Raw genomic sequence first — 113910 nt, forward strand, 5'->3', positions numbered from 1 at the left:
CCGTGATGCTGGCTCTTTCGCTGTTGCTGCTCGCTGTCGTCCTCGGGTTCGCAGTGCTGCGCCCGTCGGGTTGGCCGGAGGCCTTCGCGGCGGTCCCGGCGGCCGCCATCCTCGTCGGGGCCGGCGCGATCTCGGTGCACCAGGCGGTGCGACAGGTCGCCGACCTGTCCGGTGTGGTGGCGTTCCTGGGGGCGGTGCTGGTGCTCGCCAAACTCTGCGACGACGAGGGCCTGTTCGAGGCCGCGGGGGCCGCGATCGCGCGGGTGCGCGTCGGGTCGCACGGGCTGCTGCGCCAGGTGTTCGTCATCGCCTCGACCATCACCGCCGTGCTGAGCCTGGACGCCACCGTGGTGCTGCTGACGCCGGTGGTGCTGGCCAGCGTGCGCCTGCTGCGCACGCCGGTGCGCCCCTATGCCTACGCCACCGCTTCCCTGGCCAACGCCGCGTCGTTGCTGCTGCCGGTGTCGAACCTGACCAATCTGCTGGCCTTCCACGTGGCGAACATCTCGTTCACCAGGTTCGCCCTGGTGATGGCGTTGCCCTGGCTGGTCACCATCGCCGTGGTGTATGCGGCCTTCCGCTGGTTCTTCGCGGCGGACCTGCGCGTCACCCCCCATCCCGAGGAACGCGAACCGGCACCGCGCCCACCGGTGTTCGTGTTGGTGGTGGTGGGGCTGACGCTGGCCGGGTTCGCGGTCGGCCAGTCGGTCGGCGTGGCCCCGGCGTGGGTGGCGCTGGCCGGCGCCTCGGTGCTGGCGGTGCGCAGCCTCGGTCGCGGGCACACCTCGGTGGTCGAGATCGTGGGCTCGGCGAGCGTGTCGTTCCTGGTGTTCGTGCTGGGGCTCGGCGTGGTGGTGCACGCGGTCATGCTCAACGGGATGGATGCCGCCATGTCCCATGTGCTGCCGTCCGGTTCGGGTCTCGCTGCGCTGCTGGCGATCGCCGCGGTGGCCGCGGTGCTGGCCAACATCGTCAACAACCTGCCGGCGACGCTGGTGTTGTTGCCGCTGGTGGCGCCCGCCGGGCCGGTCGCCGTGCTCGCGGTGCTGCTCGGGGTCAACATCGGCCCCAATCTGACCTACGTCGGCTCGCTGTCGAACCTGTTGTGGCGCGGCGTGTTGCGCCGTCACGATGTCGAATTCGGGGTCGGGGAGTACAACCGCCTCGGGCTGTGCACCGTTCCGGTGAGCCTGGTGGCGGCCGTGGTCGCCCTGTGGGCGAGTGCGCGGCTGCTGGGCCTCTAGTTCCGGTGGTAGGCCGGCGGCAGCGGCATACCGAGCCCGGCCATTACGCTGCGCGCCAGCGTCGGGTAGTCGGTGATCAGCCCGTCGACCCCGTCGGCGATCTGATCGCGCATGTCGGCGGCGTCGTCGACGGTCCACGGAATGACCCTGAGCCCCAACGCGTGCGCGCGGTCCACGAAGGCTTTGTCCACCAGCGTGTAGTCCGGCGAGGCGGTGTCTGCACCGACCAGCCTCGCCCCGACGAGAGGATCCCCGACGAAGGCTGGGTCGACGCCGTTCAACCACGGCGAATCCGGTACCCACGTCGTGTGGTCCCACAACGCCGCCAGGGGAATCAACGGGTCGGCCCGGCGCACCAGCGGTAGCGTCCGCCAGTCGAAGCTCTGTATCTCCACGCGATCGGCCTTGCCCGCCGCCCGGACCGCGGCCAGTATCACGTCGACGAACTGCTGGGGGTCGGCCGAATCCGCGGGCCGGTCGGCCTCCACCTTGGTCTCGATGTTGTAGCGGATGTCGGCGCGGTAGGAATCGGCGAGCGCGAACACCTCCGGCAGGACCGCTATCCTGTTGCCCCGCAAAACTTCCGCGTCGGGAAAATCGGGGAGCCGCTTGCCGCAGTCCAGGGTGCGGATCTGCGCCAGCGTCAGGTCGTGCACCAGCTTGCCGACGTAGGGGTACCGGGGGTCGTGCGGGAACGCGGCCGCGGTGTCCGAGCACTTCTCGGGCTCGATCGTCGCGTCGTGCCACACCAGCGGCTGCCCGTCTTCGGTGAGGACGATGTCGAATTCGAGGGTGGTGACGCCTAATTCGATCGACTTGGCGAACGCCCGCAGCGATTCCTCGGTGGTCTCGCCGCGCCCGCCGCGGTGCGCCTGCAGATCGAAGCCGGGCGGTTGCGCGGAGGCCGTTGGGGCCAGGAGCGTCACTGCCGCCAGCAGCGCACCCCATGTGCGCGAGCAGACGCAGAATCGCCGGGAAACTGCCCGTTTTGGGCGATTCTGCGTCTGCTCGGCCAAAGAGGCTAGCCCCTGCGCCGGCGGGCTATCTCGGCGAGCACCACCCCGGCGGCCACAGAGGCGTTCAGCGACTCGGTGCGCCCGGCCATCGGGATCGACACCACCTCGTCGCAGGTCTGGCGCACCAGCCTCGACAGCCCCTTGCCTTCCGAGCCGACGACCACCACGAGCGGGTCGGTGCCGTCCAAGTCGTCGATCGGTGTGTCTCCGCCGGCGTCCAGGCCGACCACGCGCAGGCCCTTATCGGCCCAATCCTTCAGCGTCCTGGTGAGATTGGTGGCCCGCGCCACCGGCATGCGGGCCGCCGCCCCGGCACTGGTGCGCCAGGCCACCGCCGTCACCGACGCGGAACGCCGCTGCGGGATCAGCACGCCGTGGCCGCCGAACGCCGCCACCGAACGGACGATCGCGCCGAGGTTGCGGGGATCGGAGATGTTGTCCAGCGCGACCAGCAGCGCCGGCGGCGAGCCGAGAGCGTCGGCGAGCAGGTCGTCGGGATGGGCGTAGTCGTAGGGCGGCACCTGCAACGCGATGCCCTGGTGCAGATGGTTGGCGGTCATGCGGTCCAGGTCCGAGCGCGGCACCTCGAGGATCGCGATGCCCGAATCGGCGGCCCGGGAGACGGATTCGGTCAGCCGCTCGTCGGGTTCGACGCCCAGGGCGACGTAGAGCGCGGTCGCCGGCACGCCGGCGCGCAGGCACTCCAGCACCGGGTTGCGGCCGAGCACCGTTTCCGCTTCGTCGGTCCGCTTGACCGGACGCCGCTGCTGGGCCTGCTGCTGGGCGCGCTTGGCCGCGGGATGATTGGGCCGCAGGTGCGCCGGCGGGGTGGGCCCGCGCCCCTCCAGGGCGCGGCGGCGCTGACCGCCCGACCCGACGGTCGGGCCCTTCTTGGTTCCGAATTTGCGTACCGCGCCGCGGCGCCGCGAGTTGCCGGCCATTTACCTGCTCCCGTCGCCGCGTAGCGACCACTGCGGCCCGTCCGCGGTGTCGGTGACCTCGACGCCGGCCTCGTTGAGCCGGTCGCGGATCTCGTCGGCCAGCGCCCAGTTGCGCTCCTGACGGGCCTTGTCGCGGCTTGCGAGCTCGGCGCGCACCAGCACGTCGACGGCGGACAAGGCAGCCGACGTCTCGTCGCGGGTCTCCCAGCGTTCGTCGAGCGGGTCGCAGCCCAGGATGCCCATCATCGCGCGGATCGCGCCGGCCTGCTGCAATGCGCCCTCGTGATCGCCGGCGTCGAGCGCCCGGTTGCCCTCCGCGCGGGCGTGATGGATTTCGGCCAGGGCGGCGGGAACCGCCAGGTCGTCGTCGAGGGCCTCGGCGAACCGCGGGGTCCATGCACCCGGCGCGACGGCACCGACCCGGGTGCGGACGCGGTGCAGGAACTCCTCGACCCCGACATAGGCCTTGACCGCGTCCTGCAGGGCGGTCTCGGAGAACTCCAGCATCGACCGGTAGTGCGCGCTGCCCAGGTAGTAGCGCAGTTCTTCCGGGCGCACCCGCGCCAGCATCGCCGGTATCGACAACACGTTGCCCAGCGACTTGCTCATCTTCTCCCCGCCCATCGTCACCCAGCCGTTGTGCAGCCAGTACCGGGCGAACCCGTCGCCGGCCGCGCGGCTCTGCGCGATCTCGTTCTCGTGGTGGGGAAAGACCAGATCCATTCCACCGCAATGGATGTCGAATTCCGCACCGAGGTAGGTATGCGCCATCGCCGAGCATTCCAGGTGCCAGCCCGGGCGGCCGCGCCCCCAGGGCGTGGGCCACGACGGCTCGCCCGGCTTGGCACCCTTCCAGAGGGTGAAGTCGCGCGGGTCCCGCTTGCCGGTGGCCGCGCCCTCGCCCTGGTGGACGTCGTCGATCCGGTGCCCGGACAGCTGCCCGTACTCGGGGTAGCTGAGCACGTCGAAATAGACGTCCCCGCAGGCGGCGTAGGCGTGCCCCGTCTCGATCAGGCGCTGCATCAGCTCGACCATCTGGGTGATGTGCCCGGTCGCCCGGGGCTCCGCGGACGGCGGCAGGACGTCCAGCGCGTCGTAGGCCGCGGTGAACGCGCGCTCGTAGGTGGCCGCCCATTCCCACCACGGCCGGCCCGCCGCGGCCGCCTTGTTGAGGATCTTGTCGTCGATGTCGGTCACGTTGCGGATGAACGCCACATCGTAGCCGCGGGCGATCAGCCAGCGGCGCAGGATGTCGAAGGCCACCCCGCTGCGCACGTGCCCGATGTGCGGCTGGCCCTGGACGGTGGCGCCGCACAGGTAGATCGAGACGTGGCCCGCGCGCAACGGGACGAAGTCACGCACGGCGCCTGCCGCCGTGTCGTGGAGCCGCATGGGGGCGCGATCGGTCACGACGTGCCAGCTTACCTGCCGGTTATCAGGCGCCCCGCCCGCAACGGGTCGCTACGCGACGGGCACGACCAGCGCGGTCGCGATGGCGGCCAGGCCCTCACCGCGCCCGGTCAGGCCCAGCCCGTCGGTGGTCGTCGCCGACACCGACACCGGCGCCCACAGCAGCCCCGACAGCACCTGCTGCGCCTCGGCGCGGCGCGGGCCGATCTTCGGCCGGTTGCCGATCACCTGCACGGCCGCGTTCCCGACCCGGTACCCGTGCCGCGAGGTCAGCTCGGCGACGTGCGACAGCATGGCGGCGCCGCTGACGTCCGTCCAGCGCGGATCGTCGATCCCGAACACGGCGCCGATGTCGCCCAGCCCCGCGGCCGACAACACCGCGTCGCACAGCGCGTGCGCCCCCACGTCGCCGTCGGAATGGCCGGCGCAGCCGTCGGCGTCCGGGAACAACAGCCCGACCAGCCAGCAGGGCCGCCCGGGCTCGATCGGGTGGACGTCGGTTGCCAAACCGATGCGGGGCAGCTGGATCATCGGCGCACGATCGCCTCGGCCAGCAACAGATCGAGCTGGGTGGTGATCTTGAACGCCAACGGGTCGCCGTCGACGACCTGCACCTGGCCGCCGACGTGCTCGACGAGCGACGCATCGTCGGTGAACCCGGCAGCCCCGGTACCCCGAACGGCCCGGTAGGCGCGCAACAGCAGGTCGGTGGCGAATCCCTGCGGCGTCTGCACGGCTCGCAGCCCGGCCCGCTCCGGGGTGCCCAGCACGACCCCGTTGGCGTCCACGGCCTTGATGGTGTCGTGCAAGGGCAGCGCCGGTACGACCGCGGGATGGCCGGCGCGCAGGGCCTCGACCACGCGCACGATCAGCGTGGGCGGTGTGAGCGCGCGGGCGGCGTCGTGCACCAGCACGTAGTCCGGGCGATCCGACTCGTCGAGGGCCGACAGCGCCAGGCGCACCGACTCGTAGCGGTCGGCTCCGCCGGCCACGACGGTGGCTTGCCCGGCCAGCGACTGCCGGGCCTGGTCGACACGATCGGCGGGAACGGCCGCGATCACGCGGTCGACCCCGGACTCCAGCAGCCCGGCCACGGCGCGTTCGAGCAGGGTGCGCCCGTCGACCTCACAGAATGCCTTGGGAATACCGGCGGCCAACCGTTGGCCGGAGCCCGCCGCCGGGACGACCGCGACCACCACAGCCTCACGGCCTTCAGGAAGCGGCAGCAAGAACCTCGTCGAGGATGGTCTCCGCCTTGGCGTCGTCGGTGCTCTCCGCCAACGCCAGTTCGCCGACCAGAATCTGGCGGGCCTTGGCAAGCATGCGCTTCTCGCCGGCGGACAGACCGCGCTCCTGGTCGCGCCGCCACAGGTCGCGCACCACCTCGGCGACCTTGTTGACGTCGCCGGAGGCGAGCTTCTCGAGGTTGGCCTTGTACCGGCGGGACCAGTTGGTCGGCTCCTCGGTGTGGGGGGCCCGCAGCACCTGGAAGACCTTGTCGAGGCCTTCCTGTCCGACGACGTCGCGGACGCCGACGTACTCGGCGTTATCCGCGGGAACTCGAACTGTCAGGTCGCCCTGCGCCACTTTCAAGACGAGATATTCTTTTTGTTCCCCTTTGATGGTCCGGGTTTCGATCGCCTCGACTAACGCAGCACCGTGGTGGGGGTAGACAACGGTGTCGCCGACCTTGAAGATCATCTGATTCGAGCCCCTTTCGTTACTTCATCCTAACACGGCGGCCCAACACGCGCGAAGCAACAGTGCAGGTCAGAGGCACAACACGCGTAGGTTAGGGGTTGACAGGCGGAGCAAGACGTGCAATAGGACACACACCCATCTCCTCGTTTTGCCCTTTGGGTAGTTTACCGGAGGCCCGTTACCCAGGTCACGCCGCCTATCCTGCGCCCCGCGCTACCGCGGTCGGCGGGTCCCTACTACTCTGCATAGTTGCAAAGGCGAATGCGCATCGTTGCCAAGTCGAACCGGCCCGCCAGGAGGCACCGAGTGAACCGTTCCAAGATCCGCCTCCCCCTTGCCGTCATCGCCGTTCTGGGCCTGGCCGCCCTGCTCAGCGGCTGCGGAGCCGGCCAGGTTTCGCAGACGGCGCTGCAGGATCCGGCCATCAACGGGAACAAGGTGACGATCCAGAACGTGGCGCTGCGCAACATCCGCATCCAAGCCGTTCAACGCGGCGACTTCCTGCGGCCGGGCCGCACGGTGGAGCTGGCGCTGGTGGCCGTCAACGAGTCCCCGGACACCACCGACAACCTCGTGGGCATCACCAGCGAGATCGGCACGGTGACCGTGTCCGGTGACACCCGCATCCCCGCCGGCGGAATGTTGTTCATCGGCGAGCCGGAGGGTAAGTACGTCGCGCCGGGCCCGATCGACTCCGACACCGCGGCCAGGGCGACCATCACCTTGGCCAAGCCGATCACCAATGGCCTCAACTACCACTTCACCTTCAATTTCGAGAAGGCCGGGCAGGCCAGCGTGCTCGTGCCGATCTCGGCCCCGGTGACCTCTCCGGAGGTCTGACCCGGGCGTTCCCGGCCTGTCACGCCGGGCTTGTCGGACCGGCCCGATACCTTCGTGGCGTGGCAAACACGCGCTCCCAATACCGCTGCTCGGAATGCCGCCACGTCACCGCGAAGTGGGTGGGCCGCTGCCTGGAATGCGGCACCTGGGGCACGGTCGACGAGGTCGCAGTGCTCAGCGCGGTCGGCGGCGCCCGCCGACGGCCGCCCGCTTCCCGGGCCGTTCCGATCACCTCCGTGCAACCGGACACCAGCCGGCACCGCTCGACCGGTGTCGACGAACTGGACCGGGTGCTCGGGGGCGGCGTGGTGCCCGGGTCGGTCACGCTGCTGGCCGGCGATCCCGGCGCGGGCAAGTCGACGCTGCTGCTCGACGTCGCCCATCGGTGTGCGCAGTCGGGCCGGCGCGCGCTCTACGTCTCCGGTGAGGAGTCTGCAGGCCAGATCAGGCTGCGCGCCGACCGCACCGGTTGCGGCGGTGACGAGCTCTACCTGGCCGCCGAATCGGACGTGCACGCGGTGCTGGAGCACATCGCGACGGTGAAACCCGCGCTGGTCGTCGTGGACTCCGTGCAGACCATGTCCACGACCGAGGCCGACGGCGTCGCCGGCGGCGTCACGCAGGTGCGCGCGGTCACCGCCGCCCTGACCGCGGCCGCGAAGGCCGGCGGCGTCGCCCTGATCCTGGTCGGCCACGTCACCAAGGACGGGGCGATAGCCGGGCCGCGGTCACTGGAACATCTCGTCGACGTCGTGCTGCATTTCGAGGGCGACCGCAACGGTCCGCTGCGCATGGTCCGCGGCGTGAAGAACCGCTTCGGCGCGGCCGACGAGGTCGGGTGTTTCATGTTGCACGACAACGGCATCGAGGGCGTCGCCGACCCGTCGAACCTGTTTCTGGATCAGCGGCCGGCGCCGGTCCCGGGGACCGCGATCACCGTGACACTGGACGGGAAGCGCCCGCTGATCGGCGAGGTCCAGGCCTTGCTGGCGACGCCTTCCGGCGGGTCACCGCGGCGCGCCGTCAGCGGAATCGACCACTCCCGCGCCGCGATGATCGGCGCCGTGCTGGAGAAGCACGCCAGGTTGAACATCGCCGTCAACGACGTCTACCTGTCGACCGTGGGCGGCATGCGGTTGACCGACCCGTCCTCGGATCTGGCCGTCGCGCTGGCGCTCGCGTCGGCATACGCCGACCTGCCGCTGCCGACGACGGCGGTGATGATCGGCGAGGTCGGCCTGGCGGGCGACCTGCGCCGGGTCGGCGGAATGGAACGGCGGCTGGGCGAGGCCGCACGCCAGGGATTCACCATCGCCCTGATTCCCGACGGGGACGACCCCCGACGCGAGATCGTGCCGCGCGGCATGCGGGCGCTGCGGGCACCGACCATCGTCGCGGCGCTCGAGCACATGATCGACATCGCCGATCACCGCACCGCCACGCCCCCGGGGCCGCGGCGGCTGGACGCGTAACGCGATGTGGCCGCAGAATGACACGCTGTGACTGGTCCGAGTCTGCGTGAGACTGTCGCCCGCCTGGCCCCGGGGACCGGGCTGCGGGACGGCCTGGAGCGCATCCTGCGCGGCCGCACCGGCGCGCTGATCGTGCTCGGCAACGACGAGAACGTCGAGGCCATCTGCGACGGCGGCTTCGCGCTCGACGTCCGGTACGCGCCCACGCGCCTGCGCGAGCTGGCGAAGATGGACGGTGCCGTCGTGCTGTCCACCGACGGCAGCCGGATCGTGCGGGCCAACGTGCAGTTGGTCCCGGACCCGTCGATACCCACCGACGAGTCGGGAACCCGCCACCGCTCGGCGGAGCGGGCCGCGATCCAGACCGGCTACCCGGTGATCTCGGTCAGCCACTCGATGAACATCGTCACCGTCTACGTCGGCGGCGAGCGGCACGTGGTGGCCGATTCGGCGACCATCCTGTCGCGCGCCAATCAGGCGATCGCCACGCTGGAACGGTACAAGGCCCGGCTCGACGAGGTCAGCAGGCAGCTGTCGCGGGCGGAGATCGAGGACTTCGTGACGCTGCGCGACGTCATGACGGTCGTGCAGCGGCTCGAGTTGGTGCGCCGGATCAGCCTCGCCATCGACAACGACGTCGTCGAGCTGGGGACCGACGGGCGCCAGCTGCGGCTGCAGCTCGATGAGCTGCTCGGCGACAACGACATCGCCCGGGAACTGATCGTGCGTGACTATCACGCGAGCCCGGAGCCGCTGTCGGAAGCGCAGATGACCGCCACCCTGGACGAGCTGGACGCGCTGTCGGACGCCGAGCTGCTCGACTTCACTTGTCTGGCAAAAGTTTTCGGATATCCCACGACAGGCGAGGCGCAGGATTCGGCGCTGAGCCCGCGCGGCTACCGCGCGATGGCCGGAATTCCCCGGCTGCAGTTCGCCCACGTCGATCTGTTGGTCCGGTCGTTCGGAACGCTGCAGGGGCTGTTGGCGGCCAGCGCGAACGACCTGCAGTCGGTGGAGGGCATCGGCGCGATGTGGGCCCGCCACGTGCGGGAGGGGCTGTCGCAATTGGCGGAGTCGACGATCGCCGACTCCCTCCGCTGAGATCTCAGCCCGTGCGGGCCGGGGCGACCTGCGGGCCCTCCGGTGGGGCCGCGGCGGCCGGACCCGGCGCGGGCACCGGACCCGGCGGGGGCGGCGGGGGGTTCAGGATGAACGGAACCGCCTGCGAGCGCAGATTGCCCAACTGCACGACCAGGTTGTAGGTGCCGGGCCCGATGGCCGGCCGCGGCAGCGGGCAGTGCGGCGCCGACCCCATGCCGGTCCACGTCACCGCCGTCGTCACCTGCTCGCCCGGCGTGAAGGTCTTGATCAGGGTCTCGTTGGACGGCGCGCAGTCCAGGTTGGACCACAACCGCTTGTTGTCCAGCGAGTAGACGTATGCGGCCAGCACCGCGGCACCGACGTCCCGCTTGCACGCCACCAGGCCGATGTTGGTCACGACCATGGTGAACTTCGGCTGGTCGCCGATGAAGTACTGCGGCTGGTTGGTCAGCCCCTTGACGGCCAGCGTCGAATCGGGGCAGTCGTCGCCCTCCTTGAGCACCGGCGGCGGCTGCACCGCCGCGGTGGGGGTGGGCATTTCCAGGTTCTGCCCCGAACCCGGCGCCGCCGGGTTGTTGCCGTCCTGCCCCGGAGCCGCCGGCGGGGCCTGCGGCGCGGGCGCGCCGGGCTTGCCCTGAGCGGAGTTGGGCTTGTCGGCGGTGGCGGGTTTGGCGCCCTCGTTGCCGCCCATGAAGCCGATGACGATCGCGACCACGATTCCGACCACGATGATCGCTATGCCCAGCGCCAGGCCCCTGCGCCGCCAATAGATCTCCGTGGGTAACGGGCCACGCGGTTCCAGATCCAACACATTCACACCGTAGGCCCAGGTCATCCGGATTTGTCCGACCCGCCTCGGCGTGTCGCGGAGTTAGCCGGCCAACCGCCGTGTTAGTGGGGCGCTCGTCTCCCGACCGTCAGCCGGCCATGCCCCGCCTATTCGCCGATGTCGCCGACGTGGCCGCGCAACGCCGCACGCCCGTCGGCGAGGTGGTAGGTGGCCCCCGCTAGCGCCAGCGTGCCCGCGGCGACGCGCTCGGCGATGGCCGACGAGCGGGACATGAGCTGCGTTACCGTCTCGCGCACGTGCCGTTCCTCGAACTCGTCGACGCGGGTCAGGCCTTCGCGGCGGCCCATCAGGATCGAGGGCGTGACCCGCTCCACCACGTCGCGCACGAAGCCACCCGGTATCGCACCGTCGTCGATCGCGCCCAGCGCCGCCTTGACGGCGCCGCAGCTGTCGTGGCCGAGCACGACGATGAGCGGCACGTCGAGCACCGTGACCGCGAACTCGATGGAGCCCAGCACCGCCGCGTCGATGGCCTGCCCGGCGGTGCGCACCACGAACATGTCGCCCAGGCCCTGGTCGAAGATGAGCTCGGCCGCCACCCGGCTGTCCGCGCAGCCGAACACGACGGCGATCGGCTTCTGCCCCGCAGCCAGGCTGGCCCGGTGCTCGACACTCTGGCTGGGATGCTGCGGCTGGCCGGCGACGAACCTCTCGTTACCCTCTTTGAGTGCTTTCCACGCGGTTACCGGACTGGTGTTAGGCATGGCCCACATCATGCCCCACCCGCCGGTGAACGGAAGCCCAACTGTGCGTGCCGACGAGTTGCTGCCGTGGTACGACCGGTGCCGCCGCGATCTGCCGTGGCGGGAGCCGGGCGTCAGCGCGTGGCAGATATTGGTCAGCGAGTTCATGCTGCAGCAGACGCCGGTGTCCCGGGTGCTGCCGGTCTGGTCCGAATGGGTGCGTCGCTGGCCAACCCCGTCGGCCACCGCCGCCGCCAGCGCGGCGGACGTCCTGCGCGCCTGGGGCAAGCTGGGCTATCCCCGGCGGGCCAAGCGGCTGCACGAGTGTGCCACCGTCATCGCGCGTGACCACCACGACGTGGTCCCCGACGACGTCGAGACGTTGCTGACTTTGCCCGGCGTCGGGAGCTACACCGCGCGTGCCGTGGCCTGCTTCGCCTACCAACGGCCGGTGCCGGTGGTGGATACCAACGTGCGCCGCGTGGTGGCCCGGGCAGTGCACGGCCGGGCCGACGCCGCCGCACCGTCGGCGGCCCGCGACCACGCCGACGTCGCGGCGCTGCTGCCCGCCGACGACACCGCGCCCCGGTTCTCGGTTGCCCTGATGGAACTGGGTGCGACGGTCTGCACCGCGCGCACCCCGCGGTGCGGGCTGTGCCCGCTCGGCGAGTGCGGGTGGCGGCGCGCCGGTTACCCCGAGGCGCAGGGGCCGCCGCGCCGCGCGCAGACCTACGCCGGCACCGACCGCCAGGTCCGCGGGCGGTTGCTCGATGTCCTGCGCGGCAGCGATTCTCCGGTCACCCGCGCCGAACTCGACGTGGCGTGGCGGGCCGATCACCTCCAGCGCGAGCGGGCGCTGGACTCGCTGCTCGCCGACGGCCTGGTCACCCGGACCGCGGACGGCCGGTTCGCGCTGGCCGGCGAGGGGTAGCGCTCAAAGGTCATTGCCGGCGTAGGACTGGTTGAAACTTTTGTCGGCCAACCGGAAGTCGGGGACGATGGTGTCGGGCCATCGCGACGGGCAGCGCGGGCCAGTTGAACCAGGACGGGTCCACGGTCTTGGCGCGGGTGATGCGACCATCGGCGGCGATTTCGACGCGGTGCACCACGGTGCCGCGCCAGCCCTCGACGATGCCGACACCGCTGCCGTGGACTGGCGCCGCGTCGGCCGTGTGACGGGTTGGGCCGCAGTGGTTTTCGATCAGACGACAGGCCAGCTCCGTTGCGCCGCGGCGAACTCGTCGCGGCGCACCGTGTAGCGGGCCAGCACATCGCCCGCGGTGGCGGCGTTGATGCGCAGCAACTGTGCACGGTCGCGCAAAGCGTGCGCGTTGGCGAGCCCGAAGCCGACGTCGTTGGCCAGTGCACCCAGGTCGGCGACGTGGTTGTAGAGCAGTTCGAGTTCGACGAGCAGCGCGCGCAGCCGGTGCACCTCGTCGGGGAGTTCCACTCCGAGCGCGTCTTCGACGGCGAGGGCGTGGGCGAGCGCGTGCGCGACGGAGGTGTCGCCGCTGACGCGTTCGGCCAAGCCGACCGCGTCGTCGGCGGGGCGGCCCTCGAAGAGCTTCTCGACTCCCCGGTGCACGAACCACAGTCGCGCCTTGAGCCGCAGCACCGTCTCTCCGGCGACGAAGAACCGGAAATGGCCGGCTTCGATCGGCCCGGCGTGCACGGGGCCGACCGGGATCTCGTAGACGCCCGTCCCCTCGACGGGCACGAAGGGCAAGCGGCCGGCGCCGTCGAAATCCGTTGGGGGCCGGGAGCAGAGCCGCCGCCAGGGTGCGCGGCACGGCTATCCGCGCCGCGCCGTCGCCGCTGCCGAACAGGATGCGTCCGGTGTTGCGCGCCAGCGCCGCGAAGACGACCGCGACGAGCAGGGCGGCGGCGCCCAGAACCCACGTGAGCCGGGCCTGGGCGAGCGAGCGGGCTATGGCGAGCTCGCCGGCGAACATCGCAAAGGGCGGCAGCCCGAGCAGCACGATCACACCCACGGCGAGCGACACACCGATCAGACGGGAGCGCCGCAGCACGTCGGTGATGTCGGCGATCGCGGGGGAGCCGTGCACGGCCTGCAACTGACCGCTCGCCAGGAACGGGATCGTCTTGCCGATCCTGTGCGGGAGCACATGCAGCAGCTGCGCGGCGATCGCCAGCGTGGTTCCGGCGGCGGCCGCGGTCGCGATCAAACCCGTGTTCTCCATCGAGGAATAGGCGAGCATGCGCTTGACGTCGGGCGTCACGGTCAGCATCGGCGCCGCCGTCACCAACGTCGCCAGGCCCATCACCAGCAGCCCCGACCGAATGAAGGTGGGCCCGGTCGCGGCGCGCGCCTCCACAACCCGGCACGGCGGTCGCTTTATTTACGAATTCCTTTTCCTAATTATTGACACGTGTAATTCCTCTCGCGTACTGTCCATCGCATGTACAGCGCTCCTGCGACGCTCGTCTTGGTTTTGGCCCTGCCCCTCCTCGCTTCACTGACCGCGCTGCTGGCCGGCTCGCGATCCCCCCGCCTCGCGGGGAGAATCGGGGCCTCGGCCGCCGGTGCGGGATTCCTCGGCGCAGTCCTGCTCGGGCTCGCCTCGACGGTCGACGGCCCCGTGTCTGCCACGTTGCCCACACATCACGGCACCCAGCTCGTCGAGCTGGAAGCCGACAGGCTCAGCGCACTGCTGCTGGTACTGGTCTACGGGGTGAGCGCGGTGGTCCAGGTCTTCGCTCTGCGATACCTCGCGCGCGACACACGGGCGCGCTGGTTCACGGCCGGCTGCGGCCTGCTCACCACCGCCTCCGCCGGCGTGATGACCGCCGGAACGCTCGTCGGCCTGGCCGTCAGCTGGACGTCGGCCGGCGCCGCGCTGTGCCTGCTGCTGGCCACCTACTGGGAGCTGCCCGCCGCCCGGGAAGGGGTGCGACGCACCGCCACCGCGCTCGCGCTGGGCGACCTGGCCCTGTGGCTGGCGGTCGTCCTGGTCACCGCACAGCGGGGCAATGTCAGGCTCTCGACATTGAGCCACGACGGAATCGAGCAACCGCCACTCCTGCCGGCGGCCGCCGCCCTGATCGTCGTGGCGGCACTGTCGCGATCGGCCCAGATCCCGTTCCAGCGCTGGCTTCCCGCGACGCTGGCCGCACCGACGCCCGTCTCGGCGCTCCTGCACGCCGGTGTGGTCAATGCGGGCGGTGTCCTGCTGGTCCGGCTCAGCCCCATCGTCAGCGGCTCTGCCGTCGCCATGGCGCTGGCGTTCGGCGCCGGCATGCTGAGCATGGTCTACGGCGGCGTCGTGATGCTCACCAGAACCGACGTCAAGGGGGCGTTGGTGTACTCGACGACGGCCCAGATGGGTTTCATGATCCTGACGTGCGGCCTGGGGCTGTCCGCCGCCGCGGTCTTCCACCTGGTGGGCCACGGCTTCTACAAGGCCACGTTGTTCCTGTCGTCCGGCTCGGCGATAGCACGGCGTCGCCAAAAGGCCTCCAGGCCGGCCCATCCGGACCTGACCGCGGGCCGGCGGACGGCGATCCGACTCGCGGCGATGCTCCTGTCCGCCGCCGCGCTCTACACCGCCGCCGCCATCGTGGGCGTGCCCGAGGCCGAGCACGGCTCGGCAACAGCACTACTGATCTTCACCTGGGCGGCCGCCGCGGCGGCGTCGGCGGGCTGGCTGACACGGATCCCGGACGCACGGGCCGCCCTCGCCGGCGGCGCGGCGCTGCTGACGGCGGCAGTCGGGTACGTGGCGCTGCTGCGCGCCGTGACCGGATTCTTGGCTCCGGACCTGCCCGCGGTCACCGTGCCTGCCGCCGCGACGCCCGGCCTGGCCGCGGTGGCCGTCGTCCTGGGCGTGCTGACCCTGGTACGCCAGGCGCCGCCCAACGGCCGCACCGGCCGGCTGCAGCGCGCCATGTACACGAGAGCACTTGTGACAGGACAGATTCCGATGACAACGACAGGAGTGTTCCGGTGACCACGGTGGCTGACCACATCTCGATCGAAACCCGCCGCGCGCTGGTGCGCAGTGAGGTCAACCTGGCCGCCCGCGTGATACCGACCCACTACCCGCTGGAGACGTTCATCGCCGTCAACCCGCTGGCCGGGCTGGAGTCGATGCCCTTCGAGCAGGCCGTCCGGCGCGCCGGTGATCTCTACGGCATTCGGGGCATGCTCGGCGAGATCACCTACCGCGACCTCTACGGCCGCGGACGGATCACCGACGCGGACCTGGAATCGGTCCTGCGGCAGCGCTATCCGGCGCTGCTCGACGGCGCGCCCGTCCGGATGGGGGCCCGCTCGGTGACGCCCGCGGAATTGCTGCGCGCCGACCTCCTTTACAGCGACCCCGCGCCGGCGCCCAAGCGGCGCAACATGACCCGCAGCGAGAAGGCGGCACCGCGGGTGGCCCGACAGGTCGACGACCAGGCGGCCAGATGGTGTGCGGCGTACTTCGGCTCGCCTGCGGCGGCCTGGCAGATGCCCGGTCGGCACGACGGCTTCTATCACGCTTGGCGGACACTGGCCGCCGGGGACCACACGCTGAGCAGGAGTGTCCGGGCCGCACTGAAGAAGGTGCCCAACCGATCCGACGATGCCGCGTTGCAGGCCCTGGAACAGTTGGCTGTCGGCGACGACGAACGGATCACCTACCTGCAGGCGCACTTGACCCGCCTGCCGGGCTGGGCCGCTCACGTCCGGTGGTCCGCGGGGCGAGCCACCGGTGTGGACCTGCTGGACTACCTCGCCATGCGGCTGACTTATGAAGCGGTGTTGTTGTCTCACAGTGGTTCTGTGCCGCCGCGCGGGTCGGCCGGGGCCGGCGATCAGCCCGTTCCCTCGGCCCGTGAACGGGCGGCCGCGCTGGCCCGGGCCTGGGAGCTGGACGAGGTGCAGGACGGCGACCTGGGTGCGGCCGCGCGGGTGTTGTCGGCGCTGCCCGTCACCGCCCGGCCCATGGTATGGCAGCAGGCCTACGAGGCGAACTACCGCGACGCGCTGCTGCGGTCGTTGACGCGGAGCGGGCCGGCACCGAGCGGTGGGCGCCCGCACGCCCAACTCGTGTGCTGCATCGACACCCGGTCCGAGGGGCTGCGTCGCCACATCGAATCCCTGGGCGGATACGAGACATTCGGCTTCGCCGGCTTCTTCGCCGTCGCGATCCGGTTCACCAGCCTGCTCGGCGGAACCCCCGACGATCTGTGCCCGGTGCTGATCAGCCCCGAACACGAGGTCGGCGAGGCCCCGGCACCGTCGGCCGCCGCCGCCGCGCGGCGCCTGCGCGCCGGCGCCGAGACGATGGCCGGAGCCGAGTCGGCGTTCAGCGCAGCCAAACAGGCGCTGCTCGCCCCGTTCACGTTGGCCGAGGCCGCGGGCTGGGCCGCCGGTCCGTGGGCAGCGGCCAAAACGCTGAGCCCCAAAGCATCCGGCACACTGCGCCGGCGGCTGCGCGACCGGCTGGCACCCCCCGCGGCCACCGTGCTGTCGATCAACGACACGGCCGACCTGGCCCGTCGCGTCCTCTACGCGCAGGTGGCGCTGACCACCATGGGACTCACCGAGGTATTCGCCCGTCTCGTCGTACTGTGCGGGCACGGCAGCGTCACCGAAAACAACCCATATCAGGCGGCGCTGGACTGCGGGGCCTGCGGCGGGCAGGCGGGCGGCCCGAACGCCCGCACCGCTGCGGCCATACTCAACGACGCCGATGTGCGCGGCGAACTGCGCAACGCGGGCATCGCGATCCCGCCCGACACCTGGTTCGTGGCCGCTCAGCACGACACCGCGACCGACCGGGTCACCATCTTGGACGAGCATCTGGTTCCGGCCACCCATCGTCACGACGTGCGCAGGCTCAGCGCAAACCTGGGCATCGCCGGCGCCGCACTGGCCGCCGAGCGCTGCCCGGGCCTCCCCGGCGGCCCCGCTGCGCCCGGCCCGGCGCGCGCCGCACGCCACGTCGCCAAACGATCCGCCGACTGGGCCCAGGTGTTCCCCGAGTGGGGCCTGGCTGGCAACGCGGCGTTCATCGTGGCGCCCCGCGCGCTCACCCACGGAATCGACCTGCACCGGCGGGTTTTCCTGCACTCCTACGAAGCCGACGTCGACCCCGAGGGCAGCGCACTGGAGACCATTCTGACCGCGCCGATGGTGGTCGCCCAATGGATCAACTGCCAGTACTACTTCTCGACGGTGGCTCCGGAGGTCTTCGGAGCGGGAACCAAGACCATCCACAACGTCGTCGGCGGCGTGGGTGTGCTGGCGGGCTACGGCGGCGACCTCAAGCTGGGGTTGCCCCGGCAGTCGCTCACCGATGGCCGGTCCTTCGGGCACGAACCCATGCGGTTGTTGACCGTCGTCCAGGCGCCGCTGCAGCGCATCGACACGGTGATTGGGCGAAACCCGCTGCTGCAGAACCTGTTCGGCAACGACTGGGTCTGCCTGGCCGCCCGTGAGCACGCGCACCAAGCCTGGCAACGCTGGACCCGCGGCGGCTGGCGGCCATGGGACTCGACCGTCGCCGCCGACCCTCACCACCCAATCGAGCAGGAGGCAATCCCATGTCGGTAGACGGGCTGACCAAGATGACCAAGATCGAAGTCGTCGTTCCCGGTGAAAACGTACCCGCGGTTCGCGAACAGTTCCGCAGCGCCGGGGCAACGGGTTTCACCAGCGTGTCCGGCGTGTCGGGACTCGGTCACAACGGCTACCACCAGGGCCGGCTGCTTTTCAATCAACAGGCCGCCCTCGAGCTGCTCATCTCCGTTGTGCCGGAGGCAAAGTCCGCAGCGTTGATCGCGGGACTGCGCCGCCTGCTCGACGAATCGCCCGGGGTCATGTTCGTCACCGACACCTATGTGAGCCGACCCGAGTACTTCGGCTGAAAATCCCACCAGGAAAGGAAAAACCATGTCCAACCGCTCAACCGCGTCCAGCCCCTCGGCCGCTTGGCGGCGCCTCCAAGCCGGCAACAAGCGTTTCGACGCGGCGTCGCATTCCGCGCCGGAAGATGTCACCGAGCGGCAGGCGCCGCTGGCGGCCGTGTTCCGCTGTGCGGACTCCCACCTGCCGAACGAGGCGGTCTTCGGCCAAAGCCGCGGCGCACTCGTCGACATCAGCACCTGGGGCCACGTCATCGACACCGGCGTGTTGGCCGGCGTCGAATACGCCGTCGGGACACTCAGAACACCACTGATCGCGGTCCTCGGTCATCCGGACTGCGCCGCGATGCATACCGCACTCGACGCGTGGAAAAAGGTCACCTTCCCCGACGGAGCGGCCCGCGCGGTCGTCGAGCAGGCGATCTCGTCGCTCACCCGGCTCAACGCGACTGTCGGCGCCGCCGACGAACTATCCGCCGCGCACGTGGTGCAGACCGGCGCCACGTTGTTGCACAAGTCGCCGGTGCTCGCCAAGGCCGTCGACAGCGGGCAGGCCGCGATCGTGTGCCTCGTCAGCGATCGCAACGACGGCCGACTGCGCGCCTGCGCGACGTTCGGAGACGTTTCCGAACGTGAGTCGCCGCTGTTGGAGTGCGTGTGAGGGGCCCGCATGAAAGCAGATGCGCGCGGCACGTCGCACGGCTACGCCGGGACGGTGATCGCGATGGGGACCATGCACGGCAAGGAGCACCAGGTGGCACCGCCGTTCGCCGACGTGCTCGACGCGCGGGTCGTCGCGCCGGCCGGGATCGACACCGATCAGTTCGGCACCTTCACCGGAGAGGTCACCAGGACCTCGACGCCGTCGGACACCGCCACCGCCAAAGCCCGCCTGGCGATGCGGGCCGCGGGGGTGCCCTACGGCTTGGCCAGCGAAGCCACTTACGGCGCCTGGTTCGGCATGCTGGCCGTGCACGAAGAAACCTTGGTCTTCGTGGATGACGTCCGCGGCATCCGGGTCGTCGAGGGTGTCGACACCCCCGGCGCTCCCGGACCGCCGCGATCGGTCGGCGGCGCCGGCGAGGGCGTCGACGCGGCGCGCAGTTTCGGGTTTCCCCGCCAAGGTGCCGCGGTCAAGGCCGCCGTCGGTGATCGGGTGCGGGTGTTCGGCAAAGGCATCACCGACACCGGCACACTCATCGGGGTCGTCGGCGCGGCACTGGCGCTCGCCGATGACAACCGGGCCTGGGTCGAACCCGACCTGCGTGCGCACCACAATCCCAGCCGCCGCGATGTCCTGGCCGCCCTGGCGGGCCGGCTCGCCCGGCGGCTCGCGACGCCCTGCCCCGGGTGCGGATGTCCCGGCTACGGCAAGGTCGCGAGCCGCGACGGGCTGCCATGCCGGGCCTGCGGCTGTCCGACCACCCTCATCGCCGCCGACGTCCATGGGTGCCCGGCATGCACACACAGCAGCACGGTTACGCGCAGCCGGGCCGACGCAGCGCCGCGGTTCTGCCCGGCGTGCAATCCCTGAACGGGACCGTCATGACAGGGCCGCGACGAGTTCCCCCACCGAGTGACTGGCTTCCAGCGGGTGGCGCAGCTTCCCATCCGGATTGAGCTCGTATACGTTGCGGCGGCCGACCTTCGACTTGATCAGGTATCCCTCGTCGGTCAAATCGGTCAGAATCGCCTGCACGGAGCGCTCGGTGATGCCGATGCGCAAAGCCAACTCGCGCGCCGTCAACGGCTCGCCGGTGGATACGCACAACAACACATGACCGTGGTTGGTCAGGAATGTCCACGTGCGATCAGAACCCTCGGCAGCGGGTCGCGCTACCGCCCTCCCTTTCTGAGCAACGTTCACGCGGCCATCTTACTACCCGATGATTTCGCGTAAAAGAATTCGCCAATCGGTCAGCGCAGGTAGCTCGTGGGGCACTCAGCCGCCCGGGTTCAGCCCCGCGAAGAAGGACTCGACGGCGGCGCGGTAGGCGTGCGGCGCCTCGTCGTGCACCAGGTGACCGGCCTCGGCCACCGCCAGAAGTGTCGTCGGGCAGTCCGACTCGGCCATCGCACGCATCTGACCGGGCGGCGTCACCGAGTCGCCGGCCTCGATGAGCAGGGCCGGCGCCCGCACGGCCGCCCACTGCGCCCAGTAGTCGCGCGTGCCCCATTCGGCGGCGATCTCGATCCAACGCGCGGTGTGACCGTGCAACCGCCAGCCGGCGGGGGTGCGGTCGAAGGCGTCCATGAAGTACCGGCCGGCGACACGCCCGAACTGGTCCAATACCTGCTCGGCGGAGCCGAATTCGACCGGAAGCGCGTGCAGCCACGGCTCCCACGGCCCGGTGGTGCGCCCGCGGAAATCCGGCGCCATGTCCTCGATCACCAGCGCCGAAACCAGGTCGGGGCGTTCGGCGGCCAGGCACCACGAATGCAGGGCGCCCATCGAATGCCCGACCAGCCGGGCCGGCGCGCCCAGCTCACCCACCGCGTCGGCCAGGTCGGCCACGAACCGTTCGGTGCTGACCGGGCGCGGATCCTCGACGTCACGGCCGCGGTGCCACGGCGCGTCGTAGGTGTACACGGTCCCCAGCCGGGCCAGCCACGGCAACTGTCGCGACCAGGTTGAACCGCGCCCCATCAGGCCGTGCACCAGCACGACCGGGTCGCCCCGTCCGCCGTGACGGGTCAACAGGTTGCCGGGCATCCCACCATCTTGCGCGACCCGCACCGCAGACGGGCGGGGCGGGCCGCGGTAGCCTAGCGGAATGCCGCCAGTGGTGAAGATCAACGCAATCGAAGTGCCGGCCGACGCCGGTCCCGAGCTGGAGAAGCGGTTCGCCCACCGCGCCCACGCGGTCGACAACCAGCCCGGTTTCCTCGGATTTCAGCTGCTGCGCCCGGTCAAGGGGGAGAACCGCTACTTCGTGGTGACGCAGTGGGAGTCCGAGGAGGCGTTCCAGGCGTGGGCAAAGGGTCCCGCCATCGAAGCCCACGCCGGCGAGCGGGCCAACCCGGTGGCAACCGGGGCGTCGCTGCTCGAATTCGAGGTTGTGATGGACGTTGTCGGGAAAGACCACACCAAGTAGCAGGCGCCGGGCACTGCATCGTCTGCTGGCGCTGGGCGCCTCCGCCGCCGTGGTCGTGGCCGCGGCACCCGGCTGCTCCCCCGCCCCGCCGCCGCGGGCGAGCGCGTCGGACCCCGGGCGGACGATCGACACCCGGACCCCTCCGGGGCTGCGCGCCCAGCAGACCCTGGAAATGCTCAACTCGGACTGGCCGATCGGCCCGGTGGGCGTGCGCACCCTCGCCGCGCCCGACGACGTCAAGCCGGTCGAAACGATCATGGAACAGCTGTGGTGGGATCGGCCCTTCGCCCTCGACGGCGTCGACATCAGCGCCAGCGCCGCCACGCTGCACCTGACCTCGTCCTACGGCGCGCGCCAGGACATCCGCATCCACACCGACGACGAGGGCCGCGTCGATCACTTCGACCTGGACACGCGCGCGCCGACCGTCAGGTCGTTCCACGACGTCGACGCGGTGTTGAGCAAGACCGGGGCCCGCTACTCCTACCAGGTCGCCAAGGTCGACGACGGCCACTGCGACCCGGTGGCGGGCACCAACACCACCGAACCCCTGCCGCTGGCATCGATTTTCAAGCTCTACGTCCTGCACGCGCTGGCCGGTGCGGTGCAGAACGGGACGGTGGCCTGGGACGATCAGCTGACCGTCACCGACAAGAGCCGGGCGGTGGGTTCGTCCGGGCTGGAACTGGCTGCGGGAGATCATGTTTCGGTTCGCACCGCCGCCGAGAAGATGATCGCGGCCAGTGACAACATGGCCACCGACCTGCTGATCGGGCGGCTCGGCACGCACGCCATCGAGCAGGCGCTCGCCACGGCCGGCCATCACGATCCGGCCAGCATGACCCCCTTCCCCACGATGTACGAGCTGTTCTCCGTCGGCTGGGGCAAGCCGGACCTGCGCGCCCAGTGGGAGCACGGTTCCCCGCAAGTGCGCGCGCGGCTGCTGGCGCAGGCCAATTCGACGCCGTACCAGCCGGATCCGACTCGTGCGCACACCCCGGCCTCCAGTTACGGGGCGGAGTGGTACGGCGACGCCCAGGACATCTGCCGCGTCCACGCGGCGCTGCAGGCCGACGCGGTCGGCGCGGCGGTACCGGTCCGGCAGATCCTCTCCGCGGTGTCGGGCATCCAGCTGGACCGCAACGTCTGGCCATACATCGGCGCGAAAGCCGGCGGCCTGCCCGGCGACCTGACCTTCAGCTGGTACGCCGTCGACAAGACCACGCAGCCATGGGTGGTCAGCTTCCAGCTGAACTGGCCCCGCGACCACGGGCCGACCGCGACCAGTTGGATGCTGACAATCGCCAAACAGGTGTTCGCGCTGATCGCGCCGCGCTGACCGGATGGACCGCCCCGTTCGGTACTACGCGGGGCCGTTGTAGCGGAATTGGCTGGCCATGTGTTTGGCGGCCTCGGTGAGGGGGGTGGCCTGGACCGCCGTGCCGTAGGCGCAGATCTCGGTCCACACGTCACCGATCTCGGTGGTGTCGAACCGCATGGCGACGACCGCGTTGGCCCCGCGGTGATGCGCCTCGGCCATCAGCCGCTCCATCGCCTGGTTGCGGCTCTCGGCCAGGTTCTTGGTCATTCCCTGCAGTTCGCCGCCGAAGATGGATTTGATCCCCGCGCCGAATTGGGAGATCGCGTTCCGCGAGCGCACGGTCAGCCCGGACACCTCGCCGCACACCCGTTGGATCTCCCAGCCCGGAATGTCGTTGGTGGTGACGATCAGCACCGGCCGGCCCCCTGACCACAGCTAAACGGGCGGTTACTCCCGTCAGAGAGTAACCGCCCGTCTGCGGCGATCGCTAGGTGGCTGGTGTCGAACGGCCATTGTGGGGGCGCTGGTTGACCGGTCGGGCTATTGGGCGATGCTCGTGTGGTCGTGAGCGGTTCCTAGCTCAGGTGAATTCGGTTGTCGGGATTGGCGATTCCGTTGCTTGGCTGGTCTACAGGCGGTCCTGGTGGGCCGGTTGGCATCGCCGACCGGCCTCAGGTCGTGGCGGCGGCCCAGTTTGCGCCTTCCCGGTGTAATCCGAGCACACCCAGGCGTGCGAGGTTGATCGCGGCGGCCAGCAGGGAGAAATCGGCGGCGACCTTGGTGGTGCCGCGCACGCGCGCACGGCGGCCGCCGTGGCGGCGGCGCATCAGGTGGCCGATCTTGCGTTCCACTTTCGGCCGGGTGGCCTTGTAGTCGGCGACCCAGCCCGGATCTGCTTGGGTGGTGCGAGCACGGGTGAGTTCGGCCTCGTAGCGGCTGATCGCGATGGTGCGCCCGGCGGTTGAGCTGGTGCACTGCTCGGCCAGTGGGCAGCAGGCGCAAGCCGGGCCGAACACCGCGTTGCCGCCGCCGCCCTTGGCCGGGCGGATCGGCACGGTCACCGCGCCCGGGCAGGTGACCGTGCCGACGTCGAGGTCGATGACGAAGCGGTCCTTGGCGTAGCGGCCACCCGGCGCGGTCGGTGGCTGCACCTTGGTGAAGATTTCCGCGCCCGCGGTTTCCAACACGGCCAGCAGTTTGCCCGCACCGTAGGCGGCGTCGCCGTAAACCGCCGGGCATCGCTGGTCTTGGGCTCCGCACACGCTGGGGGCGCTCCCGTCGCCATCACCATCACCGACCGCGCTGGCCGCGGTCGTCGTGCCAGCACTTGCACCGAGGCTCGAGTCGTCCTGAGGATCAACGCAATCTCCGTCGGCGGTGTTGGTGTCGCTGGTCACCGGAGTGGGTAGGTCGCCGGCCAGCAGGTCGGTGGCGGGTTGGGCGTCGCCGGCGTTGCCGGCGGTGACTTCGGTGGCGGTGATGATCTCGGCGTCGGGGTCGATCGCGATGTGACCCTTGTATCCGTCGAAACCCCGCGCGGAGGTCTTGTGGCCGTGGCGTGCCTGCGGGTCCACCGTGGAGATCACCCGATCGGCGGCCACACGGCGCGCGATGCGGAATATCCCGTCGGCGGCGTCTTGGTCGAGGTCCTGGCCGACCACGGTGGCCAACAGTTTGGCCGCCTTGTCCACCTCGGGCTTCAGCGCCTGCTCATCCAGGCAGGCCAGCAGCGCAGACGCGTCGCGGGCCAGCGCGTCCACCAGCGCCTCGCGCGCCGCCACGTCGTCGTAGTCACACACCGGTTTGCCGGCGCTGACGTAGTCGTCGTCGCGGGACAGCCGCGCCCGCAGCGCGGGTTGCAGCTCCGCGCCGGCGACCGCCAGCAGTCCCCGGATCGCCGAGCGGATCAATGTGACCGTGTCCATGGTGGCCACCGCGTCATACAGCGGGGTCGAGTCCAGCACCCGCTTACGGCCCACCAGCCCGGCCGCCTTGGCCGCTTGCAGGGTGACCTCAAAGATCCGGTCCGGGCGATCCGAGCGGGCCAGCCTCGCGCGCATGTCCACCAACACGGTGTGCACAAACCCCGGATAATCGAAGTCCAGCCCGCCCGCGGCATACTTCCACCGCGCGTCGAACGCGAACCGATCCACCGCCTCCCGATCCGAAAGCCCCTCGATGCGCTGCAACACCATCACCACCGCCACAATCATCGGCGGCACGCTGCGCCGGCCGACATCGGTGAACAAGTCGGCGAACATTTCATCGCCGAACAAGTTGAAGCACTCCCGGTGCAGCACGCTGTAAATCGAGTCCGGCGCCACCCGGCCCTCGCAGAAATCCACCGTCGACCGCCACAAATCCGCCTGTTTCGGCGTCAAACCCAAACTCACCCAACCATTCTCGCCGACCGCACCCGATTACCCGGTCAACGCCACGCGAAAAACACCAGCCACCTAGTGCGCGTCCGGTCCGTTCCCACCCGCGCTGTGGGCTCCGGCCTTGGCCAGATCCGGCTCGGCGGGCGGCTTGCGGGTCCCGGTGAACGTGAACACCGCGTCCTCGCCGGCACCCTCGCCATCCCAGTTGTCGACGTCGACGGTGACGAGTTGGCCGGGTCCGACCTCCTCGAACAGGATCTTCTCCGACAGCTGGTCCTCGATCTCGCGCTGGATGGTGCGCCGCAACGGGCGGGCGCCCAGCACCGGGTCGAAGCCGCGCTTGGCCAGCAACGACTTCGCCTTGTCGGTCAGCTCCATGGCCATGTCCTTGGCCCTGAGCTGGTTGCCGACCCGGCTGATCATCAGGTCGACCATCCGGATGATCTCGTCCTTGGTCAGCTGGTGGAAGACGATGATGTCGTCGATGCGGTTGAGGAACTCCGGCCGGAAGTGCTTCTTGAGCTCGTCGTTGACCTTCTGCTTCATCCGCTCGTAGTCGTTCGCACCACCGCCCTGGGTGAACCCGAGGCCGACCGGCTTGGAGATGTCGGAGGTACCCAGGTTGGACGTGAAGATCAGCACGGTGTTCTTGAAGTCCACCGTGCGGCCCTGGCCGTCGGTGAGGCGGCCGTCCTCGAGGACCTGCAACAGGCTGTTGTAGATCTCCTGGTGCGCCTTCTCGATCTCGTCGAACAACACCACGCTGAAAGGCTTGCGGCGCACCTTCTCGGTGAGCTGGCCGCCCTCTTCGTAGCCGACGTACCCGGGTGGGGCGCCGAACAGCCGCGACGCGGTGAACCGGTCGTGGAACTCGCCCATGTCGATCTGGATGAGCGCGTCGTCGTCGCCGAACAGGAAGTTGGCCAGCGCCTTGGACAGCTCGGTCTTACCGACACCGGACGGACCGGCGAAGATGAACGAGCCCGACGGGCGCTTGGGGTCCTTCAACCCGGCGCGGGTGCGGCGGATCGCCTTCGAGACGGCCTTGACGGCGTCCTCCTGGCCGATGATCCGCTTGTGCAGCTCGTCTTCCATGCGCAGCAGCCGGGTCGTCTCGGCCTCGGTGAGCTTGAACACCGGGATGCCCGTCCAGTTGCCCAGCACCTCGGCGATCTGCTCGTCGTCGACCTCGGCGACCACGTCGAGATCGCCCGAGCGCCACTGCTTTTCGCGCTCGGCGCGCTGGGCCACCAGCTGCTTTTCCCGATCGCGCAGGCTGGCCGCCTTCTCGAAGTCCTGCGCGTCGATCGCCGACTCCTTCTCCCGGCGCGCGTCGGCGATCTTCTCGTCGAACTCGCGCAGGTCCGGCGGCGCGGTCATCCGGCGGATCCGCATCCGGGCGCCCGCCTCGTCGATCAGGTCGATCGCCTTATCGGGCAGGAAACGGTCGTTGATGTAGCGGTCGGCCAGGGTGGCGGCGGCCACCATCGCCGAGTCGGTGATCGACACCCGGTGGTGCGCCTCGTAGCGGTCGCGCAGACCCTTGAGGATCTCGATGGTGTGCTCCACCGTCGGCTCGCCGACCTGCACCGGCTGGAAGCGGCGCTCCAGGGCGGCGTCCTTCTCGATGTACTTGCGGTACTCGTCGAGGGTGGTGGCGCCGATGGTCTGCAGCTCGCCGCGGGCCAGCTTGGGCTTGAGGATGCTCGCGGCGTCGATCGCGCCCTCGGCGGCGCCCGCCCCGACCAGCGTGTGCAGCTCGTCGATGAACAGGATGATGTCGCCGCGGGTGTTGATCTCCTTGAGCACCTTCTTCAGGCGCTCCTCGAAGTCACCGCGGTAGCGCGAGCCGGCGACCAGCGACCCCAGGTCGAGGGTGTAGAGCTGCTTGTCCTTCAGCGTCTCGGGAACCTGGCCGTGCACGATGGCCTGCGCCAGGCCCTCGACGACGGCGGTCTTGCCGACGCCGGGCTCCCCGATCAGCACCGGGTTGTTCTTGGTGCGCCGGCTCAGCACCTGCATCACCCGCTCGATTTCCTTCTCGCGGCCGATGACGGGGTCCAGCTTGCCCTCCATCGCGGCGGCCGTCAGGTTGCGCCCGAACTGGTCGAGCACCAACGACGTCGACGGGGACCCGGACTCGCCACCCCGGCCGCCGGTGCCGGCCTCCGCGGCCTCCTTGCCCTGGTAGCCGCTCAGCAGCTGGATCACCTGCTGGCGCACCCGGGTCAGCTCGGCGCCGAGCTTGACCAGCACCTGGGCCGCCACGCCCTCGCCCTCGCGGATGAGGCCCAGCAGGATGTGCTCGGTGCCGATGTAGTTGTGGCCGAGTTGCAGCGCCTCGCGCAGGCTCAGCTCGAGAACCTTCTTGGCGCGCGGCGTGAACGGGATGTGTCCCGACGGGGCCTGCTGCCCCTGGCCGATGATCTCCTCGACCTGGCTGCGGACGCCCTCGAGGGAGATGCCCAGCGACTCCAGTGACTTCGCTGCGACGCCTTCGCCCTCGTGAATCAAACCCAGCAGGATGTGCTCGGTGCCGATGTAGTTGTGGTTGAGCATCCGGGCCTCTTCTTGCGCCAGGACGACGACCCTGCGGGCACGGTCGGTAAATCGTTCAAACATCGGTGGTTACCTGCTCTCCCTCACCATCGGTACAACCTCACTAGCGGTCCAGTGGGGCCGGAATCGCGTACCTGACATCCACTGTAATGGTCGGCCTGCCAGGGGGCCTAACCTTGCGGTTCCGTGCCCGACCGGGATCCGCCCGGGCACGACGGCCGCAACTGAGGAAACGAGGCGAACACCCGATTCGTTTCCTGCGGGCACCCCCGGCAGTTTCGCCGCCAGCGAAAGCGCCAAACGACCGACGCCCGGGCACTTGCGGCCCGGGCGTCGGTGCGCGGTTGGTCAGGTCGCCGCGTGGAACGCATCGATGACGTCGGCCGGGATACGCCCGCGCGTCGACACGTTGTGCCCGTTGCGGCGGGCCCATTCACGGATCGCGGCACTCTGTTCTCGGTCGATGGCGCCGCGTCCGCGCACGGTGCCGGTGCGCCCGCGACGCCGACCGCCGACGCGGCGGCCCGCCGCGACCCATTGCTTTAGATCGCCGCGCAGTTTCGCGGCATTCTTAGACGAAAGATCGATCTCATAGGTCACCCCGTCAAGCCCGAATTCCACCGTTTCGTCGGCTGAGCCCGCACCGTCGAAATCATCGACCAAGGTGACGGTCACTTTTTTCGCCATTGGCTTACCCTCGCGTTTCGTCCTGAGCAGTTGCTGTGCAGATTGGTTTAGGACCTCCCCGTCCACTAATCTGCCATATTAACGCAGCATACTCAATCGCGACGCGGGGCGTACAGCCGAACTTTCAGCTCGAGTGCGGCCGAACAATCGGGAACAAAACTGTCTCTCGAATTGACAGGCCGGTCAAAGACATCAACAAGCGGTCGATCCCCATTCCGGTTCCCGTGCACGGCGGCATCGCATACTCCAGGGCGGCGAGGAAATCCTCGTCGAGCTGCATGGCCTCGTCGTCGCCGGCGGCAGCGGCGCGCGCTTGCGCGGCAAATCTCTCGCGCTGCACCACCGGATCGTTCAATTCGGAGTAGCCGGTCGCCAATTCTATGCCCCGCACGTAGAGATCCCACTTCTCGGTGACGCCGGCGACACTGCGATGCTGGCGCGTCAAAGGTGTTGTCTCGACTGGAAAATCCTTGACGAAGGTGGGCGCGGTCAGCGTGTTGCCCACTTGGTGCTCCCACAGTTCCTCGACGAGCTTGCCGTGCCCGAAGCCGCGATTTTCAGGAATGTCGACGCCGAGCCGGCCGGCGATCGCGGTGAGCCGCTCGACCGTCGTTTCCGGGGTGATCTCTTCGCCGAGCACCGTTGACAGCGACGGATACATCTGTATCGACGCCCATTCTCCGTCTATGTCGTAGACACTGCCGTCGGGCAGCGGCAGTTGTCGGGAGCCGATCGCCTCATCGGCCACCTCTTGAATAAGCTCCCGCGTGACGACCGCCGAATCGTCATACGTTCCATACGCCTGGTAGGTCTCCAACATGGAGAATTCCGGAGAATGCGTCGAATCGGCGCCTTCGTTTCGGAACACCCGATTAAGTTCGAAGACCCTGTCGAAACCGCCGACTACGCAGCGCTTGAGGAAGAGTTCCGGGGCGATCCGCAAGTAGAGATCCATGTCGAGAGCATTGGAATGAGTGACGAACGGCCGGGCCGCCGCACCCCCGGCCAGCGTCTGCAACATCGGGGTTTCGACTTCGAGAAAGCCGCGCCGCTCCAGCGCGCCGCGTATCGCCCGGACCACGGCGATCCGCTGGCGGGCGACCGCTCGCGCCTCCGGCCGCACGAGCAGGTCGACGTAGCGCTGCCGCACCCGGGACTCTTCGTTCATCTCCTTGTGCGCGACGGGCAGCGGCCGCAGGGACTTGGCCGCCATCTGCCAGGAGTCGGCGAGGACCGACAACTCGCCGCGGCGGGAGCTGATCACGGTGCCGTGCACGTACACGATGTCGCCGAGGTCGACGTCGGCCTTCCACGCGTCGAGCGACTCCCGGCCGACCTTGTCGAGGCTGATCATCACCTGCAGGGTGGTGCCGTCGCCGTCCTGCAGGGTCGCAAAGCACAACTTTCCGGAGTTGCGGGCGAATATCACCCGGCCCGCGACGCCGACGACGTCCTCGGTTGCGGTGTCGACCGGAAGGTCGGGGTGGGCGTCGCGGACCTCGGCCAACGTGTGGGTGCGCACGATCTCGACCGGGTACGGCTCACGACCCTCCGCCAACAGGCGGGCACGCTTGTCCCGGCGGATCCGGAACTGCTCGGGGAGGTCTGGGTCGGCGGCACTCACGACGAGCCAGCTTAATTGACCTGCCTCGGAGCCCCGTCAGCGGCGGGCCACCGCAACGGCCGAGCCGTCAGCGCGCCGTTCTCAGGCGGCCGCGCTGGGTCTCCCGGTTGCGTTCGAAGACCAGCCGCAGGCCGTGCAGGGTCAGGTGCTGGTCGTAGGTGGCGGCGGTCTGCAGTTCCGGGAGCAGCAGCGGCGCGGTGTGCCCGGTGGCCACGATGGTCACCTGATCGCCCGAGAAGCCCTCCACGTCCTCGCGGATGCGGGTGATCAATCCGTCGACCAGTCCGGCGAACCCGAACACCGCGCCCGCCTGCATGCATTCGACGGTGTTCTTGCCGATCACCGAACGGGGCCGGGCCAGCTCGACGCGGCGCAGCGCAGCCGACCGGGCCGCGGCGGCATCCGAGGAAACCTGCACCCCGGGCGCGATGGCGCCGCCGAGGAACTCGCCTTTGGCCGACACCACGTCCACGCAGATCGAGGAGCCGAAGTCGACGACGATCGCCGCGCTCGCGTACTTCTGAAATGCCGCCAGGCAGTTGACGATCCGGTCCGCGCCCACTTCTTTGGGGTTGTCGACCAGCAGCGGGATGCCGGTGCGTACCCCGGGCTCGATGAGCACGTTCGGCACCGACGGCCAGTACTGGTCGAGCATGACCCGCACCTCGTGCAGCACCGACGGGACGGTCGAGAGGGCGACGGCGCCGGTCAGCCGTTCGGAGTCGTCGCCGATCAGGCCGTCGATGGTCAACGCCAGTTCGTCAGCGGTGATTTCCGATTCGGTGCGGATCCGCCAGTGCTGCACGACCTTGGCGTGCTCCTTAGAGCCGGACAACAACCCGACGACGGTGTGGGTGTTGCGAACGTCGATGGCCAGCAGCACGGCTACCCCACACCGATTCGCGGGTCCAATAGGTTGGCGGCGTCAGCCGGGACGAACGCCGGGTCGTGGCCCAGGTCGACCGGCTTGTTGTCGGCGCCGACGAACACGATCCGGGGCCGGTAGGTGCGGGCCTGCGCCTCTTCCATGGTCCCGTAGGCGATCAGGATGACCAGATCGCCGGGGTGGACCAGATGTGCTGCGGCACCGTTGATCCCGATCACCCCGGTGCCCCGCTCGCCGGTGATCGCGTAGGTGACCAGGCGGGCTCCGTTGTCGATGTCGACGATCGTCACCTGTTCGCCCTCGAGCAGGTCCGCGGCGTCCATCAGGTCGGCGTCGATGGTCACCGAGCCGACGTAGTGCAGGTCGGCCTGCGTGACGGTGGCGCGGTGGATCTTCGATTTCAGCATCGTCCGTAGCATCAATTCCTCCACAGTAATTGGACGTGTCGGTCCGGCCCGTCGGTGCCGGCGGAAGCTCCCACTTCGATAGAGACGTTGTCCAGCAGCCTGGTACCGCCCAGCCTCGCGGCGATCAGCAGCCGGCCCGGCCCGCCGTCTCCCAGCGGGCCGAGGTCCGCGTCGCGCAGTTCCACGTAGTCGACCTCGATCGCGGGCACGGCACCGAGCACGGCGCGGGCCGCGTCCAGCGCGGCCGCGGCGCCTGCCGTCGCGGCGTGCGCGCCCGCCGTCAGCGCCGCGGACAGCGTCACCGCCAGCTCGCGCTGGGCCGGGTCCAGGTAGCGGTTGCGCGACGACAGCGCCAGCCCGTCGGGCTCCCGGACGGTCGGCACGCCGACCACGGCGACGTCGACGTTCAGGTCGGCGACCATCTGGCGGATCAGGACCAGCTGCTGATAGTCCTTCTCCCCGAAGAAGATGCGGTCCGGACGCACGATCTGAAGCAGCTTGCACACCACCGTCAGGACGCCGGAGAAATGGGTCGGGCGCGCGGCGCCCTCGAGCTCGGCCGCCAGCGGGCCGGGCTGCACGGTGGTGCGCAGCCCGTGGGGATACATCGCGGCGGCGGCGGGCGCGAACACCATCTCGACGCCCTCGCCGGACAGCAGCGCCACGTCGTCGTCCAGGGTGCGGGGGTAGGCGTCGAGGTCCTCGCCGGCGCCGAACTGCAGCGGGTTGACGAAGATCGAGACCACGACCACCGAGCCGGGCACCCGCTTGGCGGCCCGCACCAGGGCCAGGTGACCGTCGTGCAGCGCCCCCATGGTGGGCACCAGCATCACGCGGCGCCCGGTCTGGCGCAGCGCCCGGCTGACGTCGGAGACATCGCGCGGCGCCGAGTACACGTTGAGCTCGCCCGGGATGAAGACCGGCCGTGGCGTCCGGTTCATCCCGCCAGCACCTCGACGACGTCGCCGGGGGCGTGCGCGCGCCGGGCGGTCCGCAGGGCGTTCACCCGGTAGGCGTCCGCCAGGTCGGGGTCGGCGCCCGCCAGCGCCGCCAGGTGCCCGGCGATCGCCGCCGCGTCCCCGCGTGCGACCGGGCCGGTGAGGGCGGCCTGGCCGCGTTGCAGGGTGTTGTCCAGCGCCGCCCGCGCCAACGGGCCCACGATGCGTTCGGCGATGCCACCGGGCTGATCGTCGACGGACTGCTGCCCGAGCAGTTCCTGGCCGCGCAGCGCGGCCCGCAACGCCTCGAGCGCATCGGCCAGCACGGTCACGATGTGGTTGCCCGCGTGTGCCAGGGCGGCGTGGTAGAGCACCCGGGCGTCCTCGCGGACGCAGAACGGCTCGCCGCCCATCTCCAGCACCAGGGATTGCGCCACCGCGTACCCGACGTCGTCGGCCGCGGTGATCCCGAAGCAGGTGTCCGGCAGCCTGGCGATGTCCTCGTCGGACCCGGTGAACGTCATCGCCGGGTGGATCGCCAGCGGTATGCAGTCGGGCGTCAGCGGCGCGAGCACACCGACCCCGTTGGCGCCGGAGGTGTGCGCCACGATCGTGCCCGGCCGCACCGCCGACGTCGCGGCCAGACCCGCCACCAGGCCGGGAAGTTCGCTGTCGGGCACCGCCAACAGCAACAATTCGGCGGCGGCCGCCACGTCCTGCGGCGGGACGATCGGGGTGTCGGGCAGCCACCGCTGCGCCCGCTGCCGGGACGCGTGGCTGACGGCGCTGCACGCCACCACGACGTGGTCGGCGCGCTCCAGCGCGACGCCCAGCGCGGTTCCCACCCGGCCGGCGGAGATGATGCCCACCTTGAGCCTGGCCGGGCGCAGACCGTCGAACTGCACCATCGCAGACGACCTCACATCGGTATTCGTTCGTTCCGGTCCCAGCCTCAGGGGTACCGGACGGTCACCAAGACTGTAGTCGATGCCCGGGTCGGGCCCAATGTGACGGAGCTCCCAGCTCAGACGTTACGGCGGCGGCGCCGGCCACCCCCGGACGGCTCGACCTGCAACCGCGCCAGCAGGTCGGCGACGGACTGTCCACCCGAGGGCGGTCCGTCCGCGCCGTCGGCGCCGTCCGCGCCGCCGTGCCGGGGCGCGGGCTCGGGGGCCGGGGGCGGAGCCAGTCGCGGCGGCTCGGCGGCCGAGGCCGCCGGGGCCGGCGGCGGCGGTGGGGGCGGCGCGGCGGCGGGTGCGGTGACCGGAGGCGGGGCAGAGTCTTCCGGGGTGGTGAACCTGCGGACGCCGAAGTCGCGGTACTCCGCCGAATGGCGCGACCGCGAGCGGCGGCCCGACTCTCCGTAGGGGCGTGGGGCCTCCTGGTCGCCGGGTGAGCCGGCGGGACCGGATGCGTCGGGCGCGCCGGGTGCGGCCCACGAGTCGCGGGGCTCTCGGGGTTCTCTCGGTTCCTCAGGGGGCTCGTCGGGGCTGATGTGCCGGGCCCGGCGCCGCCGGCCCGATGACTCACCCGCGGTGGGTGTGGCGGTGCCCGGCGGCAGCCACAGGCCGTTGGCGACCGGCTGCCAATCCTGCGCCTGCGGCTGCGGGGGCGGCGCCTGCCGGTGCCGGGAGTCGAATCGCGGCTCCGGCTGCGGCGGCGCGTAGGCGGGCTCGTGCGGCGCGTCGTAGGAGCGCGCGCGTTCGCGCGGGGGCGGCGGCTGCCGGGGCGGCAACAGGGGCTCCTCGGGCACGTCGATGATCGCCGTCTCGTCGGCGCGGGCCTCGGCCGCCGCTTCGGGCCCCTGGGCGCCGGAGGACTGGTCGCGCGGTACCGAGGTCACCCGGTCGCTGGCCACCCAGTCGACGGGTGCGCCCTCCCCGTTGCGGTCCCATTCGCTGTACGCGCGGGCGGGGGCCGCCTCGGCCCCGAGCGTCTCCAGCGCGGGCCGCTCCTTGAGGTCCGTGTCGAACAAGATCTCCAGGCTGGCCCGCAGGGCGTTCAGCTCCGCGCGCAGCGCCGCGACGTCGTCGGCGTTCTGGGCGCGCAACTCGGAGGCGAGTTCGCGGCGCAGCTGGGACTCCACCGTCAGCTCGTACTCGCGGCGGGCCGAGATCTCCCGGTCCAGTTGCAGGTCGTAGACCAGCTTCAGGTCACGCACCCGTGACTGGTCGGCGTCGCTCTGCCGACGGTAGAGCACGGAGACGAAGGCACCCGCGACGGCGGCCCACAGCGCCAGGATCACCGCGAGCTTGAGAAGTTCCACGCGGTTGGTGAAAACCAGCGCGGAACTGGCCCCCATCGCAAGGACCAGCAACGCGGTCAAGAGCACCCAACCCGGCCTGCGGCCGCCGCGCCGTACCCGGGCGCCGCGGGACAGAACGGTCATGGCCCGACTGTACCTGTGCGAGGTCATTCCGCGTGTCGCGCCGGTCCGGCGATTCTCGCTTTGAGCTCCGCGACGACCCAAGAAGGCTAGTTCTCGGCACCCTCACCGTGCTCTGGCGGCTCCGGGGGAGATTTGCAGCAATGCTGCAGCCACAACGCGGCCACGAGCAGCGCCAGCGCGCTGACGGCCGCGACCACCGTCCCGGTGGCGTCCTCGGCGGCGACGCGCAGCCAGGACCGGCGCGGCAGAAAGTACACCAGCACCCCGATCCAGAAGCCCAGCATCAGCGCGCCCACCCAGGCCGACGCCTTGGCCACCACCAGGCTGCGCGCGACCGCCAGCGGGTGCAGCCGGCCGGGCCCCGGGCCGATCTCGCAGTCGCTGATCTTGGTCCGCACGTAGCGCGCCCACAGCCCCTCGGCGACGGCCACCGCGAGCAACGAGATCCCGGTCCACACGGTGATGCGCGGGAACCACCGGTACAGCGCGGTGACCAGCAAATAGCCCAGCATCGCGGCGCCGACCACCGCGGCCGTGAGGTCGCGTCTGCGGGTCGGGCCCATCAGCTTTCCCGCGGCACGAGCGTCAGGCCGGTCAACCGGACGCTCTCCCGGTCGGCGGGTTCGAGTTCGGCCAGCAGTCCGGCGACCGGCCGCGGCCCCTCGGCGACCGTCAGCCGGGCGTCGGGATCGACGCCCAGCCACGGGATCAACACGAAGGCCCGCAGATGGGCCAGCGGATGCGGCAGCGTCAGGTTGTTCTCGCGGGAGATCACCTCCGTGTCGCCGTGGCAGGCGATGAGGTCGACGTCGAGGTTGCGCGGGCCCCAGCGCTCCCCGCGAACCCGGCCGGCCGCACGCTCGAACGCCTGCGCGCGCCCCAGCCAGCCCTGCGCGTCGCACGCCGGGTCGTCGGCGATGAGCACCGCGTTGAGAAACGGCGCCTGGTCCACGCGGCCCCAGGGATCGGTCTCGTAGACCGGGGACACCGCCAGCACCGCCGTGCCCAGCCCGTCGACGACGGATTGCAGCCGCGCCAGCCGGTCCCCCAGGTTGGAGCCGATGGACAGCACGACGCGCGTCATGACGTCCCGCCCGCCGGGACCACCGAGCCGCGGCCGCCGCGCCGCGAGCGCCGGACCACGACCGCCACGTCGGCGAACTGCTGCGGGATCGGAGCCGACGGCTTGTGCACCACCACCTCGACGGCGTGCACGCGCCGATCCCGCATCACCTGGTCGGCGATCTCGGCGCCGACCGTCTCGATCAGGTTGCGGGGCGGCCCGCCCACCACGTCGGCGGCCAGCCGGGCCAGCGCGCCGTAGTCGTACGTGTCGGCCAGGTCGTCGCTGGCGGCCGCGTCGACGAGGTCGATCCACACGGTCATGTCGACGACGAACTCCTGCCCGTCGGCGCGCTCGTGTTCGAAGACCCCGTGTCGGCCGTGAAGAGCCAAGCCGCGCAATTCGATTCGATCAGCCATCTCGATCAGCCATGGTGTCCAGGCCCGGTGTGCGTCCACGCCCCGACGACCTTGACGGCGTCGACCGAGGCACGCACGTCATGCACCCGTACCCCCCAGGCACCGTACAGGGCGGCCAGCGCGGAGATCACCGCAGTCGCCGTCTCGCGGCCGTCGGGCGGCCGCGGCGATCCGTCGGGCGCGGCCAAAAGGGTCCCCAGGAACCGTTTGCGGGAGGCGCCCAGCAACACCGGGATCCCGGTCGCGACCAGCCGCGGCAGGGCGTGCAGCAGCGCCCAATTGTGTTGCCCCGTCTTCGCGAAACCGAGACCCGGGTCGATCACCAGCTTGGCCGGGTCGACGCCCGCGGCCACCGCATCGTCGACGCTGGAGAGCAACTCGGCGAGCACCTCGGCCACCACGTCGCGATAGCGCGGGGCGCGGTGCGGGTGATCGGGCGACACGGGTCGCCAGTGCATCAGCACCCAGGGCACGCCGGCTTCGGCGAGCAGTGGCGCCATCGCCGGATCGGCCCGTCCGCCGGAGACGTCGTTGACGATGCTCGCGCCGCTGTGCAGTGCCGCCCTCGCCACGTCGGCGTGCATGGTGTCGATGCTCACCGTGACGCCTTGAGCGGCAAGCTCTTTGACCACCTGGACGACGCGGGACGCCTCGACCCGGGGGTCGATCCGCGTGGCACCGGGGCGGGTGGACTCGCCCCCGACGTCGACGATCTCCGCGCCTTCGGCGGCCAGCGCCAGACCGTGGGCAACGGCGGCGTCGGCATCGAGGTAACGCCCGCCATCCGAGAACGAATCGTCCGTGACGTTCACAACCCCCATGACCTGCACAGGCGCAGGCTCACTTCCGCAGGATGAGGTCGAGCGCCTCGGCTCGCGAGGCGGCGTTTCTCTTGAACTGGCCGCGCACCGCGGAGGTCGTGGTGACGGCGCCGGGCTTGCGGACGCCGCGCATCGCCATGCACAGGTGCTCGGCCTCCACGACGACGATCACTCCCCGCGGATTCAGCTTGTTCACCAGCGCGTCCGCGATCTGACTGGTGAGCCGCTCCTGGACCTGAGGCCGCTTGGCGTACAGGTCGACCAGCCGCGCGATCTTCGACAGGCCCGTCACCCTGCCGTCGTCGCCGGGGATGTAGCCGACGTGGGCCACCCCGTGGAACGACACCAGGTGGTGCTCGCAGGTCGAGTACATCGGGATTTCCTTGACGATCACCAGTTCGTCGTGGTCCTCGTCGAACATGGTGTTGAGCACGGTGTCGGGGTCGATGTACAGCCCGGAGAACATCTCGCGGTAGGCGCGGGCCACGCGCGCCGGGGTGTCCCGCAAACCGTCCCTGTCCGGGTCCTCGCCGATCGCGTGCAGCAACTCGCGGACCGCCGCCTCGGCACGCTGCTGGTCGAACGACCGTACGCGTCCGGAGGCGGCGGGGGTGTCCGAGTCCAGATCCGGCAAGGCCATCGGGTTCTCCGTTCCTCAGCCCCTGGCCGGCGGGTTGAACCGGCGGATGTCTTCTTCTGCCTGGTCGGGCGACCGTCCCGGATCGGGGGCGGCATCCGGGCCCGACTGGCCGGGCGGCGGATAGGGCGGGAACGGCGGGTAGGACGGCTGGGCCGGGCCCGGGTAGTGGCCGTGACCCGCCGGCTGCGGCCAGTACGGCTGCTGCGGCCGCGGCTGCGGCGGTTGCGGCGGCGGCGGATACCAGTGGCCCGGGTGCTGTTCCTGCGGCGGCCAGCCGGGCGCGTGCCAGCCGGCCGGGGCGCCGTAGTCGGGCTGGGTGGCCCCGTGCGGCGCGCCCTGCCGGTTGCCGGCTTGCCCGCCGTGCGAGCCGTTCCCGCCGTGGGCGTTTTTGTCCCCCTCGCCCCGAGCGGCCTCGGCGGCCTGGCTGGCCCGCGCGATCGCGGCCTTGAAGGCCGGCTCGGGGACCGGCGGGGGCCACGGCTCGCCACGCTCGATGGCCAGCTCGCCGGGCGTCTTGATCGGCGGTTTGTCCGACGGGATGCGGCCACCGAAGTCGTCGAACATGGTGAGCCGGGGCCGCTTCTCGACGCCGGCGAAAATGCCCTCCAGCTCGGGCCGGTGCAGGGTTTCCTTCTCCAGCAGCTCACCGGCCAGGGTGTCGAGGATGTCGCGGTATTCGGTGAGGATCTCCCAGGCCTCGGTGTGCGCCGCCTCGATCAGCTTGCGCACCTCGTCGTCGATGTCGCGGGCGACCTCGTGCGAGTAGTCCGCCTGGTTGCCCATGGTCCGGCCCAGGAACGGGTCGCCGTGCTCGGAACCGTATTTGACGGCCCCGAGCTTGGAGCTCATGCCGAACTCGGTGACCATCGACCGCGCGATCTTGGTCGCCTGCTCGATGTCGGAGACGGCGCCGGTCGTCGGCTCGCGGAACACCAGTTCCTCGGCGGCGCGCCCGCCCATCGCGAACACCAGCTGGGCGATCATCTCCGAGCGGGTGCGCAGGCCCTTGTCCTCCTCCGGCACCGCGACCGCGTGGCCGCCCGTGCGTCCCCGCGCCAGGATCGTCACCTTGTAGATCGGCTCGATGTCGGGCATCGCCCACGCGGCCAGGGTGTGTCCGCCCTCGTGGTAGGCGGTGATCTTCTTCTCCTGCTCGCTGATGATCCGGCTCTTGCGGCGGGGCCCGCCGACCACCCGGTCCACCGCCTCCTCCAGGGCGGCGCCGGTGATGACGGTGCCGTTCTCCCGGGCGGTCAGCAATGCCGCCTCGTTGATGACGTTGGCCAGGTCGGCACCGGTCATGCCGACGGTGCGCTTGGCCAGTCCGTCGAGGTCGGCGTCGGGGGCGATCGGTTTGCCCTTCGCGTGCACCTTCAGCACCGCGCGGCGACCCGCCAGGTCGGGGTTGGTCACCGGGATCTGGCGGTCGAAGCGGCCGGGGCGCAGCAGCGCCGGGTCCAGGATGTCGGGCCGGTTGGTGGCGGCGATCAGGATGACACCGGCCCGCGGGTCGAACCCGTCCATCTCGACCAGCAACTGGTTGAGCGTCTGCTCGCGCTCGTCGTGACCGCCGCCCAGTCCCGCACCCCGCTGCCGGCCCACCGCGTCGATCTCGTCGACGAAGATGATGCACGGGTTGTTCTGCTTGGCCTGTTCGAACAGGTCACGAACCCGCGACGCGCCGACGCCGACGAACATCTCGACGAAGTCGGAACCGGAGATGGTGAAGAACGGGACCCCCGCCTCGCCGGCCACCGCGCGGGCCAGCAGGGTTTTGCCCGTCCCGGGCGGGCCGTACAGGAGCACGCCCTTGGGGATCTTGGCGCCCAGCGCCTGGTAACGCCCCGGGTTCTGCAGGAAGTCCTTGATCTCGTAGAGCTCCTCGACCGCCTCGTCGACGCCCGCGACGTCGGCGAACGTGGTCTTGGGCATGTCCTTGGACAGCTGTTTGGCGCGCGACTTGCCGAAGCCGAAGCCCATCCGGGCGCCGCCCTGCATGCGCGAGAACATCACGAACAGCCCCACCAGCAACAGCAGCGGCAGCGCGTAGACCAGCAGCTCGCCCAGGATGCTGCCCTGGTTGACGACGGTGCTGATCTTGGCGTTCTTGGCGCTGAGCGCGTTGAACAAGTCGACGGCGTATCCGGTGGGATATTTGGTGATGACCTTGTCGGAATTGTCCGTCTCGCCGTTGCCCTTTTTCAGGGTCAGCCGCAATTGCTGCTCGCGATCATCGATCTGCGCGCTCTTGACGTTGTCGCTCTTGATCTGGGCCATCGCCACCGAGGTGTCGACGGACTTGTAGCCGCGGGTGTCGTCGCTGAAGTAAAAGAACGACCAACCGAGCAGCACCACGACCGCGATCGCGACGAGGGTGCGAGTCAGATTTTTTCGGTTCATCAATCATCGGCCCTACGGGCCAGGTCCTTCCGATGCACACGTAGCTGAAAAAGTCCAGGTTACCGCTAGCGGCAATCGCCGGCCCGGCGGAGCCGGGCGCAGCGGACTGCCGCAGGCCTGCCGTCCTGCTCAGACCTGTCCTGCTGAGATAACGACCGGCAGTTCCCAGTTGGTTCGGCAGTCGCGATCGCGGTCGGTGTCGCGTGCAGCTCAGCGCTCGTAGTACCGGGCCTCGACCACGTTGCCGTCCGGATCGGCGAAATAGTAACCCTGCGGCGCCCACCCGCGGGCCCCGTACGAGTTGTCCAGCCGCGCCCCGGTGTCGACGCCCTCGGCCTGCAGGCGCCGATCCAGCGCGTCGTATTCGGATTTCGACAGCGCAAGGCAGACGTGGTTGACCCGGTGTCCGGCGCTCCCGGATACCCGCGTCAACGATTCGGTGGAGGCGACGTTGTCCACCGGCAGGAGGTCGATGATGGAGTCCTCGCACACGCGCACGCTCGGGAACGGCGCGTCGCCGGCCTCGAACTCGTCGAACCGCACCGGCTCGAGCCCGACCACCCGCGAGTAGAACTCCATCGCGACGCGCGGATTGCTCGTCCAGAGCACGACGTGGTCCAGCCGCATGAGTCGACACGCTATCCCAATGCGGGTGCGATCGCGGCGCGCACTTCTCAGCCCCCGGCGGTTGTGATTTGGTGTGGTGGTGGCGACATCAACCGAACGGTTAGTAGACACCAACGGCGTGCGGCTACGGGTGGTGGAAGCCGGTGACCCCGGCGCGCCAGTGGTGGTCCTGGCCCACGGATTCCCCGAACTGGCCTACTCGTGGCGGCACCAGATACCGGCCCTCGCCGACGAGGGCTACCACGTGCTGGCGCCCGACCAGCGCGGCTATGGCGGATCCTCTCGCCCGGAGGCGATCGAGGCGTACGACATCCACGCGCTGACAGCCGACCTGGTCGGCCTGCTCGACGATGTCGGCGCCGAGCGCGCCGTCTGGATCGGGCACGACTGGGGTGCCTCCGTGGTGTGGAACGCGCCCCTGTTGCACCCCGACCGGGTCGCCGCCGTCGCCGCGCTCAGCGTGCCGCCGGTGCCCCGGCCACGGGTGGCGCCGACGGCGGCGTGGCGCAGGATCGCCGGGGACAACTTCTTCTACATCCTGTACTTCCAGGAGCCCGGCATCGCCGACGCCGAGTTGGACGCGGACCCCGCGCGCACGATGCGCCGGATGCTGGGCGGTCTGCGGGCCTCCGACGATCAAGCCGCGTCGATCCGCTTGGTGGCCCCGGGCCCGGAGGGCTTCATCGAGCGCCTCCCCGAACCCGCCGAGCTGCCGGACTGGCTCAGCCAGGACGAGCTCGCCCACTATGTCGCCGAGTTCTCCCGCACGGGCTTCACCGGCGGACTGAACTGGTATCGCAACTTCGACCGCAACTGGGAGACGACCCCCGAACTCGCCGACGCCAAGATCGCCGTGCCGTGCCTGTTCGTCGCCGGCACCGCCGACCCGGTGTTGACGTTCACCCGCACCGACCGCGCGTCGAAGGTGGTTTCGGGCCCGTACCGCCAGGAGATGATCGAGGGCGCGGGGCACTGGCTGCAACAGGAAAGACCCGACGAGGTGAACGCCCTACTGCTGGACTTTCTCGGCGGATTGGAGTTGCGATGAGCATGCCCCTGCGTTTCGGCGTCTTCATCACGCCGTTTCATCCCACCGGCCAATCCCCCACGGTGGCACTGGAATACGACATGGAGCGTGTCGTCGCACTGGACCGTCTCGGCTTCGACGAGGCCTGGTTCGGCGAACACCACTCCGGCGGCTACGAGTTGATCGCCTGCCCGGAGGTGTTCATCGCCGCCGCCGCGGAGCGCACCAAGCACATCCGGCTGGGTACCGGCGTGGTCTCGCTGCCCTATCACCACCCGCTCATGGTCGCCGACCGCTGGGTGCTGCTGGACCATTTGACGCGCGGCCGCGTGATGTTCGGCACCGGCCCCGGTGCGCTGCCGTCGGACGCCTACATGATGGGCATCGACCCGGTGGAACAGCGGCGGATGATGCACGAGTCCCTCGAGGCGATCCTGGCCCTGTTCCGCGCCGCGCCCGAGGAGCGCATCGACCGGCACTCCGACTGGTTCACCTTGCGCGACGCGCAGCTGCACATCCGCCCCTACACCTGGCCTTATCCCGAGATCTCGACGGCGGCAATGATTTCGCCGTCGGGGCCGCGGCTGGCCGGCACGCTGGGCACGTCCCTGCTGTCGCTGTCGATGTCGGTGCCCGGCGGCTACGCCGCACTGGAGAACACCTGGGACGTGGTGTGCGAGCAGGCCGCCAGAGCCGGCCGGGACGAACCGGACCGGTCCGGCTGGCGGGTCCTGAGCATCATGCACATCGCCGACAGCCGCGAGCAGGCGATCGACGACTGCACCTACGGGCTGCAGGATTTCGCGAACTATTTCGGCGCGGCCGGTTTCGTTCCGCTGGCCAACTCCGTGGAGGGTGCCCAGACACCCCACCAGTTCGTCGAAGACTATGCGGCCAAGGGGAATTGCTGCATCGGCACACCCGAGGACGCCATCGCCCACATCGAAGACCTGCTCGAGCGCTCCGGCGGGTTCGGCACGCTGCTGATGCTCGGCCACGACTGGGCATCGCCGCAGGCGACGTACCATTGCTATGATCTGTTCGCCCGCAAGGTGATTCCCCATTTCAAGGGGCAGCTGGCGGCGTCGCGGTCGTCGCACGACTGGGCGAAGACGAAGCGCGACCAACTGCTCGGGCGCGCCGGGGAGGCCGTGGTGAAAGCCATCGGCGAGCACACCTCCGAGCACGAAGGGGTGGTGAAGTGATGCGCGCATCGGTGCTGCGGGGCGGTCGCATGGTCTACCGGGACGACGTGCCCGACCCGGTGCCCGGACCCGGCCAGGTGCTCGTCGCCGTCCGATCGTGTGGGATCTGCGGTTCCGACCTGCATTTCGCCGCGCACGGCGACGAGGTGGTCGCGATGACCGAACGGGTGTCGGGCGGCGGCGGCATGAACATCGACCTGGGCCGCGACGTCTTCATGGGCCACGAATTCAGCGCCGAGGTGCTCGAAGCCGGGCCGGACACCGAGACACACGCCGCCGGAACTCTCGTCACGTCGATTCCGGTGGTGCTGTCCGCCAAGGGCGTCGAACCGATCGTGTACAGCAACAACACGATCGGTGGCTACGCGGAGCGGATGCTGCTCTCGGCGCCGCTTTTGCTGCCCATCCCCAACGGCCTGGACTTCCGGCACGCGTCGTTGACCGAACCGATGGCCGTGGGACTGCACGCCGTCAACAAGTCGAACATCGCGCCGGGCGAGACGGCGCTGGTGCTCGGCTGCGGCCCGATCGGCATTGCGATCATCGCCGCGCTCGCGGCGCGCGGCGTGGAAGACATTGTGGCCGCCGACTTTTCCCCCACGCGACGGGAGCTGGCCGCCGCGATGGGCGCGCACCGGGCGCTGGACCCGGCGCAGGGGTCGCCCTTCGACACCGTCAAACCGGCCGTGGTGTTCGAGGCGGTCGGGGTACCCGGGATCATCGACGACGTGCTGCTGCGGGCACGGCCGGGCACGCGGTTGGTCGTCGCGGGCGTGTGCATGCAGGCCGACACGGTGCATCCGTTCTTCGCGATCGCCAAGGAGATCAACGTCCAGTTCGTCCTCGCCTACAGCCCGGAGGAGTTCGCGGACTCGCTGCGCGCGCTCGCCGAGGGCGACATCGACGTCACCCCGTTGATCACCGGGGAGGTCGGCCTGGAGGGGGTCGGCGCGGCGTTCGACGACCTGGCCGACCCCGAGCGGCACTGCAAGATCCTCGTCACGCCGTAGGCCGGTCGACTCGCCGGACCTGTCGGTGGGTCTCCTTATAATCGAACATACTAAAACGGTCATTAGTTAGTCGACTTTGTGGTTGAATTATGTTGTGCGAGATGATGATGGCCGCAGGCTCGATCACGGAACGCTTGAAGCGATGAGAATGCGTGCGGTGCAGGCGGTTCTCGATGGCCAGCATCCAGAATCGGTGGCCTTGGCGTTGGGGATGCACCGCAAGACGGTGTACGGGTGGGTGTCCACGTACAACGAAGGGGGTTGGGCGGCACTGAAGGCCAGGCCGGTGCCTGGTCGTGCGCCGAAGCTGACCGATCAGCAGCTGGGCGAGCTCTACGCCTTGGTGGCGGGCAATGACCCGCGCCAGCTGCAGTTCGAGTTCGCGTTGTGGACCCGGGAGATGGTGCGGGAACTGATCAAGCGCCGGTTCGGGGTGTCGTTGGCCGTCACCAGCGTGGGGCGCATCCTGCGGGGTCTGGGTATGTCGGCGCAAAAGCCGCTGTGGCGTGCCTATCAGGCCAATCCGGAGGCGGTCGAACGCTGGAAGCGCGAGGAGTACCCCGACATCGCCAAACTCGCCAAGAAGCGCAAGGCGACGATCTACTTCGCCGACGAGGCCTCGGTGCGCAGCGATTACCACCGGGGCACCACCTGGGCGCCGGTCGGCCAGACCCCGGTCGTGGCGACCACCGGGGCACGGTTCTCGGTGAACATGATCTCGGCGGTCACCGCCAAGGGCACGTTGCGGTTCTCGATCATTGACGGCACCCTGACCGCGGACAAGTTCATCGACTTCTGCAAACGGCTGCTCCACGACGCCGCCGGCCCGGTGTTTTTGATCCTCGACGGCCATCCGGTGCACAAATCAAAAGCCCTGGCCCGCTTCGCAGCATCCACCGACGGCATGCTCACCCTATTTCGGATTCCGGCCTACTCGCCGCAGCTCAACCCCGACGAATGGGTGTGGAAGAACGTCAAGGCCGATCGGGTCGGTCGCTCCGGCATCACCGGGCCCGACCAGTTCAAAACGCTGTGTGTCAACGCCTTACGACGTCTACAGCGGATGCCCCACCTCATACGCGGCTTCTTCGCCGCCCCAGACCTCGCCTACATCCGGGCCGCAGCATAATGCGTCGACTAACCAATGGTCGGCTTAGTATGTTCGACGGACTTGACGAACTCGGCCCGCAGCGCTGCTGGCGGTGATCGAGTCGACGCATCGGCGGGAGTCGATGCTGGTGGCGCGGCGGATGGCGGCGGTGGCGGGGCTGCTTCGGCATCGCAGGTGCGCGGCCGAGCGGACCGAGAGCGAGCCCGACCACGCCATGATTTGAGGGTTCGACCAGGCCGCCGCCGGGCGGCCAGCTATGTGGTGTCGGATGCCCAGACACTCGATACCCGGCTGCCCGGGATTGCGGCGCTGCTGGCCGCGGGCAAGACGGATCGGCGCACGGCGCGGTTGATCATCCGGCGCACCGATCTGGCCAGCGGCGACGAGCGGATCGCCGCGCTCGACCGATCGCTGGCCGCGCGTATCGGCGCATGGCACGGTTGGTCGGGGCGGCGCATCGTCAACGCCGTCGACGCCACGGTGCACGCCAATGATCCCGGTGCCGTGCGCGAGCGCCGCCAAGCCGCCGAGAACGGCCGCCACGTCGGGACCAGTGCGCTCCGTAACGGGATGGCCGAGCTTTACGGCACGGTCGCGGCCGCGACCGCGGCGGCCTTTGACCAGCGGCTCTCGCAGTTGGCCAAGCAGGTGTGCGGGGCCGACCCGCGAACCCTGGACCAACGCCGCGCCGACGCGCTGGGTGCCCTGGCCCAGAGCCGCCCACTGGTCTGCGCGCGCGGACAAGACGACTGCCCGGCCAAGTCCGGCGACGGGGCCGGGCGGGATCGGGGCGGTGCGCGGGTGGTGATCAACGTGATTGCCGGCGACCGAACCGTTTTCGAGGACAGCGCCGCGCCCGGTTACCTCGAGGGGTACGGAGTTATGGACGCCGAGCAGGTCCGCCGGTTGGCGGACGCCGCGTCGGTGCTCATCGCCGACCCGGTCACCAGCCCGGTCGAGGCGCTGCGCTACCAGCCGTCGGCCGCGTTCGAACGCGCCGTCCGCTGCCGGGATCTCACCTGCCGCTTCCCCGGGTGCAGCCGGCCCGCCGTCGCCTGCGACATCGACCACACCATCCCGTTCAACCACCAGAACCCCACGGCGGGTGGCCTGACCGTCGCGACCAAGGTCAGGGCGCTCTGGTGGCTGGCTGTCCGCTTGCCGCCTTCTGTCTACCCCTGCTGGGCGTCGAGTGTGCACTGACGGCTTCGAGTGTGCGCAAGGGGCGGGATTTTCGCGCTTTCCCCGCCCACGATGCACACTCGACGCCCAGGATGCACACTCGATGCACGTGCCGCACACCTGACCCGACAACACCCGCATCATGGGGGTAGATTTCCGGATTGCCAGCAACCTGAAATGTCTTTGTCGCAAACACGTTGGGGTCAAGCCGCTTCAACGCTGTCCAACACTCCGCACGATTGCGACGATGATGCCAACGATCGTCGCGGGGATGCTGGCCAACCAGACCAAAAACAAGACGAAGCCTAGGATCTGAAACAATAGCGTCCCGGAGCCGCCGCTATCAGCGGCACCAAAGGCCAGCTGCATAAGGATAAAAGACACCAGGGCGATGACGGGGCCAGCGATCGCCATTATGACGAATGGCCGCACAGATTTTGCCTGGCGTGATCGTTCAGATTGTGGGTTCGGTGGCGGCAACGGACCAGGGCCGTACGGCGGGTTGGATGGCGCGAGGTGATCGGTCCACTTTGTCCCGTCGAAATATCGCTGAGTATTAGCGCCGTCGGGTCTGGATACCAGCCTGGCGGTGGTGGCGGTGCCGTCATGCTGTTCCCCACATGGCCCTTTAGCGTAGGGCACCCGGGTCAGGTGGCGGGGTTGCAACGCCACTGTGCGCGCGTGCGCGCCGAGCACCAAAAATTTCTGATGTGTCGTTTGGCCAGTCGCTACCTCCATCGGCTCAAAACTTTCCACAGCGGTTGGCGCGACGAGCAATCCGAAGACGGTACCGTGGTATGGACCTCGCCGACGGGGCGAGTGTATCGGACGTCACCGGCCGGTGCCGACCTGTCGCCGCCACCACGCGGACCGGCGTGCGCGGCGCCGCGGCTACGAAAGAAGAGCAGGGAACAGCAGCGAAGCGCGCGAATCACCCGGGCGCGCAAGCATAACCGCGAGCAGCGGCCCATCAACGAAGCGCGGCGCCATCTCGAACAGGCCCGCACGCGGGAGGTCGACGACCGCACGTTTCGAAACCACATGCGCGACATGCTGTTCCTGATGAAGGGGACGCCGAGCACCAGCCTCCAGTGCACCTGGGTGAACGAGCCCCGCGAGCCGGAAGGACTCCCCGCCGACTGGACGCCCCCCGAGCCGGCGCCCCTGCCGGACGATCCGCCCTTCTGACGACCGGGGCACGCCCGCGCCCATCACCCGCCGGCCGGGGGTGCAGGCATGACCGTCGGCTTGAATCCGTAGCGGGGCGCCAGGAAATGCGGGGACAGGCCGCGCCCGGCGCCGCCGCCCATCAGCGGCAGCCCGCCCACCGCCTGGGTGGCGGGGCCGGCGCCCGCGCCGGCCCCGAAGCCGTTGAGGGCCAAGGTGACCGGCGTGGCCGCCGGCGCCGCCCCGGCCCAAGAAGTCGGGACCGACAGACCACCGACCGAGGCCGCCTTACCGACGGCTCCCGCAATGCCGCCCAGACCCGCACTCGGAAGCGCGGCAGGCACTTGCGTGGCGGCCCCGGCCACGGCCTTGAGGCCGTCTTGAGCGAACTTGGGCAGGTCGTGTGCCAGGCCGATGTAGTCCTTGAACTGGGTGACCGCAAGCCGCGCCGGGCTCACCCACTTGTTGAACGTGTCCATCAAGATTCCGGCGTCCACCTCCGCCGATCCGGTCACGCCCTGCACCACGTCACCGACCATCCCGCCGAAGACGATCCCGTCACCATTCTCGTTCCACAGGTGCCCGGTCAGGCCGAGCGCGGCCGCCGGGTTGCTCAGCCACGGCGGTTCGTTGGTGATCCCAGCGAGCGCGGAGAGCGCCCGGGGGATCTGCGCCATCGCTTGGGTATCGACCACCCCGTTGAGCGCCTGCGCGACCGCGGCGGCCTGGCCGGCCAGACCCGCCGGATCCACGGCGCTCGCCGGGACGGTGAACGGCGTCAGCCGCGACGCCGCCGCCGACGCACCCGCGTAGCCGTACATCGCGGCCGCGTCCTGGGCCCACATCTCGGCGTACAACGCCTCGGTGGCCGCGATCGCCGCGGTGTTCTGGCCGAGGAAGTTGGTCGCCAGCAGCGCCGTCAGCAGAGCCCGGTTGGCGACGATCGCCGGCGGCGGCACCGTGGCGGCGAAGGCCGCCTCGTAGGCGGCCACCGCCGCCACGGCCTGTCCGGCGACCTGTTCGGCCTGCTCACCCGTGCCGGCCAGCCACGCCACCTGCGGCGCGGCCGCGGCCGCCATGGACGTGGCGGCCGGACCCTGCCACGGCCCGTCGACGAGGCCGGTGATCAGCGAGCCGTAGGAGAACGCGGTGGTGTGCAACTCGGTGGCCAGTCCCTGCCAGGCCGCCGCGGCGGCGAGCATCGGACCCGAGCCGGGACCGGAGTACATCAGCGCGGAGTTGATCTCCGGGGGCAACTGCGCGAAGTCCAGCATGTCTGCGCCCGCGCCTATCCGACCAAGGCGGTGTTGGCGTCTTCAGTGGCCACGTAGGAACCTGTGTTGATGGCCAGCATGGTCGCCAACTGCTCCCGGGCCACAGCGGCATGAGCATTGATTTCCTGGTAAAGCGTTGCGTGCGAGGCGAACTGCGCGGCCGTCAGGAAGGACACCACGTCGGCGGCGGCCGGAACGACGCCGGTGGTCGGTGCGGCCGCCGCCGCGGTCCCGGCCTGCAGCGACGCGTTGATGGAATGCAGTTTGCCGGCGGTTGCCGCCAGTATGTCCGTACGCGCAATCACATTTGACATGTCTTCTCCTCAAAGGTGCTGATTTTCAATGCCTTTCAGCGGCCGCTCGGTCGCTGTCGCAAAGCTTCGGACATGTTAAGCGCGCGATGTCGCCGCACTACAGCCTCCGCGGGCTATGTTCACCACGGGGCCGACAATTGTTCATTTAGCTGTGGCCATGTGCTGCAGTCTATGCGCGTGTCATGAAATAAGTTGCAAACAAATATGATTAGAGTTCGCTATGAACTTTGCTATGGTTGCTGCGATAGACACTATGCTTTGCTGGTAACTCCCGGGCGGATCGAGGCGCTAAGGTGCACCGCATGCCGCGACCCAGCATTCCGGGCTCAGTCCGCCGCTCGCTCGTGGCCACCGCCGCGGGCGTGGCCATCGCCGCGGTGTCGGCGTGTGACCACCACCCGTCCGGGCCGGGGGCGAACCCGCGCCAGGTGACAGTTGTCGGCTCGGGGCACGTCGAGGGCGTCCCGGACACGTTGACCGCCGAGGTCGGCATCGAGTTCACCGCACCCGACGTCACCGCGGCCATGGACCAGACCAACGACCGCCAGCAAGCGGTCCTCGGTGCGCTCGCCGGCGCCGGGATCGATCGCAAGGACATCAGCACCACCGACGTCACCCTGCAGCCGCAATACGGCACTCCCCCGCCCGGCGGCACCGCCACCATCACCGGCTACCGCGCCGCCAACGCCATCGCGGTCAAGATCCATCCACCCGACGCCGCGTCGCGGATACTGACGCTCGTCGCCGGCGCCGGCGGTGATGCGACCCGCATCGACTCGGTGAGCTATTCGATCTCGGACGACTCCCAGCTCGTCAAGGACGCGCGGGCGCGGGCGTTCGACGACGCCAAGAACAGGGCGGGCCAATACGCGCAGCTGTCCGGCCTCCGGCTGGGCAAAGTGCTGTCCATCTCCGAGGCCACCGGCAGTGCCCCGCCGAGGGGGGCGCCCGGCGCCCCGAAGGCCATGCCGGCCGCCGTCCCGCTGGAGCCCGGCCAGCAGACGGTGAGCTTCTCGGTGACCGCGGTGTGGGAGCTGGACTGAGTCGGCGCTACTGCTGGTAGACCCTGGGGTCCAGCATGCCGATGTACGACAGGTCGCGGTAGCGCTCGTCGTAATCCAGGCCATAGCCCACGACGAACTCGTTGGGGATGTCGAAACCGACATAGGCGATGTCGACGTTGGCGCCCCGCGCATCGGGCTTGCGGAGCAGCGTGCACACCCGCAGCGACCGCGGATGCCGGCTGCTCAGGTTGCGCAGCAGCCACGACAACGTGAGCCCGGAGTCGACGACGTCCTCGACGATCAGCACGTCGCGCCCCTGGATGTCGCGGTCCAGGTCCTTCAGGATCCGCACGACGCCCGACGACGACGTCGAGGACCCGTAGGAGCTGACCGCCATGAACTCGAACTGGGTCGGCACGGGGATGGCGCGCGCCAGGTCGGTGACGAACATCACAGCGCCCTTGAGCACGGTGATCAGCAACAGGTCCTGGCCGGACTCCGCCACCAGGTCGCGGTAGCGGGCGCCGATTTCGTCGCCGAGTTCGGCGACCCGCGCCTGAATCTGCTCAGCTGTGAGCAACACAGACTTGATATCCCCCGGGTAGAGCTCCGTTGGCTGCGCGGGGGTGATCGCCGAGGAGATCTGCGCCACGAGCACAGCGTGCCATGCCGGCGCGCGAATAACCAACGGCCGGCGGCTCAGATGTTGCGGTTACCGGACCGGCTCGTGCCACATCGTGAGGACACCGTCGCGCCGCCCCGCGATCAGCCGCTCACCGCGCAGCGACGATCCGACGGCCACGCCGCCCTGCCCGCGCCACGCGGTGACCAGCGTGTCGACGCCGCGAATCTGCTTGTCCGTCAAGCCGGTCGCACCGCCGGCCAGCAGCCAGGAGCGGATCACCCGGCGCCGGACGGGAGCGGGCAGCGCGGCCAGCGTCCCCGCCCGCAGCCCCGTGCCCGTCTTCGCCCCGGGCATCGCCTCCGCGGCGAGCGAGTCGATCAACTCGGTGTCCTCACGCAACGCCGTCGCGGTGCGGGCCAGCGCCTCGGCCACCCCGCCGCCCAGCACGTCCTCGAGCAGCGGCAACACTTCCAGACGCAGCCGGGTCCGGGTGAAGCGGCGGTCGGTGTTGTGCGGGTCTTGCCAGGCCGTCAGGCCCAGCTCGCGGCACGCGGCGTGGGTCAGGCCGCGGCGCGCCCCCAGCAGCGGTCGGCACCACGGCGGGTCGTGCGGGCTCATCCCGGCCAGCGACCTCCCCCCGGAGCCGCGCCCCAACCCCAGCAGCACCGTCTCGGCCTGGTCGTCGAGGGTGTGACCCAGCAGCACGGGTCCGTCGCGGTGGGCGTCCAACGCCGCGTAGCGCGCGGCACGCGCCGCCGCCTCGGGCCCGCCCTCAGTGCCGACGCACACCGAAAGAACTTGCGCATCAACGCATCCCAGCGCCAAAGCTTGTTTGCGGGCGGTTTCCGCGACGGCCGCCGAGCCAGGCTGCAGGCCGTGGTCCACGATCAGCGCGGCGGTGGGCCGCAGCTGCGCGGCGACCGCGGTGAGCGCCAGCGAGTCCGGGCCGCCGGACAGCGCCACACACCACCGCGAGCCGGTGGGCAGGTGGGTGGCCGCGAACGCCTCGACGGCCGCGCGCAGCTGCCCTACAGAACCCTGTCGATCCATCGCCGCGGCTCGTCGATCTCGGCCGGCAGCGGCAGCGTGTCGGGTCCCGACCACACGGTGTTGAACCGCTCCATTCCGACCTGCCCGACCACCTGGTCCACGAACGCCTTGCCGCGGGTGTACTGACTCAGCTTGGCGTCGAGCCCCAGCAGGGCGCGCAGCAGCCGCTGCAGCGGCGGCTGCCTGCGGTGGCGCCGCTCGTCGAACCGGCGGCGGATGGTGGCCACCGACGGGATCACCACCGGCCCGACGGCGTCCATCACATGGTCGGCATGCCCCTCCAGCAGCGTCCCCAGCACCAGCAACCGGTCCAGGGCCTCGCGCTGCGGCTCGGACTGCACGGCCCGCACCAGGCCCAGGATCCCCGGCGATCCGGCATCGGCCCCCGCACCGCGGCTGCGGACGTAGTCGGCCAGCCGGGCCGCGACCTGCCCGATGTCGTCGCCGGCGCCCTCGGTCAGCAGCCCCAGCGCCTCCGACATGTAGCCCGCCAGCCAGGGGTTGGCCGTGAACTGCACCCGGTGGGTCACCTCGTGCAGGCACACCCACAGCCGGAAGTCCGACGGATCGATCCGCAGCTGCCGCTCGACGGCGATGACGTTCGGATACACCAGCAGCAGGCAGCCCTGTTTGGCGGCCGCGAACGGGTCGTACTGCCCGAGGATCCCGGAGGAGACGAACGCCAGCACCGCGCCCGTCTGCGCGCCGGTGACGCGGCCGGTGAGGAAGCCCCGCGGCTTCTCCGTCCCGTTCGTCATCACCCGCATCGACTCGGCCGCGGCCCGCACCCACTCCGAGCGGTCGACCACGCGGGCCGCCGGCACCGACCCGTTGGTGGCCAGGCCCGTGACGTCGCGCACCGGAGGTTCGGCTTTGGCGGCAGCCGCGGTCAGCTCGTCGATCACCTGGCGGCGGGTGTAGTCACTGAACGGCGGGCCCGGCCGGGCGAGCCGCTGCCCGACGGTGGCCGCGAAAGCCCAGTCGACCGCGGTGCCGAGCGTCAGGTCGGGCGCCGCGGTCACGTGGCGCATCCGCAGAACCACAGCTTGGCCGCCAGCGCGTCCATCGCGTTGCGGCCGTTGGGGCCCGCGTCGTTGGACAGGAACGCGAACGTGAGCACCCGTCCGCTGCGGTCGGTCACCACCCCGGCCAGGGCGTTGACGGCGGTCAGCGAGCCGGTCTTGGCGCGCAGCCAGCCGGCGGGGCCCTGGTTGCTCGCCGAGTCCAGAAACCGGTCGCCCAGCGTCCCGCTGCCGGCCGCGACCGGCAGCAGATCCAGCAGCGCCCGCAGCCCGGGCTGGTCCGGCCCCGCGACCGCCTGCACCGTGCCGTCCAGCGTCTTGGCCGTCAGGCGGTCGTCGACCGAGAGCCCACTGGAATCCAGCAGCGTGGCACCCGCCGTGTCGACGTGGGCCGCGCCGAGCCGGTTGGTCACCGCGTCGACGGCGCCGGCGAAGCTGCGGGGCCGGTTGATGGCGGCGGCCACCTCGCGCGCGATGCATTCGGCCAGGACGTTGTCGGAGTGTTCCATCATCTGCGACAGGCGCTCGATCAGCGGAGCCGACTGCACGACGGCCAGTTGCCGCGCCCCCGAGGGGGCCGTGGCGATCTTCACGGCGGCGGGGTCCAGGCCCAGGGCCTTGGCCAGTTCCCGCCCGGCGTCCAGCGCCGGGGTGTGCGACCGCCTCGAGTTCACCGTGGTGGGCTGGATGCGCCCGGCGTCGATCATCACCGACTCGATCGGGGCGATGTCGCCGTTGTCGACGTCGGCCGGATCCCAGCCCTGCGCCAGCGTCGGGCCGCTGTAGGCCGAGGTGTCCACCTGCACCTCGGTCGGCGTCACGCCGCTGCGCCGGACCTGTTCGACGAGGTCGCTGATGCGGGCCGAATCCTTGTACCAGGTCTCCACGCCGGGCGGCGCCGCGGACAGCGCCGGGTCCCCGGCGCCGACCAGCACGATCGGCCCCTGGGCGTTCTGGCTGCCGGCCACCACCCGGGTGCTGATCCGGGCCTGCCGGTCCAGCGTCAGCAGCGCCGCGGCCGAGGTCAGGACCTTGTTCGTCGAGGCGGGCACCAGCGGCAGGTCGTCGGCCACCTGCCAGAGCTCCATGCCCGTCATGGCGTCGGTGACCCGGCCGCCGAGCCTGCCCAGGTTGGGGTCGGCCGCCGCGGCCGCCAACGCCGCCGCCAGCCCCGCGGCGCCGGGCACCTCGGCGGTGTCGGTGACCGGGACCAGCCCCGGCCTCACCGTCGGCGGGCGCGGCGGCGGCACGGTGGGCCGCGTGCCGCTGGCTCGGTGCCCGCCCGTGGTGAGGAACGTTGCTGTACCGATCACGGCGGCCACGAACACCAGCACGGCCAACCCGACCAGAACCCGGGTTGATTTTTGCCAGCGAGTAGGACCCATCACTCTCCTGACTGTCTGACCCCATTGTGCCGAACTCCTCACAGGATGCATCGAATAGGGTGGACGCCCGACAGGGCGGAACCAGATTAAGGAGCCAGCACGGTGGAATTCAACGTGACGATCGAGATCCCAAAGGGTCAGCGCAACAAGTACGAGGTCGACCACGCGACGGGGCGGTTGAAGCTGGACCGCTACCTCTACACCTCGATGGGCTACCCGACCGATTACGGGTTCATCGACGACACCCTGGGTGAGGACGGCGACCCCCTGGACGCGATGGTGCTGATGCCCGCGCCGCTTTTCCCGGGAGTGATGGTGGAGGTTCGCCCGGTGGGGATGTTCAAGATGGTCGACGAGCACGGCGGTGACGACAAAGTGGTCTGTGTTCCGGCCGGCGACCACCGCTGGGACCACATCCAGGACATCGGCGACGTCCCACAGTTCGAATTGGATGCGATCAAGCACTTCTTCATGCACTACAAGGACTTGGAGCCCGGGAAGTTCGCCGAGACGGCCGACTTCGTCGGCCGCGCCGAGGCCGAGGCCGAGATCCAGCGTTCGATCGAGCGGTTCAAGGCCGAGGGCCACTGACACCGCGGGGAAGTCAGGCGGCGGACCTGGAGTCGCGGCGGTTGCGCAGCACGCTCCAGGTCCACGCCGCCCCCACGAAGACCACCCCGACCGACGCGGTGATCGTCTCGGGGATGTGAAACCTCGGCTCGATCGACATCAGCATGATCACGGCCAGCACGCCGATCGCCCAGTGCGCGCCGTGCTCGAGGTAGACGTAGCGGTCCAGCGCCTCCTGGCGGACCAGGTAGATGGTGATGGACCGGACGAACATCGAGCCCACCACCCCCAGACCCAGCGCGATGACGATCGGATCCGAGGTGATCGCGAAGGCGCCCGTGACGCCGTCGAACGAGAAGGCGGCGTCGAGCACCTCGAGGTAGAGGAACAGCGTCAGGCCGGCCTTCCCGACGGCCGCGCCGGGGGGCGCGTGGGCCCCCACCTCCTCGACGTCGGCGGGGCGGAAGGCCCGGCTCAGGCCGTTGACCACCAGGTAGGCGACCAGGCCCAGCAATCCCGCCGTCAGCACCGTCGCCCGCTCGTCGGCGGAGTGCGTCAGCCCGTTGCCGACCAGCGCCAGCGCAACCAGCGCCACGCTCACCGCCACCTGACCCAGCCGGCCGATCCGGGCGAAGGGCACCTCGATCCACTTGAGCCACTTGATGTCCCGGTCGTAGAAGACGAAGTCCAGGAACAGCATCAGCAGGAACGTGCCGCCGAACGCCGCGATCTGGGGGTGTGCGGCGATGACCAGCTTCTCGTAGCTGGGTGAGCCGTCCGGGAACACCAGCGCGCCGTGCGGCGGCGGATGCAGTGCCAGCTCCATCGCGCGGACCGGGTCGATGCCCGCGCTCGCCCAGACGATGAGCAGCGGGAACAGCAGCCGCATCCCGAAGACCGCGATGAGGATCCCGACCGTCAGGAACATCCGCTGCCACAGCGGGCTCATCCGCTTGAGGACCGCGGCGTTGATGATCGCGTTGTCGAAGGACAGCGAGACCTCGAGCACCGCCAGCACCAGCAGCAGGAACAGGTCCTTGGTGCCGCCGTGGGCGTATCCGAGCGCGAGGGCCACCACGGTGAGCAACAGCGAGACCCCGAAAAAGCGGAACGCGGCCATGGATCCTTCCGACAGCCGCCCACACTAGCGAAACCCGGTCGCCGCCGCGCCCGTCGGTGGCGACGCACCGTCTTCGGGGCACTATCTTCAGGCTGTGTCGTTGCATCGGGTCGGCCGGTCGGGGATGCCGCCCCGGTGACCGGAGTCGGAGCCTCCAGTGGTCCGGTGGCGCGCGGCAGCATGGCGCGCGTGGGCACCGCCACCGCGCTCACAGCGCTGTGCGGCTACGCGGTGATCTATCTGGCCGCGCGTGACCTGGCTCCGGGCGGCTTTTCGGTGTTCGGGGTGTTCTGGGGGGCGTTCGGGCTGGTCACCGGCGCGGCCAACGGGTTGCTGCAGGAAACCACGCGGGAGGTCCGGGCGACGCGCTACTTCGACGTGCTGCCCGGCCCCGACGGCGCGCGCACGCACCCGTTGCGGGTCGCCGCGCTGGTCGGGGCCGCGGCGGCGGTCGTCATCGCCGGCAGCTCCCCGTTGTGGGCCGCACGGGTGTTCGTGGACGGGCGCTGGTTGTCAGTCGCGCTGCTCAGCGTCGGGCTGGCGGGATTCTGCCTGCACGCCACGCTGCTGGGCATGCTGGCCGGCACCGACCAGTGGACGCAGTACGGGGCGCTGATGGTGACCGACGCGGCGATCCGGGTCTCGGTCGCCGCGGCCACGTTCACGCTGGGCTGGGGACTCGTCGGGTTCCTGTGGGCCACCGTGGCCGGCGCGGTGGCCTGGCTGGTCATGTTGGTGGCCTCGCCCGCGGCCCGGCTCGCGGCCCGCCTGATGACGCCCGGCGGCACGGCGACCTTCCTGCGGGGCGCCGCCCATTCGATCACCGCGGCCGGCGCGAGCGCGATCCTGGTGATGGGCTTTCCGGTGCTGCTGAAGCTGACCAGCACCGAGTTGGGGGCGCCGGGCGGCGTGATCATCCTGGCGGTGACCCTGACGCGCGCTCCGCTGCTGGTGCCGCTGACCGCCATGCAGGGCAACCTGATCGCGCATTTCGTCGACGAACGCAACGACCGGCTGCGGGCGCTGATCGCGCCGGCGGGGGTGATCGGCAGCATCGGCGCCGTCGGGGTGCTGGCCGCAGGTGTGGTGGGGCCGTGGCTGCTGCGGATCGGGTTCGGGGCGCAGTACCAGGCCGGCGGCGCGCTGCTGGCCTGGCTGACCGCGGCCGCGGTGGCCATCGCGATGCTGACGCTGACGGGCGCCGCCACGGTCGCGGCCGCGCTGCATCGGGCGTATTCGCTCGGCTGGGTGGTCGCGACGGTGGCGTCGGGACTGCTGCTGTTGTTGCCGCTGCCGCTGCCGGCCCGCACCGTGGTCGGCCTGTTGTGCGGTCCGCTGGTGGGGATCGGTGTACACCTGGCGGCGCTGGGGCGCGCGGGGCGCATCACCGGCTGAACGGTGTCCCGGGTGTAGGTTGTGGTGATCGAAAAGCACTATCCCGACGTCTGGGTCGTCATCCCCGCCTTCAACGAAGCCGCCGTCATCGGCGAGGTGATCGGCGACGTCCGTGCGGTCTTCGACCACGTCGTCTGCGTCGACGACGGCAGCGCCGACGGCACCGGGGAGATCGCTTTGCGGGCCGGCGCCCACCTGGTGCGTCATCCGGTCAACCTGGGCCAGGGCGCCGCGATTCAGACCGGCGTCGAGTACGCCCGAAAGCAGCCCGGGGCAATGGTTTTCGCGACGTTCGACGCCGACGGCCAGCACCGCGTCAAGGACCTGGCCGCGATGGTGGACCGGCTGTGCGCGGGCGACGTCGACATCGTGATCGGAACCCGGTTCGGCGGCACCGAGAGCAGCCGGCCGCCGCTGCTGAAACGCGTTGTGCTGCAGACCGCCGCACGGCTGAGCCGGCGCGGCCGCCGCCTCGGGCTGACCGACACCAACAACGGGCTGCGGGTGTTCAACAAGAAGGTCGCCGACGGGCTCGACATCACGATGAGCGGCATGAGCCACGCCAACGAGTTCGTCATGCTGATCGACGAAAACCATTGGCGGGTGGCCGAACAACCGGTCGAGGTGCTCTACACCGACTACTCGAAGTCGAAGGGGCAGCCCCTGCTCAACGGCGTCAACATCATCTTCGACGGGTTCCTGCGGGGCAGGTCAGCGCGATGAAAGGGACTTGAGAGATGAACTGGATCCAGGTGCTACTGATCGGGTCGATCGCGGCGCTGCTGGTCTATCTGCTGCGCTCCCGCCGGAGCGCGCGGTCGCGGGCCTGGGTCAAGGTCGGCTACATCGCCTTCGTGCTGGCCGGCGTCTATGCCGTGCTGCGGCCCGACGACACCACGGTGGTCGCGCAGTGGTTCGGGGTGCGCCGCGGCACCGACCTGATGCTCTACGCGCTGATCATGGCGTTCAGCTTCACCACGCTGAGCACCTACCTGCGGTTCAAGGACCTCGAGCTGCGCTACGCGCGCCTGGCCCGGGCCGTCGCGCTGGAGGGCGCGCAGGCACCCGAGCAGGTCTAGCGCGTGCGCACCGTGCGGAAGTAGTCCACGGTGCGGCGCACCCCCTCGTCGAGGTCCACCTGCGGGCGCCAGCCCAGCACGCGTTCGGCCAGGCCGATGTCCAGGCAGGACCGCTTCAGGTCGCCGAGCCGCGGCGGGTGGAACTCCGGGTCGTCGGGCGCGCCGGCGGCCGCGGCCACCGACGAATGCAGTTGCCGGTCCGACGTTTCGGTGCCCGTGCCGATGTTGAAACGCTGCCCGCCGCCCGCGTCCCCGGCGGCCTTGACGAACGCCTCGACCACGTCGTCGACGAACACGTAGTCGCGGGTGTTGCTGCCGTCGCCGAACACCTTGGTGGGCTCGCCCGCCAGCAGCGCCTGGGCGAAGATCGCCACCACGCCGGCCTCGCCGTGCGGGTCCTGGCGAGGGCCGTAGACGTTGGCCGGGGCGATGTGCGAGCAGTCCAGGCCGTACAGGTGGCGGAAGGTGTTCAGGTAGATCTCCCCCGCCACCTTGCCCGCGGCGTACGGCGACACCGGGTCGGTGGGGACCGTCTCGGGGGTCGGGTAGCGCGGCGGGACGCCGTACACGGACCCGCCCGACGACGTGTGCACGACCTTGCGCACACCCGCGCGCCGCGCCGCCTCAGCCAGGCGCACGGTGCCGATGACGTTGACCGACGCGTCGAACTGCGGGTCGGCCACCGAGCGCCGCACGTCGATCTGCGCCGCCAGGTGGAACACCAACTCGGGACGGTGCCGGTCCAGGACGTCGCCCAGGTCCGCGGTCACGATGTCGGCTTCCACGAAGTCGTAGGCCGGGTTGCCGGCCAGGTGCTCGAGGTTGGCCGCTCGCCCGCTCGCGAAGTTGTCCAGCCCCACCACCGTGTGACCGTCGGCCAGCAGACGGTCGACTAGCGTCGAGCCGATGAAACCGGCTGCCCCGGTGACCAGTGCGCGCACCGGCCCACCATACATAGCGGTGGCCGCGGCGGGGCTGATCGCCGTGCAGCTGGGTATCCGCGCGGCGCTGGCGTTCGGCGGCTACTTCTATTGGGACGACCTGATTCTCGTCGGCAAGGCCGGCACCGAGGGCCTGTTGTCGCCGTCGTACCTGTTCGACGATCACGACGGTCACCTGATGCCGGCCGCCTTCCTGCTCGCCGGCGCCGTCATCCGGGCCGCACCCCTGGACTGGACGGGCCCGGCGATCAGCCTCGTGCTGCTGCAGCTGCTGGCCTCGCTGGCCCTGCTGCGCGCCCTCCACGTGATCCTGGGCTGGCGGCGGGTGCTGCTGATCCCGTTGACGTTCGCGCTGTTCACCCCGCTGGCGGTGCCCGGCTTCGCCTGGTGGGCGGCGGCGCTGAACTCGCTGCCGATGCTGGCCGCGCTGGCCTGGGTGTGCGCCGACGCGATCCTGCTGGTGCGCACCGGCAACCAGCGCTACGCGGTGACCGGCGCGCTGGCCTACTTCGCCGGCCTGCTGTTCTTCGAGAAGGCCGCGGTGATCCCGTTCGTCGCCTTCGCCGTCGCCGCGTTGCTGCGTCACGTCCGGGGCGACCGGTCGGCGGTGGTGACGGTGTGGCGGGCCGGTGTGCGGTTGTGGGTGGCGTCGCTGACGCTGACCGTCGCCTGGGTGGCGGTCTATCTGGCCGTGGTCAACCAGCGGCGGTGGAGTTTCGACCTATCGATGACCGGGGCGTTGTTGTGGCGATCGATCACCCACGGCATCGTGCCGGGGCTGGCCGGCGGGCCGTGGCGCTGGGACCGGTGGGCGCCGGCCTCCCCGTGGGCCGCGCCCCCGCCCACGGTGATGACGCTCGGCTGGCTGGTGCTGGCCGGGCTGCTCGCGCTGTCCCTGGTCCGCAAGCAGCGCATCGTCCCGGTCTGGCTCACCGCGGCCGGCTACGCCGTCGCCTGCCAGGTGCCGATCTACCTGATGCGCTCGTCGAAGCTGACCGCGCTCGAGCTCGCGCAGACCCTGCGGTACCTGCCCGATCTCGTCGTGGTGCTGGCGCTGCTGGCCGCCGTCGCGCTGTGCGCCCCGAACCGGCCCGGGGCGGCGCGCCGGCTCGACGCCTCGCCCGGGCGCGCCGTGGCGATGGGGATCCTGGCTGCGCTGTTCGTGGTCAGCAGCCTGTACTCGACGGCGACGTTTTTGACCAGCTGGCGCGACAACCCCGCCCAGCCCTACCTGCGCAACGCCCGCGCCGGCCTGGCCGCCGCCCGCGCCGCCTCGACGGCGCCGCTGCTGGACCAGGAGGTCGACCCGCTGGTGCTGCAACGGGTCGTCGGACCAGAGAACCTGGCCAGCCACCTGTTCGCCCTGGTCCGGGACCGACCCGAATTCTCCTCGTCCACAACCCAACTGCGTATGCTGGACAGCTCGGGCCGACTGGTCGACGCGCACGTGACGTGGGTACGCACCATCGTGCCGGGACCGCTGCCGCGGTGCGGGTACTTCGCGCAACCGGACAAACCGGCGCGGCTGGTGCTCGACGGCCCCCTGCTGCCGGCCGACTGGACCGTCGAACTGAACTACCTGGCCAACAGCGACGGGTCGATGACGTTGTCGCTGAACCAGGGACCCGGCGTCAAGGTCCCGGTGCATCCCGGGCTCAACCGGGTTTTCGTGCGCCTGCCCGGCGCCGGCGACGCGATCACCGTGCGCGCCGACACCGCCGCGCTGTCACTGTGCCTCGCGTCGGGACCGGTGGGATTCCTGACACCCGCCTGAGGCATCGGGTGAACCGTGGAGCCGCCTAGGAGAATCGAACTCCTGACCTATTCATTACGAGTGAATCGCTCTACCGACTGAGCTAAGGCGGCGCGCCCGCGTAGGGGCGGCACGAGTCTACGGCAGGCGGCCCGGCCCGCCCAAGTCACTCGCGCAGCTGCTGGCCGATGGCGGCGACCATCGCGTCGACGGCGAACTTGGGTTTGACGTTGGCCGTCAGCGCCTCGCGGCACTCCAGCACCGCCTCGATGCAGCGCAGCAGCCGGGCGGGGGTGGCGTGACCGGCCAGGGCCGCGACCCGCTCGGCCATGTCCGGATGGTTGGGCCGGATCTCCGGGGCGCCCGCGGACACCACCAGCGCGTCGCGGAAATACGTCGCAAGGTCGATCAGCGCGCGGTCCAGCGCGTCCCGCGACGCCCGGGTGTGCCGTGACTTCTGCCGCCGCTCCAGGTCCTTGATCGCGCCCGCGGCGCCGCGCAGCGCACCCGCGGTGCCCTTGCCGGTGCCGCCGGCGCCCAGCGCCGTCCGCAGTTCCTCGGTCTCGGCCTCGGCGCGGTCGGCGGTCAGCACCACCGCCTCGGCCTCGGCGGCGGCCACCAGCTCCTCGGCGGCCGCATACGCCCGCGCCGGGGTCGCGGCGTCGCGCACCAGCCCCAGCGCCTTCTCCCGTCGCTGCCGGGCCTCGGGGTCGGTGGCCAGCCGCCGCGCCCGGCCCACATGGCCCCCGCTGACCGAGGCGGCCCAGCCGGCCGTCTCGGCGTCCAGGCCGTCGGTGTCGACCAGCACCCCCGCGATCGCCTCGGTGGGCGGTGTCACGAGCGCGACGTGGCGGCACCGGGACCGCAGCGTCACAGCGATGTCCTCGGGGTCCACCGACGGCGCGCACAGCAGGAACACCGTCGACGGCGGCGGTTCCTCGACGACCTTCAACAGCGCGTTTGCCGCGCCCTCGGTCAACCGGTCGGCGTCCTCGATCACCACGATCTGCCGGTGCCCGCTGGACGGGCGGCGCGACGCGATCTGCACGATGGCGCGCATCTCGTCGACGCCGATGGACAGCCCCTCGGGGATCACCCGCCGCACGTCGGCGTGGGTGCCGGCCATCGTCGTCGTGCACGCCCGGCAGCTGCCGCAGCCCGGGCCGCCCTCGTCGGACGACGCGGTGCACTGCAGCGCGGCCGCGAAGCACAACGCCGCAACCGAGCGCCCCGAACCCGGCGGGCCGGTGACGAGCCACGCATGTGTCATAGTCCCGTCACCGGCCCCGGTGTGAGCCAGATCACCGCGGGCGGCCCTCGCCGCGGCCAGCAGCTCGGCCTCCACCGCCTGCTGGCCGACCAGCCGCGTAAACACCCCGGACATCACCGGCAACAGTAGTGACACCCGCCGACGGACACCGATCGGCCACCGTATCGCGACGGTTTCGTGACCTCCTCCGCCTTTGGGCGCCACCAGGCGACTTGCCGTGGTCCTTAGAGTTTTCCAACAAATAGCCACTGACCGATACGGTGGATTGATGACAACCGCGGCGACACTGCCCGGGCGGATCAACGCGTTCGTCCGGTGGGTGGTGCGCACCCCGTGGCCGCTGTTCCTGCTGAGCATGGTGCAGGCCGACATCATCGGCGCCCTGTTCGTGCTCGGCTTCCTGCGTTATGGCCTGCCACCCGAGGACCGCCTGCAGCTGCAGGACCTGCCGGGGGTGAACCTGGCGGTGTTCGCGGGCTCGCTGGTCGTGCTGTTCCTCGCCGTCTCGGTGGTCAACCTCAAGCTGCTGATGCCGGTCTTCCGCTGGCAGCGCCGCGACAACCTGCTCGCCGAGGCCGATCCGGCCGCCACCGAGCTGGCCCGCAGCCGGGCCTTGCGCATGCCGTTCTACCGCACGCTGACCAGCATGGTGGCCTGGTGCATCGGCGGCGTGGTGTTCATCGTCGCCAGCTGGTCGGTCGCCGGGTTCGTGGCGCCCGTCGTGGCCGTCGCCACCGGCCTCGGCGCCGCCGCCACCGCGATCATCGGCTACCTGCAGTCCGAGCGGGTGCTGCGTCCGGTCGCCGTCTCCGCCCTGCGCAGCGGCGTGCCGGAGAACGTCAAGGCCCCCGGCGTCATCCTGCGCCAGATCTTGACCTGGATGCTGTCCACCGCCGTGCCGGTGCTGGCGATCGTGCTGGCGGTGGTGGCCGACAAGGCCTCGTTGCTGCATGCCACGCCGGAGAAGTTGTTCACCCCGATCCTGTTGCTGGCCCTGGCGGCGCTGGGCATCGGGTTCGTCAGCACCCTGCTGGTGGCCATGTCGATCGCCGACCCGCTGCGCCAGCTGCGCTGGGCGCTGAGCGAGGTGCAGCGCGGAAACTACAACGCGCACATGCAGATCTACGACGCCAGCGAGCTGGGACTGCTGCAGGCCGGGTTCAACGACATGGTGCGCGACCTGTCCGAGCGGCAGCGGCTGCGGGACCTGTTCGGCCGCTACGTCGGCGAGGACGTGGCCCGCCGCGCCCTGGAGCGGGGCACCGAGCTGGGCGGGCAGGAACGCCACGTCGCCGTGTTGTTCGTCGACCTGGTCGGCTCGACCCAGCTGGCCGCGACCCGGCCGCCGGCCGAGGTGGTGCACCTGCTCAACGAGTTCTTCCGGGTCGTCGTCGAGACCGTCGGCAAACACGGCGGGTTCGTCAACAAGTTCCAGGGCGACGCCGCGCTGGCCATCTTCGGCGCCCCCATCGAGCACCCGGACGCCGCCGGCGGGGCGCTGGCCGCCGCCCGGGAACTGCACGACGAGCTGCTGCCCGTCATCGGTTCCGCGGAGTTCGGCATCGGGGTGTCGGCGGGCCGCGCCATCGCCGGCCACATCGGCGCGCAGGCCCGCTTCGAGTACACCGTGATCGGCGACCCCGTCAACGAGGCGGCGCGCCTGACCGAGCTGGCCAAGCTCGAGACCGGCCACGTGCTCGCGTCGGCGATCGCGGTCAGCGGCGCGCTGGACGCCGAGGCCCTGTGCTGGGACGTCGGCGAGGTCGTCGAACTGCGCGGGCGGATCGCGCCCACCCAGCTGGCCCGGCCGGTCAAGCTCGCCCCCCACGGCGAGGTCGCCCGGCAGCAGGTGTCGCGCTAGGCTAGCCGCGCTTGGCGGCCCTCTTCGCCGGCGATTTAGCGGCAGCCTTGCGGGCCGTCTTCTTGGCGGGCCGCTTCACCGGCCCCCGGGCGCGACGGTCGGCCAGCAGCTCGGCCGCCCGCGCGTCGGTGATCGACGCCACGTCGTCGCCCTTGCGCAGGCTCGCGTTGGTCTCGCCGTCGGTGACATAGGGCCCGAACCGGCCGTCCTTGATCACCATCGGCTTGCCCGACGCGGGATCGGTCCCCAGCTCGCGCAGCGGCGGCGCGGCGGCGGCCTGCCGGCCGCGGCGCTTGGGCTCGGCGTAGATCCGCAGCGCTTCCTCGAGGGTGATGTCGAAGATCTGCTCCTCGGTCGCCAGCGACCGGGAATCGGTGCCGCGCTTCAGATACGGGCCGTAACGGCCGTTCTGTGCGGTGATCTCCTCACCCGAGCCGGGATCGACGCCGACCACACGGGGCAGCGACAGCAGCTTGAGCGCGTCCTGCAGGGTGACGGTCTGCAGGTCCATGCTGCGCAGCAGCGAACCGGTACGCGGCTTGGGTCCGGTGGGCTTCTTGCCCTTCTTCGCCGGCGCAGCGGCGCCGCCGTCCTCGTCGGGCGCCGGCGGCAGGACCTCGGTGACGTACGGGCCGTACCTGCCGTCCTTGGCGATGATCTCGTGGCCCGTCTCCGGATCCACGCCGAGCACGCGTCCCTCCTGCGGCGTGGCGAACAGCTCCTCGGCCAGCTCCAGCGTCAGCTCGTCGGGCGTCAGGGAGTCGTTGAGGTTGGCCCGCTGCGGCTTGGGTTCACCGCTGGGATCGTCGGGGTCGCCGGCCACCATGCGCTCCAGGTAGGCGCCGTTCTTGCCCACCCGGACGTAGACGGGGCGGCCCTGGTCGTCGTCGAAGAGCCTGATGGAGTTGACCTCGCGGGCGTCGATGCCTTCGAGGTTGACCCCGACGAGCTTCTTCAGGCCGCCGGCGCGGGCCACCGAGTCGGACACGCCGTGGTCCCCGCCGAAGTAGAAGTTGTTCAGCCAGTCGGTGCGCCGCTCCTGGCCCGAGGCGATCGCGTCGAGCTCGTCTTCCATCGCGGCGGTGAAGTCGTAGTCGACGAGCCGGCCGAAGTGCTGCTCGAGCAGGCCGGTGACGGCGAACGCCACCCACGAGGGCACCAGCGCGCTGCCCTTCTTGTGGACGTAGCCGCGGTCCTGGATGGTCTTGATGATCGAGGAGTAGGTCGACGGCCGGCCGATGCCCAGCTCTTCGAGCGCCTTGACCAGCGACGCCTCGGTGAAACGCGCCGGCGGGTTGGTGGCGTGCCCGTCCGGGGTGAGCTCGCGCGCCGCCAGCCGCTGCCCCTCGGTCAGCTGCGGCAGCCGCCGCTCGGCGTCGTCGGCCTCGCCGCCGGCGAGTTCGTCGACGGTCTCGACGTAGGCCTTGAGGAAGCCCGGGAAGGTCAGGGTGCGGCCGCTGGCGGAGAACTGCACCTGCCGGCCGCCGGATTCGCCGTTGATCCGCAGGCTCAGCGTGGTCCCGCGCGCGTCGGCCATCTGCGACGCGACCGTGCGCTGCCAGACCAATTCGTAGAGCCGGAATTCGTCGCCGTCGAGCTCGCGGCGCACCGCGTCCGGGGTGGCGAACGTCTCGCCCGCCGGCCGGATCGCCTCGTGCGCCTCCTGGGCGTTCTTCACCTTGCGGGTGTACTGGCGCGGGGACGCCGCGACGTACTGCTCGCCGTAGAGCTGACGCGCCTGCGTGCGCGCGGCGTCGATGGCCGACTGCGACAGCGTGGTCGAGTCGGTACGCATATAGGTGATGTAGCCGTTCTCGTAGAGCCGCTGGGCGATGCTCATCGTGCGTTCGGCCGAGAACCGCAGCTTGCGGCCCGCCTCCTGCTGCAGCGTCGAGGTCATGAACGGCGGGTAGGGGCGGCGGGTGTAGGGCTTCTCCTCCACCGACGCCACGGAAAGCTCGCCGCCCCGCAGGCCGGTCGCCAGCGCGGTGGCGGCCGCCTCGTCCAGCACGGTCACCTCGTCCGCTTTGCGCAGCTGCCCCAGCGAGTCGAAGTCGCGCCCGGTGGCCACGCGCATGCCGTCCACGCCGGTCAGCCGGGCGTTGAAGGTGGCCGGGGACGCCTTGGGGTCGGACACGCTGGCGTCCAGTTCGGCGACGACGTCCCAGTACGACGCGCTGCGGAACGCCATCCGGTCGCGCTCCCGCTGCACGATGATCCGGGTGGCCACCGACTGCACCCGGCCCGCCGACAGCCTGGGCGCGACCTTCTTCCACAGCACCGGGCTGACCTCGTAGCCGTACAACCGGTCCAGGATGCGGCGCGTCTCCTGCGCGTCGACCAGGTCGATGTCCAGGTCGCGCGGGTGCGCGGCGGCCTCGAGGATCGCCGGCTCGGTGATCTCGTGGAACACCATCCGCTTGACCGGGATACGCGGCTTGAGGGTTTCCAGCAGGTGCCAGGCGATCGCCTCGCCCTCACGGTCGCCATCCGTGGCCAGGTAGAGCTCGTCAACGTCTTTGAGCAGGCCCTTCAGCTCGGTGACCGTGCTCTTCTTCTCCGGGCTGATGATGTAGAGCGGTTCGAAGTCGTGGTCGACGTTGACCCCGAGCCGGGCCCACGGCTCGGACTTGTACTTCGCGGGCACGTCGGCCGCCGCCCGGGGCAGGTCGCGGATGTGACCTCGCGACGATTCGACGATGTACGCGGAGCCCAGGTAGCCGGCCAGCTTTCGCGCCTTGGTCGGCGACTCCACGATGACGAGTCGCCGGGGGCTCCCATTCTTGGCGCCGCCAGGCCCTCCGGGGTCCTTCAGCTTCGGGTCAGCCAACTGCGCTTACGCTCCATCTCTCATCCCGGCCCCGTGCGAGACCGCCCTGCAGGAAGAATGACAGGCCGGCGTCGAAAATTCCGGTGAACTTTCGGGTACGCCGGCGTTCCTTCGCCTTCAGGGCACTGACAATTTCGCACCCTGGGGCGCGCCTGCGCAAACCGGCTCCCCGGAACGCGGGCCGCCACGCGGGGTTATACCCGCGGCCACAAGGCTGACGCGTCGGCGTCCGAAGGTGGTTCCCCCACGTTCTCTACCAGGCGCGACAGGCGGCGCCGACCGCTGATCCGCAGCGCCGGCCGGCCGCCGCGGGTGCCGATCAACGTGGGCGCGATCCCGACCCGCATCAGGGCCGACGCCAGGGGTGAATGGGTGTCGGGGGCGTGCGGATCAAGACCGAGAAGATAGTGGTCGCCCTCCGGGCCGCCCGCCGCGAGCGTCCAGGCCCGCAGCTCGCGCGGCCCGGGCAACCACCGCGGGGGCACCGTCTTGACCGCGCCGCGCGTCCATTCGGCGGCGATGGCGACCAACGACGGACTCACCGCCGTCCGCACCAGCGGCGTCTTTTCCTCGGTGCGGCCGATTTCGGGGACCAGTCCGGCTTCCCGGATCATCTCGGCGAGCGCCGACGCGCGCCAGAGTTGGTCCACGACCACCGAGAGCCGGGCATCCTGACCGCCCGGTGCGCCGACCATCACGATCTGGCCGGAAGCCGCCAGCACCCCGGCGAGATCGGCGACCGCGGGCGGCACCGACTCCGCTGTGAAGAAGGACAGCTGGCTCACGCCACCGACAGTAGGCCAGGCCGGGCATCCTCGCCTCGAGTTGACCGGCGCGGCGGCGGCCCGCCGCGCCCGGGCGAAACGAAAACCCCCCGGCGGCTCGCTAAGCGGGACTACCCGGGGGGTTTGTCGTAGGGAATCTGCTCGTCTCTACAGGGAGCGGACTCCGGTGGCCTGGGGCCCCTTCGGGCTGTTGCCGATCTCGAACTCGACCTTCTGGTTTTCCTCAAGGGTGCGGAAGCCCGAACCCTGGATCTCCGTGTAGTGGACAAAAACATCCGCGGAACCGTCTTCGGGAGCGATGAACCCGAACCCCTTCTCCGCGTTGAACCACTTCACAGTTCCCTGTGGCATTTCTCGATCTTTCCTTTTCTTCTGGGTGCGGGGCACCGCCTTTCGGTGCCCCGGGCCTGATACGACCGCCATACCTCGCCGAGTCGCCGGAACTTCACCCGACCGATTAACCTCGCAGGAACCGCGGCCGCAACGTCGATCCTGCGAAAGTTTGACACGAACACAGAAGCTGCGACCGCAATCAGTCAATCATGTTCATCGCGTCGGCGACAGACTTGTGCCGGCGACGGGTTCCCGGAGGGTGCCTGGTGGCGAGTTTCGGCGCCGACCTGCTTGCCGTCGCGCTCGCCGGCACCGCCCCCGACGAGCGTCCGCTGCGCCACGTCGCCGAGCTGCCGGCCCGCGGCGGCCGCCCCCACCGCTGGCCGGACTGGGTCGAGCCGGACGTGGTTCGGGCATTCGCCGGCCGCGGCATCACCCGCCCGTGGTCGCACCAGGCGCGGGCCGCGGAGCTGGCCCACGCCGGGCGGCACGTGGTGGTCAGCACCGGCACCGCGTCGGGCAAATCGCTGGCCTATCAACTTCCCGTCCTGCATGCCCTGGCCACCGACCCGCGGGCGCGGGTGCTGTACCTGTCCCCCACCAAGGCGCTCGGTCACGACCAGTTGCGCGCCGCGCACGCCCTGACCGCGGCCGTCCCGCGGCTGCACGATCCCGGTTTCGGGGTGGCGCCCACCGCCTACGACGGCGACAGCCCCGCCGAGGTGCGCCGCTTCGCGCGCGAACGCTCCCGGTGGCTGTTCTCCAACCCGGACATGATCCACGTGTCGATTCTGCGCAGCCACGCCCGCTGGGCCGCCCTGCTGCGCGGCCTTCGTTTCCTGATCGTCGACGAATGTCACTACTATCGCGGGGTTTTCGGTTCGAACGTGGCCATGGTGCTGCGCCGGCTGCTGCGGTTGTGCGCCCGCTATTCGTCGTACCCGACGGTGATCTTCGCCAGCGCGACGACGGACTCGCCCGGCGCGACGGCCGCCGAGCTGATCGGGCATCCCGTCGAGGAGGTGACCGACGACGGCTCACCCCAGGGCTCCCGGACGGTGGCCCTGTGGGAGCCGGCGCTACGCGCCGACCTGGCGGGCGAAAACGGCGCGCCGGTGCGCCGTTCGGCCGGGGCGGAGGCGGCGCGGGTGATGGCCGACCTGGTCGCCGAGGGCGCCCAGACCCTGACGTTCGTCCGGTCGCGCCGGGCCGCGGAGCTGACCGCCCTGGGCGCGCAGGCACGCCTGGACGACGTCGCCCCCGAGCTGTCGCGCACGGTGGCGTCGTATCGGGCCGGTTACCTCGCCGAGGACCGCAACGCGCTCGAACGCGCCCTGGCCGAGGGCCGGTTGCGCGGCCTGGCCACCACCAACGCGCTTGAGTTGGGCGTGGACATCGCCGGGCTGGACGCGGTGGTGCTGGCCGGGTTCCCGGGCACGGTCGCCTCGTTCTGGCAGCAGGCGGGGCGGTCCGGCCGCCGAGGCCAGGGGGCGCTGGTCGTGCTGATCGCCCGCGACGATCCGCTGGACACCTACCTGGTGCACAACCCCGCCGCGCTGCTGGGCAAGCCGGTCGAGCGGGTGGTGATCGATCCCGCCAACCCCTACCTGCTGGGCCCGCAACTTCTCTGCGCGGCAACCGAACTGCCGCTCGATGCGGCCGAGGTGCGCGCCCTGGGTGCGACGGAGGTCGCCGCGGGCCTGGTCGACGAGGGACTGCTGCGGCTGCGCAACGGCAGGTACTTTCCCGCGCCGGGCTTGGATCCCCATGGCGCCGTGGACATCCGGGGCGCGGCCGGCGGCCAGATCATGATCGTGGAGGCCGACACCGGGCGGTTGCTGGGCAGCGTCGACGTGGGCCGGGCCCCGGCCTGCGTCCACCCGGGGGCGGTGTATCTGCACCAGGGCGAGACCTACGTCGTCGACTCACTGGATTTCGACGGCGGGATCGCGTTCGTCCACGCCGAGGACCCCGGCTATGCGACGTTCGCGCGCGAGCTCACCGACATCGCCGTCACCGGTTGCGGTGAACGGTCCGAGTACGGGCCCGTCACTGTGGGATTGGTGCCGGTCCGGGTCACCCACCGGTTGGTGGGTTACCTGCGCCGCCGGCTCAACGGTGAGGTCATCGACTTCGTTGAACTGGACATGCCCGAGCAAAGCCTGGAGACGACCGCGGTCATGTACACCGTGACCCCGGAGGCATTGCTGGACGACGGTATCGACGCGCCCCGCATACCCGGGTCGCTGCACGCCGCCGAGCACGCGGCGATCGGGCTGCTGCCGCTGGTGGCCAGCTGCGACCGCGGCGACATCGGCGGCCTGTCCACCGCGGTCGGCCCCGATCCGCTCGGCCTGCCGAGCGTCTTCGTCTACGACGGCCACCCGGGCGGTGCGGGGTTCGCCGAACGGGGCTTCCGCCGGGCCCGCACCTGGCTGGGCGCCACGGCCGAGGCCATCGAGGCATGCGAATGCCCGCGCGGATGCCCGTCGTGCGTGCAGTCCCCCAAGTGCGGCAACGGCAACGACCCGCTCGACAAGGCCGGTGCGGTCACGGTGCTGCGACTCGTGCTGGCGCAGTTGTCCGGCGAATCGCGCTGAAAAACGATCGCATGTGCGACGGTCACCGCCAGCAAATTTCGAAAGTTTACGAATGAATACCGCGAGTTTACGAATGACCGACTGACACCTCATTCGCGTCGCTAAACATGTACGGTAACGCCCGAATTGCTGTTGGTGCCCCCTGAAAGGTCTGCGATGTCGTTCGTGATCGCGGTGCCGGAAGTGCTGGGAACGGCTGCCGGGAGTCTGGCCGGTATCGGCTCGAGCATCACCGCGGCCAACGCGGCCGCGGAGACCACGGGGTTGCTGCCGGCGGCCCAGGACGGCGGCACTCTATCTCCACCCACGGTCACGACTTTCAGTCGCTCAGCGCGCGGGCGGCCGCGTTCCACGGTCAGTTCGTGCAGCAGTTGACCGCGGCCACGCAGTCCTACGTCACCGCCGAGACCGCGAACGTCTCGGCGTTCACGGCCAATCCGGTTCAGTCGATACAGCAGGCCGTGCTCGGCGCGATCAACGCGGCCAGCCTCGCGCTCACCGACCGCCCGCTGATCGGCAACGGCGCCAACGGGGCCCCGGGCAGCGGGGCCAACGGCGCCCGGGCGGCTGGCTGCTCGGCAACGGCGGGGTCGGCGGAACGGGCGGAGCGACAACCAGTGGGACGGGCGGAACGGGCGGCAACGCGGGCCTGTTCGGCAACGCAGGTGCCGGCGGGGAGGGCGGAAGCGCCAATAGTCAGGGCGGCGATGGCGGCTCCGGCGGACGCGGTGTGCTGATCGGCAACGGCGGACGCGGTGTGCTGATCGGCAACGGTGGCAACGGTGGCAACGGCGGCAACGGCGCTACGGACGGCGCCGCCGGCACTGGCGGTGCGCCCGGGTTGCTGGTGGGCGCGCCCGGGATCGACGGGTAGGCGGCGTAGTCGGCTGCCCGGCATCGGTTCTTCACACGACGACACCGACACCGCGATCACCGGGCCGTCGCGTGCGGTCCTTGCGAAGTTGCCGTGAGGCGAAATGATCCGGCGGATGGCGACCGACCCCTCGAGCGGTCGACGTCCACGGATCAGCGTTGCAATGGCCGCCGCTGGTGCGCATTTCCCTTTTACTGAAGAAATGTCAGCGTTCCATCGCATGGTGCGGCGAACGGTCGGACTACGCGACCCGTCCGCAATTCCGTCGCTGCGGGCGCAGCAGCAAATTATCAAGGCGGCGACCATTTCCGCAAACCGACAGGCTGATCGGGCGCGTCGCCCTTCGGGTCGGGGGCCGCGGCACAGTCGGTAAACTGCTCGCATGGCCCACGACTGGTTGCTCGTGGAGACGTTGGGCGACGAACCCGCCGTGGTGGCGCAGGATCGGCAGCTGAAAAACCTCGTTCCCGTCGCAACATTCCTGCGCCGCAGCCCCCACCGCGCCGCGGTGCGGACGGCGATCACCGAGTCGATGCAGACCGGCCAGAGCCTGACCAGCATCACCCCCAAACGGGACCGCGTCATCCGCACCGAACCGGTGGTGATGTCCGACGGCCGGATACATGGCGTGCACGTCTGGACCGGGCCCGCCGACGCCGAACCCCCCGCTCGACCGATCCCGGGACCGCTGAAGTGGGATCTGACGCTGGGCGTGGCCACCGACACCCGGGAATCGCTCACCAACAGCGGCAAGAACGCCGAAGTCGAGGTCATCCTCGGCAGGGCCTTCGCGGAAGACCTCCCCTCCCGCGACCTCAACCCGAACGAAGCCAAGGTGCTCGCCATGGCCGTCAAGGCCGAGCCGGACCGGACGTTCTACAGCACCTGGGATCTCACCGACTGGCAGGGCAATCCCATCCGGATCGGCTTCGTCGCCCGCACCGCGCTCGAGCCGGGCCCCGACGGCCGCGACCACCTCGTCGCCCGGGCGATGAACTGGCGCGCCAACCTCAAGGGTCCCGTCGTGTCCACCGACGACCTCGCGCAGCGGATCCTGGAGGGACTCGCGCGGGCCGGAGTTCACCGGGCGCTCGTCGACCCCAAGAACTGGACCCTGCTGAAGTGGCTCGACGAACCGTGCCCGTTCTACGACTGGCGCGCCGGCAAGGTGGGCAAACCGAACGTTCACCCCGACGACGAGCACCTGTTGGCCTCGATGACAACGGAATTCGCCGACGGTGCGACCAGCCGGGTGTTGCGGATGCCGGGGCACGACGCCGGCTGGGTGCCCGTGCACATCACCGTCAGCCGGGTCGAACTCGAGCCGGAGACCTTCGCCGGGCTGATCTCGCTGCGATTGCCCAGCGACACCGAACTCGCCGAGGCCGGGCTGGCGCCGAGCGACGCGACCTGACCATGCGGGCCGGCGGGTCCCGCCCGGGCCGCGGCCCGGGCAGTGCCGGCAGGCCCCACCAGGCCGACGGCCACGTCGACCGTGACGACCGCGTCGAGGCCGTCCATCTCGCAGCGGACCGCAGCGGCCCCCATCCGGCGGGCCACCGTCGTCGCGCGGGCGCAGGCCGCCGTCGCGCCGGCCGGCAGCCGGGCCGCCGCGGCCAGCGCGGCCAGGTCGGCCGCCGCCTGCGCCCGGTGCCGGGCGACCACCACCGCTCCGAGATAGGCCCCCGCGACCGTGACGCACAACACCACCGCGACCATCGCCGCCGCGGCGACGGTGGCCGACCCGCGGTCATCCCGGCTCCTCGGCCGCCGAGACCGTCTTGGCGCCGATGTCCAGGGTGGGCAACAGCGGCGAACGCGCGACGACCGTGGCCACGACGAAATCCCCGTCCCGACGCACTTGGATGCGTGCCCCCGCGGGCGCGATGCGGCGCGCGGCGTCGAACGCCGAGCGCTGGTCGCCGCGCGCGGCGAGGCGGGCGGCCTCGCGCGCGGCGTCGACGCAGCGCACCTGCATGGACACCGCCGTGACACCGCCCAGGCACAGCGTGAGCACCACGACCAGCGCGGCGATCCCCAGTGCCGCCTCGACGGTGCTCGCCCCCGCACAGCCCGCTAGACCTTGGTGTTGAGCGCGCGACCGATGATGTTGGTCAGCGCCGACACGATGGAATCGCCGGTGACGACGGCGTAGAGGATCGCGCCGAAGGCGGCGGCGGCTATCGTGCCGATCGCGTACTCGACCGTCGACATGCCCGACTCGTCGACGGCCAGGGCGGTCATGCGCGCCAGGAATGCACGAAACATGTTGTTCAGCAATGTCTTTCCCTCCTTGTTTACTTCTCACAGCAGGCCCGACCGCAGGATGTCGCCGGCCAGCCCGGCGACCACCGGCACGATGCCCAGGCAGAAGAACGCCGGCAGGAAGCACAGCCCGAGCGGTCCGGCGACCAGAACGCCTGCGCGTTCGGCGGCCGCGGCGGCCGCGTGCACGGCATCGTGACGGGATTGGTCGGCCAGTTCGGCGACACCAGCGGCCAGCGCCGCGCCGGAGGACGCCGAACGCCGCGCCAGGCGTAGCAGCGCATCGGTGTGCGCGTCGGGCGCCCCGGTCGGCGGATCCGCCGACGCCGACCATGCCACGGCGGGATCGGCGCCCAGCGCCAGCAGGTCGGCGGCGCGGCGCAACACCCCGGCCAGCTTGGGCGGGGCGGACGCGGCGGTGGCGGCCGCGGCCGCCGGCACCGCCATGCCGGCCGCCAGGCACACCGCCAGCACGTCGAGGCACGAGGCGGCGGCCAGCGGGTCCGGGCCGTGCGTACGGCCGTGCGGTGGCCTGCGCCGCGGCCACCGTGCCCGCAAGGGCAAGCCGGCGCGCGCCCGCACCAGCGACGGGCCGGGGCCCACCCACAGCGCGACGGCCAGCAGCACGGCCGCGGTGTTCACGCGAGGAGCCGATCGGTGATGCGATCCGACCACAGCAGCCCCCCGCACGCCAGGGTCGAGCCGGCGACCAACAGCCATCCGCCCGCGTGCCCGCCCAGCAGGAAACTCAGCGGCCGCGCGCCGATCAGCTGACCGAGCAGCACGCCCGGGACCGGGAGCCCGGCCAGGATGGCGGCGGTGGCGCGCGCTCCGGCCAGGCCCGCGGCCACGCGCACCGAGAAGCGTTGCCGCTCGGCGATATCGCGCTGCGCGGCGCGCATCAGGGTCGCTATCGCCAGCCCGTGGTCACCGGCCAGCTGCCAGCACACCGCGAGTCGATCCCATTGCGCGGGCAGCGACGACGAACCCGCCGCGGCGCGCAGGCCCGCGGCGACGTCGGCGCCCAGCCGGGCCCGCGCCGCGACCGAGCGCAGCGACACCGCGACCGGGCCGCCGGTCTCGTCGGCGGCGACGCCGAACGCACGCACCGGGTGGGAGCCCACCTGCAGTTCGCCGACCACGACGTCGAGGGCGGTTTCCAACGTTCGGCCCTCGTCCATGGCTCGCCGGATGCGGCGACGGCGGCGGTGCCGCAGGGCCGCCGTCGCACCCACGACCGCGCCGGCCAGGACCGTCGTCGACGGCAGCACGGCGGCGGCCGCGACGGCGGTGCCCACGACGATGCCCCCGGCCGCGCTCGCCCCGGGCAGTCCGACCCACCAGCGGCCGGCAGCGCCAGGGGTGACGCGGCGACGCGACGACCCGGGCAGCGCGAGCAGCGCCAGCGCCAGCAGCAGGGCACCGGCGGCGGGGCCGCTCATGGCGGCATCCGGTCGCGCAGCAGACGGCGCAGCTCGCCGGCACCGTCGGCCATTCCCCGTCCGGCACGCCACGCCGTCACCGCCCGGACCCGCCCGTCCACCGGGCGCAGCACGGCGATCTCGGTCAGCCTGCGAGCGCCGGCGCCGTCGCGGGCCACGTGCAGCAGCACCTGGACCGCCGCGGCGAGCTGGCTGTGCAGGGCAGCCCTGTCGAGGCCGCCAAGGGCCGCCAGCGCCTCCAGCCGGGCGGGAACTTCGGCCGGGTTGTTGGCGTGCACGGTGCCCGCCCCGCCGTCGTGGCCGGTGTTCAGCGCGGCGAGCAGATCGACGACCTCGGCGCCCCGCACCTCCCCGACGACGATCCGGTCGGGCCGCATCCGCAGCGCCTGGCGGACGAGTTGGCGCACCGCCACCTCGCCGACACCCTCGACGTTGGCGCAACGCGCGACCAGCTTGACCAGATGGGGGTGGCGGGGCGCCAGCTCGGCGGCGTCCTCGACGCAGACGATCCGTTCGGTGGGCGCGACCGCGCCCAGCATCGCCGCCAGCAACGTCGTCTTGCCCGCCCCGGTCCCGCCGCACACCAGGAAGGCCAACCGGGCCGCGATGACGTCGGCGACCAGCGCCGCGGCCTCGGGATCGATCGTGCCCGCCGCGGCCAGGGCCGCCAGGTCCTGGGTGGCGGGCCGCAACACCCGCAGCGACAGGCAGGTCCCCGCGGGCGCCACCGGTGGCAGCACCGCGTGCAGCCGCACCGCGCGGGGATCCCGGGGATCCGATGCGCCACCGACGCCGGTGAGCTGGCCGTCGACCCACGGCTGGGCGTCGTCGAGACGCCGACCCGCGGCCAGCGCCAGGCGTTGCGCCAGACGCCGCACCGCGGCCTCATCGGCGAATCGGATCGCGGTGCGGCGCAATCCGTTTCCGTCATCGACCCAAACGGCATCCGGCGCGGTCACCAGGACGTCGGTCGTGCCCTCCGCGCGCAGCAGTGGTTCGAGGATGCCGGCACCGGTCAGTTCGGTCTCGAGCACCCGCAGATGGGCGAGCACCTCGGTGTCCCCCAGCATGCCGCCGGATTCGGCGCGGATGGCTGCGGCGACCACGTCGGGCCGCAGAGCCGATCCCGGCGGCGCGGACTCCGCGGCCAGGCGTTCACGCACGCGTTCGATGAGGGATCCGCTCATGCCGCCCTGCCGAGCTGGGGAGCCCCGGCCCGGGGCAGCACGGCGAGGACCCGGCGAGCCGCCGCCGTCAGCGGCGATCGCCGCCGGGGTGCCAGGCCGCCGCGCTCGAGCTGATCGGCGAGTTGGGGCTGCGCCTTCATCGCCGCCAGCAGCGGCAGGCCGGTGACCTCGGCGATTTCCGCGGCCCGCAGGCCGCCCGGCGCCGGGCCCCGCACGACCAGCCCGACGTTGGGGTTGATCGCCGTCAACGGCGCGGCCGTCGCGGCGGTGGATGCGCACGCCCGCACGTGGCAGGGGCTGAGGACCACGACGAGATCGGCCGCCTCGAGCGCGGCCTGGGACGCATCGGCCGGACGGCGGGGCAGATCGCACACCACGGTGACTCCCCCGCGCCGGCCGGCATCGATCACGGCCTCGACGGGCCCCGGCTCGAGCTCGTAGGCGCGCCGGGCGCCGGACAGCACGCTGATGCCGCGATGCCGGGGCAGGGCGTCGCGCACGGCCGGCCAGGTCAGCCGGCCGCCCTGCAAAGCCAGGTCGGGCCAGCGCAGGCCCGGTGTGGTCTCGCAACCCACCAGCAGATCGAGGCCACCGCCCCACGGATCGAGGTCGACCAGCAGAGCGCAGGTCGCCATGTGCGCGAGGGCGGTCGCGAACACCGAGGCGCCCGCGCCACCGCAGCCCCCGACGACGGCGACCACGTCACCGCGCAACCCGTCGTCACGCACCGCCTCCGCGGCGTCGGCGAGTTCGCCGATCAGCTCGTGCTCCTGCCCGGGCAGGATCAACACCCGTTCGGCACCGGCCGCGATGGCCGCCGCCCAGGTCGCCGCGGCGGGTTCGGCGGCGGTCAGCACCATCACGCGGGGGCGCCGGGGCAGCGCCGCCTGCCCGCACACCCGCGCCGCCGCCTCGTCGAGCAGCACCGCCGCGGCCGCCGCCCAGTTCTTGCGGCTCACGGCCGGCCCGCCACCCGCGTGGACGATCCGGACGCCGACGGCCGCGGCCATCCGGTCCACCTCGGCGCGCAACGGCGGATCGCCCAACACCGCCAGCACGATCGACGACCCCGTCGCCGGGGTGTGTGCGATACCGGTCATCCGTCCACCCTGCGGCGCGGCGATCATGGGACGCCAGTCCCAAAGCCGAATCTGTGGATAGAGACGCAACTGTGCACAAATGCGCACCTGGTGCGTGCACACCGCGGCGGATCACGTGCTTCCCGCAACGCGCGGAAGAATCGGGCAGGCCGCCCGCCAAGGAGATTTTTTACCCTAGAAAGGGGACGACCCCCGCCAGGGGGGGAGGAGGCGAGGGTCGTCGTGCATCAGCCCCGGGGGGTCGGGCTGATACACCCTCGGCTCAGGCCGAGTAATGCTTACTATACACATGACAGTGCGGACTAACGCAAGTGGTAGTTCCAGCCGAATCAGACGTTGAGGCGAAAAAACACTGCTCACCCGTGCACGGCGGTCTTTCCGACTCACGTTTTGGGTGCAACACCCCGGCACCGCCCGATGACCGACCTATGCTGGGTCGGTGACCGTCTCCGACCCGGCCGCACAACAGCAGGCACCACCGGAAGCGCGCGCGGGCGGCTCTCCACAGGCCCGCACCGCCGCTTTCTTCGACCTGGACAAGACGATCATCGCCAAGTCCAGCACGCTGGCATTCAGCAAACCCTTCTTCGACCAGGGCCTGCTCAACCGCCGCGCGGTGCTCAAATCCAGCTACGCCCAGTTCATCTTCCTGCTCTCCGGTGCCGATCATGATCAGATGGACCGGATGCGCGCCCACATGACGAACATGTGCAGCGGCTGGGACGTCGAACAGGTCAAGGCGATCGTCAACGAAACGTTGCACGACATCGTGACGCCACTGGTGTTCGCCGAAGCCGCGGACCTGATCGCGGCGCACAAATTGTGCGGCCGTGACGTCGTGCTGGTTTCGGCGTCCGGCGAGGAGATCGTCGCGCCGATCGCGCGGGCGCTGGGCGCCACCCACGCGATGGCGACCCGCATGGTCGTCGAGGACGGCAAGTACACCGGCGAGATCGCGTTCTACTGCTACGGCGAGGGCAAGGTGCAGGCGATCAAGGAGTTGGCCGCCCGCGAGGGTTACCGGCTGGAACACTGCTACGCCTACTCGGACTCCATCACCGACCTGCCCATGCTGGAGGCCGTCGGCAACCCCAGCGTGGTCAATCCCGACCGCAGCCTGCGCAAGGAAGCCATCGAGCGAGGCTGGCCGGTGCTCGTGTTCTCCCGGCCGGTGTCGCTGCGCGACCGGATTCCCGCCCCGTCGGGCGCCGCGATCGCCACCACCGCCGCGGTGGGCATCAGCGCGCTGGCGGCCGGAGCCGTCACCTACTCGCTGCTGCGCCGCCTGGGAGTCTGAACCCAGCAAACAGGCCAACCCGAACTCGCGGGGCGCATTCGCCTTCTCTGCGGATTCGGGCCTTGCCGCGCTCAGGGTCTAGTAGTACAAAGGAAACCACGGAAGCCCGGCAAGGCCTAGCTCGAACCGGAAGAGAAGGTTCGATCTCCCGACCCGGGCACCCAGCACGGTTCTCGGCACCCACGCGGAGTCATAGCCGCGATAATGGCAAAAGTGTTGCGGGCCTGCGTAATTGCGAATCTTCAAGGTGTCGGCGGTCCTTTGGGTGGGACTGCGGCCGGGGAGCGTCGCAAGATCGCCGAGGCCAACCCACGCAGCCCAGGGATGCACGCTTGGTAACCGGGTTCCGTGCTGGCGGGCGGCGGGCCGACAAGTGTCGGAACGTCGCCCGCTTCGTGTTTTCCGGACGATTCACCGGCCACGTTCCCGGGAGCCGCTGGCTACCGATCTGCTAGCGGCCCGACAGCGCGTCGGCGATCGCCACCGCGTCCTGCGCACCGGCTTGCAGCGCCCGGCAACACATCAGCAGCCAGGCCCGCACCCCTTCGGGGGAGCCCTCGGCGAACCCCTCGGCCGCGTCCCGGTAATCCGCCGGCCGGCGCATCCACGCGACCTCCGGCACCCCCAGCCCGTGCGGGTCCAGCCCGCCGGCGATCGTCACCAGCCGCGACACCGCGCGGGCCACCACGCCGTCCGCGCTGCCGAAAGGCCGGAGCGCCAACAACTCTCCGTGCGCCACCGCGGCGACCACCGGGGCCGGTGCCCGGGTGCGACCGGCGACCAGGCCCGCCAGCAGCTCGAGCCGCGGGCCGACCTCAGCGCCGGCCCGCGGCCGGCCCAGCCGCTCCTCGTCGACCTGGTCGGTGGCCGCCAGCACGTGCAGCCGGGCGAGCGCCTGCAGCGGCGCCCGCCGCCACACCCCGACCACCGGGCCCTCGCCGCCCTCCAGCGCCTGCGCCACCCGCAGCGCCCCGGCCAGCACGGGATCGCTGACCTGGGCGGCCTCAGCCGGATCGTCGACCCGCCCGGGCCCGCCGTCGAGCACCGACGAGGCGCGCGCCGCCCGCAGCGCCGCCTCGGCCGCGGTGACCGGCCAGCCCCGCAGGTTGGCCCGGTGCCGGTGCGCCCGGCTCAGCGCGTCACGGGCATGGTCGGCGGCCTCGGCCACGCCGGGCAGCCCCATCAACGGGGCCAGCGGGTCATCGGTCACGGGTTCTCAACCTAGTCGGGGGCCGGGAATGGCCTCCAGCAACTGCCGGGTGTACTCGTGGCCGGGCCGGTCGAACAACTCGTCGGTGGGCGCGCACTCCACCGCCCGGCCGGCCCGCATCACCAGGACCTCGTCGGCGATCTGCCGGATCACCGCCAGGTCATGGCTGATGAACAGGTAGGCCAGCCCGAGCTCGGCCTGCAGGCCGGCGAGCAGGTCCAGGATCTGCGCCTGCACCAGGACGTCGAGCGCCGAGACCGCCTCGTCGCAGACCAGCACGTCGGGCCGAAGGGCCAGGGCCCGGGCGATCGCAACCCGCTGGCGTTGACCACCCGACAGCTCGCGGGGCAGCCGGCCCAGCACCGACGCCGGCAGTGCCACCTGGTCGAGGAGTTCGCGCACGGCCCGCGCCCGCTCCTCACGGTCTCCGACGCGGTGGATCCGCAGGGGTTCCTCGATGGCGCGGAACACCGTGTACCTGGGATCCAGGCTGCCGTATGGGTTTTGGAAGACCGGCTGCACCCGCCGGCGAAACGCGAGCTCGGCGTCCCGGTCCAGGCCGCCGTCGATGCGGGTGCCGTCGAACACCACCGTGCCCGCGGTCGGTTCCAGCAGCCCGAGCACCATGCGCGCCAGGGTCGACTTGCCGGATCCGGATTCTCCGGCGATCGCGAGCGTGCCCGCCCGGCGCAGCCGGAACGACACGGCGTCGACGGCCCGGAACTCGGTGCGCCGCCACGGCGCCCCCCGCGACTCGCGGTAGACCTTGCTCAGCCCCGACGCGACGAGGATGTCGCCGGTGGCCATGGCGGCCGCCTTCCGGCGCGGGCTGCGAACCGTCAGCGACGGCGCCGCGGCCACCAGCCGCCGGGTGTACTCGTGTTGCGGATTTTGCAGGATCGCCGCTGCGGCACCGGATTCCACGACCGCGCCACGGTGCACGACGACCACCGACTCGGCGCGTTCGGCGGCCAGCGCCAGGTCGTGGGTGATCAGCAGCAGGGCCGTGCCCAGTTGCTCGGTGAGCCGCTGCAGGTGGTCGAGCACCTGCCGCTGGACGGTGACGTCCAGCGCGGACGTCGGCTCGTCGGCGATCAGCAGGCGGGGCCGCCCGGCCAGCCCGATCGCGATCAGCGCCCGCTGGCGCATGCCGCCGGAGAGCTGGTGTGGATACTTGCCGGCCTGCCGCTCGGGATCCGGCATCCCCGCCTCGCCGAGCAACTCCACTGCACGCCGTCGCGCCGAGCGACCACCGGCGTTGGCCCGCAACGCTTCCCGGATCTGGAAACCGACGCTCCAGACGGGGTTGAGGTTGGTGGCGGGATCCTGGGGCACATACCCGATCGAGCGGCCCCGGATCGACCGCAGCAGCCGGGGGCCGGCCGACACGATGTCACGCCCGTCGAAAACGATGCGCCCGGACGTGATTCGCCCGCCCGGGGGCAGCAGCCCGAGGATGGCCGCGGCCGTCGTGGACTTCCCCGAGCCGGATTCGCCGACGACGGCGACGGCCTGCCCGGGCAGCACGCTCAGGTCCAGCCCGCGCACCACCGGCTGCTCACCGAACCTGACCTCGAGGCCGTGCACCGACAGCAGCGGCGCCGGTTGGGCGCTCACGGCCGCACCGCCCGTGACGCCGGATCCAGCGCGTCGCGCAGCGCGTCGCCCATCATCATGAAGGCCAGCACCGTGACCGCCAGGGCGCCGGCCGGGTAGAACAAGATGGGCGAGCCCGACCGCAGCCGGGTCTGCGCGACGTTGATGTCGCCGCCCCAGGAGATCACCGACGCCGGCAGCCCGACCCCGAGGTAGGACAGCGTGGCCTCGGTGACGACGAACAGACCCAGGGCGATGGTGGCCACCGCGACCACCGGCCCCAGGGCGTTGGGCAGCGCATGCCGCAGCAGTATCTGAAAGTTGCTCATCCCCAACGCCTTGGCGGCGAGGACATAGTCGGCGGCCCGGACCTCCAGCACCGCACCGCGGGCGATCCGGGCGACCTGCGGCCAGCCGAACAGCGCCAGGATCGCGATCACGGTCCACACCGTGCGCTGGCGGAGGACCTGCATCAGGACGATGGCGGCCAACAGCAGCGGCAGCCCGAAGAACACGTCGGCGACGCGGGAGACCACCGCATCCAGCCAGCCGCCGTAGAACCCGGCCAGCGCGCCCAGTGCGCCGCCGACGACGAACACCGCCAGGGTGGCACCGAGTCCCACGGTCACCGAGGCCCGCGCCCCGTAGACGGTGCGCGCGTAGATGTCGTGGCCCTGCAGGTCGGTGCCGAACCAGTGGGCCGACGACGGGGGCAGCAGGCTCTCGGCGGGGTCGGCGTACCCCGGGTCGGCTCCGGTGAACAGACCCGGGAACGCGGCGACGGCCAGGATCAACAGGATCAGCGCGGCGGCGACGACGAACTTGGGACGCCGGCGCAGCCCGGCCCATGTGTCGCGCCAGAAGCCCCCCTCACCCATAGCGGATCCGGGGGTCCAGGGCGGCATACAGCAGATCCACCGCCAGGTTAGTGGCCAGGTAGATCAGTACGAGCACCGTCACGATCGACACCACCGTCGGCGCCTCCTGCCTGGTGACCGCCTGGTACAGCACGCCACCGACGCCGTGGATGTTGAAGATGCCCTCGGTCACCATCGCCCCGCCCATCAGGGCCCCCAGGTCCGCGCCGAGGAACGTCACCACCGGGACCAGCGAGTTGCGCAGGATGTGCACCGTCACGACGCGGGGCCGGGACAGCCCCTTGGCGGTGGCGGTGCGGACGTAGTCGGTGTGGGCGTTGGCCGCGACCGCGGACCGGGTCAGGCGCAGCACGTAGGCGAACGACACCGAGCCCAGGACGATCCCGGGCAGCAACAGGCGCGCGAACGTCGACCGCTCGCCCACCGTGACCGGTGCGACGCCCAGCCAGATGCCGAACACGAACTGGGCCAGGAAGCCCAGCACGAAGATCGGTATCGCGATCAGGATCAGGCCGGTGACCAGCACGGTGGCATCGAAGACCCCGCCCTGGCGCAGTCCGGCGGCCACCCCCAGGCCGACGCCCAGCACCGCCTCGACGGTGACCGCGATCAGCGCCAGCCGCAACGTGACCGGAAAAGCATGCGCCAGAACGTCGCTCACCGGCAGTCCGGAGTAGGAGCGGCCCAGGTCGCCGTGTAGCACGCCGCCCAGGTAGCGCAGGTACTGCAGCAGGAACGGGTCGTCGAGGTGGTAGCGGGCCCGCAGTTGCGCGGCCACTTCCGGTGTCAGCGGCCGGTCCCCGGCGATCGCGGCCACCGGGTCACCGGGCAGCAGGAACACCATGCCGTAGATCAGCAGCGTGGCCCCGAGGAAGACGGGCACCATGGCGGCGATCCGGCGCGCGACGTACCAGCCCATCGCGTCACGCCTTGGCGATGCGCTCGTAGTCGGGCAGGCCGTTCCAGGTGACCGCGACTCCGCTGACCTGCGACGACCATCCCACCACCCCGATGTAGTCCCACAGCGGGACGACGGGCATGTCGCGCAACAGGATTCGCTGCGCGTCGTTGGCCAGCGCATCGGCCTGCCGCAGGTCGGGCGCCGCTTCGGCGGCCGTCAGCGCCGCGTCGAACTTCGCGTCGGAGTAGCCGACGTCGTTGGAGCCGGCGCCGGTGGCGAACAGCGGGGCGAGGAACTCGATCATCGACGGGTAGTCGCCCTGCCAGCCGGCGCGGAAGGCGCTGCCGATGGTGCGGTTGGTGATCTGGGTGCGGAACCCGGCGAACGTCGGCTGCGGGGCTCCGACGGCGTCGATGCCCAGCACGTTCTTGATGCTGTTCGCCACGGCGTCCACCCACTCCCGGTGGCCGGCGTCGGCGTTGTAGGCGATCGCGTAGCGGCCGCTCCACGCCGAGATCCGGTCAGCTTGCGACCACAGCGTGCGCGCCCGGTCGGGGTCGAAGTCCAGCGCGTCGTTGCCGGGCAGGTTCGGGTCGAAGCCGGGCAACGACCGGGCAGTGAAATCCCTAGCCGGGCTGCGTGTTTCGGCGAATATCTGTCGGCAGATCTGCGGTCGGTTGATGGCGGCCGACAACGCCAGACGCCGCAGCCGGCCCTCCTCGCCGCCGAAATGCGGCAGCCGCAGCGGGGTGTCGAGGGTCTGGTTGATCGCCGCCGGGCCGGCGGCGACGCGCTCGCCCAGGTCGCGCTTGTAGATCGGCAGCGCGCTGGGCGGCATCGTGTCCAGGACGTCGAGGTTGCCGGACAGCAGATCGGCGTAGGCGGTGTCGAGGTTGGAGTAGAACTCGAACCGCAGGCCCTTGTTGTGCGGCTTGCGGTTGCCGTGGTAGCCGGGGTTGGGCCGCAGGTCGATTCGGACGTTGTGCTCCCAGGCCGGGCCGTCGGCGAGCTGGTAGGGCCCGTCGCCGACGGGGTGGCGGCCGAAGGCGGCCATGTCCCGGAACGCCGCGGCCGGCAGCGGATAGAACGAGCTGTGGCCCAGCCGCAGTTCGAAGTCGATGGTCGGCGCCTTCAACCGGACGGTGAATTCCAGGTCGTCGACCACGCGCAGCCCCGACATGGTGGTCGGACCCGCCTTCTCGCCGGCCACCCGGCCGGCGACCTCGTCGAACCCGTCGATCGGGCTGAAAAAGCTTTGCTGCAGTTGGGCGTTGGCGCCCAGCGCCCCGTAGTTCCACGCGTCGACGAAGGAGTGGGCCGTCACCGGGGAGCCGTCGGTGAACGTCCAGCCCGGCTGCAGGGTGATCCGGTAGTTGATGTTGTCGGTGGTGTCGATCGATCGGGCCACCTCGTTGGCCGGTGTCCCGTGGGCGTCGTAGGACACCAGCCCGGCGAAGATCCGGTCGATGATCCTGCCGCCGTTGCTGTCGTTGGTGCCGGTCGGGACGAGCGGGTTGGGCGGCTCACCGCCGTTGACCACCACCAGGTCGGGGCTCAGGATCCCGCCGCCACAACCGGCCAGCGAGCCCAGCGGCGCCAGCGCCAGCATTCCGGCGGCGACCAGCACCAGCCGTGTCCGCATCCGACGCATGACACCCGACCCTAAGCGAAGGGCGGCGGCGCACCGGTCACTCGGGGGTCAGGGGGTGCACCTGCAGCAGGCAGGCGTCGATGCTGACCGGCACCGTCAGCACCTCGGTGGTGTCGGGCGGGTTGACGAGCAACTCGGTGTAGGTGGGGCACGGGCCGCCGTGCTCGTCGACGGCCAGGCTCTCCACGACGGCCCGGCCCCCACTCGACAGCGACAGGGTGACCGCGGGCGGCACGTCGACGCCGGGCGGCAGGCCGCCCATGTACCCGCGCAGGGTGGGTTCGGCGTGGACGAGCGGGCCGCCGGCGCCGGTGTCCGCCCCGGGATAGCCGGTCAGGGTGCACGGGTCCGCCCCGCCGGCCAGGGTGAAGACCAGGGTCAGCGCCCGGTGGCCCACGGCGCCCTCGGCCGGGGTGCCGTTCACCGCGATCTGGTCCGACCAGCACGGCGGCGGCTCGTCGGTGCGGTCGGCCGGCGCGGCCCAGGCCGGGGCTCCCAGCAGGGTGGTGGCTGCGCAACCGGCGGCAGCCGCGGCAAAGCCGCGAATCGGGCGGCGGATGGGCCGCGCGGGGCGTGCCGGCACACCGGTGATTATCCGCTATCGGGGCCCCCTTTGACCTCGGAATGGGGCGCGCGGCCGTATCATCGCGGGGCTAGGCTCACTAGACGGTTGGCGGGTCCGCGCCGACCGAGTCGATTTCGCGGGCCCAGCAAACGGCCGTACCTCGACTTAGGAGCAGCCAGTGACCGCCACCGGTACCGAAGGCCCGGCGTCGTATCCGCCGCCACCGCAGTTCGCCGAGCAGGCCAACGCCCGCGCGGAAATGTACCGCCAGGCCGAGGATGACCGGCTCGGCTTCTGGGCCGCGCAGGCCAATCGCCTGACCTGGACGGCGCCGTTCACCGAGGTGCTGGACTGGTCGGCGGCGCCGTTCGCCAAGTGGTTCGCCGACGGCAAGCTCAATGTGGCCTACAACTGCGTGGACCGTCACGTCGAGGCGGGCCACGGCGATCGGGTCGCCATCCACTGGGAGGGCGAACCCGGCGACAGCCGCAGCCTGACCTATGCCGATCTGCACGCCGAGGTGTGTAAGGCGGCCAATGCGCTGACCGGCCTGGGACTGGTCGCCGGCGATCGCGTCGCGATCTACCTGCCATTGATCCCCGAGGCGGTGATCGCGATGCTGGCCTGCGCCCGGCTGGGCATCATGCACAGCGTCGTCTTCGCCGGTTTCACCGCAAACGCGTTGCGGGCCAGGATCGCCGACGCCCAGGCCAAGCTGCTGATCACCAGCGACGGGCAGTTCCGCCGCGGCAAACCGGCGCCACTCAAGGACGCGGCCGACGAGGCCACCGCGCCCGGCCCGGACGGAGCAAGTCCCGTGCAGCACGTTCTCGTGGTGCGCCGCACCGGAATTGAGGTGTCCTGGACCGAGGGGCGCGACCTGTGGTGGCACGATGTCGTCGATTCCGCTGCCGCCGAACACCTCCCGGAGCCCTTCGACGCCGAGCAGCCGTTGTTCCTGCTCTACACCTCGGGCACCACGGGCAAACCCAAGGGGATCGTGCACACGACCGGCGGCTATCTCACGCAGGCGTCCTACACCCACCACTACGTCTTCGACATCAAGCCCGAAACCGACGTCTTCTGGTGCACGGCCGACATCGGCTGGGTCACCGGGCACACCTACAGCGTCTACGGCCCGCTGTCCAACGGGGCGACCGAGGTGCTCTACGAGGGAACCCCTGACACACCCACCCAGCACCGTCATTTCGAGATCATCGAAAAGTACGGGGTGACAATCTATTACACCGCACCGACCCTGATCCGGACGTTCATGAAATGGGGACGCGAGATCCCCGACGCGCACGACCTGTCCAGCCTGCGGTTGCTGGGGTCGGTCGGCGAGCCGATCAATCCCGAGGCGTGGCGCTGGTACCGCAAGGTGATCGGCGCGGACAGCATCCCGATCGTGGACACGTGGTGGCAGACCGAGACGGGCGCCGCGATGATCTCCCCACTGCCGGGAGTCGCTGCGGCCAAGCCGGGTTCGGCGATGACGCCGTTGCCGGGCATCTCGGCCAAGATCGTCGACGATCACGGCAACCCGCTACCGCCCGGCGGCAGGCAGGGCGAACACGCCACCGGCTACCTGGTCCTGGATCAGCCGTGGCCGTCGATGCTGCGCGGCATCTGGGGCGATCCCGAACGGTACGCCGAGACCTACTGGTCGCGGTTCGCCGAGCACGGCTGGTACTTCGCCGGCGACAGCGCCTGGTACGACGCCGACGGCGCCATCTGGGTGGTGGGCCGCATCGACGACGTGATGAACGTGTCGGGGCACCGCCTTTCGACCGCCGAGATCGAGTCGGCGCTCGTCGGCCACTCGGCGGTCGCGGAGGCGGCCGTGGTCGGGATGACCGACGAGACCACCGGACAGGCGATCTGCGCGTTCGTCGTCCTGTGCGCCGACGTCGCGGTCCACGACGGGATCGTCGACGAGCTGCGCGTCGAGGTGGCCCGCGAGATCTCGCCGATCGCCAAGCCCCGGGAGGTGCACGTGATCCCGGAGTTGCCCAAGACCCGCAGCGGCAAGATCATGCGCAGGCTGCTGCGCGACGTCGCCGAGAACCGCGAGCTGGGCGACACCTCGACGCTGCTGGATCCCGGCGTGTTCGAGGCGATCCAGGCCGACAAGTAGCTCAGGCCGCCGAGATCGGCGCGAACCCCGCGCCGACACGGTGTTTGGCGTCGATGTCGGCCATGATGGCGCTGAACGACTGCACCACCGCCGGGGTGTGCAGCGGAATGTATTTGATGATGCAGGTCGGCAGGCTGTCGGTGAAGGCCCCGTGGATCATCCCGACCAGCATGTTGTTGACGGTCACCGGCGCGCCGGAGTCGCCGGGCCGGCCACAGACCTGCATCACGATGGTGCCGGGATCCTGGCCGGGGCCCCAGGTGACGCCGCAGGAGTTCCCCGTCGTGCGGCCCTGCTTGCACGCGATCTGACCGAAGGCCGGGTCCTCGCCGATGCCGTCGATCGGGAAGCCGTTGTAGTCGGCCACCGGTGTCACCTTGGCGGGATCGAACTTGATCACCGCGTAGTCGAGGTTGTCGTTGCCGGCGACCATGGTGCCCAGGGGGCCTCTGTTTTCGTTGGCCTCGCTGGCGACCTTGGCGCCCGGGCCGCCGCAGTGCGCCGAGGTGAACCCGATCAGCTCGCCGGCGGCATCGTTGCCGATCGTGGTCAAGGTGCACATCGTGTCGCCGTTGATGACGATGCCCGCGCCGCCGCCCATGGGGACCTTGTCGCCGGCGGCCGCCGGCCCGGTCGGCAAACCGAGGGCCAGGACCACGGCCACCATCGCCGCCAGGAAGCAACGGTGCACCGTCTGCAAAGCAACACTCCCATCTAACCGCCCCACATTTCGAGGGGCTCGGTAAGTCTAGTCCGCCGGGCCGCCGGAACTCCGCCGTCGGCACGCCCAGCAAACGGGCCCCCAAGCTTCTTTCGCCGCAAAGGGTTCGGCGCCAACTGTATGTCCTCAGCGAGGTCGTCGCTGTCCACGCGGTTGTGCGGTAACCTTCGGCATCGAGGAAAGCCGAAACCGAAACCAGAAGCGAACGAAAATCGAAGTAGGCGGTCGAAAGAGAATGGACAAAGGCGGAAGGCTTGGCAACCCGATGCACCTGACGTCAGAAAATTTTAGGCAGCGTCGTCCCACAGAGTTTTCTCAGATTGAGCGCGGCTCGAGCGGGCATTTATTCAACATGAGTTCATGGCGCATCATGAAATTACTGTCCGTTGCCGCCCTGGCGGCGTGCGGGCTCCTCGGCACCCCCGTCCCGTCCGCATCCGCCGCCTCCTGCCCCGCCACCCAGGTGCTGTTCGCCCGGGGCACCGGCGAGCCGCCCGGCGTCGGCCCCGTCGGCGAGGCGTTCGTCAACCAGCTGCGCTCCCGCGTCGGCGCGAACGCGCTCGGCGTGTACGCGGTCAAATACCCCGCCAGCGACCAGTGGGACACCGGCATCGACGGTGTCAGGGACGCGGGCGCCCACGTCGTCTCGATGGCCAAGGAATGCCCCAACACCAAGATGGTGCTGAGCGGGTACTCGCAGGGCGCGGCCGTGATGGGCTTCGTCACCTCGCCGACAGTGCCCGACGGCGTCGATCCCGCCACCGTGCCCAAGCCGCTCGCGCCCGACATCGCCCAACACGTGTCCTCGGTCGTGCTGTTCGGGTTGCCCAACGAGCGGGCCATGAGCTTCCTGGGCGAGCCGCCGGTGACCATCGGACCGCTGTATCAGCCGAAGACCCTCGAGTTGTGCGCCGACAACGACCCGGTGTGCTCCGAGGGGCTCGACTTCGCCATGCACAACGTGTCCGCGTACCAGGACGGCATGGTCACCAGGGGAGCCGACTACGCCGCGAGCCACCTCTGACCGCCGGCCCGGGCCGCGGTCGTCGCGGCTCATCCACGGTTCCCGCTGATCTCGGCTGACCTCGTCCGGCCGCGCGCCGCATGGCAACATAATCCGCGACGACGCACGCCGGGCGACCGAAGCAATGTGAGGAAAGAGGACCGTCTGTGAGCAGAGCCGATCGCAAGAACGGTGTGCCCAGCACGCTGACCACCATCCCGTTGACCGATCCGCACGCCCGGCCCGCCGAACCGTCGATCGGTGACCTGATCAAAGACGCGACCGCCCAGGTGTCCACGCTGCTGCGCGCCGAGATCGAACTCGCCCGCGCCGAGATCACCCGCGACGTCAAGAAGGGCCTCACCGGCAGCGTGTTCTTCATCGCCGCGCTGGTGGTGCTGTTCTATTCCACGTTCTTTTTCTTCTTCTTCCTCGCCGAGTTGCTCGACACCTGGCTGTGGCACTGGGTGGCATACCTGATCGTGTTCGGGATCATGGTGGTGTTCGGGGCGCTGCTCGCCCTGCTGGGCTTTTTGAAGGTGCGCCGGATCCGCGGACCGCGCGAGACGATCGAATCGGTCCGCGAGACCCGCACCGCCCTCACCTCCGGCCACGACAGGACGGGAGCCGAGCGGAGCGGCAGGCACGAGAAGCCGGACAGCAGCGCGCCCTCCGATACCTCGGGCTGGTAGGTGGCAGCGCCGGATCCGTCGATGACCCGCATCGACGGGCCATGGCGGCATCTGGACGTGCACGCCAACGGCATCCGATTCCACGTGGTCGAGGCATTGCCGACCACCCCGCCGACCGGCCAGGACGCGAGCACCCCGGCCACGGCGCGGCCGCTGGTGATGCTGCTGCACGGATTCGGGTCGTTCTGGTGGTCCTGGCGCCATCAGCTGCGGGGACTGAGCGGCGCGCGGGTGGTGGCGGTCGACCTGCGCGGCTACGGCGGCAGCGACAAGCCGCCGCGCGGCTACGACGGCTGGACGCTCGCCGGTGACACCGCCGGACTGATCCGCGCGCTCGGGCACTCCTCGGCGACCCTGGTCGGCCACGCCGAGGGCGGGCTGGCGTGCTGGGCCACCGCGCTGCTGCATTCACGCCTGGTGCGCGCGATCGCGCTGATCAGCTCGCCGCACCCCGCCGCCTTGCGCCGGTCCGCCCTGCACCGGCGGGACCAGGGATATGCGCTGCTGCCCATGCTGCTGCGCTCCCAGCTGCCGCTGTGGCCGGAGCGCCTGCTGACCCGGGACGACGCGGCCGAGATCGAGCGCCTCGTAGCCAGCCGCAGCAGCGCGAAATGGGTTGCCTCCGAAGACTTCTCCCAAACCATCCGCTACCTGCGGACGGCGATCCAGATTCCGGCGGCCGCCCATTGCGCCCTGGAGTACCAGCGTTGGGCGGTGCGCAGCCAGCTGCGCAGCGAAGGCTGGCGGTTCATGACGTCGATGTCCCAACAGCTCGGCGTGCCGCTGCTACACCTGCGCGGTGACGCGGACCCCTACGTGCTGGCCGACCCGGTGGACCGCACGCAGCGGTACGCCCCGCACGGGCGCTACCTGTCCGTCGCGGGCGCGGGACATTTCAGCCACGAAGAGCTGCCCGACGAGATCAACAGACAGCTGACGAAGTTCCTCGGCCAGGTGCACGGGGTCAGCTGACGCAGGCCCCGGTGCGCACCGCCTGGGTGTCACCGATCCGGGACAGCTGCCCGGCCACCTCGTCGGCCGTCAGCACGAACCCGGTATCGGGGTCGTCGACGGCGGCGCCGAACACCACGCCGAGCACATGGCCGTTCAGGTCGATCAGCGGCCCACCCGAATTGCCTTGCTCCACATTGGCTCTGATGGTGTAGACGTCGCGGGTGACCGGTGTGGGATCCCGGTAGATGTCGGGGCCGGTGAGCTTGATGATCTCGCGGATCCTGGCCGGGGTCGCCGTGAAGTTGCCGCCGCCGGGATAGCCGAGCACCACGACGTTGGCGCCGGTTTTGGCCTGGTTCTGCGCGAAGGCCAGGGGCGGGGGCGGCAGGTGCGGGACGGCGAGGATGGCGATGTCGACCGCGGGGTTGTACGACACCACGGTGGCGTCGAGCGGGTTGCCGCTGGCGTACACCTGGACGCTGTTGGACCCGGCCACCACGTGCGCGTTGGTCATCACCCGGTCGGGGGCGATGACGAAGCCGCTGCCCTCGAGCACCTTCTGGCAGCTGGGGGCCAGGCTGCGCACCTTGACGACGCTCGGCGCGTCGGCCGTGACCGCCGGGTTGGTGGCCAGGGCCGGATCCGGGGACGCGACCGGGATGACCGGCGTGCGGCTGAACGGCTCGAGCACCGCGGGCAGCCCCGAGGTGTTCAGCAGCGCCGACAGCCGTTTGGGCACCGTCTTCAGCCAGGGCGGGGCGACGTCGTTGACCTGCGCGAGCACCCGCGAGCCCCGGACCGCGGCGGCCAGCTCCGGCTGGTCCTTGGACTGGGTCAGCGGCGTGGCCAGCAGCCAGGCCGCGGTCAGCACGACCACGAGCTGGACCCCCACCCCGATGACGGAGTCGACGGTCCGGATGACGCGGCTGTGGATGGCGCCGCGCACGGCCCGGCCCAGCACGACACCGGCCACCTCGCCGACGACCACGAGCGCCAGGATCAGGAACAGTGCGGTGAACAGCTTGGCGCGGGGCGCGGCGATGTGACTGACGATGTGGGGCGCCAGCAGCACCCCGGCGATCGCCCCGAGCAGCACGCCGGCGAACGACAGCAGGGAACCCAGTGCGCCGGAACGCCATCCCGAGACGGCCGCGATGAAGGCGACCGCCAGGACGGCGATGTCCAGCCACTGCGACGGGGTCATCGAGTCCAGGTTCATCGGGGCGGCCCATCCTGGTCGCCGACCAGCGACATCGCCTCGTCCAACTCGCGCATGTCGGTGGTGTCCCAGGGCCGGGCCCACCCGGCGACGTCGAGCAGGGCGGAGATCACCTGGCCGGTGAAGCCCCAGACCAGCATCTCGTTCAGCAGAAACGCCGGTCCGGCCCAGCGGTGGCCGAGATCGCCGCGGTACACCATCAGCCGGTTGGCCGGGTTGACGAACGCCCGCACCGGGACCCTGGCCACGACCGCGGTCTCGGCCCGGTCGACGACGGAGACCGGCCCGGGATCCGGCGAGTAGGCCAGCACCGGGACCACGTGAAACTGCGACGGCGCGATGAACATCCGCTCCAGGGTGGCCAGCGGATGCAGCCGGGCCAGGTCGATGCCCGTCTCCTCGCGCGCTTCGCGCAGGGCGGTGGCCACGGGACCGTCGTCGGTGGGATCGGAGGCGCCGCCGGGGAACGCCGCCTGCCCGGCGTGGTGACGCAGCGTCGCGGCCCGCACGGTGACCAGCAGGTCGGCCTTGTCGGGGATGCCCCCGTCGGCGGGCCCGGATTCCGGGCCGGAGAACAAGACCAGCACGGCGGCGTCGCGCCGTTCGCCGCCCGCGGACGCCGCGCCGGAAGTCAGCATCGCCAACACGTCGTCCGGCAACCGGCGCCGGTACGCGTCGGGAATCCGGCCGAGGTTGTCGACGAGGGGGCGCAGCCACGGCGGGCAGAGTTCGGGCGTGACGGGATCCGTCCCCTGCGCGCGGGCGGTACCCCAAGCGCTCACCGCCACCTCCACTGGGTTCCTGACCGCCCGTCCGTCTCCGGCTGCCGTCTCATCGCTCCTGGCCTCCGACCGCGGCCGCGATCTCGTCGGCGCTGGCGAAAGCGCGCGGCAGCGTCTGGGCAACGCTACCGTCCGGCCGCAGTACGACCGTCGCTGGCATCACGTTAACCACCCGCAGGGCCGCCGCCACGCGGCGCCGACCGTCCTGCAGGGTCGGCAGCCGAACCCCCAGCTCCGCCAGCCGCAGCAGGGCGGCCGTCTCGTTCTCGTCCTGGTGCACGGTCACCACCGTCACGGCCGGCCCGGCCCGGCGCGCATACTCGGCCATCGCGGGCAGCTCGGCGGTGCACGAGGCGCACCAGTACGCCCAGAAGTTCAGCACCACCCGCCGCCCGGCCAGCGCCCGGCCGACGTCGACGACGGACCCGTCGGCGGCGCATTGCACCGTGACCCCCCGCAGCGCCGCGGGGCCGGGACCACCGGCAGGCGCGGGACAGGGCCGCAGGTCCGCCCGCCGCCGCGGGCCCGCCAGCGCGGCCGGGGTGTCGGCGTCGCGGTGCTCGCGTCCGGCGCCGGCGTCGGTCGCCGCGGGCCCCGGGGCGTCGTCGCGCAGCTGGGCCACCAACGCGGCCGCCAGCGCCACCACCACCGCCACGATCGCGATGGTCCAGCGCGTACTGCGGGTCAAGGCCGTACTTACAGCCCGGCCAGGGCCAGCAGGTGCTCGGCTTCGGGGCCCTGCACCAGCGGCGCGGCGAGCAGCGGTTCGGTGGGACCGAGCCCGAAGGACGGGCAGTCCTTGGCGAGCACGCAGACGCCGCAGGCCGGCTTGCGGGCGTGGCACACACGGCGGCCGTGGAAGATGACGCGGTGGCTCAGCATCGTCCACTCGGCGCGCTCGATCAGCGCACCGACCGCGTGCTCGATCTTGACCGGGTCTTGCTCGGCGGTCCAGCGCCACCTGCCCACCAGCCGTTTGAAATGGGTGTCGACGGTGATGCCCGGGACGCCGAACGCGTTGCCGAGGATGACGTTCGCGGTCTTGCGCCCCACCCCGGGCAGCGTCACCAGGTCGGCCAGCGTGGACGGCACCTCGCCGTCGAACCGTTCGACCAGCGCCTGCCCGAGGCCGATCAGGGAGGCGGCCTTGTTACGGAAGAAGCCGGTCGGGCGGATGAGCGCCTCCAGTTCGGCGCGGTCCGCCTGTGCGTAGTCCAGCGCCGAGGAGTAGCGCGCGAACAGCGCCGGCGTGGTCAGGTTGACCCGCTTGTCGGTGCTCTGCGCCGACAGGATCGTGGCCACCGTCAGCTCCAGCGGCGTGGTGAAGTCCAGCTCGCAATGGGCGTCCGGGAAGGCCTGGGCCAGGGTGCGATTCATCCGGCGTGCCCGTCGCACCAGCCCGGTCCGGGTTTCTTCGGCCCACCGCCGCTCGGCCTTCGCCGCTGTCACCTACGACAGAGTACTGATTTCGTGATCTGACCGAGACCTCGTGTTGATGCACGACCATGTTTACTTTCCCTGTGTCATGGTTGCTGGTGGCCTGCGTGCCGGGGCTGCTGATGCTGGCGACGTTCGGCCTCGGGCGGCTCGAACGCGACCTGTCCCGTCGGCCGCTCGCGATCACCGCGGTGGACGAGTCACCCGGGCCCGCCGAGGCCATGGATATGCGCACGCTGGCCCGCGACGGCATGCCCGAGGCGCTGGAGTATCTGCACCTGCAACGGGAGCGGCTGGAACTGGAAGCCCCGCCGGCCGGGGGGCGGCACGCCGCGTCGGGGTTCGCCCCCGACTTCTACCGGCTGGGCGAGTTCGTGTCGCCCGCGCCGCGACACACCCATCCACGCGGCAATCCGCAGTTTAAGACCCCTGGATATGTCAATCGTGTGTAGCGTTGGCACGTTGGGCACTCCGGCGTACCTCTAGACTCAACACGCGAGCAAGAGGTTAGCCTGTCTACATCACATCGTTGGAAAGCTGAAGAGGGCAACGTGGACGAGATCCTGGCAAGGGCAGGAATCTTCCAAGGGGTCGAGCCCGGCGCGGTCGCCGCGTTGACGAAGCAACTGCAACCCGTCGACTTCCCCCGCGGACACACGGTCTTCGCCGAGGGAGAACCCGGCGACCGGCTGTACATCATCATCTCCGGCAAGGTCAAGATCGGCCGGCGCTCACCGGACGGCCGGGAGAACCTGCTGACCATCATGGGCCCGTCGGACATGTTCGGGGAGTTGTCGATCTTCGACCCGGGACCGAGGACGTCGAGCGCGACCACGATCACCGAGGTGCGCGCGGTCTCGATGGACCGCGACGCGCTGCGGGCGTGGATCGCCGACCGGCCCGAGATCGCCGAGCAGCTGCTGCGCGTGCTGGCCCGGCGCCTGCGCCGGACCAACAACAACCTGGCCGACCTCATCTTCACCGACGTGCCCGGGCGGGTGGCCAAGCAGCTGCTGCAGCTGGCCCAGCGTTTCGGCACGCAGGAGGGCGGCGCGATGCGCGTCACCCACGACCTGACCCAGGAGGAGATCGCCCAGCTGGTGGGGGCGTCCCGGGAGACGGTGAACAAGGCGCTGGCCGACTTCGCCCATCGCGGCTGGATCCGCCTGGAGGGCAAGAGCGTGCTCATCTCGGACTCCGAGCGGTTGGCCCGCCGAGCCCGTTAGTCAGGCGCTTGGCGCCGAGATCGACGTTCTGCAGACGCCCACTCGCACTTTCGCTGCAAAACGTCAAGCTCGGCGCAGGTAGTCCAGCTGAGCCTGGACCGACCATTCCGCCGCCTCCCAGAGCTTCTCGTCGACGTCGACATAGACGTGTTCGACGACCCGCCGCGCGCTGGCGTCCTCCCCCAACTCGCGCAACGCGGCCCGTACCTGCTCGAGCCGCTCGTGGCGATGCATCAGGTAACCCGACGCGGCGGCCTCCAGGTCGGGCAGCTCGGGGCCGTGCCCGGGCAGCACCGCGCGCCGGCCCAGACCGCGCAGCCGACGCAGCGACTCCAGGTAGTCGAGCAGGCTGCCGTCCTCCTTGTCGATGACGGTGGTGCCGCGCCCCAGCACGCTGTCCGCCGTCAGCACCGCGTCGTCGAGCACGAACGTCAGCGAGTCGGCGGTGTGGCCGGGAGTGGCCAGCACCGTGATCCGCAGGCCCGCCGCGTCGATCACCTCGCCGTCGGTGAGCTCGCCGCCGAGGCCGCGCAGGAATCCGCTGCCGGCCGAACGGACCGTGGCGCCGGTCAGCTCGACCAGCTTGTCGATGCCGTCGGTGTGGTCGCCGTGGCGGTGGCTGATCAGCACCAGCGCGACGCGGCCCAGCGCGGCGATGCGGGCGATGTGCTCGTCGTCGTCGGGGCCCGGGTCCACGATCACCAGCTCGTCGCTGCCGGGGCCGCGCAGGACCCACGTGTTGGTGCCCTCGAGCGTCAGCAGCCCGGGATTGTCGGCCAACAGCACCGAGGCCGTGTCGGTGACCGCCCGCAACCGCCGGTATGCGGGATGGGTCAGCGGCTCGCCCGCCCCGGTCGCGACCGTCAGGCCACCTCCACGATCAGTTCGACCTCCACCGGCGCGTCCAGCGGCAGCTCCGCCACGCCGACCGCCGAGCGCGCGTGCGCGCCGCTGTCGCCGAAAACCTCGGCGAGCAGTTCGGAGGCCCCGTTGACCACGCCCGGCTGGCCGTTGAATCCCCCGGCGGACGCGACGAACCCGACGACCTTGACGACCCGGGTCACCGCGTCGATGCCGACCAGCGCGTGCACGGCCGCCAGCGCGTTGAGGGCGCAGACCCGCGCCATCGCCTTGGCCTCCTCGGGGGTGACCTCGGCCCCGACCTTGCCGGTCCCGGCCAGCTCGCCCGCCTGCACGGGCAACTGACCCGACGTGTAGACGAGGTTTCCGGTGCGCACCGCCGGTACGTATGCGGCCAGCGGCGCCACCGCCTCGGGCAGCGTGATGCCGAGCTGGTCGAGCCGGGCCGATGCACTCATCCCTTGGGGCGTTTCAGGTACGCGACATGCTGTTCGCCGGTGGGCCCGGGCAACACCGCCACCAGCTCCCAGCCGTCGGCGCCCCATTGATCGAGGATCTGTTTGGTGGCGTGCGTCAGCAGCGGAACCGTTACGTACTCCCATGCGGTCGGTTGACTCATGGCGCGAGCCTATCGGTCCACCCCGATCTGCGGGGGGCCGGAGTCGCTCGGGCTAGCATGCGAAGGTGGCAACCACTTCCGGCACTCCCGGCAGCAACAGCGGCGGTAGTTCCGTGGGCTGGCCGGCGCGCCTGTCCAAGGCCCGCTTGCATTTCGTCACCGGCAAAGGCGGCACGGGCAAGTCGACGGTGGCGGCCGCCCTGGCGCTGACGCTGGCCGTCGGCGGTCGCAAGGTCCTGCTCGTCGAAGTCGAGGGCCGGCAAGGGATTGCGCAGATGTTCGATGTGCCGCCGCTGCCGTACCAGGAGCTCAAGATCGCGACGGCGGAGCGCGGCGGCCAGGTCAACGCGCTGGCGATCGACATCGAGGCGGCGTTCCTGGAATACCTGGACATGTTCTACAACCTCGGCATCGCGGGCCGGGCGATGCGCCGCATCGGCGCCATCGAGTTCGCGACGACGATCGCGCCCGGCCTGCGCGACGTGCTGCTCACCGGCAAGATCAAGGAGTCGGTGGTGCGCGTCGACCGCAACCGGCTGCCGGTGTACGACGCGGTGGTGGTGGACTCGCCGCCGACCGGCCGCATCGCGCGCTTCCTGGATGTCACCAAGGCCGTGTCCGATCTGGCCAAGGGCGGGCCGGTGCACTCGCAGAGCGAGGGCGTGGTCAAGCTGCTGCACTCCGACCAGACCGCGATCCACCTGGTCACCCTGCTGGAGGCGCTGCCCGTGCAGGAGACGCTGGAAGCCATCGAGGAGCTCGCCGAGATGGAGCTGCCGATCGGCAGCGTGATCGTCAACCGCAACATCCCGTCGTACCTGGAGCCGCGCGACCTCGCCAAGGCCGCCGAGGGGGCGGTCGACGCGGACTCGGTCCGGGCCGGCCTCGAGATGGCCGGAATCACCCTCGGCGAGGCCGACTTCGCCGGCCTGCTCACCGAGACCATCGAGCACGCGACCCGCATCACCGCGCGCGCCGAGACCGCCCAACAGCTCGACGCCCTGCAGGTGCCCCGGCTCGAACTGCCGGCGATCTCCGACGGCGTGGACCTCGGCAGCCTCTACGAGCTTTCGGAATCGCTTGCCCAACAGGGGGTTCGATGAGCGTCACACCGACAGTCCTTGACATGAAGGCGATTCTGTCCGACATGTCGAACCGGGTCGTGGTGTGCTGCGGCGCCGGTGGGGTCGGCAAGACCACCACGGCCGCCGCGCTGGCGTTGCGGGCGGCCGAATACGGCCGCAACGTCTGCGTTTTGACGATCGACCCGGCCAAGCGGCTGGCACAAGCGTTGGGCGTCAACGAACTCGGCAACGTCCCGCAGCGGGTGCCGCTGGCCCCCGAGGTCACCGGGGAGCTGCACGCGATGATGCTCGACATGCGCCGCACGTTCGACGAGATGGTGGTCCAGTACTCGGGAACCGAACGGGCGCAATCGATCCTGAACAACCAGTTCTACCAGACCGTCGCCACGTCGCTGGCCGGCACGCAAGAGTACATGGCGATGGAAAAGCTGGGGCAGCTGCTGGGCCAGGACCGCTGGGACCTGGTCGTGGTGGACACCCCCCCGTCGCGCAACGCGCTGGACTTCCTGGACGCGCCGAAGCGGCTGGGCAGCTTCATGGACAGCCGGCTGTGGCGGCTGTTGCTGGCACCCGGCCGTGGCATCGGTCGACTGGTGACCGGCGCAATGGGCTTGGCGATGAAGGCGCTCTCCACCGTGCTCGGCTCCCAGATGCTCGGCGACGCAGCCTCATTCGTGCAGTCGCTGGATGCCACCTTCGGTGGTTTCCGGGAGAAGGCCGAGCGCACCTACGCACTGCTCAAACGGCGGGGGACGCAGTTCGTGGTGGTGTCGGCGGCCGAGCCGGACGCGCTGCGCGAGGCAGCGTTCTTCGTGGACAGGCTCTCGCAGGAAAGCATGCCGCTGGCCGGGCTGGTGCTGAACCGCACTCACCCGACGCTGTGTTCGCTACCGGTCGAGCGGGCAGTCGACGGCTGCGAGACGCTGGAGGCCGCGCTCGGTTCGGGACAGGATTCGGAGGCCGCGGCGCTGGCGGCGGCAGTGCTGCGGATTCACGCCGACCGCGCGCAGACCGCCAAGCGCGAGGTGCGGCTGCTGTCACGGTTCACCGGCGCCAACCCGCACGTGCCGATCGTGGGGGTGCCGTCGTTGCCGTTCGACGTGTCGGACCTGGAGGCGCTGCGCGCGCTGGCCGACCAGCTCACCGCCGCGGCGGGCTGAAGCCGTCTTATTGCACGCGCGCCAGTTCTACTCGCGAATTCGTCTCGCACACAAGCCGGTTCGACGGCGCGCAGTTGTAAGAGGTTCGTAATCAGAGGCCAAGCGGCGGTTACCGCGCGGACTGAAGGGTCAGCCGACGCTGCGGTTGCGGCGCTTGTCGAAGAAGTCCGCCCAGGACACCACGTCGGGGTGCTGCTTCAGCAGTGCCCTGCGCTGACGCTCCGTCATGCCGCCCCACACGCCGAACTCCACCTTGTTGTCCAGCGCGTCCGCCCCGCACTCCTGCATGACCGGGCAGTGACGGCAGATCACCGCGGCCTTGCGCTGGGCGGCGCCCCGCACGAACAGTTCGTCGGGATCGGTGGTCCGGCACAGCGCCTTCGAGACCCAGGTGATCCGTTCTTCGGCGTCGACGATGCGGAGTACGCCTTGCGCACCCGCGATGTTCGTTCGACGCGCGGCGGGCCGTGTTCCTGACACGAGCTGTTCCCTTCCTGCCCGGCCGCCTTCCGCGGCCGCCCTCCTCGGGTGCAGACCCGACTGCGATCTACGCCACACTGTGCGCAACGGTGTCAGCTGAATCTCACCGTGTTTATAAGTTAGGTGGTCAGGTGGCAATTGCGCAACAGTCTCATAACGGTTTTTTTGGGACGCGCGTGCCGTCCTGCTCGGTACCTTACGACCAGACGTATCATCACGCACCCCGGCGGGAGTGTCCGACCGGTTAAGTCGACGCGAATATCGCCTGAGCCGGGAGCAACATCCCTGGTCAGCCGATTGCTTAGTCGTTCTGCCGGTTCGGCGGGGCGGCTGAGACGGCATCGGGGAAACCGTGGCCCGCTACTCTAGTACCCATGCCAGACCGCCCCCCAGCAGGCCTCACGGTTCTCAAGCTCGCCGGATTCTGCCTGTTGGCCGGTGTGGTCGCGACCGCCCTGATGTTCCCGGTGGCCGGCGGTGTGGGGCTGATGTCCAACCGCGCCTCCGAGGTGGTCGCCAACGGCTCGGCGCAGCTCCTCGAGGGTGAGGTGCCGGCGGTCTCGACGATGGTCGACACGAAGGGCAACACCATCGCCTGGCTGTACTCGCAACGCCGGTTCGAGGTGCCCAGCGACAAGATCGCCAACACCATGAAGCTCGCGATCGTCTCGATCGAGGACAAGCGTTTCGCCGAGCACAACGGGGTGGACTGGAAAGGCACCCTGACCGGGCTGGCCGGGTATGCGCGCGGGGACGTCGACACCCGCGGCGGTTCGACCATCGAGCAGCAGTACGTGAAGAACTACCAGCTGCTGGTGACGGCCCAGACCGACGCCGAGAAGCGGGCGGCCGTCGAGACCACCCCGGCGCGCAAGCTGCGCGAGATCCGGATGGCTCTCACGCTCGACAAGACGTTCACCAAGCCGGAGATCCTGACCCGGTACCTGAACCTGGTGTCGTTCGGCAACGGCTCCTTCGGCGTGCAGGACGCCGCGCAGACCTACTTCGGCATCAACGCCTCCGAGCTGAACTGGCAGCAGGCGGCCCTGCTTGCGGGCATGGTGCAGTCCACCAGCACGCTCAACCCCTACACCAATCCCGAGGGCGCCCTGGCCCGGCGCAATCTGGTCCTGGACACCATGATCGAGAACATCCCGCAGGAGGCCGACGCCCTGCGCGCCGCCAAGGCCGCGCCGCTGGGGGTGTTGCCGCAGCCCAACGAGCTGCCCCGCGGCTGTATCGCGGCCGGCGACCGGGCGTTTTTCTGCGACTACGTCCAGGAGTACCTGTCGCGCGCGGGGATCAGCAAGGAGCAGGTGGCCCGCGGCGGCTACACGATCCGCACCACGCTGGACCCCGACGTGCAGACCCCGGTGAAGTCGGCGATCGACAAGTTCGCCAGCCCCACCCTGCCGGGAATCTCCAGCGTGATGAGCGTGATCAAGCCCGGCAAGGATTCCCACAGGGTGATGGCGATGGCCAGCAACCGCAAGTACGGGCTGGACATCGACGCGGGCGAGACCATGCGGCCGCAGCCGTTCTCGCTGGTCGGCGACGGTGCCGGGTCGGTGTTCAAGATCTTCACCACGGCCGCCGCGCTGGACATGGGCATGGGCATCAACGCGACCCTCGAGGTGCCGGGCCGGTTCCAGGCCAAGGGCATGGGCAGCGGCGGGGCCAAGGGCTGCCCCAAGGACACCTGGTGCGTGATCAACGCCGGCCGCTACCGGGGGTCGATGAACGTGACGGACGCGCTGGCCACCTCGCCCAACACCGCGTTCGCCAAGCTGATCCAGCAGGTCGGCGTGACGCCCACGGTGGACATGGCCATCAAGCTCGGGCTGCGGTCCTACGCCGACCCGGGCACCGCGCGCGACTACAACCCGGACAGCAACGAAAGCCTGGCCGACTTCATCAAGCGCCAGAACGTCGGCTCGTTCACCCTGGGCCCGGTCGAGGTCAACGCGCTGGAGCTGTCGAACGTCGCGGCCACCCTGGCCTCCGGCGGCGTGTGGTGCCCGCCGAGTCCGATCGACAAGCTGATCGACCGCCACGGCAACGAGGTGGCCGTCACCACCGAGACGTGCGACCAGGTGGTACCCGAGGGGCTGGCGAACACACTGGCCAACGCGATGAGCAAGGACGCCCAGGCCGGCGGCACGGCGTCCGGTTCGGCCGGCGCGGCGGGCTGGGACCTGCCCATGTCCGGCAAGACCGGCACCACCGAGGCGCACCGCTCGTCGGGCTTCGTGGGTTTCACCAACCACTACGCCGCGGCGAACTACATCTACGACGACTCGACCAACCCGACCGACCTGTGCTCGTCGCCGCTGCGCCACTGCAGCGACGGCGACCTCTACGGCGGCAACGAGCCCGCCCGCACCTGGTTCACGGCGATGAAGCCGATCGCCACCATGTTCGGCGACGTGCACCTGCCGCCCACCGATCCCCGGTACGTCGACGGCTCACCCGCATCGCGGGTGCCGAGCGTGGCCGGGCTGAAGGTGGACGCGGCGCGCCAGCGCCTCAAGGACGCGGGCTTCCGGGTGGCCGACCAGACCACCTCGGTGAACAGTTCCGCCGAGTACGGCGAGGTCGTCGGGACCACGCCCAGCGGGCAGACGATCCCGGGTTCGATCATCACGATCCAGATCAGCAACGGCATTCCCCCGGCTCCGCCTCCGCCGCCGGAAGGTGAGCCGGTGCCGATCGGCTCGCAGGTCGTGGAGATTCCGGGCCTGCCGCCGATCACCATTCCGCTGCTGGCCCCACCGCCGCCGCCGGGCGCCCCGCCCCCGTAGGCGCCGCGGGGCCTAACGGGGCGGGGAATGCGCGCTGCCATCCCGAGAGCGGCAGTAGGCTGCCTTCATGGCTGACGTTCTGCCCGTCCTGATACGCACCGGCGCCGCAGCGGTCGGCGCCGCGGTCGCCGGCATCGGCTACGCCGCGGTCGTCGAGCGCAACGCCTTCGTCCTGCGCGAGATCACCATGCCCGTGTTGAGCCCGGGGTCCACGCCGCTGCGGGTGCTGCACATCAGCGACCTCCACATGCTGCCCGGCCAGCGCCGCAAGCAGGCCTGGTTGCGCGAGCTGTCCGGCTGGGAGCCCGACCTGGTGGTCAACACCGGCGACAACCTGGCGCACCCCAAGGCGGTGCCCGCGGTCGTCCAGGCGCTGGGGGACCTGCTGTCGCGGCCGGGCGTGTTCGTCTTCGGCAGCAACGACTACTTCGGGCCGCTCCTGAAGAACCCGCTGAACTACCTGACCAACCCGTCGCACCGGGTCCGCGGCGAGCCGCTGCCCTGGCAGGACCTGCGGGCGGCGTTCACCGAACGCGGCTGGCTCGACCTCACCCACACGCGGCGCGAGTTCGAGGTGGCCGGCCTGCACATCGCCGCCGCGGGCGTCGACGACCCGCACATCGACCGGGACCGCTACGACACGATCGCCGGCCCGGCCAGCCCCGCCGCCAACCTGCGACTGGGTCTGACGCACTCCCCCGAGCCGCGGGTGCTGGACCGCTTCGCCGCAGACGGCTACCAGTTGGTGATGGCCGGGCACACGCACGGCGGGCAGCTGTGCCTGCCGTTCTACGGCGCCCTGGTGACCAATTGCGGACTGGACCGCTCCCGCGCGAAGGGCCCGTCCCGGTGGGGCGCCACCATGCAGCTGCACGTCTCGGCCGGCCTCGGGACCTCCCCGTTCGCGCCGGTGCGCTTCTGCTGCCGGCCCGAAGCCACCCTGCTGACGCTGATCGCCGCCCCGATGGGTGACCGCGACCTGACCAGCGATCTCGGGCGCTCCCTGCCCGCGGCCTCGATGCGTTGACCGAACGGACCCAGATCGCGGTCCGAACCCGCTCCCGGCACTGGACCGACAACGCCATCCGGCTGATCCAGGCCGACGCCCGGCGCAGCGCCGACACGCACCTGCTGCGCTACCCGCTGCCGTCCGCGTGGTCGACGGACGCGGACGTCGCGCTGTACCTCAAGGACGAGACGACCCACCTCACCGGCAGCCTCAAGCACCGGCTGGCGCGCTCGCTGTTCCTCTACGCGCTGTGCAACGGCTGGATCGGCGAGGGCACCACGGTGGTCGAGGCGTCGTCGGGCTCGACGGCCGTCTCGGAGGCATACTTCGCGGCCCTGCTGGGCCTGCCCTTCGTCGCGGTGATGCCGGCCGCCACCAGCTCACCCAAGCTGGCGTTGCTTCGAGGCGCAGGGCGGCCGATGCCATTTCGTGCAGAACTCGAGCGAGGTCTACGCCGAAGCCGAGCGCGTCGCCGCCGAGACCGGCGGGCACTACCTGGACCAGTTCACCAACGCCGAACGCGCCACCGACTGGCGCGGCAACAACAACATTGCCGAGTCGATCTACGAGCAGATGCGCGAGGAACGCCACCCCCGTCCCGGACTGGATCGTGGTCGGCGCGGGCACCGGCGGCACCAGCGCGACGATCGGCCGCTACATCCGCTACCGCCGCCACGCGACGCGGCTGTGCGTCGTGGACCCGGAGAACTCCGCGTTCTTCCCCGCCTACACCGAGAACCGATACGACATCATGCTGCCCACGTCGTCGCGGATCGAGGGGATCGGCCGGCCGCGGGTGGAGCCGTCGACGGGCACCAACCTGTGGGGCGCCTTCGGCCTGCTCGCCGAGATGGTCGCCGAGGACCGCGACGGCTCGGTGGTCACCCTGCTCGCGGACAGCGGCGACCGCTACCGCGACACCTACTTCTGCGACGAGTGGGTCGCCGCGCAGGGCCTCGAGCCCGCCGGCCCCGCGGCGGCGCTGGCCGAGTTCGAACGCTCGTGCTCCTGGCCCTGAGCCGGACAGGCGATTTGGCCAGTCGATAGGCCGGTGCGATACGCTGTCGTGGCTTCACACGGGGTGTGGCGCAGCTTGGTAGCGCGCTTCGTTCGGGACGAAGAGGCCGTGGGTTCGAATCCCGCCACCCCGACACTGAAAAACCCGCTCTGAACTGCGAACACAGGACAGGGCGGGTTTCGTCGTTTCGGTAGGCAGCTCGCCCGGTAGGCAGTGGGTAAGCGGGAGTTCAGACCGAGGGCGGGAATCGACCGCTTCCCGTCGCCCCTCGACGTCCTGTCACGTCCCCCCACGCCCTGGCGCGGTGTCGTTCCTTGGCTAGATGATGGTCGCGCGAATGACCTAGACTCCCTGCTGACCGAGATCGACACCATGCTGGACGAGTCCTGGTCCGACGCGGCAAGACGGACGCCTGATGACGGCTGGGGCGTGGAGTATGAGGATGAACCGCTCACGTATCCCGCATATACAGATGAGTATCTTGAGGAGCCCCCGATCCCGCTTCCACGGCGGCGGCGGGGGCGGACGGGAGCCCCACGAAACGCGCCTTGCCCTCCGCATTTCGTAACTGGTCATACGGGGCCCAGGCGTCGTGCACCGCAACGCCGTTGAACCGGGCGAGGACGCCGTTATCGTCGATGCCGTGCCTGCCGCGCTTGGGATGGCAGGTGATCGGCGTGTACTTGTCGGTGCGTGCGCAGTGCACCCAGTGCAGGGCGCCGGCGACCCGCAATCCGGTCTCGTCGAACCCGGCCACCGGCGCGTCGGCGATCCGCTCGCGCACCGCCTCGGTGAACTGGTCGAGCCCGCCGGCGGCCCGCGTCGTCATGGCCGCAACGGTGCCCTCCGACAGCGGGGTACCGAACAGTTCCGAAAGGGAAAAGGGCTTGTGCGGCGAGCTGCCTGGACAGAAACTGCCCGAACGTACAGGTACAGGACGATCGCAGTGACCCGCGGCCCGTACTGCACCGGTGCGGTGACACCGTCCGGGGCGGACGCGCAGATGGTCGCGCCGCACCCGACACATGCGGCGGGCTCGTTGCGCAGTGTCTCGTCCGGGTCGTCAACCAGCGCCAGCGTCGATCCCGGATGTCCGGGCTGACCGCCGGGCTTGCGGCCACTGTTGCGGCGCAACGACTTCGGTGCGGGTTTGGCGAACGTCGAATCCGCCGACGGCGGCTTCGACGAATTCTGGCTGTTCTGCCCCAGCTGCCGCTTGAGCTCGGCGATCTCGGCCCGCAGCGCAGCAATGTCAGCGATGGATTCCTCATCTGCCCGACGCCGATCATCAGGCACCCCACCATGATTAGCGGTCAGCCGCGAACGTCAACGCGACACGCCCCATCAGATCAGATCGCAAAGAATCACAAACCCACCGGTCACACAGACACCGCGCAGGCCTGACCAGTTACCGCATTTCTACGTCCCTCGCACGGTCCGCGACATTACCCGACATGGACGAGAAAATCTATTTCGTTCGTGTATATTCTCCAAGAGAATTTTCCTATCTCCTACGGAACAGGAGTCAGAGATGTCGTTTGTGGCCGCCTTACCTGACGCTTTAGCCGTAACGGCGTCGGACTTAACCGGTCTGGAATCGGTGATTCAGGAAGCACAGACAGCAGCGGCAGGTTCGACCACTCAGATTCTTTCCGCAGCTCAAGATGAAATATCCGTATCGATCACGGAGGCGTTCAATACCTACGGTCAACAGTTTCACGGGTTGGTTCTACGGGCGGCAGCTTTTCAGGCACAGTTCTCTCAAGCGTTGAGCGCAGGTGGACTCTGGTATGCCGCTGGGGAGGCGGCCAATATTTCTCGGCTGCAGACATTACAAACAGCTATAGAAACCATCCACATCAACGTGGGTCTGGGTGACCTCGGCAGTCTTAACATCGGGAGTGGGAACACCGGCAGCCTCAACCTGGGCTCGGGTAACCATGGCAGCTTCAACATCGGTGGAGGAAACACCGGTAGTCTCAACCTTGGATCGGGTAATCGCGGTGGCGGAAACCTGGGTCTGGGTAATTTCGGAAACGGAAATATTGGTTTCGGTAACGGAAGTTCAGAGAACAATTCGACCGGTACCCCCACCCCCTCGTCGGGGAATATCGGTAGCGGAAACCTCGGTAACTCCAACCTGGGCAGTGGCAACCTCGGTAACTTCAACATCGGATCCGGAAACAACGGGAACAACAACGTCGGGCTCAGTAACCTGGGCAACTTCGATATCGGGCTGGGCAACTCCGGCAGCCACGACTTCGGGTTCGGCAACCTCGGCAGCCACGACATTGGTGTCGGGCTGACCGGTAGCAATCAGATCGGCATCGGCGGACTGAACTTCGGTAGCGGAAACATGGGTCTTGGAAACTCCGGTAGCTTCAACTGGGGGCTGTCCAACACCGGTGACTACAATATCGGAGTCGCCAACACCGGTAACCACGACATCGGTATCGGTCTCACCGGGAACAACCAGATGGGTTTCGGCGGGCTAAACTCTGGAACTCATAACACCGGGCTGTTCAACTCTGGCACCGGCAACACTGGATTCTTTAACTCGGGAAACGCTGAGTTTGAAGGCGGCGAAAATACCGGTTTGTTTAATTCTGGTGCTAACAACTATGGCTTGTTCAATTCTGGAAGTTTCAATTCAGGGTTTTTCAACTCTGGTGAAGAAGATTTCGGTTTGTTCAACGCCGGTTATCTAAACTACGGCTTGTTCAATACCGGATTTATTAACTCTGGAGTATTTAATGCCGGATCATTCGACTCGGGGGTTTTCGACTCCGGGTCGCATAACATGGGGATGCTGAATTCCGGGGCGGGTAACATGGGTTTGTTCAACTCGGGTAACCATAACATGGGTCTATACAGCGCTGGTGACACCAATTTGGGTATAGGTAATTCCGGTAATACTAATATGGGATTATTCAACTCAGGCTGGGAAAATGTGGGTGCTTTCAACTCCGGCGGTACAGACGCGTTTACCACCTCTGGTCCGGTTACGGAGGTGTACACAGGAAATATCGGATTGTTCAACTCAGGTACCCTCAACATTGGAATAGGGAACTCGGGGAACATCAACACCGGAATATGGAACTCGGGAAGTGTAAACACCGGTATCGGCAGTGTGGTCAGTCAGCACGGCACGGTTTCTGGCTTCGGGAACACGGGAACCTACGAGTCGGGGTTTGGTAACACCGGAAGCTATAACGTGGGCTTTGGCAACACGGGAAACTTCAGTTCTGGCTTTATGAACAAGAATCTGACCGGATATTTTGACACAGGATTCTTCAATGGGAACAACGACGTGGGCTTCTACAACACAAGTACTGGAGGACAGGATGTAGGTTTCTTAAATTCTGGTGCTGGTAGCGGCGACACCGGCATAGGGAACTTAGGTTCTGGTAGCGGTAACACTGGAATACTGAACTTCGGTTCCGGTGGCAGTAACACTGGAATATTGAACTTCGGTTCCGGTGGCAATAACGCTGGAATATTGAACTTCGGTTCCGGTGGTAATAACGCTGGAATACTAAACTCAGGTTCGGGTGGCGCTAACGTTGGAATACTGAACTTCGGTTCCGGTGGCATTAACACTGGAATACTGAACTTCGGTTCCGGAGGCGGTAACACTGGAATACTGAACTTCGGTTCCGGTGGCAATAACGCTGGAATATTGAACTTCGGTTCCGGTGGTAATAACGCTGGAATACTAAACTCAGGTTCGGGTGGCGCTAACGTTGGAATACTGAACTTCGGTTCCGGTGGCATTAACACTGGAATACTGAACTTCGGTTCCGGAGGCGGTAACACTGGAATATTGAACTTCGGTTCCGGTGGCAATAACGCTGGAATATTGAACTTCGGTTCCGGTGGTAATAACGCTGGAATACTAAACTCAGGTTCGGGTGGCGCTAACGTTGGAATACTGAACTTCGGTTCCGGTGGCATTAACACTGGAATACTGAACTTCGGTTCCGGAGGCGGTAACACTGGAATATTGAACTTCGGTTCCGGTGGCAATAACGCTGGAATATTGAACTTCGGTTCCGGTGGTAATAACGCTGGAATACTAAACTCAGGTTCGGGTGGCGCTAACGTTGGAATACTGAACTTCGGTTCCGGTGGCATTAACACTGGAATACTGAACTTCGGTTCCGGAGGCGGTAACACTGGAATATTGAACTTCGGTTCCGGTGGCAATAACGCTGGAATATTGAACTTCGGTTCCGGTGGTAATAACGCTGGAATACTAAACTCAGGTTCGGGTGGCGCTAACGTTGGAATACTGAACTTCGGTTCCGGTGGCATTAACACTGGAATACTGAACTTCGGTTCCGGAGGCGGTAACACTGGAATATTGAACTTCGGTTCCGGTGGCAATAACGCTGGAATATTGAACTTCGGTTCCGGTGGTAATAACGCTGGAATACTAAACTCAGGTTCGGGTGGCGCTAACGTTGGAATACTGAACTTCGGTTCCGGTGGCATTAACACTGGAATACTGAACTTCGGTTCCGGAGGCGGTAACACTGGAATATTGAACTTCGGTTCCGGTGGCAATAACGCTGGAATATTGAACTTCGGTTCCGGTGGTAATAACGCTGGAATACTAAACTCAGGTTCGGGTGGCGCTAACGTTGGAATACTGAACTTCGGTTCCGGTGGCATTAACACTGGAATACTGAACTTCGGTTCCGGAGGCGGTAACACTGGAATATTGAACTTCGGTTCCGGTGGCAATAACGCTGGAATATTGAACTTCGGTTCCGGTGGTAATAACGCTGGAATACTAAACTCAGGTTCGGGTGGCGCTAACGTTGGAATACTGAACTTCGGTTCCGGTGGCATTAACACTGGAATACTGAACTTCGGTTCCGGAGGCGGTAACACTGGAATATTGAACTTCGGTTCCGGTGGCAATAACGCTGGAATATTGAACTTCGGTTCCGGTGGTAATAACGCTGGAATACTAAACTCAGGTTCGGGTGGCGCTAACGTTGGAATACTGAACTTCGGTTCCGGTGGCATTAACACTGGAATACTGAACTTCGGTTCCGGAGGCGGTAACACTGGAATATTGAACTTCGGTTCCGGTGGCAATAACGCTGGAATATTGAACTTCGGTTCCGGTGGTAATAACGCTGGAATACTAAACTCAGGTTCGGGTGGCGCTAACGTTGGAATACTGAACTTCGGTTCCGGTGGCATTAACACTGGAATACTGAACTTCGGTTCCGGAGGCGGTAACACTGGAATATTGAACTTCGGTTCCGGTGGCAATAACGCTGGAATATTGAACTTCGGTTCCGGTGGTAATAACGCTGGAATACTAAACTCAGGTTCGGGTGGCGCTAACGTTGGAATACTGAACTTCGGTTCCGGTGGCATTAACACTGGAATACTGAACTTCGGTTCCGGAGGCGGTAACACTGGAATATTGAACTTCGGTTCCGGTGGCAATAACGCTGGAATATTGAACTTCGGTTCCGGTGGTAATAACGCTGGAATACTAAACTCAGGTTCGGGTGGCGCTAACGTTGGAATACTGAACTTCGGTTCCGGTGGCAATAACGCTGGAATATTGAACTTCGGTTCCGGTGGTAATAACGCTGGAATACTAAACTCAGGTTCGGGTGGCGCTAACGTTGGAATACTGAACTTCGGTTCCGGTGGCATTAACACTGGAATACTGAACTTCGGTTCCGGAGGCGGTAACACTGGAATATTGAACTTCGGTTCCGGTGGCAATAACGCTGGAATATTGAACTTCGGTTCCGGTGGTAATAACGCTGGAATACTAAACTCAGGTTCGGGTGGCGCTAACGTTGGAATACTGAACTTCGGTTCCGGTGGCATTAACACTGGAATACTGAACTTCGGTTCCGGAGGCGGTAACACTGGAATATTGAACTTCGGTTCCGGTGGCAATAACGCTGGAATATTGAACTTCGGTTCCGGTGGTAATAACGCTGGAATACTAAACTCAGGTTCGGGTGGCGCTAACGTTGGAATACTGAACTTCGGTTCCGGTGGCATTAACACTGGAATACTGAACTTCGGTTCCGGAGGCGGTAACACTGGAATACTGAACTTCGGTTCCGGTGGCAGTAACACTGGAATACTGAACTCTGGTCTTGAAGACTCTGGATTAGGGAACTCTGGAAACTTTGATTCGGGCTTTTTTAACCGCAGTGACAACCAGTCCGGTTTCTTCAAATAAACTGTAGGCGAAGAAATTTCGGCTCTTCGGCCATAGTCGTGGGCCCGTGACCTGGGGTTTTGGGGCGCAACGCCGTGTCCTGCTTACGTTTTGGACTGTTAGAGGGTTCAAGCCGAAGGAGGGTGTACGGCGTTGGGCAATTCCAGGGTATTCGCGACGGTCCTCGGTGGCCAGGACATGGTCGTCGATGACGTGATGATCGAGACGGCGACTTCGCTCTGCAAGGCGGCGGTGACCAGCGAGGTGCTGGTGTTTGCGGTGCGGCCCAAGGCAATCCAGGCCAGCCGGTGCTCGCGGTGCCAGAAACGCTGTCCGGGCTATGACGGCGGGGACGCGATCAGGCGCCGGCGCAGCCTGGATCTGGGGACGACGAAAACCTGTCTGCAGGCCGCAGCGCCGCGGGTGGCCTGCCCCGAGCATGGGGTGGTGGTGGCCCACCTGCCGTGGGCGCGGCCCGGGGCCCGTCACACCTGGGCGTTTGAGGACACAGCCGCGTGGTTGACCGCGCACGCCGCCCTCAGTGTGGTGGCGGTGTTTTTGCGGGTGGCCTGGCGCACCATCGCTGCGATCGTCGCTCGGGTGGTCGCCGATGGCCGCGACACCAACGACCTGCTGGCAGGGTTGACCCGCATCGGCATCGACGAGATCGCCTACCGCAAAGGCCACCGCTACTTGACGTGCGTGATCGACCACACCACAGGCAGGTTGGTGTGGGCAGCCGAAGGCCGCAACCAGGACACCTTGGGCCGGTTTTTCGACCAGTTCGGCGCCCAACGTGCCGCCGCGTTGACTCACGTCAGCTGTAATGGGGCGGAATGGATTCACGCCGTGCTGTTAGTTAGCGGCACAAATGCGCTCTGGCAGGCATCGCAACGGGTTGGTGCAGGTTATTCATTTCAGATAAATGCCTGTTCAGCCCCTGACCGTTCGTTCGGGACGAAGAGGCCGTGGGTTCGAATCCCGCCACCCCGACCCAGCAAGGTCCGTCAGCGGACCCGTGGGCTCAGCGTTTCGCTCCAACTCACCCGGGTGCCCCCGGCCGCAGGGCTGGCGACGTCGCAGCGACCGCCGGTCTCCCCCGCGCGGCGGGCCAGGTCGACCAGGGCGCTGCGGCGCCGGTCGTCGGCCCGGACCGGCCCGTCGTCGCCGACTTCGATGCTGATCTCCTCACCCACGCCGACCGCGACGGTGACATGGCCGGCACCGGAGTGGTGCACGGCATCGCCGAGGGCCTCGGCCAGGAACGCCTCCGCCCGTTCGGCGAGGTCGCCGCTCACCGCGCCCATCGGACCCGACATGCGCACCGAGGTGACGATGTCCCCGCCGTCGGTGAGCCGGGCGATCGCATCCTGGACGCTTTGGGCGAAGTCCCGCCGCGGGGCGGGCGGCCGGCGCAGGTCGAAGATCGTGGTCCGGATGTCGCTGATGACGTCCTGGAGCTCGTTGACGAAGCCGTTCATCCGCGCGGCCAACTCGGGTGAGCGCAGACGGGCGGCGACGCTCTGCAGGCCCAGACCAACGGAGAAGACCCGCTGGATGACGAGGTCGTGCAGGTCCGCCGCGATGCGTTCGCGATCGGTCAGCAAGCTGAGTTCCCGCGCGTACCGGCGTGTGGTGGCCAGCGTCAGGGCGATCGCCGCGTGATCGGCGAAGTCCCGGACCACGTGCAGGTATTCGGGTTCGAACTGCGGCGCAGCGGCGTTGCGCGCCAACACGATCACGCCGGTCGTCTGCTGTTCCGCGCGGAGCGGCAGCACGATCGCCGATCGTTCCCCCATGTCGGCGACCGCCGCGACCGCACAACGCACCGCCGGGGTGATCACGGGTTCGCCGGACCGGAACACCTCGCCGGCCGTCGATCCCATGACCGGGACGCGTTGTCCCAGAGCCTCGTTCGAATATCTGCCGACCGCGACCGATACCACCAGGGTGTCGACGTCGTCGGTGGCCTGCTCGGGGTCGGCGGGAACCAGTACGATCGCCTGCTCGGCATCGGTGAGTTCGGCGGCCCGCTCGCAGATCAGCTGCAGCGGCTGCAGATCCGGATCGGCCTCCGACAGCAGGGCGGTGGTGACCTCCCGGCTCGCGCTGGTCCACCGGGCGGCCGCGCTGATCCGGTCGAACAGCCGCGCGTTGTCGATCGCCACCGATGCCGCCGAGGCCAGCGCCTCCAACGTGATCTCGTCGGCCTCGCTGAAGACGCGCCCGGGCCGGTCGTCGGTGACGTAGAGGCTGCCGAACACCGCGCCGCGGATGATGACCGGCATCCCCAGGAAGGCCCGCATGCGGGGATGGTGCCCGGGGAAGCCCACCGCGGCCGGATGCTCGGTCAGATCGGTCAGGCGCAGTGGCTCGTGGCGCTCGCGCAGCACACCGAGCAGGCCCTTGCCCGCCGGCAGGTGACCGACCAGGCGAACCGTGTCCGGATCCATCCCGGCATGCACAAACGAGGCCAGCAGACCGTCCGGCGCCCACACGCCGACCGCCCCGTAACGGGCACCCGTCATGGTCATCGCGGCGTTGACGATGCGGGACAACGTCGAATCCAGGTCGAGGTCGGACCCGATCTCGATCGCGACCTGCAGCAATTCCCCCATCCGGGCGCGGTCGGCGACCACTTCTTCGAGTTGTTCGTGCATCCGGTTCAAATACTCCGGACGCCCGAGCCCGAAGGCTGCCTTTCCCGTGTCGCCAACCACGGCCTGCACCTTCTCTGTCGGAAAGCCGGCGCGCTGAGCACCAATACCGCTTCCGCCCACACCAGGTGGGGTCTCGGCAGGTGCCCTCAGTGAACTCTCGGCAACCCCGCCAGTCAAGGCGATTCGGCAATAATTTGCACCGACAACCATTGTTCACCAACGGATTTCATTGCGATTACCCGCCCGGGTGTTACAACTAGGTGTAACATGCCGTCATGGCGGCTTCACGACTGCAGTGCGGGGAATGCGGAACGCAATTTTACGCCCGCGCCGACGCACTCTACTGCAGCAACGCCTGTCGGCAGAAGGCCCACCGGACGCGTGCGGTCCAGCGCGCCGTCGAGCAAACCGTTGCCGGGCCGAAACTCGACGACGCGATCAACAGGGCCCGACAAACCTGTCAGCTCGCCCGGACCCTCCGCGAGCGGGCCGAGGCTGCGAGGCAGGCCGCCTCGCAGGGGCGAGCGCATGAAGGGGTCCTGCCCGCGACCTGAAACGGCCCGCGAACGCCGTT

At 69.5% G+C, this 113910-nt stretch carries 103 protein-coding genes, 2 tRNA genes and 10 pseudogenes; 46 read left to right on the forward strand and 69 right to left on the reverse strand.

The genetic code is table 11. The annotated features are described in order from the left end of the window. The first annotated feature begins 2 nt into the window (after positions 1–2). Positions 3–1244, forward strand: a complete 1242-nt coding sequence (locus ACJ512_RS27265) for an SLC13 family permease (protein ID WP_407685743.1) — start codon at positions 3–5, stop codon at positions 1242–1244. Here ACJ512_RS27265 and ACJ512_RS27270 read toward each other — a convergent pair. The 6 genes and pseudogenes from ACJ512_RS27270 to carD all read right to left on the reverse strand — a co-directional run bounded on the left by ACJ512_RS27270 (position 1241) and on the right by carD (position 6312). Then, positions 1241–2179 carry a glycerophosphodiester phosphodiesterase gene (locus ACJ512_RS27270; protein WP_407685781.1) on the reverse strand — a complete coding sequence of 313 codons (939 nt, stop codon included), beginning with the start codon at positions 2177–2179 and terminating at the stop codon, positions 1241–1243. The genes ACJ512_RS27265 and ACJ512_RS27270 overlap by 4 nt on opposite strands. A 57-nt stretch (positions 2180–2236) precedes the next feature. Next, positions 2237–3201 (reverse strand): annotated as a pseudogene (rlmB, locus tag ACJ512_RS27275) (23S rRNA (guanosine(2251)-2'-O)-methyltransferase RlmB); the annotation flags it as partial. Next, positions 3202–4611: a cysteine--tRNA ligase gene (cysS, locus tag ACJ512_RS27280; RefSeq protein WP_407685742.1), complete on the reverse strand. Its 1410-nt coding sequence runs from the start codon at positions 4609–4611 to the stop codon at positions 3202–3204. It abuts the pseudogene before it with no gap. A 51-nt stretch (positions 4612–4662) separates the two neighbouring features. Then, a complete protein-coding gene (ispF, locus tag ACJ512_RS27285; RefSeq protein WP_407685741.1) occupies positions 4663–5142 on the reverse strand; it encodes a 2-C-methyl-D-erythritol 2,4-cyclodiphosphate synthase in 480 nt (159 codons plus the stop codon). After that, positions 5139–5810, reverse strand: a complete 672-nt coding sequence (gene ispD / locus ACJ512_RS27290) for a 2-C-methyl-D-erythritol 4-phosphate cytidylyltransferase (RefSeq protein WP_407685740.1) — start codon at positions 5808–5810, stop codon at positions 5139–5141. Before ispD ends, ispF begins: the two co-directional genes overlap by 4 nt. Before the next feature lie 13 nt (positions 5811–5823). After that, positions 5824–6312 carry an RNA polymerase-binding transcription factor CarD gene (carD, locus tag ACJ512_RS27295; RefSeq protein WP_007166539.1) on the reverse strand — a complete coding sequence of 163 codons (489 nt, stop codon included), beginning with the start codon at positions 6310–6312 and terminating at the stop codon, positions 5824–5826. A 306-nt stretch (positions 6313–6618) separates the two neighbouring features. Between carD and ACJ512_RS27300 the strand changes: the two genes are divergently transcribed. The 3 genes from ACJ512_RS27300 to disA are packed head-to-tail and all read left to right on the forward strand — an operon-like array spanning position 6619 to position 9725. Further along, a complete protein-coding gene (locus ACJ512_RS27300) occupies positions 6619–7152 on the forward strand; it encodes a hypothetical protein (protein ID WP_407685739.1) in 534 nt (177 codons plus the stop codon). A 59-nt stretch (positions 7153–7211) separates the two neighbouring features. Further along, entirely contained in the window at positions 7212–8624 is a 1413-nt protein-coding gene (gene radA / locus ACJ512_RS27305; RefSeq protein ID WP_407685738.1) for a DNA repair protein RadA, read from the forward strand. A gap of 27 nt (positions 8625–8651) precedes the next feature. Further along, the gene (gene disA / locus ACJ512_RS27310) at positions 8652–9725 is read left to right on the forward strand and encodes a DNA integrity scanning diadenylate cyclase DisA (protein WP_407685737.1); all 1074 of its coding nucleotides are present in this window, start codon (positions 8652–8654) and stop codon (positions 9723–9725) included. A gap of 4 nt (positions 9726–9729) precedes the next feature. On the opposite strand, the gene ACJ512_RS27315 is transcribed toward disA, so the two are convergent. Both ACJ512_RS27315 and ACJ512_RS27320 read right to left on the reverse strand, forming a co-directional pair. After that, the gene (locus ACJ512_RS27315) at positions 9730–10536 is read right to left on the reverse strand and encodes a hypothetical protein (RefSeq protein WP_407685736.1); all 807 of its coding nucleotides are present in this window, start codon (positions 10534–10536) and stop codon (positions 9730–9732) included. Between the two features lie 125 nt (positions 10537–10661). Beyond that, entirely contained in the window at positions 10662–11279 is a 618-nt protein-coding gene (locus ACJ512_RS27320; protein ID WP_407685735.1) for a carbonic anhydrase, read from the reverse strand. On the opposite strand from ACJ512_RS27320, the gene ACJ512_RS27325 reads away from it, so the two are divergent. Further along, complete coding sequence (locus ACJ512_RS27325) at positions 11278–12189, forward strand: HhH-GPD family protein (protein WP_407685734.1); 912 nt, start codon at positions 11278–11280, stop codon at positions 12187–12189. The genes ACJ512_RS27320 and ACJ512_RS27325 overlap by 2 nt on opposite strands. Before the next feature lie 3 nt (positions 12190–12192). Here the strand turns inward: ACJ512_RS27325 and ACJ512_RS27330 are convergent. Continuing rightward, a pseudogene (locus ACJ512_RS27330) lies at positions 12193–13014 on the reverse strand (nickel-dependent hydrogenase large subunit); the annotation flags it as partial. Between the two features lie 4 nt (positions 13015–13018). Beyond that, a pseudogene (locus ACJ512_RS27335) lies at positions 13019–13573 on the reverse strand (proton-conducting transporter transmembrane domain-containing protein); the annotation flags it as partial. A gap of 105 nt (positions 13574–13678) precedes the next feature. Between ACJ512_RS27335 and ACJ512_RS27340 the strand changes: the two are divergent. The 5 genes from ACJ512_RS27340 to ACJ512_RS27360 are packed head-to-tail and all read left to right on the forward strand — an operon-like array spanning position 13679 to position 19665. Continuing rightward, positions 13679–15226 carry a proton-conducting transporter transmembrane domain-containing protein gene (locus ACJ512_RS27340; protein ID WP_407685733.1) on the forward strand — a complete coding sequence of 516 codons (1548 nt, stop codon included), beginning with the start codon at positions 13679–13681 and terminating at the stop codon, positions 15224–15226. Further along, the gene (locus ACJ512_RS27345; protein ID WP_407685732.1) at positions 15223–17820 is read left to right on the forward strand and encodes a DUF2309 domain-containing protein; all 2598 of its coding nucleotides are present in this window, start codon (positions 15223–15225) and stop codon (positions 17818–17820) included. The genes ACJ512_RS27340 and ACJ512_RS27345 overlap by 4 nt, the downstream gene beginning before the upstream one ends. Next, complete coding sequence (locus ACJ512_RS27350) at positions 17811–18134, forward strand: P-II family nitrogen regulator (protein ID WP_407685731.1); 324 nt, start codon at positions 17811–17813, stop codon at positions 18132–18134. The genes ACJ512_RS27345 and ACJ512_RS27350 overlap by 10 nt, the downstream gene beginning before the upstream one ends. A 25-nt stretch (positions 18135–18159) precedes the next feature. Beyond that, on the forward strand, positions 18160–18792 hold the full coding sequence (locus ACJ512_RS27355) for a carbonic anhydrase (protein WP_407685730.1): 633 nt from the start codon (positions 18160–18162) through the stop codon (positions 18790–18792). A gap of 9 nt (positions 18793–18801) precedes the next feature. Then, on the forward strand, positions 18802–19665 hold the full coding sequence (locus ACJ512_RS27360) for a DUF6671 family protein (RefSeq protein ID WP_407685729.1): 864 nt from the start codon (positions 18802–18804) through the stop codon (positions 19663–19665). A 9-nt stretch (positions 19666–19674) separates the two neighbouring features. On the opposite strand, the gene ACJ512_RS27365 is transcribed toward ACJ512_RS27360, so the two are convergent. Together ACJ512_RS27365 and ACJ512_RS27370 are read right to left on the reverse strand one after the other, a co-directional pair. Beyond that, positions 19675–19998, reverse strand: coding sequence for a helix-turn-helix transcriptional regulator (locus tag ACJ512_RS27365; protein ID WP_407685728.1), 324 nt, complete (start codon positions 19996–19998; stop codon positions 19675–19677). Positions 19999–20073: 75 nt separating this feature from the next. Further along, positions 20074–20844: an alpha/beta fold hydrolase gene (locus ACJ512_RS27370; RefSeq protein WP_407685727.1), complete on the reverse strand. Its 771-nt coding sequence runs from the start codon at positions 20842–20844 to the stop codon at positions 20074–20076. A gap of 61 nt (positions 20845–20905) precedes the next feature. Between ACJ512_RS27370 and mhuD the strand changes: the two genes are divergently transcribed. Both mhuD and ACJ512_RS27380 read left to right on the forward strand, forming a co-directional pair. Then, on the forward strand, positions 20906–21226 hold the full coding sequence (mhuD, locus tag ACJ512_RS27375; protein ID WP_369736690.1) for a mycobilin-forming heme oxygenase MhuD: 321 nt from the start codon (positions 20906–20908) through the stop codon (positions 21224–21226). Continuing rightward, the gene (locus ACJ512_RS27380) at positions 21201–22565 is read left to right on the forward strand and encodes a serine hydrolase (protein ID WP_407685726.1); all 1365 of its coding nucleotides are present in this window, start codon (positions 21201–21203) and stop codon (positions 22563–22565) included. The genes mhuD and ACJ512_RS27380 overlap by 26 nt, the downstream gene beginning before the upstream one ends. A gap of 24 nt (positions 22566–22589) precedes the next feature. On the opposite strand, the gene ACJ512_RS27385 is transcribed toward ACJ512_RS27380, so the two are convergent. From ACJ512_RS27385 to ACJ512_RS27465, 17 genes are all read right to left on the reverse strand, one after another. Continuing rightward, positions 22590–22961, reverse strand: a complete 372-nt coding sequence (locus tag ACJ512_RS27385; protein ID WP_407685725.1) for a YbjQ family protein — start codon at positions 22959–22961, stop codon at positions 22590–22592. 257 nt (positions 22962–23218) lie between these two features. Next, positions 23219–24940, reverse strand: coding sequence for a transposase (locus ACJ512_RS27390; RefSeq protein WP_407689781.1), 1722 nt, complete (start codon positions 24938–24940; stop codon positions 23219–23221). 63 nt (positions 24941–25003) lie between these two features. Continuing rightward, entirely contained in the window at positions 25004–27550 is a 2547-nt protein-coding gene (clpC1, locus tag ACJ512_RS27395) for an ATP-dependent protease ATP-binding subunit ClpC (protein ID WP_461479899.1), read from the reverse strand. Positions 27551–27835: 285 nt separating this feature from the next. Continuing rightward, the gene (gene lsr2, locus ACJ512_RS27400; protein WP_407689554.1) at positions 27836–28174 is read right to left on the reverse strand and encodes a histone-like nucleoid-structuring protein Lsr2; all 339 of its coding nucleotides are present in this window, start codon (positions 28172–28174) and stop codon (positions 27836–27838) included. Between the two features lie 124 nt (positions 28175–28298). Beyond that, a complete protein-coding gene (gene lysS / locus ACJ512_RS27405; RefSeq protein WP_407689555.1) occupies positions 28299–29798 on the reverse strand; it encodes a lysine--tRNA ligase in 1500 nt (499 codons plus the stop codon). Between the two features lie 67 nt (positions 29799–29865). Beyond that, a complete protein-coding gene (locus tag ACJ512_RS27410; protein WP_407689556.1) occupies positions 29866–30681 on the reverse strand; it encodes a type III pantothenate kinase in 816 nt (271 codons plus the stop codon). Between the two features lie 2 nt (positions 30682–30683). After that, positions 30684–31103 (reverse strand): aspartate 1-decarboxylase, encoded by a 420-nt coding sequence (gene panD, locus ACJ512_RS27415; RefSeq protein ID WP_407689557.1) that lies wholly within the window; start codon positions 31101–31103, stop codon positions 30684–30686. Then, positions 31103–32032, reverse strand: coding sequence for a pantoate--beta-alanine ligase (gene panC / locus ACJ512_RS27420; RefSeq protein WP_461479900.1), 930 nt, complete (start codon positions 32030–32032; stop codon positions 31103–31105). The genes panD and panC overlap by 1 nt, the downstream gene beginning before the upstream one ends. Continuing rightward, positions 32029–32937, reverse strand: a complete 909-nt coding sequence (locus ACJ512_RS27425; RefSeq protein ID WP_407689787.1) for a Rossmann-like and DUF2520 domain-containing protein — start codon at positions 32935–32937, stop codon at positions 32029–32031. Before ACJ512_RS27425 ends, panC begins: the two co-directional genes overlap by 4 nt. 116 nt (positions 32938–33053) lie before the next feature. Beyond that, complete coding sequence (locus ACJ512_RS27430; protein WP_461479901.1) at positions 33054–34418, reverse strand: DUF6779 domain-containing protein; 1365 nt, start codon at positions 34416–34418, stop codon at positions 33054–33056. 86 nt (positions 34419–34504) lie between these two features. Next, a complete protein-coding gene (locus ACJ512_RS27435; RefSeq protein WP_407689238.1) occupies positions 34505–34981 on the reverse strand; it encodes a DUF3180 domain-containing protein in 477 nt (158 codons plus the stop codon). Further along, entirely contained in the window at positions 34981–35502 is a 522-nt protein-coding gene (gene folK / locus ACJ512_RS27440) for a 2-amino-4-hydroxy-6-hydroxymethyldihydropteridine diphosphokinase (protein WP_407689237.1), read from the reverse strand. Before folK ends, ACJ512_RS27435 begins: the two co-directional genes overlap by 1 nt. Continuing rightward, positions 35499–35900 (reverse strand): dihydroneopterin aldolase, encoded by a 402-nt coding sequence (folB, locus tag ACJ512_RS27445; protein ID WP_407689236.1) that lies wholly within the window; start codon positions 35898–35900, stop codon positions 35499–35501. The genes folK and folB overlap by 4 nt, the downstream gene beginning before the upstream one ends. 5 nt (positions 35901–35905) lie before the next feature. Then, entirely contained in the window at positions 35906–36721 is an 816-nt protein-coding gene (folP, locus tag ACJ512_RS27450) for a dihydropteroate synthase (RefSeq protein WP_407689235.1), read from the reverse strand. A gap of 19 nt (positions 36722–36740) precedes the next feature. Continuing rightward, positions 36741–37361, reverse strand: a complete 621-nt coding sequence (folE, locus tag ACJ512_RS27455; protein WP_407689234.1) for a GTP cyclohydrolase I FolE — start codon at positions 37359–37361, stop codon at positions 36741–36743. Between the two features lie 15 nt (positions 37362–37376). Further along, positions 37377–39761 carry an ATP-dependent zinc metalloprotease FtsH gene (gene ftsH / locus ACJ512_RS27460; protein WP_407689233.1) on the reverse strand — a complete coding sequence of 795 codons (2385 nt, stop codon included), beginning with the start codon at positions 39759–39761 and terminating at the stop codon, positions 37377–37379. Between the two features lie 210 nt (positions 39762–39971). Continuing rightward, entirely contained in the window at positions 39972–40388 is a 417-nt protein-coding gene (locus ACJ512_RS27465) for a VOC family protein (protein WP_407689232.1), read from the reverse strand. Between the two features lie 79 nt (positions 40389–40467). On the opposite strand from ACJ512_RS27465, the gene ACJ512_RS27470 reads away from it, so the two are divergent. From ACJ512_RS27470 to ACJ512_RS27490, 5 genes and pseudogenes are all read left to right on the forward strand, one after another. Next, positions 40468–41436 carry an alpha/beta fold hydrolase gene (locus tag ACJ512_RS27470; RefSeq protein WP_407689231.1) on the forward strand — a complete coding sequence of 323 codons (969 nt, stop codon included), beginning with the start codon at positions 40468–40470 and terminating at the stop codon, positions 41434–41436. Further along, positions 41433–42620: an LLM class flavin-dependent oxidoreductase gene (locus tag ACJ512_RS27475; RefSeq protein ID WP_407689230.1), complete on the forward strand. Its 1188-nt coding sequence runs from the start codon at positions 41433–41435 to the stop codon at positions 42618–42620. The genes ACJ512_RS27470 and ACJ512_RS27475 overlap by 4 nt, the downstream gene beginning before the upstream one ends. Further along, positions 42620–43630, forward strand: coding sequence for a zinc-binding dehydrogenase (locus tag ACJ512_RS27480; RefSeq protein WP_407689229.1), 1011 nt, complete (start codon positions 42620–42622; stop codon positions 43628–43630). Before ACJ512_RS27475 ends, ACJ512_RS27480 begins: the two co-directional genes overlap by 1 nt. 142 nt (positions 43631–43772) lie before the next feature. Further along, complete coding sequence (locus ACJ512_RS27485) at positions 43773–44759, forward strand: IS630 family transposase (protein ID WP_461479902.1); 987 nt, start codon at positions 43773–43775, stop codon at positions 44757–44759. Between the two features lie 64 nt (positions 44760–44823). Further along, positions 44824–45881, forward strand: a pseudogene (locus tag ACJ512_RS27490) (DUF222 domain-containing protein); the annotation flags it as partial. Positions 45882–46136: 255 nt separating this feature from the next. Here the strand turns inward: ACJ512_RS27490 and ACJ512_RS27495 are convergent. After that, the gene (locus ACJ512_RS27495) at positions 46137–46337 is read right to left on the reverse strand and encodes a hypothetical protein (RefSeq protein WP_407688010.1); all 201 of its coding nucleotides are present in this window, start codon (positions 46335–46337) and stop codon (positions 46137–46139) included. Between the two features lie 114 nt (positions 46338–46451). Further along, positions 46452–46661 (reverse strand): annotated as a pseudogene (locus ACJ512_RS27500) (hypothetical protein); the annotation flags it as partial. Between ACJ512_RS27500 and ACJ512_RS27505 the strand changes: the two are divergent. Further along, a pseudogene (locus ACJ512_RS27505) lies at positions 46650–47111 on the forward strand (HNH endonuclease signature motif containing protein); the annotation flags it as partial. The pseudogenes ACJ512_RS27500 and ACJ512_RS27505 sit on opposite strands and share 12 nt — an antisense overlap. Before the next feature lie 23 nt (positions 47112–47134). Here ACJ512_RS27505 and ACJ512_RS27510 read toward each other — a convergent pair. Both ACJ512_RS27510 and ACJ512_RS27515 read right to left on the reverse strand, forming a co-directional pair. Then, positions 47135–48364 (reverse strand): PPE family protein, encoded by a 1230-nt coding sequence (locus ACJ512_RS27510; RefSeq protein ID WP_407688007.1) that lies wholly within the window; start codon positions 48362–48364, stop codon positions 47135–47137. A gap of 14 nt (positions 48365–48378) precedes the next feature. Beyond that, complete coding sequence (locus ACJ512_RS27515) at positions 48379–48678, reverse strand: PE family protein (RefSeq protein WP_407688006.1); 300 nt, start codon at positions 48676–48678, stop codon at positions 48379–48381. Positions 48679–48980: 302 nt separating this feature from the next. Here ACJ512_RS27515 and ACJ512_RS27520 point away from each other — a divergent pair, with 302 nt between their 5' ends. Continuing rightward, entirely contained in the window at positions 48981–49721 is a 741-nt protein-coding gene (locus ACJ512_RS27520; RefSeq protein WP_407688005.1) for an SIMPL domain-containing protein, read from the forward strand. Between the two features lie 7 nt (positions 49722–49728). Here ACJ512_RS27520 and hpt read toward each other — a convergent pair whose 3' ends face one another. Genes hpt through dacB form a run of 4 tightly spaced genes read right to left on the reverse strand, consistent with a single transcriptional unit; the run spans position 49729 to position 53764 of the window. Beyond that, entirely contained in the window at positions 49729–50340 is a 612-nt protein-coding gene (gene hpt, locus ACJ512_RS27525; RefSeq protein ID WP_407688004.1) for a hypoxanthine phosphoribosyltransferase, read from the reverse strand. A gap of 54 nt (positions 50341–50394) precedes the next feature. After that, positions 50395–51357: a tRNA lysidine(34) synthetase TilS gene (gene tilS, locus ACJ512_RS27530; protein WP_407688003.1), complete on the reverse strand. Its 963-nt coding sequence runs from the start codon at positions 51355–51357 to the stop codon at positions 50395–50397. Further along, complete coding sequence (locus ACJ512_RS27535; RefSeq protein WP_407688009.1) at positions 51336–52379, reverse strand: zinc-dependent metalloprotease; 1044 nt, start codon at positions 52377–52379, stop codon at positions 51336–51338. The genes tilS and ACJ512_RS27535 overlap by 22 nt, the downstream gene beginning before the upstream one ends. Next, positions 52376–53764, reverse strand: coding sequence for a D-alanyl-D-alanine carboxypeptidase/D-alanyl-D-alanine endopeptidase (gene dacB, locus ACJ512_RS27540; protein WP_407688002.1), 1389 nt, complete (start codon positions 53762–53764; stop codon positions 52376–52378). Before dacB ends, ACJ512_RS27535 begins: the two co-directional genes overlap by 4 nt. A gap of 102 nt (positions 53765–53866) precedes the next feature. Here dacB and ACJ512_RS27545 point away from each other — a divergent pair, with 102 nt between their 5' ends. Continuing rightward, positions 53867–54355, forward strand: coding sequence for an inorganic diphosphatase (locus ACJ512_RS27545; protein WP_407688001.1), 489 nt, complete (start codon positions 53867–53869; stop codon positions 54353–54355). Positions 54356–54368: 13 nt separating this feature from the next. On the opposite strand, the gene ACJ512_RS27550 is transcribed toward ACJ512_RS27545, so the two are convergent. Further along, a complete protein-coding gene (locus ACJ512_RS27550; protein WP_407688000.1) occupies positions 54369–55454 on the reverse strand; it encodes a DUF475 domain-containing protein in 1086 nt (361 codons plus the stop codon). 135 nt (positions 55455–55589) lie between these two features. Between ACJ512_RS27550 and ACJ512_RS27555 the strand changes: the two genes are divergently transcribed. From ACJ512_RS27555 to ACJ512_RS27565, 3 genes are read left to right on the forward strand one after another with little or no spacing between them, the layout of a single operon-like run. Then, positions 55590–56849: a hypothetical protein gene (locus tag ACJ512_RS27555; RefSeq protein ID WP_407687999.1), complete on the forward strand. Its 1260-nt coding sequence runs from the start codon at positions 55590–55592 to the stop codon at positions 56847–56849. A gap of 21 nt (positions 56850–56870) precedes the next feature. Beyond that, a complete protein-coding gene (locus ACJ512_RS27560; RefSeq protein ID WP_407687998.1) occupies positions 56871–57572 on the forward strand; it encodes a glycosyltransferase family 2 protein in 702 nt (233 codons plus the stop codon). Positions 57573–57586: 14 nt separating this feature from the next. Next, positions 57587–57928, forward strand: a complete 342-nt coding sequence (locus ACJ512_RS27565) for a DUF2304 domain-containing protein (protein WP_407687997.1) — start codon at positions 57587–57589, stop codon at positions 57926–57928. On the opposite strand, the gene ACJ512_RS27570 is transcribed toward ACJ512_RS27565, so the two are convergent. Beyond that, the gene (locus ACJ512_RS27570) at positions 57925–58869 is read right to left on the reverse strand and encodes an NAD-dependent epimerase/dehydratase family protein (RefSeq protein ID WP_407687996.1); all 945 of its coding nucleotides are present in this window, start codon (positions 58867–58869) and stop codon (positions 57925–57927) included. The two genes, ACJ512_RS27565 and ACJ512_RS27570, sit on opposite strands and share 4 nt — an antisense overlap. On the opposite strand from ACJ512_RS27570, the gene ACJ512_RS27575 reads away from it, so the two are divergent. Next, complete coding sequence (locus ACJ512_RS27575; protein ID WP_407687995.1) at positions 58835–60643, forward strand: hypothetical protein; 1809 nt, start codon at positions 58835–58837, stop codon at positions 60641–60643. The two genes, ACJ512_RS27570 and ACJ512_RS27575, sit on opposite strands and share 35 nt — an antisense overlap. Positions 60644–60659: 16 nt before the next feature. Here the strand turns inward: ACJ512_RS27575 and ACJ512_RS27580 are convergent. Then, a tRNA-Thr gene (locus ACJ512_RS27580) sits at positions 60660–60735 on the reverse strand. A 53-nt stretch (positions 60736–60788) separates the two neighbouring features. Beyond that, positions 60789–62006 carry a DNA polymerase III subunit delta' gene (locus ACJ512_RS27585; RefSeq protein WP_407687994.1) on the reverse strand — a complete coding sequence of 406 codons (1218 nt, stop codon included), beginning with the start codon at positions 62004–62006 and terminating at the stop codon, positions 60789–60791. 154 nt (positions 62007–62160) lie between these two features. On the opposite strand from ACJ512_RS27585, the gene ACJ512_RS27590 reads away from it, so the two are divergent. Beyond that, a complete protein-coding gene (locus tag ACJ512_RS27590; RefSeq protein ID WP_407687993.1) occupies positions 62161–63753 on the forward strand; it encodes an adenylate/guanylate cyclase domain-containing protein in 1593 nt (530 codons plus the stop codon). 1 nt (position 63754) lies between these two features. Here ACJ512_RS27590 and topA read toward each other — a convergent pair whose 3' ends face one another. From topA to cspA, 3 genes are all read right to left on the reverse strand, one after another. Beyond that, on the reverse strand, positions 63755–66583 hold the full coding sequence (gene topA, locus ACJ512_RS27595) for a type I DNA topoisomerase (RefSeq protein WP_407687992.1): 2829 nt from the start codon (positions 66581–66583) through the stop codon (positions 63755–63757). A gap of 194 nt (positions 66584–66777) precedes the next feature. Then, positions 66778–67368 (reverse strand): hypothetical protein, encoded by a 591-nt coding sequence (locus ACJ512_RS27600; protein WP_407687991.1) that lies wholly within the window; start codon positions 67366–67368, stop codon positions 66778–66780. 147 nt (positions 67369–67515) lie between these two features. Further along, positions 67516–67719 (reverse strand): cold shock protein CspA, encoded by a 204-nt coding sequence (gene cspA / locus ACJ512_RS27605; RefSeq protein WP_144956000.1) that lies wholly within the window; start codon positions 67717–67719, stop codon positions 67516–67518. Positions 67720–67967: 248 nt separating this feature from the next. Here cspA and ACJ512_RS27610 point away from each other — a divergent pair, with 248 nt between their 5' ends. The 5 genes from ACJ512_RS27610 to ACJ512_RS27630 all read left to right on the forward strand — a co-directional run bounded on the left by ACJ512_RS27610 (position 67968) and on the right by ACJ512_RS27630 (position 72589). Continuing rightward, positions 67968–70301: a DEAD/DEAH box helicase gene (locus ACJ512_RS27610; protein ID WP_407687990.1), complete on the forward strand. Its 2334-nt coding sequence runs from the start codon at positions 67968–67970 to the stop codon at positions 70299–70301. Between the two features lie 156 nt (positions 70302–70457). Then, positions 70458–70676 (forward strand): PE family protein, encoded by a 219-nt coding sequence (locus ACJ512_RS27615; RefSeq protein WP_407687989.1) that lies wholly within the window; start codon positions 70458–70460, stop codon positions 70674–70676. After that, entirely contained in the window at positions 70598–71038 is a 441-nt protein-coding gene (locus ACJ512_RS27620; protein WP_407688008.1) for a PE family protein, read from the forward strand. The genes ACJ512_RS27615 and ACJ512_RS27620 overlap by 79 nt, the downstream gene beginning before the upstream one ends. Further along, the gene (locus tag ACJ512_RS27625) at positions 71032–71175 is read left to right on the forward strand and encodes a PE-PGRS family protein (RefSeq protein WP_407687988.1); all 144 of its coding nucleotides are present in this window, start codon (positions 71032–71034) and stop codon (positions 71173–71175) included. The genes ACJ512_RS27620 and ACJ512_RS27625 overlap by 7 nt, the downstream gene beginning before the upstream one ends. 382 nt (positions 71176–71557) lie before the next feature. Beyond that, positions 71558–72589, forward strand: a complete 1032-nt coding sequence (locus tag ACJ512_RS27630; protein ID WP_407687987.1) for a PAS domain-containing protein — start codon at positions 71558–71560, stop codon at positions 72587–72589. A 74-nt stretch (positions 72590–72663) separates the two neighbouring features. Here ACJ512_RS27630 and ACJ512_RS27635 read toward each other — a convergent pair. The 7 genes and pseudogenes from ACJ512_RS27635 to ssd form a co-directional block, all read right to left on the reverse strand. Further along, positions 72664–72894 (reverse strand): annotated as a pseudogene (locus tag ACJ512_RS27635) (Rv3654c family TadE-like protein); the annotation flags it as partial. 31 nt (positions 72895–72925) lie between these two features. After that, the gene (locus ACJ512_RS27640; protein ID WP_461480163.1) at positions 72926–73216 is read right to left on the reverse strand and encodes a TadE family type IV pilus minor pilin; all 291 of its coding nucleotides are present in this window, start codon (positions 73214–73216) and stop codon (positions 72926–72928) included. 35 nt (positions 73217–73251) lie between these two features. Further along, positions 73252–73443 (reverse strand): DUF4244 domain-containing protein, encoded by a 192-nt coding sequence (locus ACJ512_RS27645; protein ID WP_461480164.1) that lies wholly within the window; start codon positions 73441–73443, stop codon positions 73252–73254. Between the two features lie 36 nt (positions 73444–73479). Further along, entirely contained in the window at positions 73480–74082 is a 603-nt protein-coding gene (locus tag ACJ512_RS27650) for a type II secretion system F family protein (RefSeq protein WP_461479903.1), read from the reverse strand. Next, on the reverse strand, positions 74079–74882 hold the full coding sequence (locus tag ACJ512_RS27655; RefSeq protein WP_461479904.1) for a type II secretion system F family protein: 804 nt from the start codon (positions 74880–74882) through the stop codon (positions 74079–74081). The genes ACJ512_RS27650 and ACJ512_RS27655 overlap by 4 nt, the downstream gene beginning before the upstream one ends. After that, a complete protein-coding gene (locus ACJ512_RS27660; RefSeq protein WP_407688687.1) occupies positions 74879–76069 on the reverse strand; it encodes a TadA family conjugal transfer-associated ATPase in 1191 nt (396 codons plus the stop codon). The genes ACJ512_RS27655 and ACJ512_RS27660 overlap by 4 nt, the downstream gene beginning before the upstream one ends. Further along, positions 76066–77169: a septum site-determining protein Ssd gene (ssd, locus tag ACJ512_RS27665; protein ID WP_407688686.1), complete on the reverse strand. Its 1104-nt coding sequence runs from the start codon at positions 77167–77169 to the stop codon at positions 76066–76068. Before ssd ends, ACJ512_RS27660 begins: the two co-directional genes overlap by 4 nt. A gap of 439 nt (positions 77170–77608) precedes the next feature. Here ssd and ACJ512_RS27670 point away from each other — a divergent pair, with 439 nt between their 5' ends. Then, the gene (locus tag ACJ512_RS27670; protein ID WP_407688685.1) at positions 77609–78466 is read left to right on the forward strand and encodes an HAD-IB family hydrolase; all 858 of its coding nucleotides are present in this window, start codon (positions 77609–77611) and stop codon (positions 78464–78466) included. 451 nt (positions 78467–78917) lie between these two features. Here ACJ512_RS27670 and ACJ512_RS27675 read toward each other — a convergent pair whose 3' ends face one another. From ACJ512_RS27675 to ACJ512_RS27700, 6 genes are read right to left on the reverse strand one after another with little or no spacing between them, the layout of a single operon-like run. Continuing rightward, positions 78918–79676, reverse strand: coding sequence for an oxidoreductase (locus ACJ512_RS27675; RefSeq protein WP_407688684.1), 759 nt, complete (start codon positions 79674–79676; stop codon positions 78918–78920). A 6-nt stretch (positions 79677–79682) separates the two neighbouring features. Further along, on the reverse strand, positions 79683–81293 hold the full coding sequence (locus tag ACJ512_RS27680; RefSeq protein ID WP_407688683.1) for a dipeptide ABC transporter ATP-binding protein: 1611 nt from the start codon (positions 81291–81293) through the stop codon (positions 79683–79685). Next, complete coding sequence (locus ACJ512_RS27685) at positions 81290–82150, reverse strand: ABC transporter permease (protein ID WP_407688682.1); 861 nt, start codon at positions 82148–82150, stop codon at positions 81290–81292. Before ACJ512_RS27685 ends, ACJ512_RS27680 begins: the two co-directional genes overlap by 4 nt. Continuing rightward, complete coding sequence (locus ACJ512_RS27690; protein ID WP_407688681.1) at positions 82143–83069, reverse strand: ABC transporter permease; 927 nt, start codon at positions 83067–83069, stop codon at positions 82143–82145. The genes ACJ512_RS27685 and ACJ512_RS27690 overlap by 8 nt, the downstream gene beginning before the upstream one ends. Before the next feature lie 4 nt (positions 83070–83073). Continuing rightward, a complete protein-coding gene (locus tag ACJ512_RS27695; protein WP_407688680.1) occupies positions 83074–84702 on the reverse strand; it encodes a peptide ABC transporter substrate-binding protein in 1629 nt (542 codons plus the stop codon). Positions 84703–84739: 37 nt separating this feature from the next. Beyond that, entirely contained in the window at positions 84740–85285 is a 546-nt protein-coding gene (locus tag ACJ512_RS27700; RefSeq protein ID WP_407688679.1) for a DUF4232 domain-containing protein, read from the reverse strand. Positions 85286–85445: 160 nt separating this feature from the next. Between ACJ512_RS27700 and acs the strand changes: the two genes are divergently transcribed. Beyond that, positions 85446–87404, forward strand: coding sequence for an acetate--CoA ligase (acs, locus tag ACJ512_RS27705; protein WP_407688678.1), 1959 nt, complete (start codon positions 85446–85448; stop codon positions 87402–87404). Between the two features lies 1 nt (position 87405). Here the strand turns inward: acs and ACJ512_RS27710 are convergent, their stop codons facing one another. After that, positions 87406–88104, reverse strand: coding sequence for a S1 family peptidase (locus tag ACJ512_RS27710; protein ID WP_407688677.1), 699 nt, complete (start codon positions 88102–88104; stop codon positions 87406–87408). Between the two features lie 391 nt (positions 88105–88495). On the opposite strand from ACJ512_RS27710, the gene ACJ512_RS27715 reads away from it, so the two are divergent. The 3 genes from ACJ512_RS27715 (at position 88496) to ACJ512_RS27725 (ending at position 90792) form a co-directional block, all read left to right on the forward strand. After that, positions 88496–89149 carry a cutinase family protein gene (locus ACJ512_RS27715; protein ID WP_407688676.1) on the forward strand — a complete coding sequence of 218 codons (654 nt, stop codon included), beginning with the start codon at positions 88496–88498 and terminating at the stop codon, positions 89147–89149. Between the two features lie 146 nt (positions 89150–89295). Then, positions 89296–89820: a phage holin family protein gene (locus ACJ512_RS27720; RefSeq protein WP_407688675.1), complete on the forward strand. Its 525-nt coding sequence runs from the start codon at positions 89296–89298 to the stop codon at positions 89818–89820. Beyond that, a complete protein-coding gene (locus ACJ512_RS27725) occupies positions 89821–90792 on the forward strand; it encodes an alpha/beta fold hydrolase (protein ID WP_407688674.1) in 972 nt (323 codons plus the stop codon). Here ACJ512_RS27725 and marP read toward each other — a convergent pair. From marP to nth, 4 genes are read right to left on the reverse strand one after another with little or no spacing between them, the layout of a single operon-like run. Further along, a complete protein-coding gene (gene marP / locus ACJ512_RS27730; protein WP_407688688.1) occupies positions 90785–91978 on the reverse strand; it encodes an acid resistance serine protease MarP in 1194 nt (397 codons plus the stop codon). The genes ACJ512_RS27725 and marP overlap by 8 nt on opposite strands. Positions 91979–91989: 11 nt before the next feature. Continuing rightward, positions 91990–92775 (reverse strand): NUDIX hydrolase, encoded by a 786-nt coding sequence (locus ACJ512_RS27735; RefSeq protein ID WP_407688673.1) that lies wholly within the window; start codon positions 92773–92775, stop codon positions 91990–91992. Positions 92776–92824: 49 nt separating this feature from the next. Further along, entirely contained in the window at positions 92825–93463 is a 639-nt protein-coding gene (locus ACJ512_RS27740) for a TlpA family protein disulfide reductase (RefSeq protein ID WP_461479905.1), read from the reverse strand. An 8-nt stretch (positions 93464–93471) separates the two neighbouring features. Then, positions 93472–94152, reverse strand: coding sequence for an endonuclease III (gene nth, locus ACJ512_RS27745; RefSeq protein WP_407688977.1), 681 nt, complete (start codon positions 94150–94152; stop codon positions 93472–93474). A gap of 128 nt (positions 94153–94280) precedes the next feature. Between nth and ACJ512_RS27750 the strand changes: the two genes are divergently transcribed. Together ACJ512_RS27750 and crp are read left to right on the forward strand one after the other, a co-directional pair. Further along, positions 94281–94664, forward strand: coding sequence for a hypothetical protein (locus ACJ512_RS27750; RefSeq protein ID WP_407688974.1), 384 nt, complete (start codon positions 94281–94283; stop codon positions 94662–94664). A gap of 99 nt (positions 94665–94763) precedes the next feature. Continuing rightward, positions 94764–95438: a cAMP-activated global transcriptional regulator CRP gene (gene crp, locus ACJ512_RS27755; RefSeq protein WP_036413767.1), complete on the forward strand. Its 675-nt coding sequence runs from the start codon at positions 94764–94766 to the stop codon at positions 95436–95438. A 63-nt stretch (positions 95439–95501) separates the two neighbouring features. On the opposite strand, the gene ACJ512_RS27760 is transcribed toward crp, so the two are convergent. The 3 genes from ACJ512_RS27760 to ACJ512_RS27770 are packed head-to-tail and all read right to left on the reverse strand — an operon-like array spanning position 95502 to position 96918. Beyond that, positions 95502–96305 carry an MBL fold metallo-hydrolase gene (locus ACJ512_RS27760; RefSeq protein WP_407688976.1) on the reverse strand — a complete coding sequence of 268 codons (804 nt, stop codon included), beginning with the start codon at positions 96303–96305 and terminating at the stop codon, positions 95502–95504. Next, positions 96302–96757: a RidA family protein gene (locus ACJ512_RS27765; protein WP_407688973.1), complete on the reverse strand. Its 456-nt coding sequence runs from the start codon at positions 96755–96757 to the stop codon at positions 96302–96304. Before ACJ512_RS27765 ends, ACJ512_RS27760 begins: the two co-directional genes overlap by 4 nt. Continuing rightward, the gene (locus ACJ512_RS27770; RefSeq protein WP_369736625.1) at positions 96754–96918 is read right to left on the reverse strand and encodes a DUF4177 domain-containing protein; all 165 of its coding nucleotides are present in this window, start codon (positions 96916–96918) and stop codon (positions 96754–96756) included. Before ACJ512_RS27770 ends, ACJ512_RS27765 begins: the two co-directional genes overlap by 4 nt. A 65-nt stretch (positions 96919–96983) precedes the next feature. Between ACJ512_RS27770 and ACJ512_RS27775 the strand changes: the two genes are divergently transcribed. Continuing rightward, the gene (locus tag ACJ512_RS27775) at positions 96984–98021 is read left to right on the forward strand and encodes an ArsA-related P-loop ATPase (RefSeq protein ID WP_407688972.1); all 1038 of its coding nucleotides are present in this window, start codon (positions 96984–96986) and stop codon (positions 98019–98021) included. Beyond that, positions 98018–99163 carry an ArsA family ATPase gene (locus ACJ512_RS27780; RefSeq protein WP_407688971.1) on the forward strand — a complete coding sequence of 382 codons (1146 nt, stop codon included), beginning with the start codon at positions 98018–98020 and terminating at the stop codon, positions 99161–99163. The genes ACJ512_RS27775 and ACJ512_RS27780 overlap by 4 nt, the downstream gene beginning before the upstream one ends. A gap of 129 nt (positions 99164–99292) precedes the next feature. On the opposite strand, the gene ACJ512_RS27785 is transcribed toward ACJ512_RS27780, so the two are convergent. Further along, positions 99293–99643, reverse strand: a complete 351-nt coding sequence (locus ACJ512_RS27785; protein ID WP_407688970.1) for a WhiB family transcriptional regulator — start codon at positions 99641–99643, stop codon at positions 99293–99295. A 374-nt stretch (positions 99644–100017) separates the two neighbouring features. Between ACJ512_RS27785 and ponA2 the strand changes: the two genes are divergently transcribed. The 4 genes and pseudogenes from ponA2 (at position 100018) to ACJ512_RS27805 (ending at position 104604) form a co-directional block, all read left to right on the forward strand. Continuing rightward, positions 100018–102444 carry a transglycosylase/D,D-transpeptidase PonA2 gene (ponA2, locus tag ACJ512_RS27790; protein WP_407688969.1) on the forward strand — a complete coding sequence of 809 codons (2427 nt, stop codon included), beginning with the start codon at positions 100018–100020 and terminating at the stop codon, positions 102442–102444. A 67-nt stretch (positions 102445–102511) separates the two neighbouring features. Further along, complete coding sequence (locus ACJ512_RS27795) at positions 102512–103471, forward strand: metallophosphoesterase (RefSeq protein ID WP_407688968.1); 960 nt, start codon at positions 102512–102514, stop codon at positions 103469–103471. Further along, positions 103468–104471, forward strand: a pseudogene (locus ACJ512_RS27800) (PLP-dependent cysteine synthase family protein). Before ACJ512_RS27795 ends, ACJ512_RS27800 begins: the two are co-directional and overlap by 4 nt. Before the next feature lie 59 nt (positions 104472–104530). Beyond that, positions 104531–104604 (forward strand) — tRNA-Pro (locus tag ACJ512_RS27805). A 318-nt stretch (positions 104605–104922) separates the two neighbouring features. Here ACJ512_RS27805 and ACJ512_RS27810 read toward each other — a convergent pair. Together ACJ512_RS27810 and ACJ512_RS27815 are read right to left on the reverse strand one after the other, a co-directional pair. Then, positions 104923–105300 (reverse strand): IS66 family transposase, encoded by a 378-nt coding sequence (locus tag ACJ512_RS27810; protein WP_461479906.1) that lies wholly within the window; start codon positions 105298–105300, stop codon positions 104923–104925. Continuing rightward, complete coding sequence (locus tag ACJ512_RS27815; RefSeq protein WP_407688967.1) at positions 105297–105767, reverse strand: DUF6444 domain-containing protein; 471 nt, start codon at positions 105765–105767, stop codon at positions 105297–105299. Before ACJ512_RS27815 ends, ACJ512_RS27810 begins: the two co-directional genes overlap by 4 nt. Before the next feature lie 235 nt (positions 105768–106002). On the opposite strand from ACJ512_RS27815, the pseudogene ACJ512_RS27820 reads away from it, so the two are divergent. The 3 genes and pseudogenes from ACJ512_RS27820 to ACJ512_RS27830 form a co-directional block, all read left to right on the forward strand. After that, positions 106003–107550: pseudogene (locus ACJ512_RS27820) on the forward strand (PE domain-containing protein); the annotation flags it as partial. Positions 107551–107934: 384 nt separating this feature from the next. Continuing rightward, on the forward strand, positions 107935–110697 hold the full coding sequence (locus tag ACJ512_RS27825) for a beta strand repeat-containing protein (RefSeq protein ID WP_461480173.1): 2763 nt from the start codon (positions 107935–107937) through the stop codon (positions 110695–110697). A 195-nt stretch (positions 110698–110892) separates the two neighbouring features. Next, positions 110893–111459 (forward strand): annotated as a pseudogene (locus ACJ512_RS27830) (helix-turn-helix domain-containing protein); the annotation flags it as partial. A 224-nt stretch (positions 111460–111683) separates the two neighbouring features. Here the strand turns inward: ACJ512_RS27830 and ACJ512_RS27835 are convergent. Then, positions 111684–113336 (reverse strand): sensor histidine kinase, encoded by a 1653-nt coding sequence (locus ACJ512_RS27835; RefSeq protein WP_407688729.1) that lies wholly within the window; start codon positions 113334–113336, stop codon positions 111684–111686. Positions 113337–113910: the final 574 nt, after the last annotated feature.

This window comes from Mycobacterium cajalii (assembly GCF_045809005.2).
Classification (GTDB): Bacteria; Actinomycetota; Actinomycetes; order Mycobacteriales; family Mycobacteriaceae; genus Mycobacterium.

Excerpts from the sequence above, each read along its gene's own strand:
- ACJ512_RS27485 (WP_461479902.1), top strand. The coding sequence starts at position 43,773 with ATGAGAATGCGTGCGGTGCAGGCGGTTCTCGATGGCCAGCATCCAGAA.
- ACJ512_RS27655 (WP_461479904.1), bottom strand. The coding sequence starts at position 74,882 with ATGAGCGGCCCCGCCGCCGGTGCCCTGCTGCTGGCGCTGGCGCTGCTC.
- folK (WP_407689237.1), bottom strand. The coding sequence starts at position 35,502 with ATGACGCGCGTCGTGCTGTCCATCGGCTCCAACCTGGGGGACCGGCTG.
- ACJ512_RS27690 (WP_407688681.1), bottom strand. The coding sequence starts at position 83,069 with ATGGGCTGGTACGTCGCGCGCCGGATCGCCGCCATGGTGCCCGTCTTC.
- mhuD (WP_369736690.1), top strand. The coding sequence starts at position 20,906 with ATGCCGCCAGTGGTGAAGATCAACGCAATCGAAGTGCCGGCCGACGCC.
- ACJ512_RS27325 (WP_407685734.1), top strand. The coding sequence starts at position 11,278 with ATGGCCCACATCATGCCCCACCCGCCGGTGAACGGAAGCCCAACTGTG.
- ACJ512_RS27715 (WP_407688676.1), top strand. The coding sequence starts at position 88,496 with ATGAAATTACTGTCCGTTGCCGCCCTGGCGGCGTGCGGGCTCCTCGGC.
- tilS (WP_407688003.1), bottom strand. The coding sequence starts at position 51,357 with ATGGATCGACAGGGTTCTGTAGGGCAGCTGCGCGCGGCCGTCGAGGCG.
- ACJ512_RS27510 (WP_407688007.1), bottom strand. The coding sequence starts at position 48,364 with ATGCTGGACTTCGCGCAGTTGCCCCCGGAGATCAACTCCGCGCTGATG.
- folB (WP_407689236.1), bottom strand. The coding sequence starts at position 35,900 with ATGGCTGATCGAATCGAATTGCGCGGCTTGGCTCTTCACGGCCGACAC.
- lsr2 (WP_407689554.1), bottom strand. The coding sequence starts at position 28,174 with ATGGCGAAAAAAGTGACCGTCACCTTGGTCGATGATTTCGACGGTGCG.
- marP (WP_407688688.1), bottom strand. The coding sequence starts at position 91,978 with ATGACCCCGTCGCAGTGGCTGGACATCGCCGTCCTGGCGGTCGCCTTC.
- panC (WP_461479900.1), bottom strand. The coding sequence starts at position 32,032 with ATGAACCGGACGCCACGGCCGGTCTTCATCCCGGGCGAGCTCAACGTG.
- ACJ512_RS27435 (WP_407689238.1), bottom strand. The coding sequence starts at position 34,981 with ATGGGCCCGACCCGCAGACGCGACCTCACGGCCGCGGTGGTCGGCGCC.
- ACJ512_RS27795 (WP_407688968.1), top strand. The coding sequence starts at position 102,512 with ATGGCTGACGTTCTGCCCGTCCTGATACGCACCGGCGCCGCAGCGGTC.
- ponA2 (WP_407688969.1), top strand. The coding sequence starts at position 100,018 with ATGCCAGACCGCCCCCCAGCAGGCCTCACGGTTCTCAAGCTCGCCGGA.
- clpC1 (WP_461479899.1), bottom strand. The coding sequence starts at position 27,550 with ATGTTTGAACGATTTACCGACCGTGCCCGCAGGGTCGTCGTCCTGGCG.
- ACJ512_RS27475 (WP_407689230.1), top strand. The coding sequence starts at position 41,433 with ATGAGCATGCCCCTGCGTTTCGGCGTCTTCATCACGCCGTTTCATCCC.
- ACJ512_RS27780 (WP_407688971.1), top strand. The coding sequence starts at position 98,018 with ATGAGCGTCACACCGACAGTCCTTGACATGAAGGCGATTCTGTCCGAC.
- ftsH (WP_407689233.1), bottom strand. The coding sequence starts at position 39,761 with ATGAACCGAAAAAATCTGACTCGCACCCTCGTCGCGATCGCGGTCGTG.
- ACJ512_RS27835 (WP_407688729.1), bottom strand. The coding sequence starts at position 113,336 with ATGCACGAACAACTCGAAGAAGTGGTCGCCGACCGCGCCCGGATGGGG.
- dacB (WP_407688002.1), bottom strand. The coding sequence starts at position 53,764 with ATGGGTCCTACTCGCTGGCAAAAATCAACCCGGGTTCTGGTCGGGTTG.
- ACJ512_RS27615 (WP_407687989.1), top strand. The coding sequence starts at position 70,458 with ATGTCGTTCGTGATCGCGGTGCCGGAAGTGCTGGGAACGGCTGCCGGG.
- ACJ512_RS27370 (WP_407685727.1), bottom strand. The coding sequence starts at position 20,844 with ATGCCCGGCAACCTGTTGACCCGTCACGGCGGACGGGGCGACCCGGTC.
- ACJ512_RS27575 (WP_407687995.1), top strand. The coding sequence starts at position 58,835 with ATGAAACCGGCTGCCCCGGTGACCAGTGCGCGCACCGGCCCACCATAC.
- ACJ512_RS27495 (WP_407688010.1), bottom strand. The coding sequence starts at position 46,337 with ATGGCGATCGCTGGCCCCGTCATCGCCCTGGTGTCTTTTATCCTTATG.
- ACJ512_RS27480 (WP_407689229.1), top strand. The coding sequence starts at position 42,620 with ATGCGCGCATCGGTGCTGCGGGGCGGTCGCATGGTCTACCGGGACGAC.
- ACJ512_RS27465 (WP_407689232.1), bottom strand. The coding sequence starts at position 40,388 with ATGCGGCTGGACCACGTCGTGCTCTGGACGAGCAATCCGCGCGTCGCG.
- ACJ512_RS27645 (WP_461480164.1), bottom strand. The coding sequence starts at position 73,443 with ATGTTTCGTGCATTCCTGGCGCGCATGACCGCCCTGGCCGTCGACGAG.
- ACJ512_RS27340 (WP_407685733.1), top strand. The coding sequence starts at position 13,679 with ATGTACAGCGCTCCTGCGACGCTCGTCTTGGTTTTGGCCCTGCCCCTC.
- carD (WP_007166539.1), bottom strand. The coding sequence starts at position 6,312 with ATGATCTTCAAGGTCGGCGACACCGTTGTCTACCCCCACCACGGTGCT.
- ACJ512_RS27630 (WP_407687987.1), top strand. The coding sequence starts at position 71,558 with ATGGCCCACGACTGGTTGCTCGTGGAGACGTTGGGCGACGAACCCGCC.
- ACJ512_RS27765 (WP_407688973.1), bottom strand. The coding sequence starts at position 96,757 with ATGAGTGCATCGGCCCGGCTCGACCAGCTCGGCATCACGCTGCCCGAG.
- nth (WP_407688977.1), bottom strand. The coding sequence starts at position 94,152 with ATGAATCGCACCCTGGCCCAGGCCTTCCCGGACGCCCATTGCGAGCTG.
- cspA (WP_144956000.1), bottom strand. The coding sequence starts at position 67,719 with ATGCCACAGGGAACTGTGAAGTGGTTCAACGCGGAGAAGGGGTTCGGG.
- ACJ512_RS27350 (WP_407685731.1), top strand. The coding sequence starts at position 17,811 with ATGTCGGTAGACGGGCTGACCAAGATGACCAAGATCGAAGTCGTCGTT.
- ACJ512_RS27355 (WP_407685730.1), top strand. The coding sequence starts at position 18,160 with ATGTCCAACCGCTCAACCGCGTCCAGCCCCTCGGCCGCTTGGCGGCGC.
- ACJ512_RS27430 (WP_461479901.1), bottom strand. The coding sequence starts at position 34,418 with ATGACCGTTCTGTCCCGCGGCGCCCGGGTACGGCGCGGCGGCCGCAGG.
- folP (WP_407689235.1), bottom strand. The coding sequence starts at position 36,721 with ATGGGGGTTGTGAACGTCACGGACGATTCGTTCTCGGATGGCGGGCGT.
- ACJ512_RS27515 (WP_407688006.1), bottom strand. The coding sequence starts at position 48,678 with ATGTCAAATGTGATTGCGCGTACGGACATACTGGCGGCAACCGCCGGC.
- ACJ512_RS27810 (WP_461479906.1), bottom strand. The coding sequence starts at position 105,300 with ATGACGACGCGGGCCGCCGGCGGGCTCGACCAGTTCACCGAGGCGGTG.
- ispF (WP_407685741.1), bottom strand. The coding sequence starts at position 5,142 with ATGATCCAGCTGCCCCGCATCGGTTTGGCAACCGACGTCCACCCGATC.
- ACJ512_RS27695 (WP_407688680.1), bottom strand. The coding sequence starts at position 84,702 with ATGCGTCGGATGCGGACACGGCTGGTGCTGGTCGCCGCCGGAATGCTG.
- ACJ512_RS27550 (WP_407688000.1), bottom strand. The coding sequence starts at position 55,454 with ATGGCCGCGTTCCGCTTTTTCGGGGTCTCGCTGTTGCTCACCGTGGTG.
- ACJ512_RS27320 (WP_407685735.1), bottom strand. The coding sequence starts at position 11,279 with ATGCCTAACACCAGTCCGGTAACCGCGTGGAAAGCACTCAAAGAGGGT.
- panD (WP_407689557.1), bottom strand. The coding sequence starts at position 31,103 with ATGCTACGGACGATGCTGAAATCGAAGATCCACCGCGCCACCGTCACG.
- ACJ512_RS27750 (WP_407688974.1), top strand. The coding sequence starts at position 94,281 with ATGTTTACTTTCCCTGTGTCATGGTTGCTGGTGGCCTGCGTGCCGGGG.
- ACJ512_RS27585 (WP_407687994.1), bottom strand. The coding sequence starts at position 62,006 with ATGTCCGGGGTGTTTACGCGGCTGGTCGGCCAGCAGGCGGTGGAGGCC.
- ACJ512_RS27565 (WP_407687997.1), top strand. The coding sequence starts at position 57,587 with ATGAACTGGATCCAGGTGCTACTGATCGGGTCGATCGCGGCGCTGCTG.
- ACJ512_RS27425 (WP_407689787.1), bottom strand. The coding sequence starts at position 32,937 with ATGGTGCAGTTCGACGGTCTGCGCCCGGCCAGGCTCAAGGTGGGCATC.
- folE (WP_407689234.1), bottom strand. The coding sequence starts at position 37,361 with ATGGCCTTGCCGGATCTGGACTCGGACACCCCCGCCGCCTCCGGACGC.
- ACJ512_RS27520 (WP_407688005.1), top strand. The coding sequence starts at position 48,981 with ATGCCGCGACCCAGCATTCCGGGCTCAGTCCGCCGCTCGCTCGTGGCC.
- ACJ512_RS27660 (WP_407688687.1), bottom strand. The coding sequence starts at position 76,069 with ATGAGCGGATCCCTCATCGAACGCGTGCGTGAACGCCTGGCCGCGGAG.
- ACJ512_RS27685 (WP_407688682.1), bottom strand. The coding sequence starts at position 82,150 with ATGGGTGAGGGGGGCTTCTGGCGCGACACATGGGCCGGGCTGCGCCGG.
- ACJ512_RS27770 (WP_369736625.1), bottom strand. The coding sequence starts at position 96,918 with ATGAGTCAACCGACCGCATGGGAGTACGTAACGGTTCCGCTGCTGACG.
- ACJ512_RS27360 (WP_407685729.1), top strand. The coding sequence starts at position 18,802 with ATGAAAGCAGATGCGCGCGGCACGTCGCACGGCTACGCCGGGACGGTG.
- ACJ512_RS27590 (WP_407687993.1), top strand. The coding sequence starts at position 62,161 with ATGACAACCGCGGCGACACTGCCCGGGCGGATCAACGCGTTCGTCCGG.
- ssd (WP_407688686.1), bottom strand. The coding sequence starts at position 77,169 with ATGACCGGTATCGCACACACCCCGGCGACGGGGTCGTCGATCGTGCTG.